The sequence below is a fragment of the Achromobacter marplatensis genome (assembly GCF_049060505.1).
Lineage (GTDB): Bacteria > Pseudomonadota > Gammaproteobacteria > Burkholderiales > Burkholderiaceae_B > Achromobacter > Achromobacter marplatensis_A.
Window position 1 is genome coordinate 1 of record NZ_JBMGRB010000010.1, and the last position, 111129, is coordinate 111129.

Here is a 111129-nt window from a genome sequence, read left to right on the forward strand (position 1 = left end):
GGCGTCAGCCGCGCCGTCGCCGGGCCGCCCCAAGGCGGCGCAGCCCCCTCGGGGGGCAGCAAGCGAGCGAAGCGAGCACAGCGTGGGGGCCCTGGCGTCAGCCGCGCCGCCGCCGGGCCGCCCCAAGGCGGCGCAGCCCCCTCGGGGGGCAGCAAGCTCGCGCAGCGAGCGCAGCGTGGGGGCCCCTGGCGTCAGCCGCGCCGCCGCCGGGCCGCCCCCAAGGCGGCGCAGCCCCCTCGGGGGGCAGCAAGCTCGCGCAGCGAGCGCAGCGTGGGGGCCCTCACTTCAGCGCGGCTTTGTCTTGCGACACGTCCATGATCATGCGGGTTGCCAGGTACAGGCGCGGCACGATGCTGTTGATCTGGATGTACTCGGCATCGTTGGAGTGGGCGCCGAATCCGCTCAAACCCATGCCTTCGACGACCGGGCCGCGGGCTTTCAGGGCGGCGAACGCGGCGTCCGTGCCGCCGCCGCTGGCGCGGTCGACGACTTTCATCGGCAGGTCCAGCTCTTTATAGATCTGCACGCCGTGCTGGGCCAGGGCGCGGGATGCGGCGGTGGCCTCCAGGGGCGGCCGGCGCACTTCGAACTTCACCGAGACTTTGGATTCGGGCAGCAGTTTCTTCTGAATGCGCTCTTCCAGGGTGCGCGCCAAGGCGTCGAAATCGGACACGCGCAGCGCGCGGGCGTCGGCCTGGGCGGTTGCCTGGCCGGGGATGACGTTGCGGTTGGTTCCTGCCTGGGCCACGGTCCAATTCAGTTTCAGACCCTCTTCGGGCTTGGATAGCTTGTCCAACTGCAGCAGTTGGTGCGCCAGTTCATAAAGCGCGTTGACGCCGCCTTCGGGCCGGGCGCCGGCGTGCGAGGTCTTGCCTTGCACGGTCAGATAGGCCGCGCCGATACCGCTGGTGGCCAACGTCAGGCGGGCTTCGGCGCCGCCGCCTTCGAACGAGAAGACGGCGTCCTGATCGGCCCCCAGCCGCGTGATGGTGCTGCGGGCGCCCGGCGAACTGATCTCTTCGTCGCCATTGATCAGCACCGTAAGGGTGCCGAAGTCGCGAAAGCCCAGTTTCTGCAGCAGGGTCAGCGTGTGGATGATGGTCGCGACGCCGTGCTTGTCGTCCGCGATGCCCAGGCCGTAGGCTTTGTCGCCATCCACCCGGAACGGCTGGTCTTTCAACATGCCGTTGCGATAGACCGTGTCCATATGCGCGATCAGCATAATCTTCTTGGTGCCGGTTCCCTTGAACTCGGCATGTACCATCGGGCCGACTTTCTCCGGGGTGTCATCCAGCCGGAAGACATCGGTGGCCGGCAGGATCTCGACGGTGCCGCCCAGCGCCTTCAGGCGGTCGCGGATCAATTCGGCGATGCGTTCCACGCCTTCGACGTCCTTGCTGCCTGACTCGATGTTGACCAGATCCCGCATGGTGTCGAGCATCGCCTGTTGCTGGGCCTTCGCGGCTTCGTGCACGGCGGCCACGGGCGCGGCCAGCGCCGCGTGCGCGCCGCCCAGAAAGGCCAGGGCGATACAAGCGCGCAGAACATGCAGGCGGGGGGAGGTAAGCGGCATCGAGGAAACCCTTTATGTGGCGGTGAAAGGGGCGCCGGCCGGAAAGGCGAGGCGTCGGGGACGCGACCAAACGGCGAGCGACTCCTGAAAGTCACGATACGAGGGCGCGGGAGGCGCGAAAATGGTGATTTCCCGGGTTGACGGCGCGCGCCTTCCATGTAGTGGGGACAGGTCGGAAGGCCCGACGGGAACTTGGAGAGATTCCGAAGCTCCCATACGGGCGGGTAATGCTAAAATCCGCCCGCTGATCCGGTAATGACCGGTATGGGAATGGGCGAATCGAGTTCGCCCTTTTTTATGCGTTTTCTTGCGGCTCTGGGTGGATACCCCCGGAGCGCGGCAACAGGGATTCCATGTTCGAATTTATTCGCAGCCATCGGCGCTGGATGCAGTTCATCCTGCTGATTCTGATTGTGCCGTCCTTCTTCCTGGTCGGAATTCAAGGCTATGACAGCTTCATGCGCCAAGAGCCTGAGTTGGCGACCGTCGACGGCCAGCCTATTTCGCGTGCCGAATTTGACCAGGCGCACCGCAACCAGCTGGAGCAGTTCCGCCAGCGCATGGGCGCGCAATTCGACCCGGCCGTGGTCGACACGCCGGCGATGCGTGAAAGCCTGCTGAATCAGCTGATCAATCAGCGCCTGTTGGCAAACGTTGCCGTCGACAACCGTTTCACGGTGTCCGATGAAACGCTGCGCAACACCATTGCCGCCATTCCGGAAGTGCAGGACAACGGCCGCTTCTCGCCCGAACGCTATCGCCAGGTGCTGGCAGCACAGGGCATGTCGCCGACCTCTTTCGAGGCTGGCCTGCGCCGCGACCTGGCGGTGGCCCGCGTGCTGGAGCCCATCGGCCAATCGTCGCGCGCGCCCGCTGAAGTCGTGGCATCGCTGGAAACCGCACTGACGCAGCAGCGCACGGTGCAGACGCGCCGCTTCGCCGCCGCGGACTTCCGCTCGCAAGTCACCGTTGCGCCGGCCGACATCCAGGCCTGGTACGACGCCAACAAGCAGCAGTTGCAGGTGCCCGAGCAGGTCCAGGTGCAGTACCTGGTGCTGGACGAGGCCGCCGCCACGCAAGGCATTCAGGTCAAGGACGAAGACCTGACGTCCTATTACGAGCAAAACAAGAACCGCTTCGGTCAGCCCGAACGCCGCCGCGCCAGCCACATCATGATCGAACTGGCCCCGGGCGCGTCGGAAGATGCCCGCAAGGCTGCCCGCGCCAAGGCTGACGACCTGGCCCGCCAGGCCGCCGCCGATCCGGCGCAGTTTGCTGAATTGGCCCGCAAGAATTCGCAAGACGCCGGGTCGGCTGCCAATGGCGGCGATCTGGGCTGGCTGGCGCCGGGCATGTTGACCGGTCCGCTTGAAAAGGCGATTTTCGGCCAGGCCAAGGACCAGGTGTCCGGCGTGGTGGAAAGCCCGTCCGGCCTGCACATCGTCAAGGTCACTGAAATCCAGCCCGCTGCCATCAAGCCGCTGGCCGAGGTCAAGGACCAGATTACCGGCGAAGTCCGCAAGCAGCTTGCAGCGGTGCGCTTCTCGGAAATGGCCAGCCAACTGAACAAGCAGGTCTATGACCAGCGCGACAGCCTGCAACCCGCGGCCGACGCCGTCGGCCTGAAGCTGCGCACCGCTTCGGGCGTGACTCGCGAAGGCCTGCTGCCCGCCGATAAGGCCGGCCCGGGCTCGGCCGCTGACAGCCCCGACGCCGAGCTGCTGGACAATCCGCGCGTGCGCCAGGTGCTGTTCTCGCCGGACGTGCTGCGCGAAAAACAGAACTCCGGCGTGATCGAATTGTCGCCCGCCACCATGATGGCCGTGCGCGTGGCCGCCGTGGAACCGGCGCACGTGCCGGCGCTGGACAAGGTCAGCGACACCATTCGCACCAAGCTGCTGGACGAACGTTCGGCCGAAGCCGCCAAGAAGGCCGGCGAGGCCGCGCTGGCGGCCGACAAGGCCAATCCGTCGGCCGCGCCGGAAGGCTTCTCGCCTGCCGTGACTGTGTCGCGCCAGGACCCCAAAGACCTGCCGCAAGCGGTGGTGGATGCCGCGATGCGCCTGCCGGCCACCCAGTTGCCCGGCTATGCCGGCGTGCAAGCCGGCGTGGACTACACGCTGGTCCGCCTGGAAAAGGTCGAGGCCGGCACGGTGGATGCCGCCGCCAAGGACCGTCTGAAGCAGCAGTTGTCGGGTGGCCTGGGCCAGGCCGAAATCGAAGCGCTGCTGAAGATGCTGCGTGAACAGTACAAGGTGCAAGTGCTGCCCAGCGCCGCCGAAGTCATTCGCGGCGAGCCGCCGCAGGCGGCAGGCTGATCAGGCGCTAGTTCAACAGTGGTCGCAGCGCCGGCCACACGTTGTCCAGCAATTGCGGCTGGGCATCCTCGTTCGGATGGATGCCGTCAGCCTGGAACATCGCCCGGTTCGTTGCGATACCTTCCATCAGGAAGGGCACGAGCCGGGCGTTTTCGTCTTTGGCGACCGTGGGAAACAGCTGGGCGAAACGCTGCGTGTAATCGCGGCCATAGTTGGGCGGGATCTGCATGCCCACGATGAGCACCTGCGCGTCCGCCTTGCGCGACGCCTGGGCCATGGCGCGCAGGTTTTGTTCGGTCATGGCCAGCGACAGGCCGCGCAAGGCGTCGTTCGATCCCAGCTCCAACACCACCACCGCCGGCGCGTGCTGGCGCAGCAGTGCAGGCAGGCGAGCCACGCCGCCGCTGGTCGTATCGCCGCTGATGCTGGCGTTGACAACCTGGTACTTGGGGTATTGTTCCGAAACCCGGGCGGACAGCAAGGGCACCCAGCCCGTGCCGCGCTTGATGCCGTATTCGGCGGACAGGCTGTCGCCCACCACCAATACGGTGCGCGGCGCGGAACCCTGGGCCGCCGCAGTGGTCTGAGCGTGGGCGGGGGACGCCATGACGGCGGCTGCCAGGGCGGTTTTCGCCAGGGCGGATGTAAGACGCAGACGGGAAAATAGGCGCATGGATAGCAAGAATTCGATCGAGGTGAAAGGGCTGGGCAAGCGGGTGGCCGATGCCGGCGGGACGCTGTCTATCCTGGAGGGTATCGATTTTACGGTGGCAGCCGGCAGTGCCGTAGCCATCACCGGAAGTTCCGGATCAGGCAAATCCACCTTGTTGGGACTGCTGGCCGGGCTGGATGTTCCCAGCATGGGCAGCGTACACCTGGCCGGGCAGGACTTGTTCGCGCTTGACGAGGATGGCCGGGCGCGGCTGCGCGCCAATCATGTGGGATTCGTGTTCCAGTCGTTCCAGTTGCTGCCGAACCTGACCGCGCTGGAAAACGTGATGTTGCCATTGGAGCTGGCCGGGCAATCCGCCCGCGAAGCCGCGCAAGCCATGCTGGAACGCGTGGGGCTGGGCGCGCGGTTGCACCACTATCCCCGAACGCTCTCCGGCGGCGAGCAGCAGCGCGTGTCGCTTGCCCGCGCCTTCGTGGTGCAGCCCGACCTGCTGTTTGCCGATGAGCCCACCGGCAGCCTGGATGCCGCGACGGGCGTCACGGTCATCGACCTGATGTTCGATCTGCACCGCGAACACGGCACCACCCTGGTGCTGGTGACGCACGACCCGCAGCTGGCCGCGCGTTGCGGGCGCCAACTGGTGCTGGCCGCCGGCCGGATGGTCCAGGGCGCCTGAGGCGCCTCGGCCGAACCGGCCTGCCTGCTTGACGGTTGGCCGTTCTGCGCGGCCAGACCGGCTTACCTGGCGGTCATTTCGCTTTGGCGACCGCCTGGTTCCATGCCGCGACCACGGATTCATACTCGGTGGCGGCGGCTTCCTGGCTGACCGGGAAGATCTTGACCGTGGACAGATCGGGCAGGGTGGTCAAGCTGGCCACGGCCACGTCGGTGCGCGTCGGGCGGCGGAAGTTCTTCACCAGCTGCGCTTCTTGCGACGCCTTGCTTAGCAGGCCGTCATACAGCGCCTTGGCAGCATCCAGGTTCTTCGCGCCCTTGATGATGAACATCCCTTCCGGCGCCAGATAGCTGCCTTCGCTGGGGTAGACGAGCTTGATCTCCTTTTGGCCGCCGGCCACGTATTCCTGCGCGGCGTACTCCAGCGTCATGCCCACGGCGTATTCCCCGGCGGCCACACCCTTGTAGGTGGTACCCGACGAGGCCGTCACGACCGCGTTGGCGGCGATTTTGTCCAGGCCGGCCTGTCCGAACTGCTTGTACAGGCCGTACACCAGCATGTAAGCCGTGCCGCTTTTGGAAGGGTCGGTAATGGCGAACTTATTCTTCCACTGCGGCTGCATCAGGTCCGACCAGGTGGCCGGCGCCGGCAGGCCCTTCAATTGACGCTCGTTGACCATCATCACCATGACATGCACGTTGGTGCCAACCCAGAGGTCGTCCGGCCCGCGGAACTCGGCCGGGATCTTGTCCAGGTCGGCCGGGCGGTAGGGCTGAAGATGCTGCCGGTAGGCCCCCAAGGTGCCGAAACCGCCGCTCCAGAACAAGTCGCCGCGCGGATTCTGCGACTCGGCCTCGATGCGCTTCATCATCGTGCCGGTGCCGCCCGTGACGGGCTGCACGTTGAGCTTGGGGCTCGTCTTCTTCACCGCTTCCAGCGCGGTTTCGATGGTTTCCGTGTTGTTGGACGAATACAGCACGACATTCTGGGCGTGCGCGGCGCTCGTCGCCAGGGCGGCGGTCAGGACACTGGTGCGTATCAGGTGCTTGAGTTGCATGGCTAGCCTTTGGATCGAAGGGGGGTTATTTGCCGGAGAACAGCTTGATGCGGAATGCCTTGACCGACACGATGATGGGCAGCACGATCACCGTGACCAGCGCGGCGCCGTAGGCGGAGGCCATGCCCAGCCGGCCGCCGTCGACCTGGCGGAAGATGGCGATCGGCATGGTTTCCAGACCGCCGCTGTAGGCGACGATCGATGCGGAGAGTTCCGAGATGGTCGTGAGCCACATCAGGATGGCCGCCGAAATGATCGACGCCTTCATGGCGGGCAGGATCACTTTGAAGAACGTCATCAGCGGGGATACCCCCAGGCTGATCGAGGCCTCTTCGATCGAGTCGGGGATGTTGAACAGTACCGACGAGGCGTTGCGCACCGCGAACGGCAGGCGGCGCACGGTGTAGCACAGCACCATGATGCCGGAGGTGCCCGCCAGCACCAGCCAGCCGGTGTTGAACGTCTGCACCAGCGCAATGCCCAGCACCGTGCCCGAGATCGTCAGCGGCAGCACCACGATGTAGTCCAGTACTTGCGTGAAGGCGCTGCGCTTCTTGATCGTCAGGTAGCTGACCAGTACGGCGAACGCCACGCCCAGCACCGTTGCCAGCGAGGCGAACTTCAACGAATTCAGGATGGGTTCGGGCGCGCCATGCACCGCGCGCTGCATGCTGGCCAGCGACCACTGGCCCCACTGCATGACCGGCCCGCTGGTCTTGGTGAAGGCGGCCACGAACACGATGATGAGCGGCAGCATGGACAACAGGATCACGAAGCCGACGCCGCCGGTGTAGAGCGCCGCCGTCCACGAGCGCACCCGCACGGCGGCCGGCGCGCGGCCCTGCGTCATGGTGTAGACCTTGCGTTCGACCACGCGTTTCTGGAAGAACAGCACGATGGCGACGATGGCGATCGACACCACCGACATCGCGCTTTGCAGCGTGGGGCTGCCGCCCATTTCACTGACAAAGGTGTTGTAGGTCATCACCGATAGCAGCGGCACGCGGCTGCCCAGCAGCATCGCCAGCGCGAAGTTGCCCACCACCAGCGTGAAGACCACCAGCGCGTTGACCAGCACCGCGGGCAGTAGCACGGGCACCAGTACCCGCAGCTTGGTCAGGAAAGGCGGGGTGCCCAGGCTCAGGCCGGCTTCTTCCAACTGTCCGTCGAAGCCGCGCAGCGCGGCCAGCACGCCCAGGTAGATATACGTGTAATAGACGAGCGTCATGGAAAAGACCATGCCCGTCCAGCCGTAGAAGGACGGCAGCGAGATGCCCGCGTCGCCCAGCAGATTGGTCAAGAGGCCGTTATTGCCCAGGATCAACAACCACGACTGGCCCACGATGATTTCGGGAATCACGATGGTCAGCACCGGCAAGATCGCCACCAGGTTCTTCAGCGGGAAGTCATAGCGCGCCACCATGTAGGCGAACGGCACCCCCACCAGCACCGTGCAGGCCGTCACCGCCAAGCCCAGCACCAGTGTGTTGCCGAAGGCCTCCAGATATTGCGAGTCGGCCAGCAGGGCCTTGAATCCCTCAAGCGAAAAGCCGCCGTCTTGCCCGGTGACGCTGTTGCCGAACAGCACGCCCAGCGGATACAGCACGAAGAACAGCAGCAGGACCAGGCTGATCGCGGTCAGGATGCCCCAGGGCCACCATTTGATTTTCATAGCGCGGGCGTCCTCAGGCGTTGACGACGCGGCTATCAGCCGGGATCAGCACCTGCACGGCTTCGCCGGGCTGGAACTGCGCGACCATGTTGCCGGCATGCAGCTCGACCCGGATCTCGGAACCATTGTCCAAGGCGATGCGATAGGCGGTCTTGAAGCCCAGGTACTGGCGGCGCAGTACTTTGCCCGGCAGCGTGTTCGGCACGTAGGGCGCGGGCGCCATCAGGGCCAGTTCCTCGGGCCGTGCGATCAGTACGCCGCTGGCATCCAGCCGGGCGCTGCCGCGCACGCCATCGAATCCCAGCCCGCAAAGTTCATAGCGGACATGGTCGTCGGGCGCGCCTGCCAGCCCCGTGCGCGCAGGCACTGGAATCACGTTGGCCGAACCGATGAAGTCGGCCACGTAAGCGTTGACGGGCGTCCCGTAGAGTTCTTCGGGGGTGCCCAACTGCGCGATGTTGCCGTGGTCCATGATGGCGATGCGGTCGGACATGGCCAGCGCCTCTTCCTGGTCGTGCGTGACGAAGACAGTGGTGATGCCGGCTTCACGCACCAGGTCCAGGATGACGTCGCGCATCTGCAGGCGCATTTTCGCGTCGAGGTTCGACAGCGGTTCGTCCATCAGCAGCACGCGCGGCCGGATCACCAGCGCGCGCGCCAGCGCCACGCGCTGGCGTTGTCCGCCGCTCATCTGCGCGGGATAGCGGTCGGCCAGCGCCAACAGTCCCACTTTATCCAGCGCCTCGTTCGCGCGGCGAGTGGTTTCGGCGCGCGCCACGCCACGGGCGCGCAGGCCATAGGCCACGTTGTCGAAGGCAGTCTTGTCGGGGAACAGGGCGTAGTCCTGGAACACCATGCCGATATCGCGGCGGTGGGCCGACACGTGGGTCACGTCGTCCTGGTCGAACAGCAGGCGTCCGCCGTCGGGGGCATAAAAGCCCGCAATGCAGCGCAGCAACGTGGTCTTGCCGCAGCCGCTGGGCCCGAGCAGCGTGTAGAACGCGCCGTCGGGAATGTGCAACGACAGATTGCGCAGCACTTGCTGCCCGCCGAAAGTCTTGACGATGCCGTCTACCGTGATCGATGCCATGTTGGGTTCCTGCTTAGGTTCCCGGCATCATAGGAATGCGTCCGATCGGCGACCAGCAGTGTTTTTTAAGGCATGGCGTTAGATTTTCTAAGAGGTCGGCGCCGCCGCTATCCCCTAGAATGCCGCTGAACAGGGCGGGCGCCGCCGACAGCCGCGCCGCCGATAAGTAGACAACAAGGGTAAACGTGGGAAAGAGCAGCACAGTCTTGCGCCTGGCCGGCGGCCGGGCGGGCGTCCGCTGACATGGCGGGGCAGAGCCTGCCGCCGTTGAAAGCCCTGCGCGTCTTCGAAGCCGCGGCGCGGCTGCGCAGTTTCACGGCGGCCGCCGACGAGCTCAGCATTACGCATAGCGCCGTCAGCCAGCAGATCCGCATTCTTGAAGAGTACGTGGGCCAGCCGCTGTTCGCCCGCGAAGCGCGCGGCGTGGCGTTGTTGCCGTGCGCCCAGGCGTATTTTCCCGAGGTACAGGCAAGCCTCGAACGCATCGCCGCGGCAACGGCCAAGCTGAAGTCGCCGGCTTACGGCGGCGTGCTGCGCGTCTGCGCCACGCCGTCGCTGACCATGAAATGGCTGATCCCGCGGTTATCGGCCTTTCAGTCCCGGCATCCGGGGATCGACGTCCAGCTCAGCACGCAGGCCCGTCCGTTCCTGGACCGGGGCGGCGATTCCGGCGCCGACGTGTTGATACGGCACGGTTTCATGGCGCAGTCAGACCTGGCCTGCGTGCACTGCCTGGACGATTTTCATCTGCCGGTGGCGTCGCCGCGCTTCATCGAGCGCAATCGGCTGGCCGCGCCGGCAGACTGCCTGGGCCATCCGCTGTTGAAGATATCGGGCGGCATGGACCACTGGCCGCGCTGGTTTGCATTGGCCAAGGTGGACGTGCCCGCGCAGTTGCCCGGCCCCGTGTTCGATCACCAGTTCCTGTGCATGCAGGCGGCCATGAACGACCTGGGCATTGCCCTGGCGCCGTGGAGCCTGCTGGAAGACGACATCCGCGCCGACCGCTTGCGGCCGTTGTTCGCGCAACCCCAACTGCCCAATGCCGGCATTCATGCCCTGTACCGGCAGGACGGTCCCGCGGCGGTGCCGGCGCAACTGTTTATCGCCTGGCTGTGCGCGCAGCAGCACGGCTTGCCCCATCCCGGATAAAAAAGGACTCCGATGCTTCCTTCTTCGATGGCCGCTGGCCTGCAATGGCGCGGCATTGCGCCTCCACTGACGCTTTCCGATTACCGCGTCATCGCGTTCGATATGGATTCCACGCTCATCTCGATCGAGACGCTGGATGAAATGGCCGATCTGATGGGTAAGAAGGCCGAAGTCGCGGCGCTGACCGAAGCGGCCATGCGCGGCGATATCGTTGACTACAAGCAAAGCCTGCGCCAGCGCGTGGCCTTGCTGGCCGGCATGCCCGAGACGCTGCTGGACACGGTCTACGAGCAACGCGTGAAGATCAATCCCGGCGCTGAAACGCTGATTGCGGCCTGCAAGGCCGCGGGCCTGACGTGTTTGCTGGTGACGGGCGGCTTCACCTGCTTTACGGACAGGTTGCGCGTGCGCCTGGGCTTGGACGATGTGCGCGCCAATGTTCTGGAAGTGGTCAATGGCCATTTGACAGGGCGGTTGCTGCCGCAGGCTTGGGGCGATCTCTGCGACGGCGAAGAAAAGCGCCGCAAGCTGGTGGACGTGTGCGCGGCTGTCGGCGTGGGGCCGGAGCGCGCCATTGCGGTGGGCGATGGCGCGAATGATCTGCCGATGATGCGCGCGGCCGGGTTGTCGGTGGGCTACCACGCCAAACCGGCGGTTCGACGCGAGGTGAACGTGTCGATCGACGACGGCGGGCTGGACAGGTTGTTGGAGTTGTTCGCGTAGTGACGGCGAGGCGCCCATGCCCGTTCAAGAATAAATCGAATTGATTCAGTAAAAAAATGCGAGTAGTCTCATTGACAACCGCGACATAGAAGCATTCGGCGTTTGATAGAGACTCGCGTGTCGTCGACTTTCTTGGCGATCAGCGCGTGGATTTAAGGTTTTGCAGGACGACGCCGTTATCAGGTCGGAAGGCAAGTTCGCCTTCTGGATCTGCCAACGCCTTGGGAGGCGTCATGACCGTTCGCAATTCACTGCTTGCGTTGTCTCTTGTCTCGTTGCTGGCGCCTGCCGCGGCCAGCGCCCAGGATGGCACGATTCGATTCTCGGGCGCCATCGTCGAACCGGCAGGGTGCCGGGTTCAGATGGGCGGGGGGTCCCCTGCGGCGCCCGTGCCGCAGGTCAGTTGCGAGGAATCCGCCACTCGCAAGGCCATCCCCGCCGCAAACATCGTCAAGGTCAGCTTGAAGGCGTTGCCGCCGGTGGCGGACCGCAACGGCGGTCCGGACCGGCAATACCGCATCGTGACCCTCGATTACCTGTAGGCCGATCAGATCAGGCCGCGGATTTCCACGGCCGGATCCACATCGGCCTCGTAGTCCACGCCGTCGATGTCGAAACCGAACAGCCGCAGGAAGTCTTGCTTGTAGCCGGCGAAATCGGTCAGTTCGTAGATGTTGTCGCTGGTGACCTGGCCCCACAAAGCCTGCACCTGCGCCTGTACTTGCGGGTCCAGTTCCTTGTAGTCGGTGCGTAAGCGGCCATCGGCGTCCAGGATCGGCGTGGCGCTGCACAGGCTGTCTTTGTACAGCCCATGGACCTGTTCGATGCAGCCTTCGTGCGTGCCGGCTTGCTTCATGATTTTGAACAGCAGCGACAGGTACAGCGGCATCATCGGAATTGCCGAACTGGCCTGCGTAACCACGGCCTTCAACACCGACACGCGCGCGTCGCCGCCTCGCGCCGCCAGCTTGGCGCGGATGTCCAGCACCTTCTCGTCCAGATCTTTCTTGGCGGCGCCGATCGATCCGTTCCAGTAGATGTCGTGCGTGATCTTCTCGCCCAGATAGGTGAAAGCGGTGGTCGTGGCGCCTTCGGCCAGCACGTCGGCTTCCAGCAGCGCGTCGATCCACATTTGCCAGTCTTCACCGCCCATGACGGCGATCGTGGCGTCGATCTCGGCTTGCGTGGCCGGTTCAAGCACCGATTCCTTGACGATTTCACGGTCGGTGTCCAGGCCGCGCAGGTTCACGGCCTGACCGATGGGCTTCAGGGTTGAATTGAACACCTGGCCTGTCCGGGGGTGCGTGCGGCGCGGGGCGGCAAGGCTGTAGATCACCTGATCGACCTGGCCCAAGTCTGCCTTGATGGCGGCAATGGTCTTTTGCTTGATGTCGTCCGAGAACGCGTCGCCGTTGATGCTCTTGGCGTACAAGCCTTGCGCTTGCGCGGCGTTGTGAAAGGCCGCCGAGTTATACCAGCCGGGCGTGCCGGGTTTCGCGGCGTCGGCCGGGCGTTCGTAGAACACGCCCAGCGTCTGCGCGCCACAGCCGAACGCCGCGCTGATACGGGCTGCCAGGCCATAGCCCGTCGAGGCGCCCAGCACCAGCACGCGCTTGGGGCCGCCAGCGATCGGGCCTTGCGCCTTGACGTAGTCGATCTGGTTCTTCACGTTGGCCTCGCAGCCGACGGGGTGGGTGGTGACGCAGATGAAACCGCGCACGCGGGGCTTGATGATCATGAAGACCTCACTCGGGAAATGCGAAATGCTGGGGGAATGCCGGATGCGGCCGCGGCCGGTGCGCGAAAGCACAAAAAGCGACCAGCATTGTACGGGAGCCGGGACTGGCCCGCTGCCGGGCTGGCCTTGGCCACCCCGTTGCTGGTCAGCCCGCGCTGGCCTTTGGCGCAGCGGCGCCCCGGCGCCATTCGACCAAGCCGATGCCGATGCCGCTGGCGCAAATGATCGCAATGCCCAGCCAAGTCAGCGGATCCGGGAAATGGCCCCAGACTAGCCAGCCCACGGACGTGGCGCTGATGATTTGCAGATAGATGAACGGCGCCAGCGTCGAGGCGGGCGCGCGCCGGTAGGCAGCGATCTGGAACAGGTGGCCCACGCCGCCGGTGACGCCGGTCGAGATCAGCAGGAACCAATCGAACGCGGACAGCGATTGCAGCACGGGTAGCGCCGCCGGCAGCACGAAGGGCAGGGACAGCGTCAGGCAGGCCGTGCCTACCGCGCCGCTCCAGATCAGCGAGGTGAACGGATCGTCGCCAGCTACCCGCCGCGTGGCGATGAACTGGGCCGCGAAGCAACAGGCCGTCAGCAGACCGAAGACGGTACCGACGGGGTGCAGCCCGCCACCCGGCCGGATGACGATGATCACGCCGATGAAAGCGATGCCCGCCGCGACGAAACGCGATAGCCGGGCGGGCTCTTTCAGGATCCAGGGCGCCAACGACAACACCAGCAGGGGCGCCAGGAAGTTGATGGCCGTGGCCTCGGCCTGAGGGATATAGCTGAGCGTCGTGAAGAACATCAGCGTGGCCAGGAACATCGAGCCGCCCCGGATCAGCTGTTCGCGCGGGCGTTTGCTGCGCAGCACGCCCACGCCGCGGGCGGGCAAGACCAGCGCCAGCACCAGCACCAGATGCACGACATAACGGAACCAGGACAGCACCAGCAGCGGCACGCCTGCGTTCATCACCCATTTTCCGCTGGCGTCCAGGCAGGACAGCGTCCACATCGATAGCACCAGCAACAGAATACCGACCAGCGGTCCGCGGGAAGCGGGCGCGGCGGCGGGTTGCGGGCGACCGTGATCGGCCGGGGGCATGGACGGGCTCCTAATGGGGGAAACGGGCGGCTGCCATGATACGCTCATCCCGCCGGGGGAACAGGCCAATGATAGAACTACGCAACATCGAAACTTTTTTCTGGGTCGCCACGCTGGGCAGCTTTCGCGCCGCGTCGGACAAGCTCAATACCACGCAGCCCGCGGTCTCTCAGCGCATCGCGTCGCTGGAGGCCGATCTGGGCGTGCTGCTCTTCGAGCGCGACGCGCGGGGCGTCAAACTGACGGCCAAGGGCCATGAATTGCTGTCGCATGCCGAACGCATGCTGCAAGTGCGGCGCGACATGTTCGAGGCCGCGCGCGAGCAGAACGTCATGCTGGGCACGGTGCGCATCGGTGTGGCCGAGACCATCGTGCAGACCTGGCTGCCGACCTTGATCGAACTGATCCACACCACCTATCCGGCGCTGGTGCTAGAGATCGAAGTGGATACCACCCATGTGCTGCGCTCGCATCTGATGTCGCGGCAGATCGATCTGGCGTTTCTGATGGGGCCGGTGCTTGAGGCACGGGTCGAGAACCTGCCGCTGTGCACCTATCCGCTGGCTTGGGTCGCCAGCCCCACGCTGGATCTGGGGCCGGAGCCGTTGACGCTGCAACGCATCGGCAAGCTGCCGATCATCACGTACCCGTCGAACAGCTCGCCATACCGGTTCGTGCGCGACATGCTGACGCGTGCCGGGGTGGCCGCGCCGCGCATGTATGGCAGCGCGTCGATGTCGATGGTGGTGCGCATGACGCAGGACGGCATCGGCACCAGCGTGATCGCCCCGGTCTTTTTGGGCAAGGAGCTGGCGCGCGGCGAATTGCGTATCTTGCGCGTCGAGGCCGACCCATTGCCGGCGCTGAATTTCACGGCGACCTGGGTGCAGGGGCCGGACAGCCATGCGGTCAAAGTCATTGCGCAGATGGCGCAAAAGGTCGCGGCGCAGGCCGAAGGCGGCATTCCCCTCTAGGTGTTTTCCCCAGATGCCGCGCGCCGGCAGGCGCGGGCATGCGTCGGCGGCGCTTTCCGAATCGGTCTGTGATCGCCCGCAAACCCGCGCCGACAGGCGGTTTGCGCGATTGTCGTCGCGCCGCCCGCGCGAGACCCAAGAAATATTTATACCCCCATATCGGAACATACGATTGGACGCGGGGCGTCCCTGACGCTGCAATGGCGGCACACCAATAAGCAACGCCTGGATACACAGCGCGGGGGGAAAAAGCATGAATACGCATCCGTTCCAGCCTTGGACGCGCGCAGCGGCCGGTTCGCCGCGCCACGCGTTCGACTCCCGCCCCTGAGTCCCGAATTCCTAACCGCGTGCGATCAGGGTAACGGGATCCCGCGCGCGACAGACCATCCCGCCAGCCAGGAGTTTTGTCCATGAAGAAGTCTCTTGTTTTCGCCGCCGTCGCCGCCAGCATGCTTGCCGGCGCCGTCCACGCGCAAGATCTGCCCAAAACCCAGTTGAAGGTCGTGGGAGGCCTGTCCAACCTGACCGCCTACAACGACTACGAAAAGCCGTTCTGGACCAAGACCATCCCGGAGCTGTCCAAAGGCCAGATCACGGCGGACATCAAGGGCTTCAATGAGATGGGCCTCAAGGGCCCCGAGCTGCTGCGCCTGATGTCCCAGGGCGTGGTCGAGTTTGGCACCGCCACCTTGTCCTACTTCGCCAGCGACAACCCGATCAACGAAGCGATCGACCTGGCCGGCCTGGCGCCGGACGTCAAGACCGCGCGCGCCGTCACCGACGCGTTCGAACCCGTCTACGCCAAGCTGTATGGCGAAGGCAACAACGTCAAGCTGTTGGGCATCTCGACCTATCCCGCCCAAGTGCTGTTCTGCAATGCGGAAATCAAGAGCCTGGCGGACATCAAGGGCAAGAAGGTCCGCACCAGCAGCCGCACCACCGCGGAATTCGTGGAAGCGCTCGGCGGTTCCAGCGTCACGATGGCCTTCGGCGAAGTGGTTCCGGCGCTGCAGAATAAGGTGGTCGACTGCGCGATCACGGGCTCGCTGTCGGGCTATTCGGCCAAGTGGTACGAAGTGTCGACCCATCTGGTCGCTCTGCCGATCAACTGGAACCAGCAGATCCACGCCGTCAACCAAAAGGCCTGGGACAAGCTGGACCCCGCCGTGCGCACGTTCCTGCAAACCAACATCAGGACGCTGGTCGACAACATCTGGGAAGCTGCGGCCCGCCAGACGCAAGAAGGCTATGACTGCAACACCGGCGCCGCGGCTTGCCCGTTCCCGGTCAAGGGCAAGATGGTTCTGGTTCAGCCTTCCGACGCCGACCGCGCGCTGCTGAAGAAGGTGGCGCAAGAAGCCGTGCTGCCCAAGTGGGCCGCGCGTTGCTCGGCGCAGTGCGTCAAGGACTACAACGCCACCATCGGCAAGACGCTGGGCCTGACCGCCAGCAAGTAAGCGCCGTGGCGCGCCGCCGCCCATGCGCGGCGGCGCGTTGCAAGGCTAGTCATTACGGGCATTGCCCGCAGAGGTTTCATTCATGACCCAACCCGAACATTTCCGCCTGCTTGGCGGCCTGTTGCGGCGCGCCGAGAGTTTCTCTCGCGCCGCCGTATGGGCCGGCGGCGCCTTGACGGTGGCCAGTGTGCTGCTGATCTCCTTTGATGTCCTGGCGCGCAAGTTCCTGGGCTTCACGACGGGCGGCGCGGACGAACTGTCCAGCTATGCCTTCGCCATCAGCACGTCGTGGGCGCTGGCGTTCGCCACGCTGCAACGCGCCAATGTGCGCGTGGATGTGCTCTACCAATATTTGCCCGTGCGGCTGTCCGCCGTACTGGACTGGATCTCCATGGTGGCGATGGCCGTCTTCATGGTGTTCCTGACGTACTACGCCTACGACGTCGTGCAGACCTCATGGGCGCAGAAATCCGCGGCCAATACGCCGCTGGCCACGCCCCTGTGGATTCCGCAGGGGCTATGGCTGCTGGGCCTGGCCTGGATGTGCATCACGGTCGCGTTGATGCTGGCGCGCGCCTCTGCCGCGCTGGTCACGGGCGACATCGAACTGGTCAAGCAGATCTGCGGCGTGCGTTCGGCGCAGGAAGAAGCTGAAGAAGAAGCCGCCGCGGGCGAGCGCATGGTGAAGGGAGAGGCCGCATGATTTCCACCGCATTGACCCTATTGCTGGTGCTGATCGGCCTGTCCATCCCGGTGGGCGCGGCGCTTGGCGTGCTGGGCCTGATCCTGGATCCGCTGTTCTCGATGCTGCCGCTGTCGCGCGCCATCGGTGAAATCTCGTGGAGTTCGAACAACGAGTTCCTGCTGGTGGCGATTCCGCTGTTCATCATGCTGGGCGAAGTGCTGCTGCGCGCAGGTTTCGCCGAACGCATGTATGGCGCGATGAGCCTGTGGCTGTCGTGGCTGCCGGGCGGCCTGATGCACGCCAACATCGGCGCGTCCACGTTGTTTTCGGCCACCTCCGGTTCCAGCGTGGCCACCGCGGCTACCGTGGGCACGGTCGCCATTCCGCAGATCCGCAAGTACGGCTACAACGAGCCGCTGTTCCTGGGCAGCCTGGCCGCCGGCGGCACGCTGGGCATCCTGATCCCGCCCTCGATCAACCTGGTCATCTATGGCGTGCTGACGAATTCGTCGGTGCCCAAGCTGTATCTGGCCGGCATCATTCCGGGCTTTGCGATGGCCGCCTTGTTCATGCTGACGGTCGTGGTGGCCTGCGTGGCCAAGCCGTCCTGGGGCGGCAAGAAAATCCACGCCACCTGGGGCCAGCGTTTCGCCAGCCTGGTGCACCTGGCGCCGCCCATGGGCATTTTCTTCCTGGTGGTGGGGTCCATCTACGCGGGCCTGGCCACGCCGACGGAAGCCGCCGCGCTAGGCGTCCTGGGCGCGTTCATCCTGGCGGCCTGGTTCCGCCGGCTGACGTGGTCGATGCTGCGCGAGGTGCTGGAAGGCACGATGCGCTCCACGGCGATGATCATGCTGATCGTCATCGCGGCCAGCTTCCTGAACTTCGTCATGTCCGCCACCGGGCTGACCGACGCACTGACCAAGTCGATCACCGGCCTGGGCCTGTCACCGGGCTGGATGCTGCTGATCGTGGTGATTTTCTATCTGGTGCTGGGCTGCTTCATGGAAACGCTGTCCATGATGATCACGACGATCCCGATCGTCGCGCCCATCATGATCGCGCTGGGCTATGACCCGATCTGGCTGGGCATCGTGATCATCATTCTGGTCGAGGCCGCTTTGATCACGCCGCCCGTCGGGTTGAACCTGTTCGTGGTGCAAAGCCTGCGCAAGGCCGGCTCCATGAGCGCGGTCATCGTCGGCAGCCTGCCGTTCGTCGCCGCCATGTTCGTGATGCTGGCGCTGCTGGCGTTCTGGCCCGACCTGGCGCTGTGGCTGCCGCGCGCTTTTGGTTGATTCCTTATCCGTTGCGGCGGCGGCCCGTCCAGGGCCGCGCCGTTTCCACCCTTTGATTTCGCAGGACTGATATGAAAGCCGTATTCACCATCGACGACGCCAATCCCCGCCAAGTGGAAGTGGACTTCAATACCCTGATCGTGGCCGGCTGGGCCGGACGCGACATGGCTGCCATCGAGCACCACATCGAAGAGCTGGCCGCCATTGGCGTGCCGCGCCCGACCAGCGTGCCGCTGTACTACCGCATCGCGGACAATCAACTGACGCAGGCCGAAAACGTGCAGGCCGTGGGCGAAGACTCTTCGGGCGAGGTCGAGACGTTCGTGTTCGCCGTGAACGGCGAGATGTACGTCAGCATCGCGTCCGACCACACCGATCGCAAGCTGGAGACGGTCAGCGTGGCCATGTCCAAACAGGTCTGCGTGAAGCCCGTGGCGACCACGGCCTGGCGCCTGGCCGATGTGGCCGAGTACTGGGATGAACTGGTCATCCGTTCCTACATCGTCGAGAACGGCGAAAAGGTGCTGTACCAGGAAGGTCCGCTGTCCACGCTGCGCACGCCGCAAGATTTGATCGCTGGCTACACCGGCGGCGCGGCCGTGCTGCCGCAAGGCGCGGGCATGACCTGCGGCACGGTGGGCGCCATCGGCGGCATTCGCGCCGCGGCGGACTTCACCATGGAACTCTTCGATCCGCGCCGCCAGCGCACGCTGCGTCACCGTTATCATGTTGAGTCGCTGCCTGTGGTGGCCTGATTCCGGTTTCGCACGGCATTGACCGTCAGGCGCGCCCAGGAAGGCCGCGCCTGTTCGCACTTTTTTTTTGCCGCAAGGCGGCACGAGGACAATGATGGCTTCGACCTTGAATGAACTGAGCTTGGCTCTCCGCGAGGGCCGCACCAGCGCGGTGCAACTGACTGAAGCGGCCTTGGCCCGCGCCCGCGACGAGGCAGGCGAGGGCGCCCGCGTGTTCACCAAGCTGTACGCCGAATCGGCGCTGGCCCAGGCGCGCGCGTCCGACACGTTGCGCGCGGCCGGCATCGTCCGGTCGGCGGTGGAAGGCTTGCCCATCAGCATCAAGGACTTGTTCGACATCGAAGGCGAAACCACGATGGCCGGCTCGGTGGCGCGCGAAGGCGAACCGGCGGCCGACGAGAACGCCGAAGTTGTCCAGCGCCTGATCGCCGCTGGCGCCGTGATCATCGGCCGCACCAACATGACCGAATTCGCATACTCGGGCCTGGGCATCAATCCGCACTACGGCACGCCGCTGAACCCATACGACCGCAAGACCGGCCGCATCCCCGGCGGCTCGTCGTCCGGCGCCGCGGTGTCCGTAGCCGATGGCATGGCGGTCGCCGGCATCGGTTCGGATACGGGGGGCTCGGTGCGCATCCCGGCCGCGCTCTGCGGCCTGACGGGCTTCAAGCCCAGCGCCTGGCGCGTGTCGATGACGGGCGTGCTGCCGCTGTCGGCCAACCTGGATTCCATTGGCCCCATCGCCGCCAGCGTGCGCTGCTGCGCCGAGCTGGACGCCATCTTGTCGGGCGACGGCGGTCCGGTGCCGGATGCGCTGCCGCTGCGTGGTCTGCGGCTGGCCGTGCCGACGACGCTGGCGCTGGACGCGATGGAAAAGCACGTGGCCGACACGTTCGCGGCCACCGTGGCGCGTTTGAAAGACGCCGGCGCGTTGGTCGACGAAATTGCCATCCCCGAATTCGCGGAAATGGGCGGCATCAACAGCAAGGGCGGCTTCACCGCCGCGGAAGCCTGGGCCTGGCATCGCGACCTGATCGCCCGCGCCGGCAAGCGCTACGACCCGCGCGTGGTGTCGCGCATCATGCGCGGACAGGACATGTCCGCCGCCGACTACCTGGACTTGCTGGATGCCCGAGAGGCCTGGGTGGCCGCCGTGGACCGCCGCATCGTCGGCTATGACGCGCTGATCATGCCGACCACGCCCATCGTCGCGCCGGCGGTGGCGGATCTGTCCGCTTCCGACGAGGCCTACTACGCGGCCAACGGCCTGATCCTGCGCAACCCCACGCTGATCAACTTCCTGGACGGCTGCGCCTTGTCGCTGCCGTGCCATGCCGCGGGCACGGCGCCCGTGGGGCTGATGATCGCGGGCAGCAACGGCGCCGACCGCCGCATCCTGGCGATCGGCCTGTCGGTCGAAGACCTGCTGGCCGGCCGCTAAGCGGCTGGTTTCCCACCCCTGCAACAAGAGGATATCGATGGCGTCCGTTGATGTAGTACGCAACCGTGTCGAGCTGGCCCGCCAAGCGCGGCTGGCCGCGCGCAGCGGCAGGTTGACCGGCCCAACCGCCAACCTGGCCCCGGGACATGTGCAGGCGAATCTGGCGATTCTGCCGCGCGCGTTGGCGGCCGAATTCCTGCACTTCTGCCAGCGCAACCCCAAGCCATGTCCTTTGCTGGCCATGTCCGAACCCGGCAACCCCGCCTTGCCTGAATTGGGCGAAGACATCGATATCCGTACCGACATTCCGCGCTACCGGATCTGGAAGGATGGGGAACTGGTCGCCGAACCCACGGACGTGCGCGATTACTGGCGCGATGACCTGGTGTCGTTCCTGATCGGCTGCTCGTTTTCGTTCGAAGAGGCGATGCTGGACAACGGCTTGCCCGTGCGCCACATCGAGCAGGGCTGCAATGTACCCATGTACCGCACCAGCATCCCGACCCATCCCGCCGGCGTGTTTGGCGGTCCTTTGGTGGTGTCGATGCGGCCGTTGAAGGCGGCGGACGCGATCCGCGCCATCCAGGTGACCTCGCGCTTTCCGTCCGTGCATGGCGCGCCCGTGCACATCGGAGACCCGTCGCTGATCGGCATTTCGGATATCGACCGGCCGGACTACGGCGACGCCGTCGAGATCCGGCCCGGCGAAATGCCGGTGTTCTGGGCTTGCGGCGTGACGCCCCAGTCCGTGGTCGCGTCGGTGCGGCCCGAGTTCTGCATCACGCATGCGCCGGGGCATATGCTGGTGACAGACCTCGTCAACAGCCGGATGGCGATGCTGTAGGCAAGCAAAAAGCCCATCGCAACAGCGATGGGCTTTTTTACATGCGGCCAGAGGGCGGGCCGCAAAGCCGTCAGGCTTTAGAAAATGTGGCGGAAGCCCACGGCCGCGCCGACTTGATTGCTCTTGCCGGCGATTTCGCCGCTGGCGGCGTCGCTGACCTTGTTCCAGTCCACGGTGCCGTAGACTTGCGATCGCTTGGACAGCGCGTATTCGGCCACCGCGACCAGCGCGTAGCGCTTGCCCTTGTCGCCTTCCGTGACCACGTTCTTGCTTTGGTCGTAGTAGCCGGCGCCGGTGATGGCCCAACGCGGGGTGGCTTGCCAGGTTACGCCGGCGAAGTAGCCGTTGTCCTTGCGGTCCAGCCCCGAGGCGGTGGTGGTGCCGCCCATGACGGCGTTGACCCAGCCCGTCTCGTCGCGGCCGTTGTAATAGCCGGCGAAGATCTTGGCGCTATCGAACTGGTAGGACGCGTTCAAGTTCCAGACGCGCTGGCGCAGGTCGGAATCGGTGCCATCGAAGGTCTGTTGATAAGCGGCGCCCAGGCCCAGCTTGCCGACCATGTAGCGCAGGCTGGCGCCGTACTGCTGGCCAGCCTTGTGGTCTTCCCAGCTTTCGCCGTTGGCCCACGACAGCGCCACCGACAGGTCGCCAATGGTGTTGGCGTACTTGGTCATGTTGTTGGTGCGCACGCGGCCCATGGCGGCGGGCATCCAGGCGTTCTGGTCGTAGTTGCCGATGGTCAGCGGGTCGAAGTAGTCGGCCAGCAGATCGTGCATCGGCGTGTTTTGCAGACCCAGGGTCAGTTGGCCGATGTTGCCGCCGTCAAGGCCCACGTAGGCCAGGCGGCCAAAGGTCTTGCCAGACGCGGACGAATTGCCGTTCTGCATGTTGAAGCCGTTTTCCAGGCGGAAGAAGGCACGGTTGCCGTTGCCCAGGTCTTCCGAGCCGCGCAGGCCCCAGCGGCTGTTGGAAATGGCGCCGTTCTCCATCGAGACGCGGCTGCCTTCCTGGCCAACGCTGCCGGCGCTGGTATTCAGGTAGCGGATGCTGACGTCGGCGATGCCGTACAGGGTGACGCTGGTTTCAGCCGAAGCCGAGCCGGCGGCCAGGCCAAGGCCCGCGAGGGCGAGGGATAGGGTGATGCGTTTCACTGAGGACTCCTCCTGTGTAGCTGTTTTTTGATTGCACCGGGCTTGTGGCCGGGTGTGTTGCGCCGGGCGGATCGTCTGACGCCGGGCCGCGGCACCGACGCTTTGGGTAAGCGCGGGTCCGGAGCGTTGGCCCGAATGGTATGACTGCGCCACATTGGTGCAACGTGTAAGCGCCAGGGGATTCTAAAAAAGTTACCGGTTGTGTAGGGCCAATTTTCTTTCGGCGTTTTCCCTGGTTTACAGAATTCGAAAACAGGAGGCGGGCGGAACAATCACCGGATTGTCCCCAAAAAAAACCCCGTTCAGAGAACGGGGTTTGGATGAGCCAGGACGATTTACAGCGTCATGTGCAGGGGCAGCCACGTTGCAATGCCAGGGACGGCGTAGAGCAGCAGGACCGCCAGGATCATCAGGAAGAACATCGGCAACGAGGCGCGGGCGATGTAGGGCAGCTCGCGTCCGCTCATGCCCGACAGCACGAACAGGTTGAAGCCCACGGGCGGCGTGATCTGTGCCATTTCCACCACGAAAACGATGAAAATGCCGAACCAGATCAGGTCGATGCCGGCGGCTTGCACCGTCGGCAGCAGCACGCCCATGGTCAGCACCACGATCGAAATGCCGTCCAGGAAGCAGCCGAGTACGACGAAGAACACCATCAACGCCATGATCAGGCCGAATTGCGACAGGCCCAATCCGCCGATCCATTCCGCCAGCGCGCGCGGCAGGCCAATGTAGCCCATGGCCAGTGTCAGGAACTGCGCGCCCGCCAGGATCAGCGCGATCATGCAGTACAGGCGCGTCGCGCCCAGCAGCGATTGCTTGAACGTGGCGCGCGTCAGCGATCCTTGCAACCCCGATAGGATCAACGCGCCCACGACGCCTACCGCGGCCGCTTCCGTGGCCGTGGCAATGCCGGAGTAGATCGAACCCAGCACCGCCCCAATTAGCAGCATCACGGGGATGAGGTGACGCGACCGGGACAGTTTCTGCACGAACGTCAGGCCCGGATCGGCTGCGGGAACCTGGTTGGGATTGCGGATCGCCCACCAGGCGATGTAGCCCATGAACAGCAGGGCCAGCATGGCGCCCGGGAAGATGCCGGCGATGAAGAGCTTGGCGATGGAGACGTCCGCCGCCACGCCGTACACGATCATGATGATGGACGGGGGGATCAGCAGCCCTAACGTCCCGGCGCCCGACAGCGTGCCCAGGATCTTGTCTTCCGGGTAGCCCCGGCGGGTCAGTTCGGGGATGGTCATCTTGCCGACGGTGGCGCAGGTGGCGGCCGACGATCCCGACACGGCCGCGAAGATCGCGCAGCCGATCACGTTCGTGTGCAGCAGCCGGCCGGGCAGCCGGTTCAGCCACGGGGCCAGGCCCTTGAACAAGTCTTCGGACAACCGCGTGCGGAACAGGATCTCGCCCATCCACAGGAACAGGGGCAGGGCGGTCAGCGTCCAACTGGACGAGGCGCCCCAGATGGTGACGGCCATGGCGTCGCCCGCCGGCCGGCTGGAGAAGATCTCCATCCCGATCCAGGCCGTGCCCGCCAGCGTCAGGCCAACCCAGACTCCGCAGCCCAGCAACACGAAGATCGAGACGATCAATAGGGTAATGACAAGAAGTTCATTCATGGGTTTGCTGCGAAGAAGCGGCGGGCAGGCCGCGTGTGCGGCGCACCAGCTCGTCAAGAAGGGCGACCAGGAACAGAATCGTGCCCACGGCCATGGAGACCTGCGGGATCCAGAGCGGGGTGGCGTCGTTGGACGTGGAGATGTCGTGGAACTGCCAGGAGTCGTAGGTCAACTTGACGCTGAAGAACGCGAAGGCGGCGGCCAGCAGGCAGCCCACGGCCAGCGCGAAAATATCCAGGCGGCGGCTGCGGGCGGGGGCCAGCGAATTCAGCAGCAGCGTCACACGGATGTGTTCGCCGTGCTTGAACGTGCTGGCCAGCGCCAGGAAGCCTGCCGCGGCCATGAAGTAACCGGCGTAGGCGTCGGTGCCCGGGATATTGAAACTGAGCTGGCGGGCGATGATCGCCGCCAGCACCGACACCAGCACGCCGATCGTGCACAAGCCGGCCAACAGGCCGGCCGCGCCGTAAAGACCATCTAGAAAGCGGCGCATGGAACTATCACTGCTTCTTGTAGGCGTCGATCATGGCTTGGCCGTCGGCGCCTGCCTTCTTCAGCCAGTCATCCAGCATGCGCTTGCCGATTACCGACAGGCCTTCCTTCAGCTCGACCGTGGGCTTGATGGTTTCCATGCCGTTCTTGGCCAGTTCCGCCTGATACCACTTGTTCTTTTCCTGCGACAGCTTCCAGCCGCGTTCCTCGGCCTGTGCGCCAGCCTTCTTCAAGGCATCCTGCGTGGCCGGATCCAGCGCGTCGAAAGCCTTCTTGTTCACGATGATGGCGTTCTTGGGCAGCCAGGCTTGCGTGTCGTAGAACTTCTTGATGTATTCGTAGGTCTTGGTGTCGTAGCCGGTGGACGCCGACGACATGTACGAATCGATCACGCCCGTGGCCAGCGCTTGCGCCAGTTCAGCTTGCTGCACCGTGACCGGTTGCGCGCCAACCAGTTCGGCGATCTTGGCCGTGACCGGGCTGTACGCACGCCATTTCAGGCCCTTCATGTCGTTGATCTGCTTGATGTCGCGGTTGGCGAAGATGCCCTGGGGCGGCCATGCCACGGCGTACAGCAGCGTCATGCCCTGAGAGGCCAGCTTTTTTTCCAGGAACGGTTTCTGCGCCTGGTACAGCTTGAACGACGCGTCGTAGCCGGTGGCCAGGAAGGGCAGGCCGTCCAGTTCGTAGATTGGGTCTTCGTTGGCGAAGTTCGTCAGCAGGATTTCGCCGATCTGCGCCTGATTGCCTTGCACGGCGCGCTTGATTTCCGGGGCCTTGTACAGCGACGCGTTGTTGTGCAGCTGGATCTTCAGCTTGCCTTGCGACAGGGTGTCCACGTCCTTGATGAACGTCGTCAGGTTTTCCACGTGGAAGTTGCTGGCCGGGTAGGCGCTGGGCAGGTCCCACTTCGTTTGCGCCTGTGCGCCCGCGCTGAACGCCAGGATGATGCTGCCAGCCAGCAGCGAGATTTTCTTGTACATGAGTGGTCCTTCTTTGCGAATGGTGAAGACGGGTTGTGCCCGATAGGCATTGCGAAAGAGACGCTGCGCCATTGTGGCGCGGCTTGAAAGCCGTGCCATTCTAGGGTGCTGCGGGGCAACATCGCGCACAAAAAAAGGGGTTTTACGGGTTAATCCTAGGCTGACGGACCCGCCATCGTTGAAGGTTGAATCTTTTTGCGTAGCGGCTTCGCCACGCATCCAGGCACGGGTTTTTCTTCTAACATTGCAGGATCCAAAACGTAGTGCAGAGGCCCGTGTGAATTTCGTATTCCGTCGTGATGAATTGCTGGTCCAAGAGACATCCAGCGTGTTGCCGGATATGGCGCTATGTGAACGCATCGGCCTGGCGCCCGCCGCCTTGCAGCCAGTCTGGATCACGCCCGCGTCGCCGTACCGCACGATTCATGTCGACCCGGCGCTGGAAGCGCCCGAGGGCTACGCTTTCAAGAAGCTGCGCTCGTTGTTCGGGGTGCTGGACGACGAGCGCATGGCGCTGGCGGGCCGGGCCTACCAGATTGCGGAGTGGGCGCGCACGCATCGGTTCTGTGGTGTCTGCGGCACGCCGGCTGAACGCGTCGCGCACGAATTCTGCCTTCGCTGCCCGTCCTGTGGTTTCTCGGCGTATCCGCGCATTTCGCCTGCGATGATGGTGCTGATCCGCAAGGGCGACAGCATCTTGCTGGCGCGCCACACCACCACGGCAACCTCCCGCTACACCGCGTTGGCGGGGTTCGTCGAACCGGGCGAAAGCATCGAACAGACCGTGCACCGCGAGGTCTTCGAAGAAGTCGGCCTGAAGGTCGGCAACCTGCAGTATTTCGGCAGCCAGCCCTGGCCATTCCCGCATTCGCTGATGGTCGCCTTCACGGCCGACTACGTCTCGGGCGATATCCGGGTCCAGGAAGACGAGATCGCCGACGCCCGCTGGTTCGGCCCGGGCGACGCCATGCCCGACATCGCGCCCCGCATTTCGATTGCGGGCTGGCTGATCCGAGCCAATCTGCCTATGGGCTGGTCGGCCCCCTGAAATCCGGGATTCGCTTGCCCAAACGCTAGGGGATTTCCCTCGAAATGGGGGTTTCCTGCGGTCTGATGGTTATTTTTTATGGATGAACTATCCATAAATTATTAGTATTTCGATCAGATCAACTTGGCTAGCGCCTTCCATGAGCTCTTCTCTGATCGCGTCGTCGTCCCATCTGGCCGGCGGCAGCGCGCCCGATCTGTCCGAAGTCGAGTTCGGGCTGATGATCGCCAGCCACGCCTTCGACCGCTGGACGGTGCGCTGCATGGCGGCGGCCGGCCTGCCCGAACTGACGCCCACGGACGTCATGGTCTTTCACCATGTCTATCACCGGCAGCGTCCCAAGAAGCTGGCCGACATCTGCTTCACGCTCAACGTCGAAGACACGCATATCGTCAGCTACGCGCTGAAGAAGCTGGATCGCCTTGGCATGGTGCAAGGCCAACGCAACAGCAAGGAAGTGTTCTATAGCGTCACGCCCGAGGGCGCGGCGATCCTCACGCGCTACGGCGAGATCCGCGAACAATGCCTGACCGCCGGCCTGGATGCGCCGGCCGGCGGCGGGCTGGAATTCAGCCGCCAACTGGCGCACACGCTGCGCGCGCTGTCCGGCCTGTACGACCAGGCGGCCCGGGCGGCAACCTCTCTCTGATTCCTATTCGGGCACGCCCCGTCACCAGCACTGCGACCGCGGCTTAGGCGCCGCGGCCGTTCGTTTTCAAGGACTTGTATGAAGAAGTGGCAATTCTGGATTGATCGTGGGGGCACCTTTACCGACATCGTGGCACGCCGCCCCGATGGCACCACCACCACCGCGAAGATGCTGTCGGAGAATCCCGAGCAGTATCGCGACGCGGCCGTGGCGGGCATCCGCAAGCTGCTGGGCGTGGCGCCCGGTCAGCCCGTGCCGGTCGAGCAAGTCGAGTGCGTGAAGATGGGCACCACCGTCGCGACCAACGCCTTGCTGGAACGCAAAGGCGAGCGCACCTTGTTGGTCACGACCCGAGGCTTTCGCGATGGTCTTCGCATCGCTTACCAGAACCGGCCGCGGCTGTTCGACCGCAACGTCATGCTGCCCGAAATGCTGTACGAGTCGGTCATCGAAGCCGACGAGCGCGTGGCGGCCGATGGCGAGGTCATTCGCGACCTTGACGAGGCCGGTCTGCGCCAGAGCATGCAAGCCGCCTTCGACAGCGGCATCCGCGCGGTCGCCATCGTCTTCATGCACGCCTGGCACGCCACCGCGCACGAGCAGCGCGCCGCCCGCATCGCCCGCGAGATCGGGTTCACGCAAGTCTCGGCCTCGCACGAGGTCAGCCCGCTGATCAAGTTCGTGTCGCGCGGCGACACTACGGTGGTGGACGCCTACCTGTCGCCGATCCTGAAGCGCTACGTGGACCAGGTGGCCGGCGAGTTGCCGGGCATCCGCCTCATGTTCATGCAATCCAGCGGCGGCCTGACCGACGCGCATCGTTTCCGCGGCAAGGACGCCATCCTGTCCGGACCGGCCGGCGGCATCGTCGGCATGGTGCGCACCAGCGAAATCGCCGGTTTCCCGAAAGTGATCGGCTTCGACATGGGCGGCACCTCGACCGACGTGTCCCACTATGCCGGCGAGTTCGAGCGGGAATTCGAAACGCAGGTCGCCGGCGTGCGCATGCGCGCGCCGATGATGAGCATCCACACGGTGGCGGCGGGCGGCGGCTCGATCCTGCATTTCGACGGCGCGCGTTTGCGCGTCGGCCCCGATTCGGCTGGCGCCAACCCCGGGCCTGCCTGCTATCGCCGGGGCGGCCCGCTGGCCGTGACGGACTGCAACGTGCTGCTGGGCAAGATCCAGCCAGACTTCTTTCCCAAGGTTTTCGGTCCCGACGCCAATGAAGCGCTGGACCGCGACGCCGTGGTGGACCGTTTCACCGCCATGTCGGACGAGGTGCGCGCGGCGACGGGCCGAGAGATGACGCCGGAACAATTGGCCGAGGGTTTTCTGGAAATCGCCGTGGGCAACATGGCGGAAGCCATCAAGCGCATTTCAGTGCAGCGCGGCCACGATGTGACGGAATATGCGCTGACCGTATTCGGCGGCGCCGGCGGCCAGCATGCCTGCCTGGTGGCCGATGCCCTGGGCATGACGACGGTCTTCGCGCACCCGCTGGGCGGCGTGCTGTCGGCCTACGGCATGGGTCTGGCCGATCAGACGGACATGCGCCAGAAGACCGTCGAAAAAGTGTTGGACGCCAGCCTGATGGGCCAGCTGAAAGACGAGCTGGACGAGCTGGCCTCGCAAGCGGTGGGCGAGTTGCGGCGCCAGCATGTGCCCGAGGGCGGCATCAGCGTGCAGCGCCGCCTGCACCTGAAGTACCGCGGCACCGACACGGCGCTGGAAGTGGCGTTTTCGGACCTGGATCAGGCGCGCAGCGATTTTGAAGCGGCGTACCGGCAGCGCTATTCCTTCCTGATGCCGAACCGCGAACTGGTGGTCGAGACCATTTCGGTGGAAGCCACGGGCGGGGGCGAACGCGTTGGCGAAACGGCTGTGTCGCGCACGCGCGAGGGCGCGCTGGCGCCGCGCCGCGTGGTCGGCATGTACAGTGCGGGCGCCTGGCGCGACACGCCCCTGTATGTCCGCGAAGACATGGCGGGTGGCGACGTGGTGGCGGGCCCCGCCATCATCTCCGAGCCCAACCAGACCACGGTGGTCGAACCCGGCTGGCAGGCGGAACTGACGTTGCAGGATCACTTCGTGATCCGTCGCGTGGAAGTCCGCCAGGAACGTCGCGTGGTGGGCACGCAGGCCGACCCGGTCATGCTCGAGGTGTTCAACAACCTGTTCATGTCGATCGCCGAGCAGATGGGCTATCGGCTGCAGAACACCGCCTATTCGGTCAACATCAAGGAACGCCTGGATTTCTCCTGCGCCATTTTCGACGCGCAGGCCCGCCTGATCGCCAATGCGCCCCACATGCCGGTGCACCTGGGATCAATGGGCGAATCGGTGCGCACGGTCATGAACGCGAATGCGGGCCGCATGATGCCGGGCGACGCGTATGTGGTGAACGACCCCTACCATGGCGGCACGCACTTGCCCGACGTCACGGTCATCACGCCTGTGTTCGATCACGACGGCCGACAGATCCTGTTCTACGTGGGCTCGCGCGGCCATCACGCAGATATCGGCGGCACCACGCCGGGCTCGATGCCGCCAGACTCCAAGACGGTGGAAGACGAGGGCGTGTTGTTCACCAACTTCCAATTGGTGAAGAACGGCGAGTTCCGTGAACAGGCCGCCCGCGACATCCTGGGTTCCGGCCGCTGGCCCGCGCGCAATCCGGACCAGAACATCGCCGACATGCACGCGCAGATCGCGGCCAACGAAAAGGGCGTGCAAGAGCTGCTGCGCATGTGCGACCACTTCGGCCTGGATGTCGTGCGCGCCTATATGGGCCACGTGCAGGACAACGCCGAAGAGGCGGTGCGCCGCGTGATTTCGGTGCTGAAGGACGGCAGCTATGAATACCCCTTGGACAACGGCGCGGTCATCCGCGTGGCCGTGAAGGTGGATACCGCGGCGCGTACCGCCGTGGTGGACTTCACCGGCACGTCGGCGCAGTTGGACAACAACTTCAATGCGCCGGGCGCGATCGCCGTGGCGGCGGTGTTGTATGTGTTCCGCACCCTGGTCAACGACGATATCCCGTTGAACGATGGCTGCCTCGTGCCGCTGTCGATCATCGTGCCGGAAGGTTCGATGCTGCGCCCGAATCCGCCGGCCTCGGTGGTGGCGGGCAACGTCGAGACCTCCATGTGCATCGTCAACGCGCTGTACGGCGCGCTGGGCGTGCTGGCCGCCAGCCAGGGCACCATGAACAACTTCACGTTCGGCAATGCCCGCCATCAGTACTACGAGACCATCTCGGGCGGCACTGGCGCCGGGCCGGTGCGTATCGACGCCGCGGGCCCGCATGACGAGGGCTTTGCGGGCACGTCCGTCGTGCAGGCGCACATGACCAATTCGCGCCTGACGGATCCCGAAGTGCTGGAGTTCCGTTTCCCCGTGCGGCTGGAATCCTACGAGATCCGCAAGGGCTCGGGCGGCGCGGGCCGCTATCCGGGCGGCGAGGGCGGCGTGCGCCGCATCCGCTTCCTGGAAGACATGACGGCGGCCATCCTGTCGAACAACCGGCGCTTCGCGCCGTTCGGTCTGGCGGGCGGGCAGCCGGGGGCGATGGGGCGCAACACGGTCGAACGGGTCGACGGTTCCATCCAGGAACTTGGCCCGCAGGACAGCGCCCAGTTGCATCCCGGCGACGTGTTTGTCGTGGAAACCCCGGGCGGCGGCGGTTACGGCGCGCCGTAGGGCAGGCTGCGAGGTCCGGTCCCGCTCAGTCGGGATCGGACATTACGTCCAATGCGATATCCGCCTTGTCGCGCCGGTCATAGACGCGTAGCGCGACTTCGTCGTTACGGATTTCGAATACCGCGGTGGCGAGTGTGTTCTCGCCGTCGGGGTCCTTCGCATCCGTGCGCAAGATGGGCAGCGCGCCCAACGTGTCGTGCAGGGCGGCCAGCACGTCGGCGCCGCCCGTTTCGGGCGACCAGCCGTCCACGATCCCTTCGATGCGGTTTTGGCGTTCGCGCGAAGATTCGGTAACGACCTGCGGTTGTCCACGGGTTTCCCGATGCACCATATGGTTGGCGTGCCCGTATCGCGTGCCGACATCCAGGATCGAAACCCCCCCAGGGGTGACTTCGGCGCTGATCAGGCGCGAATCCGTGGCGCTGCCCAGCGTGTGATGGAACCCGCCAGCAGGCGGCAGGTCGCGCAGCAGGGCGGTCGCCTGGTCCAGCGTCGTGCAATCCAGCACGGCGCGCGCCAGGAACATGCGCGGCACGCCGGCATGCCGCTGGCGGGTTCGCAGGTTGTTGATGGTCTGCACCAGACCCGCCCGGTTGGCCCCGAAAGTGTGCCCGGGCAACGAGCCCGGGTAGTAGAAGCTGAGATAACCGGGCGCGTCGTCCAGCGCCACATCCACCAGATGGCAGCGGCCGTACAGATAGGGGTCGCCGTCTTCGTTATGGCCGATCCAGCGTGTACCGTCGGCCGCCTTCAGGGCGACCGAGGTGCAGCCGTCCCCGGTGCTGTGGAGCAGGTCGCCACGGCAATTCCAGAGCAGCACGTCTTCGACCGGCATGCGCAGGCCGTCCGCCAGCCCTTCAAGTTCCTCCCAAAGCGCCGGCAGCGCCGCGCGCGCCTGTTGTCCAAGCTCGGTCACATAGGCGTGCCCGCGCCAGGGCCGCAGGGCTTCCCAGGTGCTGCTTTGGTTCAAATATACCGACATGAGGGGGCGGGCCAGCTTGCCCAGCGCCTGGCCGACCTGACGCCGATTTCCGGCAATGCGTACATATTTGTAGGGCATGGGGATTCTCCGGGTGTCATGGGGATTGTAATTTTTCTAAGCTCTGTCCGGTGGGGACGGATGCGTTAAGATCCCCAATACGTTGCACCGGAGACCCCGGCGTAGCCAGGAATCATGCCCCTACAACAACCCCGGGGTGCCGACGGTCCCCAAGAGGAGAGTTTCATGATCAAACGCAAAGTCGCCGCCGCCTTGGTCGGCCTGTCCGTGGCCATGTTCGGCGCCGTCTCCGGCGCCCAGGCCCAAGGCAAGGAATTGGTGGTGGCCACCGATACCGCTTTCGTGCCGTTCGAATTCAAGCAGGGTAATACCTATGTGGGATTCGACGTGGATCTCTGGGCGGCCGTCGCCAAGGAACTCAACCTGAAGTACAAGCTGCAGCCGATGGACTTCAACGGCATCATCCCCGGCCTGCAAACGAAAAACATCGACGCGGCGCTGGCGGGCATCACGATCCGCGATGACCGCAAGAAAGTCATCGACTTCTCCGATCCCTACTACGAAAGCGGGCTGGCCATCCTGGTCGGCGACAAGAACACCGACATCAAAGATGCCAAGTCGCTGTCTGGCAAGACCGTCGCGGTAAAGACCGGCACCGCCACGGTCGACTTCCTGAAGGCACAAGTGCCGGATGCCAAGCTCAAGCTGTTCCCGAACATCGACAACGCTTATCTTGAACTGGCCACGGGCCGCGTGGATGCCGCCGTGCACGACACCCCCAACGTCCAGTATTACGCTAATACGGCCGGCAAGGGCCGCGTGAAGGTGGTGGGTTCGGTCAAGAGCGGCGACTTCTACGGCATTGCCTTCCCCAAGGGTAGCGAACTGGTCCCGCAGGTTAACAAGGCGCTGGCCACCCTGAAGGCCAACGGCCAGTACGACGCCATCTACGAAAAGTGGTTCGGCAAAAAGCCGTAATCGATGCGCAGTCGCTTTGCATTCGGGGCCGCCCGCCGGTAAGGGCGCCGGACGTTCCAACCGGAACGCCGCGCTCCGGCGGACGGCCCCGAGCCGTTTCCGCCGCCCGGCGGTCCCACCATGATGCGGCGCAAGATGGCGCCATAGGGGGAATATCGTGGAGTTTGACTGGGGTGTAATTCAAGCCGCGCTACCCAACCTGCTTGAGGGTACGCTGATGACCGTCAAGATCACGTTCTGGGGCTTGGTGGGCGGTTTCCTGCTGGGCGCGCTATCGGGAGTGACGCGGGCATACGGGCATCCGATCCTGTCGGCCATCGCGCAGGTATATGTGGCGGTCATCCGCGGCACGCCGATCGTCGTGCAGGTAATGTTCATCTACTTTGCCTTGCCGCTGCTGGCCAACCTGCGCGTGGACGCCGAGTGGGCCGCTATCGTTACGCTCATCATCAATTCGGGCGCCTACATATCCGAGATCGTGCGCGGCGCGCTGCTGTCGGTGCATAAGGGCCTGAAAGAAGCTGGCCAGGCAATGGGCCTGCCATTCCACAAGATCCTGTTCCATATCATCGGGCCGGTGGCGTTTCGCCGCATGATCCCGCCGTTGGGCAATCAGTGCATCATCAGTTTGAAGGACTCCTCGCTGTTCATCGTGATCGGGGTTGCTGAACTGACGCGCCAAGGCCAGGAGATCATGGCCAGCAACTTCCGCGCCGTTGAAATCTGGTCGGCCGTCGCGATCGTCTACCTGATCCTGACTGGCTTGATGGCGCTGGGCCTGCACCTGGTGGAAAGAAGGATGCGCATACTATGAGCATGGTTGAATTTCATAACGTCACCAAGAACTTCGGCGAGTCCATGGTGTTGAACGGCATTTCGCTGAACATCGACGCGGGCGAGGTGGTGGTGGTGGTCGGGCCGTCGGGCTCGGGAAAATCCACGTTCCTGCGCTGCATCAACGTGCTGGAAACGATCAACGGCGGCGACTTGCTCGTCGATGGGCTAAGCGTGAAGGGCGACGCCGCCCAAGTGCGCGAGATCCGCCGCGAGGCCGGCATGGTGTTCCAGCAATTCAATCTGTTCCCGCAAATGACCGCGCTTGAGAACGTGATGTTCGGGCCGGTGCATACGCGTGGGCAAGACCGCGGCGAAGCGCGCGAGCTGGCCCAGGGGCTGCTGCACAAGGTTGGCTTGAGCGAACGCATGAACCACTATCCGTCAGAGCTTTCCGGCGGCCAGCAGCAGCGTGTGGCGATTGCCCGCGCGTTGGCGATCAAGCCCAAGCTGATGCTGTTCGACGAACCCACGTCCGCGCTGGATCCGGAACTGCGCCACGAAGTGCTGAAGGTGATGCGCGATCTGGCGGAAGAGGGCATGACGATGGTGGTCGTCACGCACGAGATGGAATTCGCGCGCAAGGTCGGCAGCCGGCTGATCTTCATCGACGCGGGCAAGATCGCGCATGACGGCCCCCCGGCGGAGCTGCTGACCAATCCGCCCAGCCAGCGGCTGAAGGACTTCCTGCAACACGTGGCGTGAACCGAAGCGAAAAATAAAAAAGCCGGCGCCAAGCGCCGGCTTTTCTCGTCTGGACAATGGCTAGCCCTTCATCCGCCGGACAATGAGCCAGCCCGACAATGGGCCAGCCCTTCATCAGCCTTTTACCCGGACGATCTTCTGCACCTGCGGCACGTGCCGGATGGCGCGGATGACTTGGGCCAGGTGCTTGCGGCTGTCGACCTGGATCGTCAGATGCAACGAGACCGTGGATACCGCATCGTCGTGCATCGTGACGTGCATGATGTTCGCGTCGGCGGCGGTGACTTCCGCCGCCAGGCGTCCCAGCACGCCGCGCTCGTTGCGGGTGACGATGTCCAGGCGCGTGGCCAGGTGCTTGGCGGTGTGCGTGTCCCAGCCTACGTTGATCCAGCGTTCCGGTTCGCGCAGGCGCTGGCGCGTGGCCACGGGGCAGTCGGCGGTATGCACCACCAGCCCATGGCCCATGCGCATGCCCGCCACGATCGGGTCGCCGGGCAGGGGGCCGCAGCACGGCGCCAATTGCACGGCTTGGCCTTCGTTGCCCTGGATCAGGATGGGGGCGCTGCGGGCCGAGGTCAGTTCGTCCACCGCGGCCGCCGTGGTGGCGACCAGTTGGTGTTCGGGCGCGAATCGGCGCGCCACGACGGCGGCCAGGCGCTTGCCCAAGCCGATATCGGCCAGGATTTCCTCGCGTGAACTGGCGCCCGTGCTGCGCGCCAGTTTCTGCCAGGCCGGGTCGTCGGTCGCGGGCATCGGCATGTGCAGCTCTTGCAGCGCCTGGCTAAGCAGGCGCTCGCCGAACGCCACCGATTCTTCGTACTTCACGGTGCGAAGATAGTGGCGGATTTCGGAGCGCGCGCGGCCCGTGCGCACGTAGTTGAGCCATTGCGCATTGGGGCGCGATGCCGGCGACGTCACGATTTCCACCGTGTCGCCGCTGTTGAGTTCGGTACGCAACGGCACGAATTCGCCGTTGACCTTGGCGGCCACTGCCTGGTTGCCGATGTCGGTATGGATCGCGTAGGCGAAGTCGACCGGCGTGGCGCCGCGGGGCAGGGAAATGATCTTGCCGCGCGGCGTGAAGACGTACACGGCGTCCGGGAACAGGTCGACCTTGACGTGCTCCAGGAATTCGCCGGAATCGCCGGTCTGGCTTTGGATGTCCAGCAGCGACTGCAACCACTGGTGGGTGCGCTTTTGCAGATCGTTCAGGGTCAGGTCGGCGCCCTTGTACAGCCAATGCGACGCCACGCCTTCCTCGGCCACATGATGCATGTCGCGCGTGCGGAACTGGAACTCCACGGGCGTGCCATACGGACCCACCAGCGTCGTGTGCAGCGACTGGTAGCCGTTCACCTTGGGAATGGCGATGTAGTCCTTGAACTTGCCGGGCACCGGTCGATACAACTGATGCAGCGTGCCCAGCGACAGATAGCATTCGGGCAGCGTATGGACGATGACGCGGAAGCCGTAGATGTCCAGCACGTCGGAAAACGACTTTTTCTGGTCGACCATCTTGCGATAGATGCCATAAAGCGTTTTCTCGCGGCCGGTCACTTCGGCTTCGATTCCGGCGGCGGGCAGCGAGGCCCGGACCGAATCGGCGATCTTCGTGATGACCTCGCGGCGGTTGCCGCGCGCCGCCAGCACGGCCTTGTACAGCACCTGGTAGCGGTTCGGGTACATGGCCGCGAAGCACAAATCCTGCAATTCGCGGAACAGCAGGTTCAAGCCCAGGCGATGCGCGATGGGCGCATAGATGTCCAGCGTTTCGCGGGCGATGCGCCGGCGCTTTTCCGGATTCACCGCGTCCAGCGTGCGCATGTTGTGCAGGCGGTCGGCCAGCTTGATGAGGATGACGCGCACGTCGCGCGCCATCGCCAGCAGCATCTTGCGGAAGCTCTCGGCCTGCTGCTCGGCCTTGGTGGCGAAGTCCAGGCGGTCAAGCTTGGACAGGCCATCGACCAGTTCGGCGACTTCAGGGCCGAACTTCTCGGCAAGCTCGTGCTTGGCGATGCCCTGGTCTTCCATCACGTCGTGCAGCAGGGCAGCCGACAACGCGTTGACGTCGAGCTTCCAGCCTGCGCAGATTTCCGTGACGGCGATGGGGTGCGAGATGTAGGGCGAGCCGCTGGCGCGGAACTGGCCCAGATGCGCCTGGTCCGCGAAGCGATAGGCTTCGCGCACGCGCTCTACATCTTTTTTGTCGAGGTAGCTGCCGATGATTTCGGTCAGCGGTGCCAGCGAAGCCACCGGCGAGGCGGTGGCGTCCGCCGCTTCTTGTGCGGCGACGGACGGTGGCGTAGCGAGTTTTTTGTCTTTCTTGCCCGTGCGGCGCCCAAGACGGGAGCCGGCACGTAGTGCGGCAAGCAGACCAGATGAAGCGTACTTCAGCCCGGGAAAAGCCATGCTTGCCGCCCCCCGGAGACTATCAGGTGGGAACTTTACGCAGCATTTCCACGCCGGTTAGGCCGCCTGCGATTTCGCGCAGTGCAGTGACCGTGGGCTTGTCTTTGCTGTCCAGGCGCGGGGCGTGGCCTTGCGCCAATTCGCGGGCGCGGTACGTTGCAGCCAGCGTGAGCTTGAAGCGATTGGGGATTTGATTCAGACAGTCTTCGACGGTAATGCGAGCCATTAGGACACCTGGTGCTGATGGATGATAGGGAGAATGCGTTCGGCTCAGTGTTCGGCCGGAATGCCAAGTTGCGAGAACAACTGGGCGTGACGGGCGGCCTGAGACGAAAAGCGCAGCCGCGCGGCACTGACTATTTGTATCAGTTCCGACAAGGCTACGCTAAATTCTTGATTAATAATAACATATTCGCATTCGGGCGCGTGGGCGATTTCGCCCCCCGCGGCCATGAGACGCCGCGCAATGACCTGCGGCGCATCCTGGCCTCGCGCCTTGAGCCGGCTTTCAAGTTCATCGATGGACGGCGGCAGGACGAAAATGCCGATGGCGCCGGGGAAACGCTGCTTGACCTGGCGGGCGCCTTGCCAGTCGATTTCCAGCAGCACGTCGCGGCCTTCCCGGGTGGCGGCGTCGATGCGGTCGCGCGGCGTGCCATAGAAATTGCCGTGGACTTCCGCCCATTCCAGCAGATTCTGTTCGTCGCGCATCTGCCTGAAATCGTCGGGCGTCACGAAGCGGTATTCCCGGCCGTCTTCTTCGCCCGGACGGGGCGCGCGGGTGGTGCAGGAAATGGAGAGTTCAATGGAAGGGTCTTGCTGGAGCAAGGCCTTGACCAGGCTGGACTTGCCCGCGCCGCTGGGCGCGACGACCATGAAGACGTTTCCGGGGTTGGCGTGCATGAAGTTGACTGGCGTATGAGGCTAAGACTGGAAGTCTAGCAAATCGCGCGGCGCGGCAGGGAGAAACCCGCTGATCGGCCGCGCGATTTCGTGGGGCCGAACAGCGGGTTTCGTTTGCACCGGCCGTCAGTCGGCGGGTTTGGCCGTGGCCTGGATCAGCTTGCCCCCCGGCGGCGGGGAATCGCTACCCAGCAAGTGCCCGTTGACCTCGATGCCATACAGCGAGTCGTCCGAATCGTGGTATTTGGCCCGGGTCGCCGCGACGGAGCCGGCATAGCGCGGATCCTGCGGGCGTTCATGCGCGTTCATGAAATACGCCACGTCCCAGGCTTCCTGGTCGCTCAGCATGCCGGCTTGCCCCAACGGCATATTGGCCTTGATGAATCCGGCGGCGTTGCCGATTTGGTGCATGCCCGCGCCCCAATTGAACGAGTCGGCGCCCCACAGTGCCGGAAACACCCAATGTTTGCCGTTCTTCTGGCCTTGGCCATCCGCGCCGTGGCACACCGCGCAATACTGGCCGTAGACCTCGCTGCCGCGAACATAGTCGGCCTTCTGCGCCGGCGCCGGTAGTTTACGGTAGCCCTGGCCTGCGAGCGCCACACCGGTGGGCGCTTTACTGGCCAGCCAGAACATATAGCTTTGCAGCGCCGTCAGCGTGGGGTCGTCGGCGGCCGGGGCCTTGCCGTTCATGCTGAAACGGAAGCAGCCTTGCAGGCGCTCGGCCAACGTATTGACGTGTTCGTTCTTGGCCCGGTAGGCGGGATACAGGACGTAGGCCGCCCACATCGGCGCTGAATCGGGACGGCGGCCCGCATCCAGGTGGCAGCTGGCGCAGTTCAGATCGTTGCCCACGAACTTGCCGGCCATCTTCGGGGTGTGCAGGAATATCTGTTCGCCTTGGCGCACGATCTTGCCGAACTCAGTGTCGGGGAGCGATGCCGCCGACGGCGGCGTGAAGGCGGGGCGGGAGTCGGCGGCAAGCACCGTAGCCGAAAACGCAAGACAGACGGCGGCGAATCCCACGCGGGGCAGCGGAAGGCGGATCATTGCTTGGCTCCCTCGGCGGCATTGGCTTGCGAGGCAAGCAGGTCGGCGGCTTTGGGCAGGCCGGCATAGTAGGCCGAGACGGCGTCGATATCGGCGTCCGTCAGGCGGGTGGCGACAGCAGGCATCAGGCCCAGCGGGCCGGGCGGACGCTGGCCTTGCTGCCAGGCGCGCAATTGGCCGGCGAGGTAGGCGGCGGGCTGGCCGGCCAGCGCGGGAAAGTTGTCGCCCACGCCGATGCCGCCGGGGCCGTGGCATTGATTACAGGCGGGCACGTTCTTGTCCCACGCGCCACGGGTGGCGAGCCATGCGCCCGCGTCCGCCGGCTTGACCGGGTGCATGGCGGTGGCCGCCAGGCGGTCTACATTCAGCGGGGAGGGCAGGCTGGCGTAGTAGCTGGCCACGGCTTGCTGCTGCGCGGGGTCCAGCGCCTTGGCGGTCGCGGCCATGACCGGGCTGACGCGCGACCCGTTGGCCATGGCTTCCAACTGCTCCGCCAAATACTTGGCGCCGATGCCCGCCAATTGTGGAAAGCCCGCCGCGGGGTTGCCTTCGCCGCGGGCGCCATGACAGGTGATACAGGCGGGCGCGCCGTTGGCGCCCTGGGTGCTGATCTGTTTGCCGTCAGGCGCGGCTTGTGCGCTGGCGACGGTGGCGATCAACGCGCCAAGCGCAAGGGCGCGAGGAAGGGACCGTGGGGTCATGGTTGCCTGCTCCGAGGAATGTTATTTAACTTTGGGTAATAAGCAAATTTCTACAAATTATATAAACACTTGTGACAGATCAACGCGAAATCGTTGGCTTGAGCCTCGGCATTCGGGTTTCTTTTGCTTGCGCGACGGGAGGGAAAAGTGTGTCGCGGCTGCTAACTTTGCTTGCAGCATCGGTAGATTGATTCGGGTAGCATCACGCCGATTGATAACAAGGAGAATCCGATGCACTCGAACGAGATCGAACCGCCCCGCGTGGCCCTGGTGACCGGCGCCGGTACTGGAATTGGGCGCGCCGTGGCGCTGGAATTCCTGGCCCAGGGTTATCGCGTAGTGTTGGCCGGCCGCCGCCGCGAACCCCTGGAAGCAACCCGCACCGCAGCGGGCGAAGACGGCGTGAGGGCACTGGTGGTGCCGACCGACGTGACCGACGAAAACGCCGTGCGCGATCTGTTCGACACCGCCCAGCGCGAGTACGGCCGGCTGGACGTGTTGTTCAACAATGCGGGCCGTGGGGCGCCGGCGATGCCTATCGAAGAATTGCCGGTAGCGGTGTGGCGCGATGTCGTCGACACCAACCTGACCGGCATGTTTCTGTGCGCGCAGGCCGCCATCCGCATCATGAAGGCGCAAACGCCGCAAGGCGGCCGCATCATCAATAACGGGTCGATTTCATCGCACGCCCCGCGCCCGTACTCGATCGCGTACACCGCGACCAAGCATGCGGTGACCGGGTTGACCAAGTCGATTTCGCTGGATTGCCGGCCCTACAGCATTGCTTGCGGGCAGATCGACATCGGCAATGCGGCCACCGACATGACCGAACGCATGGCGGCCGGCATCCTGCAAGCGGACGGCAGCACGAAGGTTGAACCGCGCATGGATGTGGCGCACGTGGCGCAGGCGGTTGCCGCCATGGCCCGCCTGCCGCTGGAAGCCAACGTGCAGTTCATGACCATCATGGCAACCAACATGCCGTTCGTCGGCCGCGGCTGAACGCACAAAGCGCCCGCAGCGGAACGTTTCCGCGGCAGGCGCTGCGAGTTTCCCCGAAAAGGCGCCCCGGCAGGCGCTGCGGGTTTCCCCAGAAAGGCGCCCCGGCAGGCGCCTTTTTTCCGCCTGGACTTGCTGGAAACCGGAGTTAGCGGGAAGCCTGGGCCAGCATCTGGCTTTGCGTCGTATCCAGGTAGCGCCGCGCGCCGACGTAGCGCTTGGTCCAGTAGGGATTTTTCATTTCATCGACACGCACTTTAGTGCCGCGGCGCGGCGCGTGGACGAACTTGTTCTGGCCGATGTAGATGCCGACGTGCGAGGTCACGCCGCGTCCGCGGGTGGCGAAAAACACCAGGTCGCCGGGACGCAGTTCTTTCTTGTTGGACACCGATTCGCCCGAAGTGCGCTGGGCGCGCGCCGTGCGGGGAAGTTCGAGTCCGGCGATTTCACGGAACACATACAGCACTAGCCCGCTGCAATCGAAGCCTTCGGCGTCGTCGCCGCCCCAGCTGTAAGGGGTGCCGATGGCATCCAGGCCGGCTTGCACGACGCGTTCGCGCAGGGTGGGAACGGTGGGTTCTTGCGCCAGGCGCAGACCGCTTAAGGTCGGGCGGGCTTGCTCGGTGGGGAGGGATGCCTGGGCGGCGCCGGGAATCCAGGAAAGCGTCAGGGCCAGAAGCGGGGCTGACAGGAAAACAGGAATGCTGAAATTGGCAATTCGGACTTTTCGCGTGGGCGGAGTCATTACGTCACTTCAAAAATCGGAGTGGGCGGCATGGCTTTGCCTAGAGGGGGCAAGCCGGCGGAAAGGGGGCATCCGGCGCACGGGCGCTTCAGATGCCCGCAAATTATAATGGAATAAAGTTTCATTACATTTGTAGTGCAATGCAGCATTATTCCGCGGCCGGCGTTACGCCACCCCCAAGGGCGAACGTAACGGCGGCCGCGAATTGGATCCCTTAGAAGCTGCCCCGCAAACCCACCATCACCGCGCGTCCGCCTTCAGGCGCGACGTCTCGCAGCACGGACGTTGCGTAGCGGATGTCCTGATTGGTCAGGTTGATGCCGCGCACATAGGCTTGCCACTGCACGCCGGTGGCCTTGAAGCGGTAGCCGGCGTTGGCGTCCAGGCTGTAGTAGCCCGCCGTCGCCGTGTCATTGGCTGGACGGTCATGCTGTGCGAACGCTTTCGAGACACTTATGCCAGCACTGTATGGGCCATAGCCGTAATCCAGCGCCACGCGCAGGCGCAGCGGCGGAATGCGGGGCAGGGACCGTCCGGTGTCGCGATTGCGCGAGACCGTGTAGTCGCCCGACAGCCCCAGGTCCAGCGCGTGGCCATCCCGCTGCAGGATGCGGGTCACGTTTTCGGCTTCAAGGCCGTACAGGCGCGCCGGGACGCCCTGGCAGCGGGCCTCGGGCAGGGCGCCGTCATCGCCGGCCGCCACGATGCCGCCGTCGTCATCGCGGTAGCGCCCGGTATTCGTTTCCGCCAGGTAGTTGGCGAAGCTGCTGTAGAACAGGCCGACGCTGCCGTGGTCATTCCCGTCCTTGTAGCGCAGCGACAGATCGCCCGACCACGCACGCTCTTTGCTCAGGTTCTGGTCGCCGACAAGATACTGGCCGGTAGCCGCGTGGGGGCCATTGGCATATAGCTCGTAGAAGGTGGGTGCGCGTTCGGTGTAGGCGCCGTTGGCGGCCAGGGACCACAGCGGGGTCAGCTTGTAGATGCCGCCCAGCGAGAAACTCCCGGCCGTGATGCTGCGGCGGGTGGAATCGTCGAACCGGTCGTTGCCGCCAGCGTTGGGGCGTAGCCGCGTGTAATCCATGCGAGCGCCCGCCGACAGCGTCAGGCGCTCGTTCAGCGTCCATTCTTCCAAGGCGAAAAGCGCGGCGGAATCCGTGTCGGTGGTGGGAACCAGGGCTTCATCGCCCAGTGCTGAAAAGCGCGTCTGGCCCAATTGCAGCCCGACGACGCCGTGCAGCGGGCCGATGTCCGCGTGCCGCGCCTCGATACGGGCCTCGTAGCCGCGGTTCTTGAACACCGTGCCGGTTTCGCCGTCTTCGATTTCCTTGTGCTGGTAGTCGGTGTAGGCGAAGTTCAGCTTGATGCTCTGGAACGGGCCGCTCAGGTCGCGTAGTTCGCTTGCGAAACCGAAGCGTTCCTGGTGCATTTTGATGCGCACGTCGGCTTCGGCGACCGAGCCGTAATTGGCGTCGTAGCCGCTGTAGGACAGGCCGGCATAACCGTGTTCGCCCGTCCAGGACATGCCCAACGCGCCGCCGCTGGCCTCGCCGTCGCTATTGGGCAGCCGGTCGCGGGCTTGTTCAGCGTCCGGGCCGTCGGCGGCGCGCTGAGTGGCGGTCCGCGCGTAGCCGGGGATGCGCAGCGTGCCGGTCTTGCGGCCGAAGGCGTCGGCATGGATTGCGAACGTGCCGTCGCCGCCTTCCAGCTGGATGGCGCCGTTGCGGTCATTGTTGGCGCCGCCGTAGCTGCCTCCCACGTCCCCGTGGATGCCGTCGACGGGTTCGGTGGGGATGCGATTGTCCAGCGTGTTCACGACGCCGCCGATGGCGTTGCCGCCATACAGCAGCGCGGCAGGCCCACGCAGAATTTCGACCCGGTTGGTCGACAGCGGGTCTTGCGGCACGGCGTGGTCGAACGACAGCGACGAGGCGTCCAGGGTGCCGACGCCATTGTTCAGCAAGCGGATGCGGTCGCCGTCCAGCCCCCGGATGATGGGCCGGCCCACCATGGGGCCGTAGCTGGTCGTGGACACACCGGGCAATCCGTTCAGCGTTTCGCCCAGGTTGGAGCCGCGCCGCAGGTCCAGTTCCTGGCCCTGCAGCACGGTGGAGGGCGACGCCAACGCGTCGCTGCCCAGCGGGTTGGCGGTGACGACGACGGGCGTCAAGGTCGCGGCCTCGGGGGCGGGTTGCGCGCGCGCGGCGCCGGGCAAAACAAAGGGCAGGACAAGCGGCAAGGCATAGGCGCAAGCCAGGGCAAGCGGACGAAGGGTGACTATGCGCAGGGCAACCATGCGCGGTGCGCGAGCGCGCAGGGGCGGGCGGCCCCGGGTTGGGGTGGTCGGGAAATTCATGATGGCGATCCAGGGGGCAGGCGACAGGGCCGGCGAATGAAATCAGAGCCGCCTGAAAGGCGGCGCGAAGGCGGATTTCAGGCCTGGAGCGGCGGGGCGCGAGGTTGGAACCATGTGCCGCCGATGGCGTCGGTGCCAGTGGGCGGATGGGCGACAGGCGCCACTCGGGAAGCGTGGCCGCCGACCCATGCGAAAGACGATGGGAGCGTGGCGTCCAGCAAATCCCACAGTTGGCAAAGGTCGCAGTGCCCCAGCCTTTCATGCGCGTGGGCGTCGTCGTCCTGGCTGGCGGCGGGGGCTTGGCCCAGGTGCGTCAACGCGTGACGCAGGCTGCCCATGGGCGCCAGCAGCAGGCAAGCAGACAGCCAGGCAAGCACGGCCCAGCGCGCGAACAGCGGCGGGGGGACGCGGCGAAGGCCAGGCAGGGGGGGCATGATAGGCAGGGAAATGCGAAGAATCGGAATGATATATTGTTTCTATATCATTGGCGATGGCGACGCTGCGGCGGCGCGCCGGAATATGACGCTTCATTGACGGCGCGCTCGGGCATAATCGGCAGACAAGAAAGCGGAGTAAAGCTCAATGATGAATGCAGTCCACCCTTTGTCGTCGATGAACCGGCCTGACGCCATGCCCTTTGAACCGTTCCAAGATGCCCAGGCGGCGGTGGACCGGCTGGCTGAAATCTATGCGCGCAACACCGCATTCCTGCGCGCCGCGTTTCGCGAGGTCTTGAATGGCAGCGGCAACGGTCGTGAACGCGCCCGGGCCTATTACCCCGCGATCCGCATCGTGGTTGAAACCTACGACCCCATCGACACGCGCCTGTCGTATGGCCATGTGGCCGAGCCCGGCATCTACCAAACCACGGTCACGCAACCCGAACTGTTCCGCGACTACCTGATCGAGCAGGTCGGCCAACTGCTGCAGAACCACCGTGTGGCGGTGGAAGTCGGTGAATCCGATTCCCCCATTCCGCTGCATTTCGCGTTTCCGGAAGGCGCTTATGTCGAGGGCGAGCATCTGGAAGCCCTGAAGCGCCCCTTGCGCGACCTGTTCGACGTGCCGGACCTGGCCGTGACCGATGACGCCATCGTCAACGGCTCGTGGCGTGGCAAGGAAGGCGAACCCAAGCCGCTGGCGCCGTTTACCGCCCAACGCGTGGACTATTCGTTGCACCGCCTGCAGCACTACACCTCGACCGCGCCGGCGCATTTCCAGAACTTCGTGCTGTTCACCAATTACCAGTTCTATGTGGACGAGTTCTGCGCGCGCGCCCGGGCGCTGATGGCCAGTGGCAACGAAGACTACGAAATGCTGGTCGAACCGGGCAACCGCATCACCCGCCGCGGTGAAAGCGGCCCGGGCGACGAAGGGCAGGCCGCCCGCTTGCCGCAGATGCCCGCGTACCACCTGGTGCGCGGCGACCATTCCGGCATCACGCTGGTGAACATCGGCGTGGGCCCGTCCAACGCCAAGACCATCACCGATCACATCGCCGTGCTGCGTCCGCATGCCTGGCTGATGCTGGGCCACTGCGCCGGCTTGCGGGATTCGCAGCGGCTGGGCGACTACGTGCTGGCGCACGGCTATGTGCGCGAGGACCACGTCCTGGACGCCGACTTGCCCACCTGGGTGCCGGTTCCGGCGCTGGCGGAAGTGCAAGTGGCGCTGGAGCAGGCGGTGGAAGAAGTGGCGGGGCTGTCCGGTTGGGACTTGAAGCGCATCATGCGCACCGGAACGGTCGCCACCATCGACAACCGCAACTGGGAACTGCGCGACCACGTTGAACTGGTCGAACGCTTTGCGCAGTCGCGGGCGATCGCGCTGGATATGGAATCGGCCACCATCGCTGCCAACGGCTTCCGCTTCCGCGTGCCTTACGGCACGCTGCTTTGCGTGTCCGACAAACCCTTGCACGGCGAACTGAAGCTGCCCGGCATGGCCAGCGTTTTCTATCGCCGTCAGGTCAACCAGCACCTGGAGATCGGTATCCGGGCGTTGGAGCGGTTGCGCGACATGCCGCCCGAGCGGCTGCATTCGCGCAAACTGCGCACGTTCATGGAAACCGCTTTCCAGTAACAGGATCCGTCCCCGATGCCTCGGCGTTTTTCGCGGCGGGGCGGTTTGCGCTATTCTCGCGCGTTGCCCGGTAATCCCAAGGCATCCGCAGCGTGTGGCGCGGATGCCTTCACGACGTGAAGGAAAAGCATTTTGGCACCATCGGAACACGATGAACGCCGCGCAAGCGGCACGCGCGCGGCGAAGGCGGGTCAACCGTCCGAGCTGCGCCGGACGCTGTCCGCGCGCCACCTGACCATGATCGCGGTAGGCGGTTCCATCGGAACCGGCCTGTTCGTCGCCTCGGGGGCGACCATTGCCAAGGCGGGCCCCGGCGGCGCGCTGCTGGGTTATGTGCTGATCGGGGTGATGGTCTATTTCCTGATGACCAGCCTGGGCGAATTGGCCGCTGCGATGCCGGTTTCGGGTTCGTTCTCCACCTATGGCGCGCGCTATGTCGAAGATGGATTCGGCTTCGCGCTGGGTTGGAACTATTGGTACAACTGGGCGGTCACCGTGGCGGTGGACCTGGTGGCGGCGCAGCTCGTCATGGCGTACTGGTTTCCCGATGTGCCCGGCTTCTACTGGAGCGCCTTGTTCCTGGCGATCACCTTCGGCCTGAACGCCATGTCGGCGCGCGGTTTCGGGGAAGCTGAATTCTGGTTCGCGCTGATCAAAGTGGTTGCGGTGCTGGGTTTCGTGGCCATGGGCGTGATGATGCTGCTGGGCATCATCCGCGGCGGCGAAACGGGCGGCCTGGCCAATTGGACCGTCGGCGACGCCCCGTTCGCGGGCGGTTTCGCGGCGCTGATCGGCGTCGCGATGGTGGTGGGCTTTTCGTTCCAGGGCACGGAACTGATCGGCATCGCCGCAGGCGAATCCAAAGACCCGGCGCGCAATTTGCCGCGCGCGGTGCGCCAAGTGTTCTGGCGCATTTTGCTGTTCTACGTCATGGCCATTCTGGTGATCGGCCTGCTGATCCCGTATACCGACCCGCATCTGCTGCGCAACGAGGTCGAGGACATCAGCGTCAGCCCGTTCGCGCTGATCTTCGAACGCGCCGGCCTGTTGGGGGCGGCGTCGGTCATGAACGCCGTGGTGCTGACGTCGGTGCTGTCGGCGGGCAATTCGGGCATGTACGCGGCCACGCGCATGCTGTACAGCCTGGCCCGCGAAGGCAAGGCGCCGCGCATTTTCGGCCATATTTCGCGCAACGGCGTGCCGCTCTGGGCGCTGCTGGCGACGACCGTGGTGGCCGCGCTGTGCTTCTTCACGTTCATCTTCAGCCCCAATGCCGTTTACATCTGGCTGTTGAACACGTCGGGCATGACGGGCTTTATCGCTTGGCTGGGCATCGCCATCAGCCACTACCGCTTCCGCCGCGGCTACGTGAAGCAGGGCAACAACCTGGCTGATCTGCCGTATGTGTCGCCGTTCTTCCCGTTCGGCCCCATCTTCGCCTTCGTGCTGTGCCTGATCATCACCCTGGGCCAGAACTACCAGGCTTTCCTGCAGGACCGGATCGACTGGGGCGGCGTGGTGGCCACCTATGTCGGCATTCCGCTGTTCCTGCTGATTTGGCTGGGTTACCGGCTGGCGCGCGGATCGCGCTTCATCAGTTACCGGGATATGCGCTTCCCGGATGCGCGGGCGCGCAGCCAATACCTGGATTCGGCCCTGCGCGGCGAACCTGCCGCGGGCGAGGTGCGCTGAATTTCTCTGCGGGAGGGGACATCAATCAGATGATGTTCTTTTCCCGCAGCGGACGGTTGTCCAGAATGCGTTGAAACGACAGGGGCGACAGGTCCAGGCTGCGGTATTCGCCATGGGCCAGCAGCTCCGCGATGCCGCGCCCCGCGGCGGGCGCCTGCTGTAAGCCGTGCCCCGAGAAGCCGTTGACGAAGAACAGGTTGGGGCAGTCCGGATGAGCGCCAATGATCGCGTTCTGGTCGAACAGGTTCATTTCGTAGTAGCCGGCCCACGCGCTTTGGACCCGCAGCGCTTCAAACGCAGGCACGCGCTGCGCCAGCAACGGCCACACATGGGAATCAAACGCTTCATGCTGCGCTTGCAGCGGCATATCGTCGGCATCGTCCGACGGGTCGGGCGCGAAGCCGCACAGGAACCTGCCGCCTTCGGGGCGGAACCAGATGCCCGAGGGGTCGATCAGCAAGGGGCACCGGGGCAGCGCTTGCGGGCAACTGAAGCTGAATACGGTGCGGCGCCGCGCCCGCACTGGAAGGTCGATGCCGGCCCAGCGGGCCACCCGGGCGGCCCAGGGGCCGGCCGCGTTGACGACGGCGTCGCAGGCTAGCGCCGCGCCCTGGTCGAGCCAGACGCCATTAATCCGGGCACCCTCTTGAAGCAACCCCACCGCCTCGGCGCGCACGTATCGCACGCCTTGGGCAATGGCTTTCTTGCGCAGCGCCTGCATCAGCCCGTAGCCGTCGAACCAGCCTTCGCCGGACAGGCCCAGCGCGCCCAGTGCCAGATCACCGGTATGCATCCATGGAAAACGCGCGGCCAATTCGGCGGGTTGAAGCAAGGCGACGTCCACGCCGTGCGCGATTTGGGTGGCATGGTTGTCACGCAGCGCGGCACTGCCCGCCGGGCTGGCCAGGTACAGGTAGCCGGGTTCGGTCAGGCCCACGTCGGGCGCGGGCTCGTCGACATACAGGGTGGAACCCAGCGCGCGAAGAAACGCGATGCCCGCCTGCGACATGCCGATATTGACCGGGCTGGTGAACTGCTGGCGGATCGAACTGGCGGATAGCGCCGACGAGGCTTGCGCGTAGGTCGGGTCGCGTTCGATCACCGTCACATCGAACGCGCCGGGCACAAGGCTCAGGAAATACGCCACGGAGCTGCCCATGGCGCCTCCGCCAATGATGACGACACGTTGCATGGACCGGGTTCCGCGTAAGGCGTGATTATTCGATGTTCTGGGCTTGCTCGCGCATCTGTTCGATCAGCAGCTTCAAGTCCATGGCGGCGCGCGTCACTTCCATGCTGCCCGCCTTGGAACCCAGCGTATTGGCTTCGCGGTTCATTTCCTGGAACAGGAAGTCCAGGCGCTTGCCGGCGCTGCCCGCGTTTTTCTTGCCCGAGGTGGACTTGCCGCCGCCATCGGTCAGCAGGTGGCGCAGCTCTTCCAGGTGCGAACGCAGGCGCGACAGCTCTTCGGCCACGTCGATGCGCAACGCGAACAGGTTGGCCTCTTGCGAAAGCCGTTCAGAGAGTTCCGCGCCGGAGATATGAGTGAAGCCGCCCGGAAAGGCCGATTCCACGCTTTCACGCAGCTTGGCGGCCAACTTGTCGCGGTGGTCCGACAGCAATTGGGGCAGATGCGCCTGCACGATGTCGACGACGCGCGCGACGCCATCGGCGCATTCGCGCATCATGCCGGCCAGCCGTTCGCCTTCGCGGGCGCGGCCTTCTTGCAATTGGGTCAACGCCTGTTGGCCCGCCTGCAGGCACGCTGCGCCCCAGATTTGCGGGTCAAGCGCGTCATTACCGCGTTGGCCGGGCCAATTGAATAACTCCACCAGCCGGGGCGGCGCGATGTCGGGGACGATGCGGCGCGCGGCCTGAAGCTGCTCGGCCAGGCTTTCAAGCCAGGCGGGGTCCAGCTTGGACAGATCGGTGCTGGCCGTGCGGGTGAACGAGACGCGAATTTCGACCTTGCCACGCGCCAGGTTGGCGGTCAGCAATTCGCGCAGCGGGGTTTCGACGTGCCGCAGTTCATCGGGCAGGCGGAAATACAGGTCGAGGAAGCGGCTGTTGACGCTGCGCAGTTCAATGGCAAGCGTGCCTTGCTCTAGGTCTGCTCGGGCGTTGCCGAAGGCGGTCATGCTGCGAATCATGATGGGCGTTCCCTGGTGATATATCGCGGCAGGATACTCCAAGCAGGGATTTCCTGCGGCGCCTGCCCGTACAATGCCGCGAATCAATGTTCATGTCTGGAGTCTGCCTGTGACCACTATGCCCACCATCGCCCGTCCGTCTGGCCGCGCCGTCGACGAATTGCGGCCGTTCACCCTGGAACGCGGCTTTACGCGCTACGCAGAAGGGTCGGTGCTGGTGAAGGCCGGCGACACCCATGTGCTTTGCACCGCCAGCGTTCTGGAGAAGGTGCCGCCGTTTTTGAAAGGCAAGGGCGAGGGCTGGGTCACGGCGGAATACGGCATGCTGCCGCGCGCCACGCACACGCGCGGCGACCGCGAAGCCGCGCGCGGCAAGCAAAGCGGCCGCACGCAGGAAATCCAGCGCCTGATCGGCCGTAGCCTGCGCGCCGTGTTTGACATGAAGGCCCTGGGCGAACGCACGCTGCACCTGGATTGCGATGTGCTGCAGGCTGATGGCGGCACGCGTTGCGCCAGCATCACCGGCGCCTGGGTGGCGGCGGCCGATGCCGTGGCCTTGCTGATGAAGCGCGGCGACCTGGCCGTCAACCCCATCCGCGACGCGGTCGCGGCGGTGTCGGTGGGCCTGGTGCAAGGCCGCTCGGTGCTGGACCTGGACTATCAGGAAGACTCGGCCTGCGACGCCGACGTGAACGTCATCATGACGGGCAGCGGCGCCTTCGTGGAAGTGCAGGGCACGGGCGAAGGCGCAACCTTCACCCGCGCCGAACTGGACACGATGCTGGTGCTGGCGGAAGGCGGCATCGCCAGCCTGGTCCGCGCGCAACGCGCTGCCCTGGCGTAGGATGGGTGAAGCGCGAGTATTCCTGAAGAAGAATGCAGCGGGTTAGCGCGCGCAACCCATCGGACAGCGGTGAACGTGCGGTAACGCCGGCCACGGGGCAGGCGCCTGATGGGTTGCGCGCGGTCGGGATCGGTTCATAGAGGGCGATTCGCTCGCGCTCCACCCATCCTACGATGGTCCCGGGTTCGATACATCGCACGACGGTGACGGGTTCAATCCATCCCAGAGGGTTACGGGGTCTGTCCCATGAAAAATAGCCGCGAAAGCGGCTGTTTTTCATCGAGGGGAAGGGGCCGGCCAGAGGCTAGGCCGCCTTGCGCGATAGCAGTGCGTCGACTTTGGCCACGTTCTCCAAGCCCCAGATCGTGCCGATCAGCTCACGTAGTTCATGTTCCGTGGCGGCGTCCGCGTAGCGTCCCAGGCTGAGCGTCTTGTCTTCGATTTCGGAACGGCTCAGTGTGTTGCCCGGGTCGCCCTTGGGTTCGTCGACGCGGCCGTGCACCGTGCGGCCGTCGCGGGTGGTCACGGTGACCTTGCCGATCCAGCGCTGCGGGTAGGCGCTGTCGACTTCTTCGTCCAGCACCATTTCAACCTTGCCGCGGAAATCGGCCACCGCCGGGTCGTCCAGTCCGGCGTCGAATTCAGCCAGGCCGGCGCGGCCCTTGCGGGCGATCAGCGCCAGCACGGTGCCCATCGAGAACTTTGACTGATGCACGGTCTGCGGATTGACGACCGGGCCCAGCACGTCGATGGCGCCTTGGTGCACATGGGCCACAACGCGCGCCACATCGGCTTCGGTCAGGTTGTTGTCGCGCAACGCCTGTTGCAGTGCGTCGGCGGCCGGGTGGGTATGGCGGCAAGACGCGTGAAACTTGAACGAGGTTTCGGCCAGCGCCCAGCGTTCGCCCAGGCGGTCGCAGAGTTTGGCGGGGTCGGCGTCGGTCGACATGCCGGCCGCCATGCCTTGCGGGCCTTCCAGGATGTGGCGGGCGCCGGTGAAGCCTTCGCGCGCCAGATAGGCGGCGGTGATGCCGTCGGCAGCCGCCTTGGCGGTGTGCAATTGCTTGGAGTCGGCGGCGTCGCGCAGGAATTCCCACAGTCCGGCGGCCTGAGTGCCGGCCGACCCCAGCGCGTGCAGCATCTGTTCCGGGGACAGTTTGAGCAGGTGGCCGGTGGTGACGGCGGCGGCCAGGGTGCCCGCGGTGCCCGTGGTGTGGAAGATCTTGTAGTGCGAACGGCCCAGGAATTCGCCGACGCGGATACCGACTTCGTAGCCCGCGACGGCAGCCGTCAGCAGGTCGCGGCCCGAGCTGCCCAACGCTTGCGCCACGGCCAGCGCGGGCGGGAACACGACGGCGGCGGGATGGAACACCGAACCGTTATGGACGTCGTCCTGTTCGACCACGTGCGCGGCCGCCGCATTGACCATCGCGGCGAACATCGGCGACGTGCGGCGTCGCGTGATCAGCACTTCGCTGGGGCCGTCGGCGGGCCCCATGGCTGCCGCATAGCGGTCGATCGCTTGCACGGCGCGGGCGGAGGCGCCAGCCAGGATCGAGGCCAGGCAATCCAGGAGCAGGTCCTCGGCGCGGCGCAACACCGGCGCCGGGATGTCGTCGTACCGCAGGTTGGCCGCAAAGGCCGCCAGTTCGGCGCTGAGGTGGGGGGTGTCTTTGGCTGCGTTCATGAGCGTGGTCGGGTCAGAAAGAGCGGGGCAGGCCCAGGATGTGTTCGGCGACGTAGGACAGGATCAGGTTGGTGGAGATGGGCGCCACCTGATACAGCCGCGTCTCGCGGAATTTGCGTTCGACGTCGTACTCGGTCGCGAAGCCGAACCCGCCATGGAACTGCAGGCAGGCATTGGCGGCTTCCCACGATGCGTCGGCGGCCAGCAGCTTGGCCATGTTGGCCTGGGCGCCGCAGGGCTGATGGGCGTCGAACAGCCGGCAGGCCTCGTAACGCATCAGGCTGGCGGCTTCCACGTTGATGTGGGCGCGCGCGATCGGGAACTGCACGCCCTGGTTCTGGCCGATGGGCCGCCCGAACACCATGCGTTCCTTGGCGTAGGCGGTCACCTTGTCCACGAACCAGTAGCCGTCGCCGATGCACTCGGCGGCGATCAGCGTGCGTTCGGCGTTCAGGCCGTCCAGGATGTACTTGAAGCCTTTGCCTTCTTCACCGATCAGGTTTTCGACGGGAATTTCCAGGTTGTCGAAGAACAGCTCGTTGGTCTCGTGATTGACCATGTTGGGGATCGGGCGGATCGTCATGCCGTGCTTGACGGCGTGATGCAGGTCCACCAGGAAGATCGACATGCCTTCCGACTTGCGCGTGACCTGGTCCAGCGGCGTGGTACGCGCCAGCAGGATCATCAAGTCGGAATGCTGCACGCGCGAAATCCACACCTTCTGCCCGTTGATCACATAGCGGTCGCCGCGACGCACGGCGGTGGTCTTGATCTTGGTGGTGTCGGTGCCGGTGGTGGGCTCGGTGACGCCCATGGACTGCAGGCGCAGTTCGCCGGCGGCGATGCGGGGCAGATATTCGCGCTTCTGGGCCTCGGACCCATGACGCAGCAGCGTGCCCATGTTGTACATCTGGCCGTGGCAGGCGCCGGAGTTGCCGCCGCTGCGGTTGATTTCTTCCATGATGACCGACGCCTCGGTCAAGCCCAGGCCCGAGCCGCCGTATTCCTGCGGGATCAGCGCGGCCAGCCAGCCGGCCTCGGTCAATGCGCGGACAAAGTCCTCGGGATAGCCGCGTTCTTCGTCGACCTTGCGGAAGTACTCGCCGGGGAATTGGGCGCAAAGGTCGCGCACGGCTTCGCGGATGTCCTGGTAATCGTGGGAGGCGTGAGGCATAGGGCTGCTGTAGGGATGAGGGGAATGGTTCGGTACAGCATCGAATGTGCCGCAAGGGCGTGCCGCTGCCAATTCACAATTCCTTAATACGGGGTTCCTGTTCGCAAAAGCGCAGTTTCATGACGGGCGTTCGTCATGCGCCTGGTCAGGTTGTGTCAAGAAATTGCCAAACTGGATGCCCATAATCCGTGGCACTGCGCCTCTGGCGCCCGGCTATATACGGATGGATATGCGGAAAAATCTCAGGGTCACCACGGCGGTATCCGCCATTCTGGCGTTATTTGTGGTGCTGTTTGCCGTCGCCGCGGCAGCGGGCATCGCAGTGCTGCGCGACAACCGGGCCGATATCGAGGCCTTGGGCCGAGGCAGCATTGAACGGGCCAGCGACCTGGCCGACATGACCAGCCGCCTGTTCCAGGCCCGCGCCGCGCTGACCGACGCCAAAACCGGGATGGAAGGCGGCCTGGAAGCGGCTCGCGACGAATCGCTGGCGCAGGCGGACGCGTTGTTGAAACAGGCTGGCGCCAGCTTGGCGCGTCTACGGGGCAATCCTGACGTCAGCGCCCAAGGCGGTCCGCTGTTCGACCAGATGTTGAAGGCCTATGCCGCCTTTGCCGAGCAGACGCTTGTGCCCATGCAAAAGGCGATCCAGGGTTGGAACGGTATCGAAGTCAACCGCTTGGTGGACAAAGTGCTGCCCGGAAGCGGCGCCGCCTACATCAAGCAGGCGGATGCCTATCAGGCCTATTCGCGGCAGCAGGGCCAGGCCGCGGTGGCGGGGGCCAGCCAGACATTGGAGCGGGTGATCCTGGTCGCCGCCGGCGTGTTGGGCGTCGTGTTGCTGCTGGCCGTGTTGATCCGGCTGGCGTTCCGCCGCAGCATCTTGCGGCCGCTGAATGAGGCTGGCGCGCACTTCGACCGCATCGCCGACGGCGACCTGACGGGCGCCATCGCCATGCGGGGCGACAACGAGATCGGCGTGCTGTATTCGGCCATGCGCCGCATGCAGACCGGGCTGTCGGCCGCCGTGGCCTCGGTGCGCCTCGGCGTCGAGGAAATCCATACCGGCTCTGGCGAAATCGCCGCAGGCGGGGCGGACATGTCCGACCGCACCGCGCGGCAGGCGGGTTCGCTGCAAGAGGCCGCGGCCAACATGACTCAGTTGGCGCATACGGTCCAGATGACCGCCGGCAACGCGGACCAGGCCAGCCGCCAGGCCGAAAGCGCCACCCAGCTGGCGCAGCGCGGCGGCCAGGCGGTGAACGAGGTCGTGCAGAGCATGCAGGGCATTGCGGACAGCGCGCGCCGGATCGGCGAGATCGTCGGCGTGGTGGACAGCATCGCGTTCCAGACGAACATTCTGGCGCTGAATGCCGCGGTGGAAGCGGCGCGGGCCGGCGAGCAGGGCAAAGGGTTTGCCGTGGTGGCGGGCGAGGTGCGTTCGTTGGCCCAGCGCAGCGCGCAGGCGGCCCGCGAAATCAAGGGCTTGATCGAGGATTCGGCGTTGCGCGTCGAGGCAGGCGTGCGCCAGGTGCACCTGGCGGGCGATACCATGCGCGACATGGTGGCGTCGGTTGACCGGGTGACGCAGATCGTGGCTGAAATTTCCAGCGCCACCGCCGAACAGGCCGCGGGCATTGCATCGGTGAACGACGCGGTGGCCGATATCGAGCGGTCCACCCAAGAGAACGCCGCGATGGTGGAGCAGACCGCGGCGGCCGCCGCTGCGCTGGAGATCCAGGCGCAAGGCCTGCGCCGCGCGGTGGCCGTGTTCCAGATCGCGCAGGCGGCACAGAACGGCGCCGCCGTGCAACCTTCGGCCGGCCAGCTAGCCGGCCAATTGGGGCAGGGCGCCGCCGGTATAGCGTTCGATCACCAGCGACAGGTTCCCGTGCTTGACCTTGTGCTTGACATGCGCGGCCGCCGACGCGATGTCCTCGGGGCGGATGCGCTCGCATAAAGACGGCGTGACGGTGAGCGCGCCCACGCCCAACGTCACGAACGGGAAAAAGCGCGGCACGCCATAACGGTCTTCGGCTTCGATGCCCCCGTTTTGGCGACCCTGATCGTCGTACAGGTCCATGGCCTGTTCGTTGAACTCGGCGATGATGCGTTGCACGCGCGGCATCCAGTCCAGGCTGCGAAACAGCACCACGAAGTCGTCGCCCCCCACGTGTCCCACGAAGTCGCGCAGCGGGTCGCAATGCCGTTTGACGACTTCGGCGGTCAGCATGATCATGTCGTCGCCGCGCCAGTAGCCGTAGACGTCGTTGAAAGGCTTGAAGTTATTGAGGTCGCCATAGCAGATCGTGAAGTCCGCCGCGTCCTCCAGCAAGGTGGCGATGTGCCGGCTGATGGGGATATTGCCGGGCAGCGACGTCAGCGGGTTGGCGTAGCGCGCCGCTTCGATCCGCATCTCGGTCACTGAGCGCACCAGGGTCTCGCCGGTGGCCAGGCCGTCATATCGGCCGTCCCGCGTGATGATCAGGCCGTCCATCAGGTAGCGCTGGTCTTCGGAAATCAGCACATGGCTAAGCTGATCGATCGACACGTTCAGGTCCACCAGCACCGGTTCGCCATTCATGAACGTCGAGCACGCGTCGCGGCCGAACAGTTCCCGCGTATAGCGTTGCGCGTAGTGTTCCGAGAAATCGCGGCGGTTGATGATGCCCACGGGCCGGTTGTCGCCGTCGACGACCGCGACGGCGTGCATGTTTTTGTGCTCGATGAACAGCCGATGCACATCGTCGTTGGTGTGCTGGTTCAACAGCGCGGCCGGCGCTTCCACGCGCAGGCTGGCGGCGGTGCCGCCGGCGGATCGCTGCGACAGGGGAGCGGGGCTGCGCACCCGCAGCGAGTCGCGCAGCGGCGCGGTCAACTCCGTCAACAGCGTTTCTTCGGGCCGTCCCAGGAACCAGCCTTGCGCGTATCGGATCTCCAGTTCGCGCACTACAGCCAGGTCTTCCGCCGTTTCTATGCCTTCGGCAACGATGGCCGTGCCCAAATGCTGCGCCACCTTCAGAATGGCCCGCACCATATTCTGCTTGCGATCGCTTTGGCCGATGCCGTCAAAAAAGTACCGGTCGATCTTGACCAGGTCGGGCTGCATTTCGGACCATAGCTGCAAGTTTGAATTGCCCACGCCGTAATCGTCCAGCGCGATGCGCATGCCGCGTTCGCGCAGGCAGGCGAATGCGCGGCCCAGTTCACCCATGTGGTCCGACAGCGGGTCTTGTTCGGTCAGTTCGACGATGATGCTGGACGCCGGCAGCGTGCAGTCCTTCAAAAGACGCAGCGGCATGTCGTCGCCCCACAGCGTCCAATAATGAATCAGCGCCGATCCTGATAAGTTCAGGAACAGCTTGCCCGCTGCGTCGTTGTCCTGGAAACCTTGCGCGCCGGCCCGGAAGCTGGCTAGTTCCAGTTGCGGGTGCAGTCCCTGGCGCCGGGCTTCGGCGAACAGGGCGTCGGGAAAATGCAGGGCGGTGTCGGCCGGGCCGCGGATCAGGCTTTCGTGGCCATAGATGCGGCTATGCGACAGGTCAACCACGGGCTGGTAGCGCGGCCGCAGCAGCCGTTCTTGCAAAATACCGGCCAAGCCGGCGGGTGCGGGCGCGTCGCCCGGCGAAGCGTGGAGGGTGCGGACCGCAGCCGTCTGGGGCATAGCGTGAAATGGGGTCATCGCCGAGGGCGTCAGATACGTTCAGTGACAAGATTAGCGATGTTGACGACAAAATATGTCTGTGTTGTTGCGGCCATGCGCGCAGCCCGGTCTTCAGGCGACGATTTTGATGCCCGAGCAGGGCGCGGGAACATCAAGCAAGTGGCGGCGCGGGCGGCCTGCGCCCTATACAATTTGCCTTATGACTTCCCCCAAGATTCCCGATTCCCTGCGCCGCATCGTGCTGGCGTCCAACAATGCCGGCAAGTTGCGCGAGTTTTCCGCCTTGTTCGCTCCCCTGGGCATCGAACTGGTGCCCCAAGGCGACCTGGGCGTGCCCGAAGCCGAGGAACCGCACGTTACCTTCGTTGAAAACGCCTTGGCCAAGGCGCGCCACGCCAGCCGCCTGACCGGGCTGCCGGCCCTGGCCGACGATTCGGGCCTGTGCGTGGCCGCGCTGGACGGCGCGCCCGGTGTCTATTCGGCCCGCTATGCCAAGATGCACGGCGGTGAAAAGTCCGACTTGGCCAATAACGCGCTTCTGACGCAGAACCTGGCGGGGCAGGCCGACCGCCGCGCCTGGTACGTGGCCGTGCTGGCGCTGGTGCGCTCTGAAAACGACCCGTGCCCGATCATCGGCGAAGGCCTGTGGCATGGCGAGATCATCGATCAGCCCGAAGGCGCGAACGGTTTTGGCTACGATCCCCATTTCTACCTGCCCGATATGGGGTTGACCGCCGCGACGCTGGACCCCGAGGAAAAGAACCGGGTCAGCCATCGCGCCCGCGCGCTGCGCGAGCTGCTGAGCAAGCTAAGCCAGGCTTGAGGGGAGCGCCCGCCGCGCCCGCTCCAGGAAACCGCATGTCCATCACTATTCCCATCCGCAACGAAATGGGCGCTTCGCCCTCGCGCCGGCTTGTGCCGGCCGGCGCCACGTTGACCAGCCTGCCGCCGTTGTCCGTCTATGTGCATGTGCCGTGGTGCGTGCGCAAATGCCCGTATTGCGACTTCAATTCCCACGCCGCGCCGGGCGAGATTCCCGAGCGCGCCTATCTGGACGCTTTGCGCAGCGACCTGGAACAGGCGCTGCCGTCCATCTGGGGCCGTCAGGTCGTGTCTGTCTTCATTGGCGGCGGCACGCCCAGCCTGCTGTCGTCGGCCGGGCTGGATGAGCTGCTGGCCATGTTGCGCGCCTGTCTGAACGTCTGGCCAGACGCCGAGATCACCATGGAAGCCAATCCGGGCACCGCCGAGGCCAGCCGCTTCCGCGACTACGCAGCCAGCGGGGTCACGCGCTTCTCGCTAGGCATCCAGAGTTTCGACAATGCCCAATTGAAGAAGCTGGGGCGCATTCACGATGCCGATCAGGCTCGCGCCGCCATTGGCATGGCGCAGCGCGCCGTCTCTCGGGTGAACCTGGACATGATGTTCGCATTGCCGGGCCAGACGCTGGACGCCTGTGTGGCCGACCTGCGCGAGGCGATCTCGTTCGGCACCGAACATTTGTCGCTGTACCACCTGACGATGGAGCCCAACACTGTCTTCGCCAAGTTCCCGCCGGAAGACCTTCCCGACGATGACACCAGCGCCGCCATGCAGGACGCCGTCGAGACCGAACTGGCGGCCGCCGGCTTGGCCCGTTACGAGGTGTCCGCGTATGCCAAGCCCGGCGCCCGTTGCCGCCACAACGTCAACTACTGGGAGTTCGGTGACTATCTGGGCATCGGCCCCGGCGCGCACGGCAAATTGTCGTTCCATGACCGTATCGTGCGAGAGGCGCGGCTGCGTAGTCCCGATTCCTGGATGCAGGCCGCAATGGCCCGGGACGGAAGCCATCTTGCCGAAAGCCGTCAAGTGGGCCCCGACGAGCTGCCTTTTGAATTCATGCTGAATGCGCTGCGGTTGAAGGACGGCGTACCCAGCACGGCGTTCAACGAACGCACCGGTATGTCGCTTGCCGCCATTGCGCACCAATTGGAGGCAGCCTCCAAACGGGGCCTGCTGGATGGCGATCCGACCCGGCTGAGGGCGACGCCCTTGGGGTGGCGGTTCCTGAATGATCTTCAGGAAATGTTCCTGTAGCGAAAATGCACCGAAATGGGGCAATCGTGCCCCACTATTTGCACCATACTGGTGCTACATTTTTCCGCGACCGTGCGGTTTTCCCCGGGGATTCCCGGGGGTAAAACCTGGCACGCTTATTGCTTCCCTCTTTTATGCCAGTCGAGAGGCAAAGCCCTCGACCTTTTTATCTAATGGAGATGACATGGCAAGCCCGAAAGACGTCCTGAAACAGATCGCCGATAACGAAGTCAAATTCGTGGATTTCCGCTTCACCGATACGGTTGGCCGCGAGCACCACGTTTCCGTGCCCACCAGCCAGATCGACGAAGACAAGCTGGAAAGCGGCCAGGCTTTCGACGGTTCGTCGATCCCGGGTTGGAAGGGTATCGAAGCTTCCGACATGCTGCTCATCCCCGATTGCTCGACCGGCAACCTGGATCCGTTCCGTGAAGAGCCGACCCTGATTCTGTCGTGCGACGTCGTCGAACCGTCGGACCTGAAGGGCTATGACCGTGACCCGCGTTCGCTGGCCAAGCGCGCCGAAGCCTACCTGAAGTCCTCCGGCCTGGGCGACACCGCCTACTTCGGTCCGGAACCCGAATTCTTCGTCTTCGACGGCGTGACGTGGAACACCGACATGTCGGGCACCTTCGTCAAGATCAAGTCGGAAGAAGCCTCGTGGTCGACCGGCCAGGAATTCGAAGGCGGCAACACCGGCCATCGTCCCGCCGTCAAGGGTGGCTACTTCCCCGTTCCGCCGGTTGATTCGTTCCAGGACATGCGTTCGGAAATGTGCCTGCTGATGGAACAAATGGGCGTGCCGGTTGAAGTGCACCACCATGAAGTGGCCGGCGCCGGCCAGCTGGAAATCGGCACCAAGTTCAGCACGCTGGTCCAGCGCGCCGACTGGACGCAGATCGTCAAGTACGTGGTGCACAACGTGGCCCACGCCTACGGCAAGACCGCCACGTTCATGCCCAAGCCCATCGTTGGCGACAACGGTTCCGGCATGCACGTGCACCAATCCATCTGGAAGGATGGCCAAAACCTGTTCGCGGGCAATGGCTATGCCGGTCTGTCGGAATTCGCGCTGTACTACATCGGCGGCATCATCAAGCACGCCCGCGCCCTGAACGCCATCACGAACCCCGGCACGAACTCGTACAAGCGTCTGGTCCCGCACTACGAAGCGCCGGTGAAGCTGGCCTACTCGGCCCGCAACCGTTCGGCCTCGATCCGCATTCCGTATGTCGGCAACCCGAAGGGCCGCCGCGTCGAAGCGCGTTTCCCGGACCCCCTGGCCAACCCGTACCTGGCTTTCTCGGCCCTGATGATGGCCGGCCTGGACGGCGTCCAGAACAAGATCCACCCGGGCGATCCGGCCGACAAGAACCTGTACGACCTGCCGCCGGAAGAAGACGCAAAGATCCCGACCGTGTGCTCCTCGCTGGAACAAGCGCTGGAAGCTCTGGACGCGGACCGCGAATTCCTGACCCGTGGCGGCGTGTTCAGCAATGACATGCTCAACGCCTACATCGATCTGAAGATGGCCGATGTGAATCGTCTGCGCATGACGACGCACCCGGTCGAATTCGACATGTACTACAGCCTCTGATCGTTTAGAGGCTGTGGCGGGGGGGAGCGCGATGATGTAGGCAGAAACCAGGGCCCACACCACGCGCACCACCAGGTCGCGGCTCGACGGTTTGTCCGCCAGGCGTCATGCCTGGCGGGCAGGGCGCCGGGTTCCGGCGCCGCCGTCGCGGGCGCGTTCCGCTTTCCCCCTGTCATTCGGGTACGTTGAAAAATGAATGTAGAAGCTCTCGATCTGCTTGCCACGTCCGTTTTCCTGGTCAACGAGCGCGGCCACATTGAATACGCCAACGCTGCCGCCGAAGATCTGTTCGGCCGTTCGCGCAAACAGCTTGGCGGGCACTCCGCCGCCACACTGTTCGACACCCCAGAGAATATCCAGTCCTCCATCGACCGCGCCGCGGCGGGCAGGTACGCCGACGTCAGGCAATTGGCCTCGTTGCGCCGCGCCGCCGAATCCGTGGAAGTCGCCGTCACGACGGTCGGGCTGACGGGCCAGCGCTGGCCCGTGCTGATAGAAACCCGCGAGATCGAACAACGTGTCCTGGCCGACCGCAATCATCGGCTGGTCGACGAAATCGAAGCGCACCGCGAGTTGCTGCGCAACCTTGCGCATGAAGTGAAGAATCCCTTGGGCGGTTTGCGCGGCGCGGCGCAGTTGCTGGAAGCTGAACTGCCCAGCGCGGCCCTGGCCGAATACACCCAGGTCATTATTTCCGAAGCCGACCGCCTGCAGGCGCTGGTGGACCGCTTGAGCGGTCCGCAACGTGTGCCGCTGAACGCGCGGCCGGTAAACATCCATGAGATCTGCGAACGCGTGTGCGCGCTGATCCAGGCTGAATTCCGCAACGACGTCACCATCCTGCGCGACTACGACGCGTCGGTGCCCGATTTGAAAGGCGATGCCGCCCGTTTGATGCAGGCCGTCCTGAATGTGGCGCGCAACGCCGCGCAGGAGCTGGTGGCGCGGCCCGACGGGCCAAAGACAGAGCCGGGCGTGGTGACCCTGCGCACCCGCGTGGCGCGCCAGGTCATGCTGGCCCACCGCCAGCACCGGCTGGCACTGGTGCTGTCCATCATCGATAACGGTCCCGGCGTGCCGGACCACATTCGTGACCGCATTTTCCACCCCTTGGTCACGGCCAGGGCGGGCGGCACGGGATTGGGCCTGAGCCTGGCCCAGGACTTCGTGCAACAGCACGGCGGCATCATCGAATTTGAATCCCGACCCGGGCGCACAGAGTTTCGCCTGGTCCTACCGATGGAGCCTGCACACTGATGAAACCCGTATGGATCGTCGACGACGACCAGGCCATCCGCTGGGTCCTCGAAAAGGCCCTGGCCCGCGCTGGTGTCCCCACCCGCAGTTTCTCCCAATCGGCCGACGTGCTGGAAGCGCTGTCGCGCGAAACGCCCGTCGCCCTGGTGTCCGATATCCGCATGCCCGGCGGCAATGGGCTGGAGCTATTGCGCCAGCTTAAAGAGCGCCATCCTGGCTTGCCCGTCATCGTGATGACCGCATTCGCCGACCTGGACAGCACGGTTTCCGCATTCCAGGGCGGGGCGTTCGATTACCTGGCCAAGCCGTTCGATGTGAACGAGGCGGTCGCGCTGATCCAGCGCGCCATGCAGGAGTCGACGCAACCGGAAACGCCCGAAGGGCAGGGCGAGGCCGCCCAGAACAACGAGCGCTGGATGATGACGCAGTCGTCCTCCACCGCCATGCAGGAAGTGTTCCGCGCCATCGGCAGGCTGGCCCAGTCCAAGGTGACCGTACTGATTACCGGCGAATCGGGAACCGGCAAGGAACTGGTCGCTCGCGCGCTGCACGGGCACGGCGTTCGCGCCAGCGGCCCGTTCGTGGCCTTGAACGCGGCCGCCATTCCGCGCGACCTGCTTGAGGCCGAACTGTTCGGCCACGAGCGCGGCGCGTTCACGGGCGCGAACAACCTGCGCCGCGGGCGTTTTGAAGAAGCGCATGGCGGGACGTTGTTCCTCGATGAAATCGGCGACATGCCGATCGAATTGCAGACGCGCCTGTTGCGCGTGCTGGCCGAGGGCAGCTTCTACCGCGTCGGCGGCGCACAGCCCGTGCGCGTCGACGTGCGCATCGTCGCCGCGACCCACCAGCCGCTGGAGCAGCGTGTTGAACAGGGCTTGTTCCGTGAAGACTTGTTCCATCGCCTGAACGTGATCCGGCTGCGCTTGCCGCCGTTGCGCGAACGCGTGGAAGACATTCCGGCATTGGCCCAGCATTTCCTGACCGCAAGCGCCCGCACGCTTGGCGTGCCGGTCAAGCGGCTGACGCCCGATGCGCTGGCGGTGCTGACCAAGTTCGACTTTCCGGGCAACGTCCGGCAACTGGAGAACTTCTGCCATTGGCTAACGGTGATGGCGCCGGGGCAGACCGTTGACCGTCAGGACCTGCCGCCGGAAATCCGCGCGCTGGAACATCAGCAGCAACCGGGCGCCGTGCCGCTGCGGCCGGCGACGCCCATGCCGGGCATCGGCACCGTGGTGCAGGCCCCGCAGGGCATGGACGACGGCGCGCCGCGCAATTGGCAGGATTCCCTGCTGCGCGATGCGCAGTACCGGCTGGAACGCGGCGAACCGGCCGTGATGGCTACGCTGACGCGACAGTTCGAAAAGATCCTGCTGCAAAGCGCGTTGGACGCCAGCCGCGGCCGCCGCGTCGAAGCCGCATCCCGCCTGGGCATCGGCCGCAACACGATCACGCGCAAGCTGCGCGAACTGGGGATCGAAGACGAATGACGGCAATGCGCGATGGGCTGCGCGCGTTATGCGCTTGGCCCATCGCGCGTGCCGGTCCGCGCGCCATCCATCAGCCCATCCCCAGCAAGCTCTCGCACAACCGTGGCGATTTCAGCTTCTGCAACCACCACTTCAGCGCTTCGCCCGGCGGTTCAGCGCGCCAGGCATAGGCGACGTGTTCCGTCAGGGACATGCCTTCATCCGTTTCACATACCATCAGCAGGCCCTGCGCCAGGTAGGGCGCCGCCATGGTCAGCGGCAGATAGCCGCAGCCCAGGCCGCGGACTTGCGCGTCGATCTTGGCTTGCATGGACGGCATCACCAGTGTCGGTTGGTCCGCCAGGATGCCGCGCGACTGTGGCGGCAGGTTGCGCGACGTATCGGCCACGACGACCGCGCAGTACTTCGTGATGTCCGCGCGGGTCAGGGGCTGCGGCACGGAAGCCAGGGGATGATGCGCCGCGACGCAGAAGGCGAACTGCGTCGTGCCGATTGCTTGTGACCGGTAGGGCCCCGTGGGCTCGGCATTGGCGCCCGCGCCAATCACCAGGTCGGCGCGTCCCGAGGTCAACGCGTCCCAGTTGCCGCTCAACACCTCGCTGGAAAAGCGCAGCGTGGTCGCGCTCTCGAGCGTCTGGAATTCGTCGATCAGGTCATAAAGCGGCCGCCACGGCAGCACCGCACTGACGGCGATGCGCAGTTCGACCTCCCAGCCGGTGGCGATGCGCTTTACGCGGCAGGCCAGGTCATCCAGCGACTGCAGCACATGACGCCCGTCCTTCAGCAGCGCTTCCCCTGCGGGGGTCAGCAACGCCCGGTGCCCGGAGCGGTCAAACAACAGCACGTCCAGGCCGTCCTCCAGCTTGCGGATCGAATAGGTGACGGCCGAGGGCACTTTACCCAGCTCGCGGGCGGCTTTGCCAAAGCTGCCGTGGCGCGCGATGGCGTCAACCAGGATAAGCAATTCAGGGGTGATGGGCTGCATGGCGGGGGCGGAAAAGGAGTATTCAGAATATTTGAATGGTTTCGTCAAAATATAGCGCCAAACGACAGGCGTGGCACGCGCAGAATATCACTCATGCCAAGCGTGCAACGAAGTTGATGCCGATAGGGCGCCACCGCCGCACGCTGTAGACCATTCATATTATTGAAACAGGAGTCCGCAATGCTTACGATCCGCCGCGCTGCCGAACGGGGCCACGCCAACCATGGCTGGCTCGATTCGTTTCACACGTTTTCCTTCGCCAACTACTACGATCCGGCGCATATGGGCTTTGGTTCGCTGCGCGTCATCAATGATGACCGTATCGCAGCCGGCCGCGGCTTCGGCACGCACGGCCATCGCGACATGGAGATCATCACCTATGTGCTGAACGGCGCGATTGCGCACAAGGACAGCATGGGCAGCGGTTCCACCATCCAGCCCGGCAACGTGCAACGGATGAGCGCCGGCCGCGGCGTGATGCACTCCGAGTTCAATCCGCTGCCTGACACCGAAACGCACATGCTGCAAATCTGGATCGAGCCCGACGTGACCGGCATTGCCCCGGAATACGAAGAGCGCGCGTTCAGCGATGCGCAAAAGCGCGGCCGGCTGCAAGCGCTGGTATCTCCCGACGGGGAGGATGGCTCGATGAAGATCCATCAGGATGCGCGGATGTACGGCGGCCTGTTCGACGGCGACGAGTCCGCCACGCTGGCACTGGCAGCGGGCCGCCGAGCCTGGGTCCATGTGGCGCGCGGCAGCGTGACGGTCAACGGCGTCGATCTCTCGGCGGGCGATGCGGCGGCCATCACGGATGACGCCCGTGTCGAACTGTCGGGCGGCAAAAACGCCGAAGTGCTGGTGTTTGATCTGGCATAACGCCTGAAGCCGGGCGGGAGATTCCCGCCCGGCGTATCTTTGAACGGGCCGTTGGGCCTTAACATGGCCATTGGCCTATTGATGCGGAGCGCTACCCCATGTCCACTTTGTCAAATGCAGGCGAAAACCAGATCGAAACCGTCGTGGTGCCGCGTACCAGCGACCTGGGCGGTTTTTCCGTGCGTCGCGCGATCCCGTCGGCGCAGCGGCGCACGGTCGGGCCGTTCGTTTTCCTTGATCACATGGGCCCCGTGGAATTTGATGCCGGCACGGGCATCGATGTCCGCCCGCACCCGCATATCGGCTTGTCGACCGTCACCTACCTGTATGAGGGGTCGATGGTGCACCGCGATGGCGCCGGCAATACCCAGACCATCCTTCCTGGCGAAGTGAACTGGATGACGGCCGGCCGCGGCATCGTCCATTCCGAACGCTCGTCGCCGGAAAGCCGCAAGGCGCCGCAGCGTCTCTGTGGCCTGCAGATCTGGGTGGGCTTGCCGAAGGAACACGAGGAAACAGACCCCGGTTTCACGCACTACGGGCTGGACGCGCAACCGGTGATCGAAGGCGAGGGCGTGCGCGCCCAGGTGGTGGCGGGCTCGCTGTTTGGCAAGACCTCGGCGGTCAAGACGCTGTCGCCGCTGTTTTACGGCGACCTGCAATTGCAGGCAGGCGCGACCACGGTGCTGCCGGCCGAATACGAAGAGCGCGCTGCGTACCTGGCCGAAGGCTCGATCGAGGTTGACGGGCAGGTATTTGAAAGCGGCCGTCTGGTGGTTTTCGCCCCCGGTCGGCCGGTACAGATCCGCGCCGTCACCGCCGCCCGCTTCGCGCTCTTGGGCGGCGAGCCCCTGGAAGGTCCGCGCTTCATCTGGTGGAACTTCGTCTCTAGCAGCAAGGACCGCATCGAGCAGGCCAAGCAAGAGTGGCAGCGCACCCGCTTCGACCAGATCGTGCCCGGCGACGAGACCGAGTACATTCCGCTGCCTGAACCGCGTGCCTGATTGCGTTTGCCGTATCCGCCACTGCCGCGCAAGCCTTGCGCGGCAGTATGATGCGCCTCCAAACCTTGATAACAACAGGATGGAGACTCATGCATCGCTATACCCTCAATCTGGTGCGCGGCGTCGCCGCGTTGGCGCTGGTCAACGGCGCGTCCGCGGCGGTTGCCGCGGGCTATCCGGCCAAACCCATCACCTTTATCGTGCCGTACACGGCCGGCGGCACCACTGATCTGGTGGCTCGTACCGCCGGGCAGAAAGTCGCTGAAAAGCTCGGTCAACCGGTCATCGTCGAAAACCGGCCGGGGGCGGGCGGCAATATCGGCATGGACGCGGTCGCCAAAGCGGCACCCGACGGCTACACGATCGGCTTCGGTGCAATTTCCACGAACGCGTTGAATCCCTTCGTCTATCCGTCGATGCCGTTCGATCCCACCAAGGATTTCACGGGCGTCAGCATGTTGGGCGCATCTACGGTGGTGCTTGAAACGGGCCCCGCGTTGAAGGTGGGCAGCGTCAAGGATCTGGTGGCCTACGCCAAGCAGCATCCGGGCACCGCCTTCGGCACGCCGGGCACCGGCACCTCCATGCATCTGGCGGGCGTCATGTTCGACCAGCTGACGGGTGCCGGCATGCAGCACATTCCGTACAAGGGCAGCGCCCAAGGCCTGAATGACTTGTTGGGCGGCCATCTTCCGGTCATGTTCGACAACCTGCCTGCCTCGCTGCCGCACATCAAGGCTGGCAAGGTCCACGCGCTGGCGGTGACGGGCAGCAAGCGGTCGCCGGCGCTGCCGGATGTGCCGACGCTGGCCGAACTGGGTTACGCAGGCGCGGTGGTGGATCCGTGGTTCGCGGTATACGGGCCGGCCAAGATGTCCCCCGAAGTCACCCGCGCGCTAAGCGAGGCGTTCCAGTGGGCGTTGGCGCTGCCAGAAGTGAAGGACAAACTGGAGCAGGCCGGTTTCATGCCCTATGGCTCGACCCCGCAAGAGGTCGAGCGCCTGACCCAGAGCCAGCACGAGGCCTTCAAGGCCCTGTCGCAGAAGGTCAAGCTAGCGGCGGATTAATGGGTGGTCGATGCCGCGGCGGTCGATGCCGCGGCGGTCGATGCCGCGGCGGTCGATGCCGCGGCGGTCGACACCGCGGCGGTCCGCCTTGCCGCGGGCCGCGTCGTCAGCGCCCGCGCGCGAATGCCTGCTCGCGCTGCGCCTCCAACGCTTCACGCCGGATGAAGTCCCGCACGAAATCGTTGCCGGGATGGTGGTGCAGGTTGTAAGGCGTATCCCACTGCGCGATCGCCCCCTTTGTCATCACGCCGATGCGGTCGGCGATGGCGAAGGCTTCGGCTTGGTTGTGCGTGACCAGAATGGCCGTGTGGCCCGTGGTCTTGAGAATGTCCCGCACTTCGAACGCCAGGCGTTCGCGCGTGTCCACATCCAGATTCGAAAACGGTTCGTCCAGCAACAACAGGTCGGGCGAGGGTGCCAGCGCCCGAGCCAGCGCCACGCGCTGCTGCTGGCCGCCCGAGATTTCGTGCGGGTAGCTGCTGGCGGCATGCGCCAAGCCCACCAGTTCCAACATCTCGTCGACGCGGCGGTTGCGGTCCGCGCGCGCAAGCTTGCGCAAGCCAAATGCCACGTTAAGCGCCACGGTCAGATGCGGGAACAGGGCGTAGTCCTGGAACATCATGCCGACGCGGCGTAGTTCCGGCGCGACTTGCTCGGTCGGAGACGAAATGACGGTGCCGTCCAGCAGGATGCGGCCCGCGCGCACGGGCTCGAAGCCGGCGATGGCGCGCAGCACCGTGGTCTTGCCGCAGCCGGATTCGCCCAGCAGGCAGCCGATGTGCCCGGCGGGCAAGCCAAGCGTCAGGTCTTGCACCACCGGTTTCAGGCCGGCGGGCGTGTCGTAGGCGAGTGAAAGGCGGTCGATTTCTAACAGATCGGGCACGATGATCAATGTCCCATTTTCAGATTGGTGCGCGCCAGCAGGATGACGGGCAAAAGGCCAGCCAGCACGATCGCCAGCGCCGCGACGGCGCCTTCCTCGTATGTGCCGCGGGCGGCTTCGGCGTAGAGCCAGGTGGCGAGCGTGTCGAAATTCATGGGGCGCAGCAGCAAGGTGGCCGGCAGCTCCTTCATGGCGTCCACGAAGACCAGCAGGGCGCTTGCGGCCAGCGCGGGGCGCAGCAGCGGCAGGTGGACCCGGCGCAACGTGCCCGCCGAGCTTTCGCCCAGCAGGCGCGAGGCCTGTTCCAGCGAAGGGGGGATGCGGGCCAGGCCCGCTTCCAGCGCGCCGGTGGAAATCGCCAGGAACCGGATCACATAGGCGCACACCAGCGCGCCCATGGAGCCCATCAGGAACAATCCTGAGCCGCCGAACACCGTGGCAACCGCGCTGTCGATCCAGACGAAGGGCGTCAGCAGCCCGATGGCCAGAACGGTGCCCGGCACCGCGTAGCCCAGGCTGGCGATACGCGCGCAGGCACGGCCCGGATTGAAGCTGGCGCTTTCGCGCAAGGTCCGCCCGGCCCAGGCGACGATCAGGCCGCAAAGCAGGGTCACGATGGTGGCGCTGAACGCGACGATCAGCGTGTTGCCCAGGCCATTGATCAATTGGTCAGATACGCCACCCACCAGATGCAGGCGCTTGTATGTTTCGAAGATCAGGTAGGCGGCGGGCGCAATGAAACCCAGCACGACGGGGATCCAGCCCAGCACGGCCGCCACGGCAGCGGACGCCCCGCGTAGCCGGCGCGGTTGCATAGGGCGCATGCGTTGGGTATTGGCATAGCGCTGGCGCTTGCGGCCATGGCGTTCCAGCATGATCAACCCGATCACGATGGCCAGCATCGTCAGCGCGATCTGCGCCGCGCCGGCCAGGTCCGACCGCGTGACCCAGGTGGTATAGACCGACACTGTCAGCGTCTGCACGCCCAGGAACTCGGACGCGCCGATATCGTTCAACGTTTCCAGCAGCGCCAGGCTCACGCCCACGACGATGGCCGGACGGGCCAGGGGCAGGGCAACGCGGAAGAACACGGCGATGCGGCCCGCGCCCAGCGTGCGCGCCGCTTCCAGCAAACTGGCCGCCTGGGTCATGAACATGACGCGGGTGCTCAGGTAGACATACGGATACAGCACGAATCCCAGCACGAAGATCGCGCCATAAATGGACCGCAGGTCGGGCAGGCGGAACTGCCGCGGGCTGTCGTAGCCCAGCAGCGCGCGGATCGCCGTCTGGATCGGCCCGATGGGATGCAGCAAGTCCAGGTAAGAGAACGCGATGATGTAAGTTGGCACCGCCAGCGGCAGTAGCAGCGCCCAGGTCAGGATGCGGCGCGTGGGGAAGTCGTAAGCGGTCACCAGCCAGGCGGCGCCCGTGCCCAACAGCGTCACCATCACGCCCACGCCCGCCAGCAACAGGGCCGTGTTGGCCAAGGCCTGGGGCAGCACATAGCTTGCCAGATGCTGCCAGTGCGAAAGTTCACCGCCCAACGCCCACCAAAGCAGCGTCAGCACGGGGGCCAGCACCGCCAGCGCGATCAGGCCGGCACCTGCGAGCCAGCCGGCGCCGCGTTCAGTCCAGCGCAAACGCAGCGGCCGGGGCAAGGATTCTGTGTGCATGCTTCAAAGTCGATTGCATCAAAGGCAAGGCCTGTTCCCCCGGGAAACAGGGGAACAGGCCCAATACTGCCGCAGGGTCGCGCCACGCCGGGGCGTGGCGGCCGGGGGCTTATCAGTTGTCGAAACCGACCTTGTCCACCAGTTCGCTGGCTTGCTTGCGGTGTTTGGCGATTTCGGTCAGGGGCAGCGGATCCACCTTCAATTCGCCAAAGCTGGCGATCACGGGGTCCAGCTTCACGCCCTTGCGGACGGGATACTCATAGTTGGCCTGGGCATACAGGGCCTGGGCGGGTTCGGACACCAGGAAGTCCAGCAGCTTGATCGCGTTGGCCTTGTGCGGCGCATGGGCGGCAACGGCTGCGCCGCTGACGTTCACGTGCGTGCCGCCGCTTTTCTCATTGGCGAATGTGGGACGGATGACCTTGATGGCGTCGCCCCACTTGCGGCTGTCCGTGCCGGGTTCTGCATTTTTCATGTGGCCGACGTAGTACGCATTGGCCAAGCCGATGTCGCAGATGCCGCCCAGGATGTCGCGCGCCACGTCGCGGTCGCCGCCAGCGGCCTTGCGCGCCAGGTTGGCCTTGACGCCGCGCAGCCACTTTTCAGTCGCTTCCGCGCCGTCATGCGCGATCATCGACGCGACCATCGCGGTGTTGTAGGGGTGTTGGCCCGAACGGATGCATACCTTGCCCTTCCACTTGGGGTCGGCCAGGTCTTCGTAGCGGAAGGATTCCAGTTTCAGGTCTTTTTCGACATACAGCACGCGGTCGCGCAGCGACAGCGCGAACCACTTGCCGTCGGCGCCGCGCAGATTGGCGGGAATTACCGATTCCAGCGTCTGGGACTTGATCGCTTGCGTCACGCCGCCGTCCACCAGGTCCAGCAGGTTGCCGATATCCACGGTCATCAGCACGTCGGCAGGCGACTTGGCGCCTTCCGCCTTGACGCGTTCCAGCAGGCCGTCCTTGACGAAGACGGTGTTGACCTTGATGCCGCTTTCCTTAGTGAAGGCATCCAGCAGTGGCTGGATCAGCTTGGGTTCCCGGGTGGTGTACAGGCTGACTTCTTCAGCGGCGTTGGCCGAAATAGCGAAGGCGGCGGCGCCAGCCAGCGCCAGGGCGCGAAGCAGCGAATTCAATTGGGGACGCTTGGTCATGTCGGGAACTCCGGCTAGGGCAGCAACGGGGGGAAAAGCCGCGAAATGCAAGGCTTCCCGGTGCTTAAAACAGTCTGCTAACGAAAACGATTATCAACTGAGAACGCGACGATAACAGGAAGCGAAAGACCGTTCAACTGCTGGTAAGGCATAGGATCCAATGCTTGATCCCTATCAATACGGCATAAGCGTATTACGGAATAATGAGAGCAATTCCTATCAAGACCTTGTAGAATAGGGCTAACCCTAATATTTCCGACTACGACATGGCTGCTTTCAACACTGAGCGCGTACTTAGCGTGCACCACTGGAACGACACCCTGTTTTCCTTTACGACGACGCGTGACGCGGCCTTGCGGTTCCACAACGGCCACTTCGTCATGATCGGCCTGGAGGTTGAAGGCAAGCCGCTACTGCGGGCCTACAGCATCGCCAGCGCGAACTACGAAGAAAACCTCGAGTTCCTCAGCATCAAGGTGCAGAACGGCCCGCTTACGTCGCGCCTGCAGCACTTGAAAGAGGGCGACACCATCCTGGTCAGCCGCAAGCCGGTGGGCACGCTGGTGGTCGACGACCTGAAGCCTGGCAAGCACCTGTTCCTGTTTGGCACCGGCACCGGCTTGGCGCCCTTCATGAGCATCATCAAAGACCCGGACATCTACGAACGCTTCGACAAGGTCATCCTGGTCCATGGCGTGCGCTGGGTCAGCGAACTGGCCTACGCGGACTTCATCGAAAAAGAACTGCCGAACAACGAATTCTTCGGCGATGTCGTCCGCGACAAGCTCGTGTACTACCCGACCGTCACGCGCGAACCGTTCCGCAATCAGGGCCGCATTACGGAACTGATGGAAAACGGCAAGCTGTGCGAAGACATCGGCATTCCGCAAATCAACCCGGAAACCGATCGCGCCATGATTTGCGGCAGCCCGCACATGCTGGCCGATATCAGCGCCATGCTGGACAAACGCGGCTTTGTCGTGTCGCCCGGCGTGGGCCAGCCCGGCGACTACGTAGTGGAACGCGCTTTCGTGGACAAATAAGCCACGAACGCTCTTCCGCAACAAAAAACCCATCGCGTGTGCGATGGGTTTTTTGCATTCAGGGCACGACGGTCAAAGGGCCGGCGCGCCTCATACCCGATTATTCAGGCTGGATCCCGGCCTTCTTGATGATGTCGCCCCATTTCTTCGATTCCGCCTGTTGGAATGCGGCCAGTTCGGCTGGCGTGGAAGTGGCTGGCTCGGTTCCTGTCTGCGCATAGAACTGCTGGGCGGGCTTGGTCTTGCTGGCGTTGACCAGCAGCTCGTTCAGGCGCTTGATCACGTCGGGCGGCGTGCCAGCGGGCGCATAGGCCGCAAACCAGTAACCCATCTCGTAGTTCGGCACGCCGGCTTCGGCGATCGTGGGAACGTCGGGCGCTAGCGGTGAGCGGGCTAGGCCCGTCACACCCAGGGCGCGCAGCTTGCCCGACTTGACCTGGGGCAGGCCGGTTGCCGTATCGGTGATCATCATGTCGATCTGTCCGCCCAGCAGGTCGGTCACGGCCAGCGGATTGCTCTTGTACGGCACATGCAGCAGTTGCACGCCGGCCATCTGTTGGAGCAATTCGCCCGCGATCCGGCTGCTGGAGCTGCCGCTGCCAAAACTCAGCTTGCCTGGCGATTGCTTGGCTTGCGCCAGGAACTCGCCCACCGTCTTGGCCGGGGAATTTGGATTGACCACCATGATCTGGCCACCCTTGCCCAACAGCGAGATCGGGGCGAAGTCCTTCACCGGCTGGTACGTCAACGACTTGTACAGGTGCTCGTTAGCGGCATGCGTGGTGTTGGTGGTGATCAGCACCGTATAGCCGTCTGGCGCGGCGCGGGCACCGGCCGCAGCGCCGATCATGGCGCTGGCGCCAGGTTTATTCTCGATCACGACGGCCTGTCCGGTCTGCTCCGTGACGCCCTGGCCGATGGCGCGGCCGATCTGGTCGGTCGCGCTACCGGCCGCGAACGGCACGATGAAGGTGATGGGCTTGGCCGGAAAGTTCTGGGCCAGTGCCGTCAGCGGCAGAGCGGCGGCCAGCAAGAGGGCCAGCCGGCCCTTGGATGAAATGCGCATGTCGTGTGTCTCCTGTGGTCTTTTTTATAGGGGGATGTGTCAGGCGGCCGCGGGACGGTCGCCGGGTATGTCTGGCAGGCGGCGGGCCAGGTCTGCGCCGACCTCCACCGTCAGGTCCAGCAATCGGAACGACAGGCTTTTGCCGTGCGTGTCCAGATTCAGGGCGTCGTTCACGCCGCCATCCAGTACGCCTTCCAGCACGAAATTCATGGCGTGCAGCGTGGGCAGCAGGTAGCGGGTGACGCGGGTAGGGTGCCGGTAAGCGAACCACGCGGCCACGCGGGCTTCGGTGACCTGCTCGGCCAACACCGCATAGCATTCGGGGTCCCAGGCGATCAGGCTGAGATTCGAGATGTCGCCTTTGTCGCCCGAACGGCTGTGGCCCAGCCGGTACAGCGGCACGGATAGCGTGTCGGTGTTGCGGGTCATGGCGTGATGTCCTCCAGGAAGTTCCAACCGCTTTGCACGGCATCGCGGGCAATGGTGCAGGACACCATGTTCAGGCGCGGCCGCAGCGCGGTACGGACGCCGCCGCCGCCGGCCGGGCCGCAGGTGTATAGCGCGGTCACTTCGCGCAAGATGCGTTCAGCCTGGGCGCGGTCGGCGTGTTCGCCGGCCAGCCGCAGCCGCACATCGCGGGCCAGCGTGTCGGGCTGCGCGCGACGCATTTCACCCGCGTCGTCGCCCAGGATGCTGATGGCGCCAATCAGGTCGGCGCGCAGCTTGAACCCGGCGCCCAGGCGCTTTTGCACGATGTCCGCGGCAAGGCGGGCGCGTGCTTCGGCTTGCACGCCGGCATACGAGATCTCGGCTTCGGCCAGCCAGCCGCCGCGATAGCACACGTTCACTTTCAATTCGGGCGGGCGCGCATGGCCGGTGATGCCTTGCACGGCCACGCGGTTGTTGCCCAGTTCGACGACGCGCGCCTGGCTCAAGTCGGCCACGACATCGGGCGTCAGGTAGCGGGCGGGATCATGGACTTCGTACAGCAACTGTTCTTTCACGGTGCGGGCGTCTACCGCACCGCCGGTCTCGGCGGCTTTGCCAATGACGAATTCGCCGTCGGCATGGATTTCGGCAATGGGGAACCCGGCGGCGTGCACGTCGGGCACTTCTTTCAGGCCGGGCACGCAGAAGTAGCCGCCCGTGACCTGCAAGCCGCATTCCAGCATGTGGCCGGCCATCGTGGCACGGCCCAGGCGGGGCCAGTCCGTTGCATCCCAGCCGAAGTGCGCCATGGCGGGGCCCAGCGTCAGCGAAGGGTCCGCCACACGGCCCGCGACGACAATCTGCGCGCCCGCGGACAGGGCCTGCGCGATTTCCGTCGCACCCAGATAGACGGTTGCGCTGACGATCTCGTGGCCCGCCAATGCCGCGCCCAGGCGTTCCCGCAACAAGGCACGCTGCGCCGCCGTGTCCAGGGCGTCGCCATGCACCACCGCGATGCGCGGGACGGGAAGGCCTTGCTCACGCGCAATCGCGGCAATGCGCCGGGCCGCAGCTTGCGGATTGGCCGCGCCGAAATTGCTGACGATGCGAATACCGTGGCGCAGGCAGTCCGCCAGTATTGGCGAAACCAACTCGTCCAGCAGTGGCTCGTAGCCGCGGCTGGGGTCTTCGTTGCGTGCCAATTGGGCCAGCGCAAGCGTGCGTTCGGCCAGTGTTTCGAAAATCAAAGTGCCGCCGCCCCGGGCGGCCAGCGTGCGCACCACGGCGGCGGCGCCGTCGCTGCGATCGCCGGAGAATCCGGATGCGCAGCCGATGAGCAGGGGAGATTGAGGCATAAGGGGTCCAGTCGGGCCGAGGGGCGTCGGGGTCACTATAGGCATACGAGGTTAATCAGTAAAATAGAAAGATCAGATCAATTAATAGAAAAAAGCCATGAATTTATCTGCCCGGCAATTGCGCGCGTTCGTCGCGCTGGCGGACGAACGGCATTTCACGCGGGCCGCCCAGCGTTGCCACCTGACGCAACCCGCGTTCAGCGCCTTGATCCGTTCGCTGGAAGACAGCGCCGGCCTGAAGCTCTTTGACCGCAACACGCGGCATGTCGAGCTGACTGCTGAAGGCCGGGTGCTGGACGCCTCCGCGCGCCGTCTGCTGGCGGATATGGACCTGGTCATGGAAGACCTGCGCGACCACGCTGCCCGCCGTCGCGGCCGGGTGGCGCTGGCGGCGTTGCCATCGCTTGCGGCCGGTTGGCTGCCCGGGCTGCTGGCCCGCTTCAGCCAGGAACATCCCGGCATCGTCCTGGACTTGCGCGACGGCTTGCTGGATCCCTGCCTTGACATGGTGCAAAGCGGCCAGGTCGATTTTGCCGTGGCGTCCCGCCGGCCGGACATGACGGACCTGGACAGTGAGTTTCTGCATGCCGACCGCTATTTCCTGGTGTGCCGGGCCGACCATGCCCTAGCCGCGCAAAGCCAGGTACGGCTGCGCGACATCGTGCGCCATCCCGTTATTCAACTTGCGCGTGGCAGCAGTGTGCGCAAACATCTGGACGAGGCGCTGGGCGCCGACGCGCCGCCGCCCGTGTTCGAAGTCGAACATCTGGCCACCGTGACCGGACTGGTGCGGGCGGGCCTGGGTGTCTCGGTCGTGCCAGCCATGACGCTATTTCATTTCCGCAGCGACGACCTGCGCGTGGTGCCGCTGGCCGGCCGCGCGCTGACGCGGCCGCTATACCTGGTTCAACGCAAGGGCCGCAGCCTGTCGGTGGCCGCCCAGGCGCTGTATGCGCTGCTGATCGCACATCGGGGCGATATCGGCGGCGCAGGCCATCAGGCAGACTCGTGAAACGCGGAAAGAGGGCATCCCTGCGTCATCCGGCCACTTTCGCAAAAGTCTATTGCTGTTTAAACTCCGATAGTTGTAGCTTCTATCCGTCACCTGAAGGATTCCGCCCATGAGCAAGCAAATCATCCATACCGACGCCGCGCCCGCCGCCGTTGGCCCTTACTCGCAAGCGGTTGCCGTTAGCGGCACCAAGACTGTCTATCTCTCCGGCCAGATCGGCCTGGAGCCGGGCACGGGCGATCTGGTCTCTGAGAACTTCGACGCGCAAGTGCGTCAGGCTTTCGCCAACATGCAGGCCGTGATTACCGCCGCAGGCGGCACGCTGGATAACGTCGTCAAGCTGACGCTGTTCCTGACCGACCTGGGCAAGTTCACCGCCGCCAACTCCATCATGGCCGAAATCATCCCGCAGCCGTTCCCGGCGCGTTCGACCATCGGCGTGGCCAGCCTGCCCAAGGGCGCGCAGTTCGAAGTCGAAGCCATTCTCGTCCTGTAAGGCACACCCGGACTTACGATCCCAGGGGTTCGTACCTTCATGCCGGCCGCGGCCGTGGCTTCCAAGCGACCCGGCGCCGATAACAAAGGCGCCGGGAAACCGCTGACGGATACCGAGCGCAAGCTCCGTAACCTGGGCCTGGTGCTGCCCGAGGACTTCGTGCTGCATCTGCCGTTGCGCTACGAAGACGAAACCCGCGTCATTCCAATCAGCGCCCTGCGCCCCGGTTTTTCGGGCCAGGTCGAAGGTGAAATCACCAAATCCGAGGTGCTGTATCGGCCCCGGCGCCAACTTACCGCCACGCTGGCGGACGAAACCGGCGAACTCCAATTACGCTGGCTGAATTTCTATCCCAGTCAACAAAAGCAAATCACCGTGGGCAAGCGTCTGCGCGCCCGGGGCGAAGTGCGCGGCGGGCTATTTGGCCGTCAGATGGTGCATCCCCGCATGACCAATGCGGATGCGCCGCTGCCTACCGCCTTGACGCCGGTCTACCCCACCACGGAAGGTTTGCCGCAACTGACCCTGCGCCGCGCCATCGCGCAGGCGCTGGACCGCGCCGACCTTTCCGACACCCTGCCGGATGAGGCCCGCCAGCGCTACGATCTGCCGCCATTCGAGCCGGCCATTCGCGCGCTGCATACGCCGGCCCAAGGCGAATCCGAACAGGCCTTGCTGGACCGTGTCCATCCCGCCTGGCGCCGCATCAAGTTCGACGAACTGCTGGCGCAGCAGTTGTCGCTGGCCGCCGCCCGCGCCGCGCGCCGTGTCAAGGAATCGGAGTCGCTGCCGATCCGTACCGAGCCCGGCGGGCTGGTGGCCAAGCTGTACGCCAACCTGCCGTTCAAACTGACCGGCGCGCAAGAGCGCGTGGTGCAGGAAATTTCGGCCGATCTCGCCAAGCCGTATCCGATGCATCGCCTGCTACAGGGCGACGTTGGCAGCGGCAAGACCGTCGTCGCGGCGATCGCGGCGGCGCAGGCCATCGCCGGCGGTACCCAGGTTGCGCTGATGGCGCCTACCGAAATCCTGGCCGAACAGCATTTCCGCAAACTGGTGTCATGGCTGCAGCCCTTGGGCGTCAACGTGGCGTGGTTGAGTGGCAGCCTGACGGCCAAGGCGCGCCGCGAAGCCGCCGCGGCCGCGGCGGACGGCAGCGTGCAACTGGTGGTCGGTACGCAGGCCCTGATCCAGGATCATGTCGAATTCCATCGGCTGGGGCTGTCGATCGTCGATGAGCAGCATCGTTTCGGGGTTGGGCAGCGCCTGGCGCTGACCAAGAAAGGCGAAACCGCGCGTGGGCGCTTCGTGCCGCATCAGCTGAACATGAGCGCCACGCCGATTCCCCGCACGCTGGCCATGACGTTTTTCGCCGACCTGGACGTGTCCGTCATCGACGAATTGCCGCCCGGGCGCACGCCCGTGCTGACCAAGCTGGTTTCCGATGCGCGGCGCGAAGAAGTCATCGCGCACGTCGCGCAAGCCGCACGCGGCGGCCAGCAGGCATATTGGGTTTGTCCGCTGGTTGAAGAGAGCGAAGCGCTGGAGTTGCAGACCGCTGTCGACACCTATGAAGGCATGCGCGTCGATCTGCCCGACTTGCGCATCGGTCTGGTACATGGCCGTTTGCCCCAGGCCGAAAAGGCGGCTGTCATGCAGGCGTTCCGCGACGGCGAGGTTGACTTGCTGGTGGCCACGACCGTTATCGAAGTGGGTGTCGACGTGCCCAATGCGTCGCTGATGGTCATCGAGCACGCCGAACGCTTTGGCCTTGCCCAACTGCATCAGTTGCGGGGCCGGGTAGGGCGGGGCACCGCCGAATCCGTTTGCGTGCTGCTGTATCAAACCCCCTTATCCCAAATCGCGCGCGAACGCCTGCGCGCCATGTTCGAAACATCCGACGGATTCGAAATCGCCCGACGCGACCTCGAACAACGCGGCCCGGGCGAATTCCTGGGCACGCGCCAGTCCGGCATGGCGCTGCTGCGCTTTGCCGACCTGGAAACCGATGCCGCGATTGCCGAAGACGCCCGCGACGCCGCGAGTTGGCTGCGCGCCGAGCATCCCGCGGCTGTCGAGGCGCACCTGGCGCGCTGGATGCGCGGCCGCGAAGACTTCTTGCGGACGTGACGCCATGCCGTCCATTCTTAACCTGAATCATTCCAGCGCCGGCCGCCAGGCTTGCGCGCAACCCCCGGGGGCGTAGTCCACCATGACTCTCACCGAACTCAAGTACATCGTCGCTGTCGCGCGCGAACGGCATTTCGGCCGGGCGGCCGAGGCCTGTTTCGTCAGCCAGCCGACGCTGTCCGTCGCGATACGCAAGCTGGAAGACGAGCTGGGCGTGACGCTGTTCGAACGCGGCGGCGCCGAGGTCGGCGTGACGCCGATCGGCCAGCGCATCGTCGCGCAAGCGCAGAAAGTCCTTGAAGAAAGCGCCAGCATCAAGGAAATCGCGCGTCAGGGCCACGACCCGCTGGCCGGCCCCTTGCGCGTCGGCGTCATCCACACGATCGGGCCGTACCTGCTGCCCAAGCTGGTGCCGGTGCAGATCGGCCGCACGCCGCAGATGCCGCTGCTGTTGCAGGAGAACTTCACCGTTCGGCTGGTGGAGCTGCTGCGCCAAGGCGAAATCGATTGCGCCATCATGGCCTTGCCCCTGCCCGAGGCCGGCCTGGTCATGCAGCCGCTCTACGACGAACCGTTCATCGTCGCGGTGCCCAACGACCATGAACTCGCCCAGCGCAAATCCATCGATGCCCAGGACCTGAAACAGCAGACCATGCTGCTGCTGGGCAGCGGCCACTGTTTCCGCGACCAGGTGTTGGAAGTCTGCCCCGAGTTGTCCCGGTTCTCGGCGGCCAGCGACGGCATCCAGCGCACCTTCGAAGGATCTTCGCTGGAAACCATCCGCCATATGGTGGCGGCAGGCATCGGCGTTACCGTGCTGCCGGTCACGGCCGTGCCTGAGCATCCACCCAGCAACAGCCTGCTGACCTACCTGCCGTTCGACGGCCATGTGCCTGAGCGCCGCGTGGTCCTGGCGTGGCGCCGCAGCTTCCCTCGCCTGGCCGCAATCGAAGCCTTGGCGCAGGCCGTCTATGAATGCGAACTCCCTGGCGTGAAGATGCTGGTGGATGAGGCGGCAGCCGTCCAGGATTGATATTTTGATGCCTGGCGCCACGCCGCGAGAAGACAGTTTGAGCCGCGTCAAAGCGAGGCGGCGCGAACCGGAAAAACGCGTGTGCGCCGCATCAATTCGTCGTGTTTGCAGTGATATCCTTTCTTCGTACCTATCCAACAGGAGCTAGCAATGGCCAAGTCCACCAAGAAGACCCCGAGCGTTCCGCGCATCAACATCGGCATTTCGGACAAGGACCGCGCCGCCGTCGCCGGTGAGCTGTCCAAGCTGCTGGCCGACTCGTACACGCTGTACCTGATGACGCACAACTTCCACTGGAACGTCACGGGGCCCATGTTCAACACGCTGCACCAGATGTTCATGACCCAGTACACGGAAGAGTGGAACGCGCTGGACAGCATCGCTGAACGCATCCGCGCCCTGGGCCATTACGCGCCGGGGACCTACCGCGAATATTCCAAGCTGTCGTCCATCGCCGAGCCCGAGTCGGTGCCGGAGGCGCTGGACATGGTGCGCCTGCTTGTCAGCGCCAACGAGTCCGTCGCCAAGACGGCCCGCTCCGCTTTTGAAAAGGCCGATGCGGCGAACGATCAGCCCACGGCCGACCTGCTGACGCAGCGCCTGGACGTGCACGAAAAGAACGCCTGGATGCTGCGTAGCCTGCTGCAATAATCGCGGCGCGCCGCCGGGCATGCAGGGCGCGGCTGCGCCCTGCGCTTGCCCGGATTAACGGTGAAACGGCAACGCCCGCGGGTCAGGCACGCCGCAAACGGGCACGGGTGGAATCCGCTTGGCCGGGGTCGGAATACGCCAAGAGGCGCGGCGGCGCAGGGCGCCGAATATCTTCAGGCCCTGGGGCCAATCGGCCAGGCCGCTTTCGGCATTGATGTGCCCCGCGCCGGAAAGCACGACGACCCGGCTGCCCCAGTCCTGAGCGAAGGCACGTGCCCGCTCCAGGCGGCAATAGGGGTCGTTGTCGCTGGCGATTACCACGCTTTGGAACGGTAGGGGCTGGCGCGCGATGGGGGCGAACCCCCGCAAGCAGGCCGGCGCGTCCGGCGATTCCACATCCGCCGGGGCCACCAGCAGGGCGCCGGCGACCTTTGCCCGCAACGGGACGGGCAGCGCGGCGCTGATCAGGCAGCCCAGGCTATGGGCGATCAGCAGCACGGGGCTGCGGGCCTGGTCGACTTCTGCCGCCAGGGCCGCGATCCATTCGGGCGCCGCCGGGTTTTCCCAGTCGCGCTGCTGGACGCGTACCGCGTGGGGCAGTAGCGTCACCCAGCGTGATTGCCAGTGGTCCGGTCCGGAGTTTTTCCATCCGGGGACGATGATCGGTTGGAGTCTCATGGCGGCCATCATGCCGCGAGGCCCTAGTAACTCAAACGAATAAATCGTCTTTTGCATATATGGCGCCGGGTATAAAGCGGGGCTTATGCGCGATGCGGCACCCACGCACCCGGAAGGTGCCGGAAGTCGGGCCGGATAGGCTCCAAATACAGGGATTTTTCAGTGTATGCTTGCCGTGCACATGCACAGTAACCGAGCGTGACCACATCAGTTTCCGGCGTCCGCCCGGTTCAAAAACCAACGATTACAAGCGATTAGAGGAGTCCACTCATGAAGCCAGTATTTCGTCTGACCCCGGTCATTGCGGCGCTGGGAGTCGCCGCTGGCCTGACGTTTGCGGCGGGAGCGCAAGCGCAAACCATCAAGATCGGCGTGGTGGGCCCCACCACTGGCGCCGTCACGCAGTATGGCGATATGGTCCGTGAAGGCGTGGACACCGCTGTCGAGCGCATCAACGCCGCCGGCGGCGTGAATGGCAAGAAGCTGGAAACCGTCGTGATCGACGATGGCTGCGAACCCAAGCAGGGCCCGGTCGCCGCCAACCGCGTGGTCAACAGCAAGATCGGATTCGTGGTGGGCCACGTGTGCTCGGGCGCGACCATCGCCGCTGCGGACATCTATAACAATGAGGGCGTCGTCATGGTGACGCCTTCGGCCACGGCGCCGGCGCTTACCGACGGCAAGAACTACGAGTTCATCTTCCGCACGATCGGCCGCGACGACCAGCAAGGTCCCGCCGCCGCCAAGTTCGTGCTGGAAAAGATCAAGCCGAAGAAGGCCGCCGTGCTGCACGATAAGCAGTCGTATGGCCAGGGCATCGCCACGGCCGTCAAGAACGACCTCGAAAAGGGCGGCGTGCCGGTCGCCGTGTTTGAAGGCATCAATGCCGGCGACAGCGACTATTCGGCCGTGATCACCAAGCTGAAGAGCCAAGGCGTCGATTTCGTCTACTACGGCGGTTACCACCCTGAAATGGGTCTGCTGCTGCGCCAGGCAGCCGAGCAAGGCGTAAAGGCCAAGTGGATGGGTCCGGAAGGCGCGGGTAATCCCGACATCAACGCCATCGCGGGCGACGCCGTCGAGGGCATGCTGCTGACGCTGCCGGCGGATTTCACCCAGAATGCCGCCAACGCCGACATCGTCAAGTCGTTCGAAGCCAAAAAGCGCAACGCCGGCGGCGCCTTCCAGATGACGGCCTACACGGCCACCCAGGTCATCGCGGACGGCATCAAGGGCGCGGGCTCTGACGACCCGACCAAGGTCGCCAAGTACCTGCACGCCAATTCCTTCGACACGCCGATCGGCAAGGTGTCGTGGAACAAGCAGGGCGACCTGACGAACTTCTCGTTCGACGTGTTCACCTGGCACAAGGACGGTTCCAAGACCGTCTATAAGTGATGCCCCGGCGGGCCGGGAGGCAATAGCCCCACGGCCCGCGGCATCGGATGCGGACACGAAAGCGTCCGCATGACCGCCGGGCCGGAAGCCATAGACTTCCGGCCCGGTTTTGCATTGGCGCGACGCCTGCCGGGAACCGGACCGCCGCCGCGGTGTCGAACGGCCGGCTCCCCGCACGCGAAGGCGTTGCGGCCCCTAGACCTACTCTTGTTCGAATCTTATGACCAAGGCCTTGCTAGTCGAAGACGATCCCAAACTGTCGCGCCTGATCGCGCAGTTTTTGGAACAACACGGGTTCAACGTCGCCCAGGCCTACCGTGGCGACCACGCCGTGGAGGCGTTTCGCCGCCACGACCCGGCGATCACCATCCTGGACCTGATGCTTCCCGGGCGCGACGGGTTGCAGGTGTGCCGTGACCTGCGCGCGTTCTCGTCCGCGCCCATTCTGATGCTGACTGCGCGCGAGGACGACCTGGACCAGATTCTGGGGCTGGAGTCCGGCGCTGACGATTACGTCATCAAGCCCGTCGAGCCCCGCGTCTTGCTGGCGCGGATCCGCGCGCTGATGCGGCGCCATAACCAATTGGACGAGCCGCCGGAGCACCTGGAGTTCGGGCCGCTCACCATCGACCGGCGCACGCGGGCTGTCGTCCATGCCGGCGTCGAAGTCGACTTGACGACCATGGAGTTCGAAATGCTATGGGCGCTGGCTAGCCAGGCCGGCCAGGTGCTGACGCGCGACGACCTGCTGAATGCGGTGCGCGGCATCGAGTTCAACGGGCTGGACCGCAGCGTGGACGTCTGCGTCAGCAAGCTGCGCCGCAAGCTGGATGACGACCCGCGCGATCCGGCGCGCATCAAGACCGTGTGGGGCAAGGGCTATCTGTTCTCGCCCAAGGCACACGAGGGTGGTGATGCTTAAGTTTGTCCTGCGGCTCTTCGTGGTGCTGGCGATCGGTTTCATCATTTCCAACGAAGTGGTCGACCGGACCGCCAACTACTTCTTCGAGCCGGTTAACGTGGCCTATACGCGTGAAGCGGTGCGCGGGCAGCTGCATAGCCTGACGCAGGAGCTGTCGCGCGTGCCGCCCGACGCGCGGCGGGACTATGTGCGCGACAAGCTGGCGCAGCATTACGGCTTGACCCTGCGGGTGATGGACCCGTCGGAATACAACGACCCCGAGTTCGCACTGACGGACGATGAGCGGCGCACGATCGAAGCGGGTGGCTTCTTCATGCGCGACAAGCTGAACATCTTCGTCACGGGCATACCTGGCGAAGGCGCGCAATGGCTGCACGTCAGGCTGCCTCCGGAACCGCCGATCGGCCCCTGGGTGATCGCCGCGATCTATTCCGCGCTGGGGCTGCTGCTGTGCGCATTCATGCTGGTGTGGGCGTTGCCGATCTGGCGCGACCTGGAGGCGCTGAAGACCGCCGCGCAGCGCATGGGGCAGGGCGACTTGCAGGCGCGGGCGCGGTTGTCGCGCCATTCCAGCATCCGCAACCTGGGCGATACCTTCAACCAGATGTCCGACCGCATCGGCGCGCTGATCAGCAATCAGCGCGACCTGACCAACGCCGTGTCGCACGAACTGCGCACGCCGATCGCCCGGCTGTCTTTCGAGCTGGACATGATCGACCGGGAAGCGGATCCGGAAGCCCGCAAGCGCCTGGTCGAAGAAATGAAGAGCGATGTGGCGGAATTGGACGGCATGGCGTCCGAGCTGCTGATGTATGCGCGCCTGGAGCACAAGAGCGACGATGTGGTGCTGCGGGCGCTGGATGCGCGCGGGTGGCTGGATTCCGTGGTCCAGCATGCCGCTTACGAGGCCGGGGTGTCCGGCGTGCATTGCGTCGTGTCGCAATGTGACGTGACCGAGGTGAGGCTGCATCAGCGCTACATGACGCGGGCGCTGTTGAACCTGCTTCAAAATGCCATTCGCCACGCGGGCGGCCGCGTGCAGGTTGGGCTGACCAGTCCGGCGCCGCAGGAATACGTGCTGACGGTGGATGACGACGGTCCGGGCGTGCCGCCCGTCGACCGTGAACGCATTTTCGAGCCCTTCATCCGCCTGGATGAAAGCCGCGACCGCGGCACAGGGGGCACGGGCTTGGGCCTGGCCATTGTCAGCCGGGTCGCAAGGTGGCATAACGGCACGGCGCTTGCCACCGACAGCCCCTTGGGCGGCGCGCGGTTTGTCATCAGCTGGAAGGCGGCCTGAGACCCGGCGGAGGCAGGCGTAAAGAAACTTCACAAAGCGCCCTCCGAATCTTCACAAACTCCATACAAAGCGGGAAAGATCCAAGCCTGGCCCGTGGATAGCATGGCGGCATTCTCCTTGAAGAGGGTGTGCCGCACGCCATGTTTTCTCTTAGTCGCCTGGTTGCCATCGGGGCGTTGATCTTGGCTGCTGGCGGGTGCCAGCATCTGCCGCCTGCCGCGCCGCCCGCCATCGCCAAAGGCGACTATGACGCAGTCCTGGGCTATCTGGAGCAGCGCATCCCATACGACATGGGAAAGCACAAGGTGCCGGGCCTGTCGATCGCGATCGTGGACGACCAGCGCGTCGTCTGGAGCACGGGCTTCGGCTACGCGGACCCGGTGCGGCATCGGAACGCCACCAGCGACACGCTATATCGGGTAGGCGCCATCAGCAAGCTCGTTACGGCGGCCGGGGTGTTCCGGGCCGCGGACGACGGCAGCCTGCTGCTTGATGCGCCCGCGGGCGAGGGCTTGCCCGATTGGCATGTCCGACCCCGTGGCCACGCCATGCAATGGCTTGGGGCAGACCCTTACACCGCGCGCAATCTGTTGACCTTGCATCCGGCCACTCTGGAAGACACGATGGGCCGCGCCCGGGCCGACATGGCCTACGCCGTGCTGGGCGACATGGTCGCGCACGCCGCCAGAGAGCCGTTGGACGCCTATGTGCGCCGCACGATTCTGCAACCCTTGAACATGCCGCGCGCGGGCTACCAGGCGCATGCCCGCATGCTTGAGCTGCGCGCTGCGGGATACCGGCGTGGCATGCCCTGGGCCGAAACCCCACAGCCCAACGAGGCCGCCGACGGCTTGTGGATGAGCACGTCTGAAATGGCGCGCTTTTCTAGCATGTTGTTCGCCGGCGGGGTGTTCCGCGGCGCGCGGGTGCTGAAAGACGACTCGGCCCAGGCCGTCCTGAATCTGGAAACGGTTGCGGGCGCCAGTCTGGGCCTGAGCTGCCGGCTGGCGCTGTCGTGGCTGGCCGCGCCCTGTGGCGACGACCTCGTCGAGGCCGCCTACCTGCACGAGCACAGCGGCGCCACCGAAGCCTTCCACGCCCGCTATCTGCTTGCGCCGCAAGACAAGCTTGCCGTGTTGGTGATGAGCAATTCCGACACGGGCGAGCCGGTGGTGGCCGCTGTCTCGACGCTGGCCATGCGTTTGATGCGGCAAGCCAAGCAAGGCGCCGACGCGCTCTGATTTTTATCCGGCGGGCGCGCCGCGTCTGCCGTCAATCTCGTTTCCTGGATGCTGTTATGAAGCGATTCTCTTCCATGTCTTTTGTTCCGCGCCGCGTGGCCATCGCCAGTCTGCTCGTCGCCATGCCAGGCCTGTCGGCGGTCGCGGCCGATCTTACGGTTGCGGAGGTCGGTTCGGTTTACGGACAGCGAGGCGCAAGCTCGCGGGGCTTGACGGTGGCGACGGGCCAGGACCGCCCGGAAGGGCAATGGACGTTCTACGGCACGGCGGGCGTGGGCTATGCGCCGCGATACAGCGGCAGCGACGAAAGTTCGGCCGTTCCTATCGTGGGGCTGGGCGTGCGCGGCCCGCATGGCTTCTTCCTGGGAACGGATCATGGCCTGGGTTGGGAGACGCAGGCGCTGGACAGTACTTTCCGCTTCTATGTGGCGCCCAGCGCGTCGCGCAAGGACCATAAGAAGGGCTTCCAGGGGTCGGACAAACTGCGTGGCATGGGCGACATCAAAAGCCGCGCGCAGATCGGCATGGACGCGGAAACCGCGCTGGGGCCGGTCGTGCTGTCCGCAACGGTGGCGCACGCGTTCAAAAAGGGCGACGACCGTGACGTGGGCAGCGCCTATACGATGTTCAATCTGGGCGCCAGCACGACGGTGTATGAAGGTTCGGCGGGCTCGGTGTCGCTGGCCTTGAGCGGCACACTGGGCGACGGCAACTATATGCGCACATGGTATGGCGTCAGCGATCGCCAATCGGTGAAATCCGGCTATCGCCGGTACAACCCCAAGGGCGGCTTGGAAAGCGTTGGCCTGGGTGCCACATGGACATTGCCGGTCAGCGAATCGTGGTCCTGGTCGGTCGCCGCCGAAGCCCGCCGGCTATTCGGCGACGCCGCCGACAGCCCCATCGTCAAAGCGCGCAACCAGTACACCATCGGGACCATGGTGACGTACACGTACTAGCGTAAAAAAGGTTCGCCCCCAAGCGGGGGCGAATTCTGGCAACGGGGCAGGGCAGTCGGCGTGGGGTCGTCGTCGTAGGTTCGTCGTCGTGAACTCGCCGGCCCATCCCGGGGCTGGCGCGGTTTACAGGCCCTGTACGCGGCGGCCGGTGTCGGCTTCGAACCAGTGCAGCGGGTGGCGGCCGTCCGGGCCCACGTTGACGCGGTCACCCACCTTGGCGGACGACTCGGACAATTGGCGGGTGGTGCAGCGGACGACCAGCGTGGTCTTGCCGCAGCGGCAATGGACCAGTTGTTCGGAGCCCAGCGTTTCGACCATTTCGACTTCGGCCGGCACGCCCTGCGTGTTCAGCAGCATGTGTTCGGGCCGCATGCCCATGATGATCTTGCGGCCGCGCACCTGGGACGGCACCTGCAGCGGCGAGATTTCCAGCGCCATGCCGTCGGTGGTCTGCACGGTGCCGTCGCCAGCCACCTGCACTTCCATCAGGTTCATCGGGGGCGAGCCAATGAAGCCGGCCACGAAGGTCGAGGCGGGTTTTTCGAAGACTTCCATCGGGGTGCCGATCTGCTCGGGCACGCCCTGGTACATGACGATCATGCGATGGGCCAGCGTCATAGCCTCGACCTGGTCGTGCGTCACGTACAGGCTGGTGGTGCCCAGGCGGCGATGCAGCTTCATGATTTCAAGGCGCATCGCCACGCGCAGCTTGGCGTCCAGGTTCGACAAGGGTTCGTCGAACAGGAACACCTTGGGTTCGCGCACGATGGCGCGGCCCATGGCGACGCGCTGGCGCTGGCCACCGGACAGCGCGCGGGGGCGACGGTCCAGCAGGTGGCCCAGTTCAAGAATCTGCGCGGCGATGTCCACGCGCTTCTTGATCTCGTCCTTGGAGAACTTGCGGATCTTCAAGCCATAGGCCATGTTCTCGAACACGGTCATGTGCGGGTAGAGCGCGTAGTTCTGGAACACCATCGCGATGTCGCGTTCAGCGGGTTCCAGGGTGTTGACCACCTTGTCGTCAATCACGATGTCGCCGCTGGTGACGGATTCCAGGCCGGCGACCATGCGCATCAGCGTGGATTTGCCGCAGCCGGATGGGCCGACGATGACGATGAATTCGCCGTCTTTGACATCCATGTCGATGCCATGGATGACCGGCACGTTGCCGGCATAGGTTTTCTTGACGTTACGGAAGCTGAGAGTAGCCATGTTTATTCGTGTTCGGAGTCGTGTTCGGGTGGGCGCGGCGTGGGGGTCATTTTTCAGTGTCGACCAGACCCTTGACGAACCATTTCTGCATCAGGATGACGACGAGCGCCGGCGGAATCATGGCCAGCATGGCGGTGGCCATGGTGATGTTCCATTCGGTCACGCTGTCGCCGCCGCTGATCATCCGCTTGATGCCGATGACGACGGGGTACATGTCTTCCTGCGTGGTGATGAGCAGCGGCCACAGGTACTGGTTCCAGCCGTAGATGAACTGGATCACGAACAGGGCGGCGATGCTGGTCTTGGACAGCGGCAGCAGGACATCGAAGAAGAACCGCACGGGGCCCGCGCCGTCGATGCGCGCGGCCTCGATGAGCTCGTCCGGCACCGTCAGGAAGAACTGGCGGAACAGGAAGGTGGCGGTGGCCGACGCAATCAGCGGCAAGGTCAGGCCAGCGTAGCTGTTGAGCAGGCCCAGGTCGGCCACCACTTTGTAGGTGGGCGCGATGCGGACTTCAACGGGCAGCATCAGCGTGACGAAGATCATCCAGAAAAAGAACATGCGGCCGGGAAAGCGGAAGTACACGACCGCGAAAGCCGACAGCAGCGAGATCGCGATCTTGCCGATGGAAATCGACAGCGCCATGATCAGGCTGACGTACATCATGCGGCCCACCGGCGCGCCCGACGAACCGCCGGACGAGCCGCCAAACAGCGCCTGCATGTAGTTATCGACAAAGTGCGGACCGGGGATCAGCGACATCGGCGCTTGCGCCACTTCTTGCGCGGTCTGGGTCGACGCGACGAAAGTGATGTAGAGCGGAAATGCCACCATCGCCACGCCGCAGAGCAGAATGACGTGGGCCAGAATATCCAGCCAGGGACGGCGTTCAACCATTGTTATTAGCCTCGAACAAAATCAGTACTGCACTTTGCGGTCGACGTAGCGGAACTGTACGACCGTCAAGGCAACCACAATGAACATCAGGATCACGGACTGAGCGGCGGACGAACCGAGGTCCAGGCCGCGGAAGCCGTCGCTGTACACCTTGTAGACCAGGATCGACGTCGATGTGCCGGGACCGCCTTGCGTGGTGGTGTCCACGACCGCGAAGGTGTCGAAGAAGGCATAGATGATGTTGACCACCAGCAGGAAGAAGGTGGTGGGCGACAGCAGCGGGAACACGATGCTCCAGAAGCGGCGCGACGGGCTTGCGCCGTCGATCGCGGCGGCTTCGATGAGCGAACGCGGGATCGATTGCAGGCCGGCCAGGAAGAACAGGAAGTTGTACGAGATCTGCTTCCAGACGGCGGCGACCAGCACCAGCATCATGGCCTGGTTGCCGTCCAGCCGGGGGTTCCAGTCCACGCCGGACTTGCGCAACGCAACCGCCAGGATGCCGACGGAAGGCGAAAACATGAACAGCCACAGCACGCCGACGACGGCGGGCGCCACGGCGTAGGGCCAAATCAGTAGCGTCTTGTAGAGTCCTGCGCCGCGGATCACGCGGTCGGCCATGACGGCCAGCAGCAAGGACACGCCAAGGCCCACGACCGCCACCAGCACCGAGAAGACGGCGGTGACGCGGAAGGAATCGAGGTAGGCCTGTTGCGAAAACAGTTCCATGAAGTTGTCGAGTCCGACGAACTCGGACGACAGGCCAAAAGCATCTTCCAGCCGCATGGACTGCCACATGGCTTGTCCGGCAGGCAGGAAAAAGAAGACCACGGTAATGATCAACTGCGGCAGCAGCAGCAGATAGGGCAAGGTCTTGTGCCCGAATACAACGCGTTTTTCCATAGGGGGAACCCAAGGTACAGAAAAGCGGCGGTTGGATTAACCGCCGCTTGAAACCGCTTTCATAAAAATACGATAGGCTTAAAGCCCTAAAAAAACCAGGGCTTTAAGCCTTGCGTTTGCAACCGATCGTGCCGCTAAGTGCTTGTCACTGCATGAAAAACGCTGGGTGATAAGCAACCGGGCGGCGCGCCGGAAAGGGCGCTACTTTACACTCTTCTCGAACTTCTCCAGCAACTCGTTGCCGCGCTTGACGATGTTCTCGGCGCCATCCTTGGCGGCGACCTTGCCGGACACGATGCGTTCGATTTCAGCGTCTTCGATTTCACGGATCTGCGGCAGGAAGCCCAGGCGCAGACCGCGGGATTGCGCGGTGGTTTCCACGTTCAGTTGCTTCACGCCGACTTCGGTGCCCGGGTTCTTGTCATAGAAGCCGTCTTTCTTGGTCAGTTCGTAGGCGGCCTTGGTGACCGGCACATAGCCCGTCTGCTGGTGCCAGCGGGCGGCGATTTCCGGGCTGGCCAGGAACTTGAAGAACGCGGTCACGCCCTTGTAGGTTTCCGGCTTCTTGTTGGCGAAGACCCACAGCGAAGCGCCGCCGATGATCGTATTTTGCGGCGCGCCTTGCACGTCGGCGTAATAGGGCACGGTGGACGTGCCGAATTCGAACTTGGCGTTCTTGGCGATGTTGGCGCGCAAACCGGACGAACCGGTGATCATGGCGCACTTGCCGCTGATGAACAGCGAGTTCGGCTCGTCGCCGCGGCCGCCGTACATGAAGATGCCTTCCTTGCCCAGCTTGGCCAGGTTTTCCAGGTGGCGCACGTGCAGGGGGGTATTGATGGCGATGCGGGAATCCAGGCCGCCGAAACCGTTGTCCTTGGTGGCATACGGCACGTTGTGCCAGGCCGAGAACGTTTCCAGCTGGACCCACGACGGCCACGAGGTCGTGTAGCCGCATTCCTGGCCGGCGGCCTTCAGCTTCTGGCCGGCGGCGGCCAGCTCTTCCCAGGTCTTGGGCGGCTTGTCGGCGTCCAGGCCCGCCTTCTTGAAGGCGTCCTTGTTGTAGTAGAACACCACGGTCGAGCTGTTGAAGGGCATCGATACCAGCTTGCCGTCGGCCGACGAGTAGTAGCCCGCGACCGCGCCGATGAATTCCTTCGGATCGATCGGGTTGCCGACTTCTTCGGACATCTGCTGCACCGGCTTGATGGCGCCCTTGGCGTACATCATGGTGGCGGTGCCGACTTCGAACACCTGGAGGATGTCCGGGGCGTTGCCGGCGCGGAACGCGGCGATGCCGGCGTTCATGGACTCACCGTAGTTGCCCTTGTAGATTGCCTTGACCTGGTAGTCAGGGTTCTTCTTGTTGAATTCGTCCACCAGACCATTGACGCGGTCGCCCAGGGCGCCTTCCATCGAGTGCCAGAACTGGATCTCGGTGGCGGCATGCGCGGAGGCGCCTGCGAATGCCGTCATGATGGCGGCGAAGGTTAAAGCAATACGATGGGATCGCATGGTGAGGTTTCCTCCAGTTGGGCGTGTTGCAGCCGGGTTGTCCGGGCGCAGAAAACACGACACCTTATGAATTGTTTGTGACAAAACCGTGACTTTCACATCACTCTAAACGCCTGTCAAATTGCGCGTTTCAGGCGCGAACGAACATTTTCTTTTTTTTCCCCAACGAAGCTGACCGTTTACAATGCCTGGCTATGAAAAACGAACTTTCGATTGCGTTCATTGGCGGCGGCAATATGGCGGCTGCCCTGGCATCCGGACTGGCTGGCAAAGTATGCCCCGCCGGGAACATCCATGTCATTGACATAAACCAGGATGGCCACGCTGCCTGGCAGGCCCGCGGCATGACCACCGCGACGGCCCCCGACGAAGCCCTGGCGCGGTGCCGCGTATGGGTGTTCGCAGTCAAGCCACAGAACATGAAAGCCGTTGTGGCTTCTACGCGTCAGTGGTTGCGGGATGACACCTTGGTGGTAAGCGTGGCGGCGGGAATCCGCGCCGAGACGCTGGCGGACTGGCTGGGCACGCCCGGCGCACCGTTCAAGCGCCTGGTTCGTTGCATGCCGAACACGCCGGCCCTGGTAGGCGCCGGCATCACCGGCCTGGCCGCGCTGGATGGCGTGAGCGAGGCCGACCGTGAACTGGCGGCGACGCTGCTGGCCAGCGTAGGGCAGGTGGTCTGGGTGGCGGACGACGCCGCGTTGGACGGCGTGACCGCGCTGTCGGGCAGCGGGCCGGCTTATGTGTTTCTTTTCCTGGAAGCGCTGGTGGCCGGCGGCTTGAAAGTCGGGTTGACCGAAGCGCAGGCCAAGCAACTGGCGCTGGGCACGTTGGCGGGCGCCACGAAGCTGGCGGCGGAATCCCCCGATGCCCTGTCGGTGCTGCGCGAGCGGGTCACGTCCAAGGGCGGCACCACGGCCGCGGCGCTGGCCGCGTTCGGTCAAGCGGGATTCGCCGGCATTGTTGAAGACGCCATGGCCGCTGCGGCACGCCGTTCGCGCGAGCTGGCCGAGGAGTTCGGTAAATGAACGTGGCAAGCCGGGGCTTTCCCGCCATGAGCCGCCTGCAGTTCGGCATTGCCGTGCTGTGCATGCTGCTGGTGGTGGTGGGTTCCAACATCCTGGTCCAGGTGCCGCTAAACGACTGGCTGACTTGGGGCGGCCTGTCGTATCCGGTGGCCTTCCTGGTGACCGACGTGCTGAACCGCCGCTTTGGCCCGGCCGCCGCGCGGCGCGTGGTGTGGTTCGGCTTTGCCGCGGCGCTGGTGGTGTCGTTCTGGGTGGCGTCGCCGCGCATCGCGCTGGCATCGGGCCTGGCCTACATCTGCGCCCAACTGGTCGACATCCAGGTCTTCGACCGGTTGCGCGACCAGCGCTGGTGGCGCGCCCCGCTGGTGTCGGGCGTGCTGGGCGCGATCCTGGACACTGCCGTGTTCTTCAGCGTGGCGTTCGCCGCCACCGGCGCGCCGTGGACGACATGGATGATCGGCGACCTGGCAATCAAGTTGGTGGTCAATATCAGCATGCTGGCGCCGTTCAGGGCGCTAATGTGGAACCTGGCCCGGCCCGCCAACGCCTGATCCAAACGCGGCCATGGCGCCAAAAAAAGCGCGCATCACGGCGAATTCGGCGCCGGATGCGCGTTTTTTTATTAATGCGGTCGGCATTATCCGTAAGGCCTGCGTAAGCACTGTAGTTAAATGCGATTTCGAACGGCGTATTAATGATTTTTCATATAACGCCCCAAGCACAAAAGCTTGTTGGATGCCAATAGATAACTAAGGCAAATTTGCGATTTATCCAGCGAATTCATGGCCTTGTGGCAGTGATCCGTCACGATTAAAGGTTGCCACGAAAATATTGGGGATTACACGCAGTGACAGTATGGCGGCTTGCTTCCAGAATACCGCCCACACCGTGTTTTTGCCCAAGAAGCCGGCGACGCGCGATACGGATTGCGGGGTACCCACCCGATAAACCGTTTCGATCAGAGCCGCTCAAAACCTCGCTGGAGAACTCCGCATGAAGTTTCTGAATCGCCTTACCCCGGTTGCCATGGCGCTTGGGGCACTTGCCTTGGCTGGCGCCGCGCACGCTGCCGACACGATCAAGATCGGCATTCCCCAGCCCATGACCGGTCCCAACACACAATACGGCGACCAGATCCAGGCCGGCGCCTTGACCGCCATCGAAACCATTAACGCCAAGGGCGGCGTGAAGGGCAAGAAGCTTGAACCGATCCTGATCGACGACGGCTGCGAACCCAAGCAGGCCGTGCCGGCCGCCAACCGCGTGGTCAACTCCGGCGCCAAGTTTGCCGTGGCCCATGCGTGCTCGGGCGTGACGGTGGCCGCGGTCAAGGTCTACGAGGAAGAGGGCATTGTCGGCATCACCCCCGGCGCCACGTCGCCGCTGGTGACGGACACCATCAAGCCGCATTATTTCTTCCGCACGATCGGCCGCGATGACCAGCAAGGTCCCTATGCCGCCTCCTACATCGCCAAGACGCTGAAGCCGCAGAAGGTCGCGGTGCTGCACGACAAGCAGACCTACGGTTCGGGCGTGGCCACCCAGGTCAAGGACGCGCTGGCCAAGCAGAACGTCAACGTGGCCCTGTTCGAAGGCATCAACGTCGGCGACAGCGACTATTCGGCCATCATCACCAAGCTGAAGTCCGCAGGCGTGGACCTGGTCTATTTCGGCGGCTACCACCCCGAACTGGGCCTGCTGTTGCGCCAGGCGCGTGAACAGGGCCTGAAGGTCCAGTTCATGGGCCCCGAAGGCACGGCCAACCAGGATCTGGTGGCCATCGCCGGTCCGGCCATCGACGGCTTGCTGGTGACGCTGCCGGCCGACTTCACCAAGTTGCCCGGCAACGAGGGCATCGTGAAGGCCTTCAAGGACGCCAAGCGCGATCCGGACGGCGCCTTCCAGATGCCGGCATACGCCGCCGTGCAGATTCTGGCCGACAGCATCAACGCCGTGGGCGAAGACCCCGCCAAGGTCGCGGACTATATGCACAAGACCACCTTCAATACCGGTATCGGCAAGGTTGAGTACGATGCCAAGGGCGATTTGAAGAACTTCGAATTCGCCGTTTACAAATGGGACAAGAACGGAAAGAAGACCCAGCTGTAAACTCGCGATCCCGCCGGCACGGTGCCGGCGTGTAGGGCCTGCCGTTCTCGTTGTGCCGTAATCCGCGTAGCGATGCGCCAAAAGCGCTGTGCGGCCGGCATAAGTTGACGACAGGCCCTTATAAAATACGCCCAGGTTTCCGGCTCCGGGTCTCGCTACCGGGGCCGGAACCATTTGGAGCAAGAGAAATAATGTCCGACCTCATACCCCAACTTACCCAGCAATTCTTCAATGGATTGTCTCTGGGCGCGATCTATGCGTTGATTGCCATCGGCTACACAATGGTCTACGGCATCATCGGTATGATCAACTTCGCTCACGGCGAAATCTATATGATCGGCGCCTATGTCGGCCTGGTCACGTTGACGTCCATCGGCACCAATAGCGGCCTGCCGATGCCATTCATCATCGCGGCCATGCTGCTTGTCGCGATCACCGTGACCGGCATCTACGGCTTTTCCGTCGAACGCGTGGCGTACCGGCCCGTGCGAGGCAGCCCCCGCCTGGTGGCGCTGATCTCGGCGATCGGCATGTCGATCTTCCTGCAAAACTGGGTCGCGCTGGGCCAAGGCGCCCGCGACATGGCGGTGCCTTCGCTGGTATCGGGCGCCGTGCAGTTTCACATGGGATCCGATTTCGACGTGACGGTGCCGTATTCACGCATCATGATCATCGTCGTGACCGTCGTGCTGATGATCGGGCTGACACTGTTCATCAAGTATTCCCGCATGGGACGCGCCTCGCGCGCCTGCTCGCAGGATATGCACATGGCCAATCTGTTGGGCATCGACACCAACCGCGTGATCTCATTCACGTTCGTGATGGGCGCGATCCTGGCGGCGGTGGGCGGCGTGCTGATCGCCATCACCATCGGCAAACTGAATCCCTTCATCGGCTTCCTGGCCGGCATCAAGGCCTTTACAGCGGCGGTGCTGGGCGGCATTGGCAGCATTCCCGGCGCCATGCTGGGCGGCGTGCTGCTGGGCTTGGCCGAGACCTTCGCGGCTGCGTATATCTCGTCACAGTACAAGGACATCGTGGCGTTCTCGCTGCTGGTCCTGATTCTGTTGTTCCGTCCCACCGGGCTGCTGGGCAAACCTGAGGTGGAAAAAGTCTGATGTCGAAAAATAATCTTAAAAACGCCACGATGGCGGCCGTGTTGACGGCAGTCATCGTTACGCCGGTGTTTGGCCTGCAACTGATCCGCCAGGGCGCGCGCACTTCGATGGAATCGCACTGGGGGCTGGTGGCGCTTGCCGCGGCCGTCGTGTTTCTGTTCCAGATGCTGCGTCCGTGGATCGCCGCGCCGTTCAAGAAGCTGAAGACGTCGCTGCCGACCTTGCCGTCGGCACCCGCCAAGAGCCACAAGGGGCTGGCGCTGCTGCTTCTGGCGATCGCGGTCGTTTGGCCATTTTTCGCGGGCCGCAGTTCGGTCGACATCGCCACGCTGGTGCTGATCTACGTGATGTTGGGGCTGGGCCTGAATATCGTCGTGGGGTTCGCGGGCCTGCTGGATCTGGGTTTCGTCGGCTTCTACGCCGTGGGCGCCTACACCTACGCCTTGCTGTACCACTGGGGCGGCTGGAGCTTCTGGGAAGCGCTGCCGTTTTCGGGCGCGATGGCGGCGTTGTTCGGCTTTGTGCTGGGCTTTCCCGTGTTGCGCCTGCGGGGCGACTACCTGGCCATCGTGACGCTCGGGTTCGGTGAAATGATCCGCCTGCTGCTGATCAACCTGAACACGCTGACCGGCGGGCCGGACGGCATCTCGGGGATCCCGAAGCCCACGGTCTTTGGCCTGGAAATGACGCGCCGCGCCAGCACGGAAGGCGGCACGACGTTCCATGACTTCTTCGGCCTGACGTTCCAGAACCAGCACATGGTGATCTATCTGTACATGATGGCGCTGCTGCTGGCGTTGATCACCCTGTTCGTTTCGACGCGACTGATCCGTATGCCGGTCGGCCGCGCGTGGGAAGCACTGCGCGAAGACGAAATCGCGTGCCGGTCGCTGGGGCTGAACCCCACGCGCATCAAGCTGTCCGCGTTCACGCTGGGCGCCACCTTCGCCGGTTTCGGCGGCGCGTTCTTCGCGGCGCGCCAAGGCATGGTGAACCCGGAGTCGTTTACCTTCATCGAATCGGCGCTGATCCTGGCCATTGTGGTGTTGGGCGGCATGGGCTCGCAGGTGGGCGTGATCCTGGCGGCCGTGCTGCTGACGGTGTTGCCTGAGCTGGCGCGGGAATTCGCCGAATACCGGATGCTGATGTTCGGTCTGGTGATGGTGTTGATGATGATGTGGCGTCCGCAGGGGTTGTTGCCCATGAAGCGTCCCCACGTGGAGCTGTCTAAATGAGCGAGGCATTGCTGAAAGTATCCGGGCTCACCATGCGGTTCGGCGGCCTGCTGGCCGTCGATAGCGTGGCGTTCGAAGTCAAATCCGACGAGGTGTTCGCCATCATCGGCCCCAACGGCGCCGGCAAGACCACGGTGTTCAACTGCGTCGGCGGCTTTTATGCGCCGACTGCCGGCGACATCATCATGGACGGCAAGCCGATCACCGGCTTGCCCAGCCACAAGGTTGCGCGCCATGGACTGGTGCGCACGTTCCAGAACGTGCGGCTGTTCAAGCAGCTGACCGTGCTTGAGAACCTGCTGGTGGCGCAACACACCCAGGTGGAATCGCGGTTGCTGCCGGGCTTGTTGAAGCTGAAGGGCTACCGCCAGTCCGAAGCCGACGCGCTGTCGCGCGCCGCGCAATGGCTGGACTTCATGGGGCTGCGCGAGTTCGCCAACCGCGAAGCGGGCAACCTGGCATATGGCCACCAGCGCCGCCTGGAGATCGCGCGATGCATGATCACCAAGCCGCGCCTGCTGATGCTGGACGAGCCGGCCGCCGGCCTGAACCCCCAGGAAAAGCGCGATCTGCAATCGCTCATCGACCAACTGCGGCGCGAGTTCGGCGTCGCGGTGCTGCTGATCGAGCACGACATGAGCCTGATCATGGGCATTTCCGACCGTATCCTCGTCATGGAGCACGGCAAGCCCATCACTACCGGCACCCCCGAGCAGGTGCGCAACGACGAGCGCGTCATCAAGGCGTACCTGGGGGAGGAATGATGCTTAAGCTGGAAAACATACACACCTACTACGGCGCCATCCAGGCGTTGAACGGGGTGTCGGTGGACGTCAATAAAGGCGAAATCGTGACCTTGATCGGGGCCAACGGCGCCGGCAAGACAACGCTGCTGATGACGGTCTGCGGAAACCCCCGGGCGCGCGAAGGCAAGATCACGTTCGAAGGCGAGGACATCACCCACAAGGACACGCACCACATCATGCGCAATGGCATCGCCATTTCGCCGGAAGGGCGCCGCGTCTTCAAGGATTTGACGGTCGCTGAAAATCTGATGATGGGCGGCTTCTTTTCGAAGCGCTCGGAAATCGAGGCGGGCATCGAGCACGTCTACGGCTTGTTCCCGCGGTTGAAAGAACGTTCCACGCAGCGCGCCGGCCTGATGTCGGGCGGCGAACAGCAGATGCTGGCCATCGGCCGGGCCCTGATGACGCGTCCGCGCCTGCTGTTGCTGGACGAGCCGACGCTGGGCCTGGCACCGCTGGTGATCGCGCAGATCTTCGACATCATCCGCGAGATCCGCGAACAAGGCGTGACGGTGTTCCTGGTGGAGCAGAACGCGAACAAGGCGCTGGGCGTGGCCGATCGAGGCTATGTGCTGGAGAACGGCCGTGTCGTGCTGCAGGACACGGGCGCCAATTTGCTGGTCAACGATCAAGTCCGCAAGGCTTACCTGGGCGGCTGAGGTCGGATCGACATTCCCCGCGAAGGGAAATTCGGCGCATCGAAAGATGCGCCTTTTTTTTGCGGAGGGCGTGATGGGTTTCGCGCGCGCGGATTCGGGGTTCTTGTGGACGGCGCCTCGCGCTTCACCCATCCTACCTGGCGAAGCCCGTGAAGCGACGCCCGTGACGCGACGCCCGTGAAGCGACGCCCGTGACGCGATGCCCGTGAAGTGACGCCCGTGACGCGATGCCCGCAGGGCATGGTGTGTGGCACGGCCTGCATTCGTAGGATGGGTGGAGCGCGAGACGGACCTGCGAACGGGCTTGGCCTTCAGCGCGCGCAACCCATCACGCTGCAATCAATTGCTTCGCCAAGTCGGCTTCATAGTGCGCAATCGCGGCGCGGGCCAGCGCGTCGATCGAATCGGTGAGCGTCACGCCCAGGCTCGGGCGCAGCGCGTGCGGCACGGCCAGGGGCAGTTCGGTGCAACCAAGCACCACGGCATCGGCGCCGCGGGCCTTCAGACGCGCGATGCACTCGGCGGCCGGCGCGAACGCGGCTTCCAGCTGATTGCCTTTGACGGCGCGGATGGAGGCCATGCAGTAGCGTTCGACGTCGTCGTCGTCCGGCACGATGCACTCGTAGCCCTGGGCTTCCAAGTGCTTCTGGTACAGCCCGAGCTTCAGGGTGGCCGCGGTGCCCATCAGGCCGATGCGGCCGCGGGGCAGCCCCAGCCGGCGCAGGTCGTCGATGACCGCCTGGATGATGTGCAGCACCGGCAGACCGGTGGACGCGGCGATCTCGTCATACCAGAGGTGGGCCGTGTTGCAGGGGATGGCGATCAACTGCGCGCCCGAGGCCTCCAGGAAACGCACGCCGTCGACCATATAGGGAAGGGGGCTTTCGCCGCCGGCCATGTAGGCGCTGGAACGGTCGGGAATGCGGGGATCGTTGCGCAACAAGGTGGGGATGTGTTGCTGGTCAATCGCGGCGGGCGTCAGCGCCGCCAGGCGTAGGGCAAAGGCCGCGCCGGCCATCGGGCCCATGCCGCCCAATACACCCAGGTAGCAGCCTGGGGAAAACGTCTTCACTTTATAAACTCCGAGGTAATGCGTCGCCGGGCGTCAGGACCTGGCCCGGGCGTTCGGCGCCCGTCCGTTCCCCGTCCCACACCTGCTTGCCATTGACCCATACCGCGTGGATGCCTTGGCTTGCCTGAATGGGAGCTGAAAAAGTGGCCACATCTGTCACCGTGGCGGGATCGAACAGCACCAAGTCTGCATGATAACCCTCGTGCAGCAGTCCACGCTTGGCGATGCCATATTGGTCTGCCGCCAGGCCCGTCATCTTGTGGATGGCGGCCTCTAGCGACAGCAACTGCTGTTCGCGCACCATCGTGCGCAGAACATTGGTGAATGTGCCCCATTGGCGGGGGTGCGGATGCGGATCGAAGGGCAGGCCGTCCGACCCGACCATCGTCAACGGGTGCGCGAAGATGCGGTTGACGTCGGCGGCGTCCATCAGGAAGTAGATTGCGCCGGCGGGGGCCAGGCGCGCGACGGCGGCCTCGTCATCCAGGCCAAGCGCTTGCATGACTTCGCTGAAATCGCGGCCGGTGGCCTCAGGGTAGCCCTTGGACCAGGTGATCATCGTGCGGCTGGCCAGCCGTGCCCGGTCCAGGCGTAGCATCGTGGACGTGGCCGGATAAGGGTGGCAGTCCAGGCATACCGGCTGGCTGGCCGCCGCGCGGCTGATCAGGTCCAGGGTTTCGCGGGAGCGGCCATGATTGCGTTCGCCGGCCAGCTTGTGGTGCGAGAACACCACGCGGCAGCCGAGTTCGCGGCCAATCAGCAACGCTTCTTCCATGGCGGGAACGATGTCGTCGGCTTCGTCGCGCAGGTGGGTGGCGTACAGGCCGACCCGGCCCGATTCCCGAACGTCCTTCAGCGGCCGGCAGACGTCGATGATCTCGTCGGTGGGCGCGGCGCTGGCCGGTGGATAGAACGTGCCGGTGGAGACGCCGAAGGCGCCGGCCTCCAACGCCTCTTGCATCAAACCGCGCATCGCGGCGCGTTCGCTGTCGTCGGCGGCACGCGACGTATCGTCCATCACGGCGACACGCAGCGTCGTGTGCCCCACGAGCGGGATCACATTCACGGCGGCCGGCGTGGTGCGCAGCGCGTCCATCCAGGCCCGGAACGTGCCGAAGCGGAACAGTTCGGGCGGACCCAGCAGGTCGAGCGGCTGCGGGATCGCGTCGCGCTCAAGCGGCGCCAGGCTGATCCCGCAATTGCCGGTGACGACCGTGGTGATGCCTTGCGACACCTTGGGCAACATGTCCGGATGCGCCAGCAGGTAGCCGTCGTCGTGGGTGTGCGAATCGATGAAGCCCGGTGCCAGGGCCTTGCCCCGTCCGTCGATCACCGGCACCCCGTCCGGGTGGACGAAGCGGCCCACGGCGACGATGCGGTCGCCCAGCACGGCCAGGTCCGCCTGGCGCGCGGGGCCGCCCGAGCCATCGATAAGCGTGGCGCCCGCGACGATGAAATCGGCCTGCAAAGTGCGATCCGTCATAAGGCTGCTTAGTCCAGTTTTTCGATGCCGGCGTTGTCGATGATCTTCTGCCACTTGACCGTTTCACGATCGATCAGCTGCTTGAAGTCATCGGGCGAACCCGCAGCCGGCACCGCGCCAAGCGTGGCCAGGCCGGTGCGCACCTCGGGCGCCTGAAGGGCTTTCTGGATGGCGGCATTCAGCGTGGCCACCACCTCGGCGGGCGTGCCCTTGGGCGCCACCACGCCGCCCCACGCGACCGTTTCATAGCCCTTCAGGCCAGATTCGTCCAGCGTCGGCACGTCGGGCATCAAGGGCAGGCGTTTCAGGCTGCTGACGCCGATGGCGCGAACCTTGCCGCTCTTGACCAGGGGCGTCGCTTCCGAGGTGTTCACGAACAGGTAGTCCAGGCGGCCGCCCAGCAGGTCCTGGATGGCGGCGGGGCCGCCGTTGTACGGGATGAACATCACGTCCAGTTTGGCCATGCTTTTGAATAGCTCGCCGCCCATGTGGCCGGTGGTGCCGACGCCCGAGGCGCCGTAGGACAGGCGGCCAGGCTGCTTGCGAGCCAGGTCGATCAGGTCCTGCACGCTCTTGACCGGGGAATCGGCCGGCACGATCAATGCGTTGTACAGGTCAAACAGGTGGGCGACCGGCGTCAGGTCCTGGTCCACGTCGTAGGGCAGGCGCTTGAACAGCGAGCGGTTCACGGCTAGCGTGTTGATGTTGCCGTAGCCTACGGTGTAGCCATCGGCCGCGGCGCGCTTGACCAGTGCAATGCCGATATTGCCCGCGGCGCCCGGGCGGTTTTCGACGACCATCGTGGCGCCGGTGTCGCGGGCCAGTTGCGTCGTGATCAGGCGCGACAGCACGTCGGGCGATCCGCCCGCGGCGGACGGCACGATGAACGTGATCGGCTTGTCGGGATAGGGGCCGGCGACGGCGGCGCCGATCAGGGACGCGCTCAGGGCTAGCGCGGAAAAGCTGCGAAAAACGGTGCGGTACATGGTGGCATTCCCCTTGTTTTGTTGTGTTCAGGGGCGCAGATTACACCTGCATTGCGGCGCTGCATCATCGAAAAATGTGGCAATCCTATAATCCGCCGTTATTGATCAAGGGGAAGAAATTTGGATGCCGATGCGTATGCCGACGAGGTAGGCCCCAGTGCCGGGCGGCCTTTGAATCTGCGTCAGATCGAGGTGTTCCGGGCGATCATGATGTCGGGCTCGATCAGCGGGGCGGGGCGGATGCTGCACGTGTCGCAGCCCGCCATCAGCCGGGTGCTGGCGCTGACCGAGAGCCGCCTGGGATACCGCCTGTTCGAACGCGTGAAAAGCCGCCTGTCGCCGACGGCGGAGGCACGCCGGCTGTACGCCGAGGTGGAGCAGGTCTATGGCGGTATCCAGCGTGTGAACGATCTGGCTGCCAGCTTGGGACAGTCGGGCGCGGGCATGCTGAAGATCGTGGCCAGCGCCAGCTTCGGCCAACGGCTGGTTCCGATGGCGTTGGAGCGGTTTCGAGGGCGCAATGCGGATGCGCGGGTGGACTACCGCAGCGTCACGTTCGACGAACTGGCGGCTTACTTTCTGTCCGGACAGGCGGACATCGGCATTTCGATGCAGCCGCCCGATCATCCCAACCTGACATCGGTCCGGTTGGCGCAAGTGCCGGTGGTCTGTGTGATGCCGAAGTCCCACCCGCTGGCCCGCCATGATGTGGTGCGCCCGGAGGACTTCGCGTCGGCTGCATGGATCGGCTACCCGCGCGACACGCCGCTGGGACGGGCGTTGCAGCGGTTCTTCGGCGATGGGCCGCGATGCGCCGCCGCGGTCGAAGTGCACTCGCCCGTGACGGCCTGTTCGTTTGTGCAGCAGGGGTTGGGGCCGGCATTGGTGGACGCGTGGTGCGTGGCGCCCGACCTGGCAGCGCAGACGGTGCTGCGGCCCATCGAGCCCGCGGCCTGCGTGGAGATCTGGGCCACGCATTCGAATCTGAGCGCGCCGCCGTTATTGGCGCGGCGCTTCCTGGCGGCGGTGAAGAAAACGCTGGAGGGCGCAGCGTTCCCGGGGCCGCCAGCCGCGCCGGACAACAGCTGAATCGGCAGGGCAGCGGGGCGGGGGGAAGCCGCCCGCCGCCGGCCTTCGCGTTACAGCCCTTCGGCCTTCAGCGCGGCCTGGACGCCCTTGTCGGCTTCCATGCGCTTGAAGAATGCCGCCAGGTTGTCCTGGCCGGACAGCTCGACGCCCTTGGCATGCGCCCAGCGCAGCACCACATACAGGTAGGCGTCGGCGATGGAGGGCGCGTCGCCCGCCAGGTACGGCTTGCCGGCCAGTTGCGCGTCCAGCTGCGAGAACAGCTTGGTCAGCAACTTCGAAGCCGAATCGGCCAGTTCTTTCTGCGCGCCTTCGTCGCTCAGGAAGCGGGACGCGCCGAAGATCATCGCGAACGTCTTGTGGATGTCGGAGTTGATGAAGCCCAGCCAGCGGCGCACTTCCGCGCGCGAACGCGCCGTGCCGTCGCCCAGCAGCTTGCTTTGCGGGGCCTGTTCGGCGATGTATTCGAGAATCGCGGCGTTCTGCGTCACGGTCCAATCGCCGTCGACCAGCGCGGGCACGGCGCCCAGCGGATTCACTTTCAGAAAGTCAGTACCCTTGAGCTCCTCGCGGCTGAGCTTGTGCGTCTCGTAAGGTTTGCCGACCCACTCCAGGACGATGTGGGAAGCAAGCGAGCACGCGCCGGGCATGTAGTACAGTTTCATGTGATGGGGTCTCCTGAGAGGAAGGACGGGAGGCACCCGTCCCTGGGCGCTATGGTACGCCAACCGTGGCCGAGGCCGAGGCCGCGTCATCTTGCCATGCCATCCGTGCCCGCATTCAACCCCGTTGCGCCGGAGATGTCCATGCAGTCACGCACCGCCGCGAGCACGCGCGCGATTCCCCTGTTTGTATCGTCGTTGCTGGCCGTCGTGGGCGCCTTCCACGCCGCGTCGCCCGCGCGCGCCGCCCAGGAGCCGCCATCAGTGGCCGCCCGCGTCACGCCTGTCGTGGGCGGGTTGGATCATCCTTGGGCCATGGCCTTCCTGCCCGACGGCGGGATGTTGATCACCGAGCGGCCCGGCAATCTACGCTTGCTCCGCACGCCGGGCGGGCTATCCAAGCCGCTCTCGGGGGTGCCTAAGGTCGCGGCCTCGGGGCAGGGCGGCTTGCTGGACGTGGCGCTGTCGCCGGACTTCGCCACCGATCGTTATGTGTATTTGTCTTACGCCGAGTCCGACGGCAATAAAAGCGGCACGGTCGTCGGACGCGGACGTTTGGCCGACGACGCCACGGGCCTGCAGGATTTCAAGGTGTTGTTCCGCCAGACCCCCAAGCTATCGTCGGGCCAGCATTTCGGTGCGCGCCTGGTATTCGACGGCAAGGGGTATCTGTTCATCGCGCTTGGCGAGAACAACCAACGCCCGACTGCGCAAGACCTCGACAAGCTGCAAGGCAAGGTGGTGAGGCTGAAAGCCGACGGCTCGGTGCCGTCCGACAATCCCTTTGCCGGCAAGGCGGGCGCGCGGCCCGAGATCTGGTCTTACGGACACCGCAACCCGCAGGGAATGGCGTTGAACCCGTGGTCCGGCGACCTTTGGGAAAACGAGCACGGCCCGCGCGGCGGCGACGAGATCAACCTAGTCAAGCCGGGCAAGAACTACGGTTGGCCGTTGGCGACCTACGGCATCAACTATTCGGGCCTGTCGATCCCCGAGGCCAAGGGCGAAACCGCGCCCGGGACCGAGCCGCCGCTGTTCTGGTGGGCCAAGTCTCCCGCGATCAGCGGCATGGCCTTCTATAGCGCCGACCGCTTTCCGGCGTGGCGGAACTCGTTGTTCATCGGCGCGCTGGCCAATCAGAATTTGATCCGCCTGACGCTGGATGGCAATCGGGTGGTGGGGCAGGAATGGTTGCTGGTGGACCGCAAAAGCCGGATACGCGATGTCCGGCAGGGGCCGGACGGATATGTCTATGTGCTGACCGACGCATCTCCCGGGCAATTGCTGCGGATCGCGCCGGCGGAATCGGGAGAGTGAGTGATGAAGACGTATGAACTGATCGGATCCGCGGGCTGCGGCTCGGCCATCGTCGAGATGGCGCTGGCGCTGGCCAACGTGCCGCATACGCTGACGGACGTGCCGTACCTGAAACCCGGCCCGGAGCGCGACAGGCTGCTGCATCTGAACCCGCTGGGCCAAGTGCCGACGCTGATCACGCCCGACGGCGAGGTCATGACGGAAAGTGCGGCGATGATCCTGCACTTGCATGACGTGGCGCCGCAGGCGGGTCTGGCGCCACCGCCCGACAAGCCGGAGCGCGTGCACTTCCTGAATCTGTTGTTGCGGCTGGTCGCCGCCGTCTATCCGACCTTCACCTACGGCGATGACCCGCCGCAATGGACGACGGAGGGCGCGGCGGCGGACCTGCTGCGGGAGCGCGTGCATACGCGTCGGGCCGAACTGTGGCAGGAGCTTGAGCGCCAGGCCGGCGCCCCCCACATGCTGGGCCGCCGGTTTTCGGCGTTGGACCTGTACGTGACCGTGATGACGCATTGGCGGCCAGGGCAGGCATGGTTTGGCGCTAACTGCCCGGCATTGACAGCGGTGGCGCGTGAAGCTGCCTTGGAGCCGAACGTGGCGCGGGTGCTCCGGCGGAATTTTCCGCCGCCCACGGAATAGCCGCAACGGCCGGCCCGCCGCAAGGTGTCATGCCTTGCCGCGCCGTTTGCCTTTGGCTCGCGCTTCGCGCACCGCGATGTAGACGCCGCTGCCGGCGATGAACAGCGCACCCAGGTAGGCGTAGGCGTCCGGCGCTTCGCGCCAGAAAATCCACCCCAGGATCGTCGCCCAGATCAAGCCGGTGTAGTCGAACGGGGCGACGACCGAGGCCGGGCCGATGCGAAAGCCCTGCGTGATCAGCGCCAGGCCCAGCGTGCTGAACAGCGCCACGCCGCCGAAGTAAGGCAGGTCCTCCATCGCCGGCGTCTGCCATACCCAAGGCAGGCCGATCGCGCTGCAAACCAGTTGCCCCAGGACGATGTAGAACGTGGTCGTCAGCATGCCTTCGCCGCGACTGATGCCGCGCGCCGTGATCATCATGACGGCGTACAGCAAGGCCGTCGTCAGCGGCAGCAGCGTGGCGGGCTGGAAGGCGGCCGAGCCCGGACGCACGACGATCAACACCCCCGCGAAACCAGCCAGCACGGCCAGCCAGCGCTTGCCGTCCACCCGTTCTTTCAGGATCAACACGGACAGCGCGGTGACGAACAGTGGCGCGGCGAACGCGATAGCGGTGGCTTCGGCCAGCGGCAGCGCCCGCAGGCCCAGATAGAAGCAACAGGCGGACACCACGTTGATCGCGCCGCGTGTCAGGTGCAGGCCCGGATGGGTGGTGCGCAGCACCCGGCGGCCTCCCAGCCACAAGGCCAGCGTCATGACGAAGGGCAAGGCGATCAAGGCGCGCAGGAACAGGATCTGCAACGGGTTGTAATGCGCGCCCAGCCACTTGGCGTTGGCGTCGCTTAGCGTCAGGAAGAAGATACCGCCCACCACGCAGGCGATGCCTGCGGCGGCGGAGCGGTCCCGGGCGGCGGGTAGTACGGTCGAGGAAGACATCAGAAACCTGCAAGGGCGGCGGTTCCTGCCGCCGTGGAAAATAAGGGACGTGTGGGGCGCGCGAAAAGTCAGCCCTGGGCGCGGTAGGCGGCCAGCGCCACCATCGCCCACGCAGCAAGGAACGCCACGCCGCCCAAGGGCGTGACGGCGCCGAGCCAGTGCGTGCCGGTCAGCGACAGAAGGTACAGGCTGCCTGAGAACAGCACGATGCCCACGAACATGACCACGCCGGCCGCCGACAGCAGCGGCGAGCCGAACCGGGCGCCCAGCAGGGCGATGATGAACAGGCCCATGGCGTGGATCAGGTGGTACAGCACCCCCGTCTGCCAGACGGACAGCAATTCCGGCGTCAGCATGCGCTTTAACCCATGCGCGCCGAAGGCGCCGGCGCCCACTGCCACCATGAGGTTCAACGCCGCGAGTATCGTGAGCTGCCGGTCCGTCATTGCTTGTCCTTTTCCTTGTCTGTGATCGTGTGTAACGCCGCCTATGATATGCCCAAATTCGGTGCATGCCGGGGCGGGCGGCGTGCCGATGGGCAACCGGCCTGGAAATGGCATTCCAAATGGGATATCATAAATTCTGTTTGGAATTTCTTGGGGCGTTCATGACTATCGCCATCGTTGGAAAAGCGGCTGACAAACGCGGCGCTTCCGTCAAGCGTCCGCCGCGTCACACGGCGGTCCGGGCCAAGCAACTGTTCCAGGAACTGGTGGACAGCCCGCTGAGTGACATCGCGCGCGATGTGCGCCGGGGGTTGCCGGCGCAGATGGTGGACGACGCCGCCGACTTCCTGCAAGTGCCCAAGTCGGAAATCATGGCCATCACCGAGGTCAAGGCGGCCTCGTTGTCGCGGTGGACGCGCGAGGGGCAAATGCTGCCCCTGGGCGAATCCGATCGCCTGGCGCGCGTTGCGCGTGTGGCGCGGGTTGCCCGCCAAGTGCTGGGCAGCGACGAAGAAGCGGTGTTGTGGCTGAACACGCCGGTGCCCGCCTTGGGGAACGTCAAGCCCTTGTCGTTGCTGACCTCGGACGCCAGCAGCCGCATCGTTGAAGACACCCTGGCGCGCGCGGCCGCCGGCGTCTACGCATGACGGAGTTCGTGTCGCTGTGGCGCATCGGCACGACGGCCGGCAAGTACCGGGCCGACGATTTAAGCGGCGCGGGCGCCGCCGCGGTGGGTGGCCGCTACAACAGCCCAGGCACGGCGGTGGTATATACGTCGTCCAGCGTCGCGCTGGCCGTGCTCGAGACCGTGGTGCATTTCGCGGCCCGCGCATCCGAGCAGGCCAACCGCTATCTGATTGAGCTTGCCGTGCCGCGCGCCATCCATGAGGCCCGCCAGGCCCTGACGCTAGGCCAACTGCAGGAAGACTATCCGTTCTGGGAGGCGGTGCCGTTCGCCGAAGCCTCGCAGGCCGTGGGCGACAACTGGGTGGCGTCGGGCGTATCGGCGCTGCTGGAACTGCCCAGCGCCATCGTGCCGTATCGCGGCGTGCCCGACTGCAATTTGCTGATCAATCCTGCGCATCCGGACGCCGAGCATATTGTCGTGGTCCGGCGCGAACGGTTCATCTACGATCCGCGCTTGCGGCCGGGCTGAGCCCGCCCGGCGCCAAGCGCGGCGCCTTGCCATTGCGGGCCAGGGGTCAATCGACCGTCAGCACGGCCCGGCCGACCACCTTGCCGGCGCGCAGCGCGGACAGCACGCTGTCGGCTTCGGCCAGCGCGTGGCGGTGGACCGGCATCGGCGGCACCTTGCCTGCCTGCACCAGCTCCATCAATTCTTGCAGCTCGGTCAGATTGCCAACGTAGCTGCCGATGATGGACATGGCCTTCATTGGAATTAGCGCGATGGGCCACGACGAGGCGCCGCCGAACAGCCCGACGATGATGAGTTTGCCGCCCTTGGTCAGGAAGTCGAAGGCGAGCGAGGTGGTAGCGGGCGCGCCGACCAGGTCGATCGCTGCCTGGACGGGTTTGCCGCCCGCCGCTTTGATGATCTGCTGCGCGGCATCCGGCGCGGCGCCGTCGATCGCGGCCAGCGCACCGGCTTCCAGCGCGGCCTGGCGTTTGGCGGGGTCGATGTCGACCACGATTGCGCCCGCGCCGCCCAGCGCCTTGATCAAGGTCAGGCTCATCAGGCCCAGGCCGCCGGCGCCAAAGATCACGACCGGATGTTCGCGGTAGATGTCCGCGCCGATTTTCTTCAGGGCGGAATAGGTGGTCAGCCCCGAGCAGGCGTAGGGCGCGATCTGCGCCGGATCCAGCTCGCCGATGTCGATCAGGTACTTGGGATGCGGCACCACGATGTGGTCGGCATAGCCGCCTGCGCGGTGCACGCCCAGGCAGGCGGGGGCGCTGCAATGGTTTTCCATGCCCGACACGCAAGACGGGCATTTGCCGCAGCCGATCCACGGATAGACGAGGTAGTTGCGGTTGTCCGAAAGCCCCGAGGCCTCCGGGCCTGCCGCGACGACGGTGCCTACGGTTTCGTGGCCCATCGTCAGCGGCAACGACACGCCGCGATCCTTCAGCGCCAGCGTGCGGCCCTGGCCCAGGTCGTAGCCGCCTTCCCACAAGTGGATATCGCTGTGGCAAACCCCCGCCGCGCGGACCTTCAGCAGCACCTGCGTCCCTTGCGGGGTGGGCGTGGGCTGGTTCATTTCCTGCAAGGGTTCGCGGAAGTTGACGACGCAATAGCACTTCATGGGATGTCTCCTTTAGTGATTCTTATGGCCGGGGCACTGCGTGGGGCATTATTTCTTGACCAGCGGACATTCGCTATCGGCAAGCGACACGAATACCTTTTCGCCAGGCACGGTTGAAAGGATACGGTAGAAGTCGCCGGGGTACTTGGACTCGGCGGGTTTCTTCACTTCAACCAGATACAGGTCCATGATGACGCGGCCGTCCTCGGGACGGATCCGGGCATTCTTGATCAGTTTGGTGGTGATGGGCAACTCGCGCATCTTCTTATTGACCGCGGCGCCCTCGAACGTGCCGGCCGCCTGGGCGGCTTGCAGGTAATGGGTCGTGGCGACGTAGCTAAGCGCCTGCACGATGGAAGGCGGACGCGTGACGCCCATCTTCTTCTGCCAGCGTTGCGTCCAGGCGCGGGTGTCTTCGTCGGCATCCCAGTAGAACCCGGTGGGGAAGGTCAGGCCCTGGGCGACCGGCAGGCCCATCGCTTGCACGTCGTTGATGAAGGTCAGGAAGGTCAGCAGGCGCTGCTTGCCGCCGGTCAAGCCGAATTCCTGCGCTTGTTTGATCAGGTTGACGAGGTCTCCGCCCGCGCTGGCCAGGCCCACGACGTCGGCCTTGGAAGATTGCGCCTGCACCAGGAACGACGCGAAGTCCATGGCGCCCAGCGGGTGGCGCGTGCTGCCCACGACTTTGCCGCCCGCGTTTTGCACAAAGCGGCTGGCATTGCTTTCCAGCGATTTTCCAAAGACGTAATCGGTGGTGATGAAATACCAGGACTTGCCGCCGCTTTCCACGACGCTCTTCACGACCGCATTGGCTAGCGCGTAAGTGTCGGGCGCCCATTGGGTGCTGAGGTTGCTGCATTGCTTGCCGCTGAAGTCGCCGGCGAACCCGCCGCTGATCAACGCCGTGCCGCCTTTCTCGCGGGCCACGCCCTGGGCCGCCAGGCCGGCTGAGCTGGCGCCGCCGTCCACCACCGCGACAAGGCCTTGCGTATCGAACCAGCGGCGGACCAGCGCCGAGGCCACATCGGCCTTGTTCTGGTTGTCGGCCCCGATCACTTCGACGGTCTTGCCCGCCACTTTGCCGCCGAAATCCTCGACGGCCATCCGCACGGCCATCTCGGAGCCTTGTCCGCCCAGGTCCGAATAGATGCCGGAACGGTCGTTGGACACGCCCAGGCGAACCACATCCGATTGCGCTTGGGCCGCGGACGCGGCCATCACGGCGGCGACGGCCGCCAGCAGGGGTTTGATACGCATCTGTCTGTCTCCCAGCCCCGCCAAGGGCCGAATATTGGAATTGTGGTGATGACGCGGTTTCGCGGGTCGCGGCGCCCGTTCTCCAGCCGGCTGAAATGTATTTCCTATTGGTGAATAGAAATTCCTGTGCAAGAATTTAGGTTCGCACATATGAAATGTCAACATAGTGGATTACCTAGCAGATTTCCCTATTTTCTAAGGGCAGATCCGCACAGGCGCGAACCGGGACAACACCATGGAAGTGAAACTTGTCGTGCGGACGCTGGAACTGATCGAGCTGTTCGCGCAGACGCGGCGGCCGATGCCGCTGACCGAATTGGCGCAGGGCTTGGGCGCCCCGATGTCCAGCTGCCTGGCGCTTGTGCGCACGTTGGTCGCACGCGGCTATCTGTATGAAGTGCGCCGCCGCGGAGGGTATTACCCCACCGCCAAACTGCACGCATTAAGCGCGCAGATACAGACCGGCGATCCGTGGCTGGAGCATGTGCGGCCGCATCTGGCCGCCTTGCGCGATGCGGCCAACGAAACGGTGATGCTGGGCAAAATCCAGGATGGCGCCGTGGTGTTCCTTGACGTGGTGGAGTCGACCCATCCCGTGCACTATGCGGCCCGCCCGGGCGAACGCCGGCCGATCCATACCAGCGCGGTCGCACGCGCCATCCTGGCGCAGCTGGGGCCGGCGGAACGGGAAAGCATACTGGCGGTGGCAGACTACGCGCGCCATACCGAGCGCACGTTGGTCACGCGCGATGCCCTGCGCGCCGAGGTCGAGCGGACGCACGCGCAAGGATGGGCGGCGAACGTGGGGGAAAGCGTGGCCGACCTGACCGGGCTGGCGGT

99 protein-coding genes and 1 pseudogene (1 of these 100 only partly in view) are annotated in these 111129 nt (G+C 64.8%); 55 read left to right on the top strand and 45 right to left on the bottom strand.

The genetic code is table 11. The features are described 5' to 3' along the window. Nucleotides 1-280 precede the first annotated feature (280 nt). Nucleotides 281-1573, bottom strand: coding sequence for a M20/M25/M40 family metallo-hydrolase (locus ACI0FO_RS22805; protein WP_416030422.1), 1293 nt, complete (start codon nucleotides 1571-1573; stop codon nucleotides 281-283). A gap of 353 nt (nucleotides 1574-1926) precedes the next feature. Between ACI0FO_RS22805 and ACI0FO_RS22810 the strand changes: the two genes are divergently transcribed. Beyond that, the gene (locus ACI0FO_RS22810; protein ID WP_416030424.1) at nucleotides 1927-3891 is read left to right on the top strand and encodes a SurA N-terminal domain-containing protein; all 1965 of its coding nucleotides are present in this window, start codon (nucleotides 1927-1929) and stop codon (nucleotides 3889-3891) included. 7 nt (nucleotides 3892-3898) lie between these two features. On the opposite strand, the gene ACI0FO_RS22815 is transcribed toward ACI0FO_RS22810, so the two are convergent. After that, a complete protein-coding gene (locus ACI0FO_RS22815) occupies nucleotides 3899-4564 on the bottom strand; it encodes an arylesterase (RefSeq protein WP_416030426.1) in 666 nt (221 codons plus the stop codon). On the opposite strand from ACI0FO_RS22815, the gene ACI0FO_RS22820 reads away from it, so the two are divergent. Further along, nucleotides 4563-5240, top strand: coding sequence for an ABC transporter ATP-binding protein (locus ACI0FO_RS22820; RefSeq protein ID WP_006222273.1), 678 nt, complete (start codon nucleotides 4563-4565; stop codon nucleotides 5238-5240). The genes ACI0FO_RS22815 and ACI0FO_RS22820 overlap by 2 nt on opposite strands. A gap of 73 nt (nucleotides 5241-5313) precedes the next feature. On the opposite strand, the gene ACI0FO_RS22825 is transcribed toward ACI0FO_RS22820, so the two are convergent. The 3 genes from ACI0FO_RS22825 to ACI0FO_RS22835 are packed head-to-tail and all read right to left on the bottom strand — an operon-like array spanning nucleotide 5314 to nucleotide 9059. Beyond that, on the bottom strand, nucleotides 5314-6297 hold the full coding sequence (locus ACI0FO_RS22825) for an ABC transporter substrate-binding protein (protein ID WP_416030428.1): 984 nt from the start codon (nucleotides 6295-6297) through the stop codon (nucleotides 5314-5316). A gap of 25 nt (nucleotides 6298-6322) precedes the next feature. Beyond that, the gene (locus ACI0FO_RS22830; protein WP_416030430.1) at nucleotides 6323-7969 is read right to left on the bottom strand and encodes an ABC transporter permease; all 1647 of its coding nucleotides are present in this window, start codon (nucleotides 7967-7969) and stop codon (nucleotides 6323-6325) included. 13 nt (nucleotides 7970-7982) lie between these two features. Continuing rightward, nucleotides 7983-9059 (bottom strand): ABC transporter ATP-binding protein, encoded by a 1077-nt coding sequence (locus tag ACI0FO_RS22835; protein ID WP_416030432.1) that lies wholly within the window; start codon nucleotides 9057-9059, stop codon nucleotides 7983-7985. 243 nt (nucleotides 9060-9302) lie between these two features. Here ACI0FO_RS22835 and ACI0FO_RS22840 point away from each other — a divergent pair, with 243 nt between their 5' ends. From ACI0FO_RS22840 to ACI0FO_RS22850, 3 genes are all read left to right on the top strand, one after another. Further along, nucleotides 9303-10211, top strand: a complete 909-nt coding sequence (locus ACI0FO_RS22840) for a LysR substrate-binding domain-containing protein (protein WP_416030434.1) — start codon at nucleotides 9303-9305, stop codon at nucleotides 10209-10211. A 12-nt stretch (nucleotides 10212-10223) separates the two neighbouring features. Beyond that, nucleotides 10224-10934: a phosphoserine phosphatase SerB gene (serB, locus tag ACI0FO_RS22845; protein WP_416030436.1), complete on the top strand. Its 711-nt coding sequence runs from the start codon at nucleotides 10224-10226 to the stop codon at nucleotides 10932-10934. A gap of 233 nt (nucleotides 10935-11167) precedes the next feature. Beyond that, nucleotides 11168-11476 (top strand): hypothetical protein, encoded by a 309-nt coding sequence (locus tag ACI0FO_RS22850; protein WP_416030438.1) that lies wholly within the window; start codon nucleotides 11168-11170, stop codon nucleotides 11474-11476. Between the two features lie 5 nt (nucleotides 11477-11481). Here ACI0FO_RS22850 and fabV read toward each other — a convergent pair whose 3' ends face one another. Both fabV and ACI0FO_RS22860 read right to left on the bottom strand, forming a co-directional pair. Further along, nucleotides 11482-12672 carry an enoyl-ACP reductase FabV gene (fabV, locus tag ACI0FO_RS22855; protein ID WP_416030440.1) on the bottom strand — a complete coding sequence of 397 codons (1191 nt, stop codon included), beginning with the start codon at nucleotides 12670-12672 and terminating at the stop codon, nucleotides 11482-11484. A 145-nt stretch (nucleotides 12673-12817) separates the two neighbouring features. Then, on the bottom strand, nucleotides 12818-13768 hold the full coding sequence (locus ACI0FO_RS22860; RefSeq protein ID WP_416030442.1) for a DMT family transporter: 951 nt from the start codon (nucleotides 13766-13768) through the stop codon (nucleotides 12818-12820). Between the two features lie 68 nt (nucleotides 13769-13836). Here ACI0FO_RS22860 and ACI0FO_RS22865 point away from each other — a divergent pair, with 68 nt between their 5' ends. From ACI0FO_RS22865 to ACI0FO_RS22895, 7 genes are all read left to right on the top strand, one after another. Next, on the top strand, nucleotides 13837-14742 hold the full coding sequence (locus ACI0FO_RS22865) for a LysR family transcriptional regulator (RefSeq protein ID WP_416030443.1): 906 nt from the start codon (nucleotides 13837-13839) through the stop codon (nucleotides 14740-14742). Between the two features lie 413 nt (nucleotides 14743-15155). Next, entirely contained in the window at nucleotides 15156-16202 is a 1047-nt protein-coding gene (locus ACI0FO_RS22870; protein WP_416030445.1) for a TRAP transporter substrate-binding protein, read from the top strand. 82 nt (nucleotides 16203-16284) lie between these two features. Next, on the top strand, nucleotides 16285-16905 hold the full coding sequence (locus tag ACI0FO_RS22875; RefSeq protein WP_416030447.1) for a TRAP transporter small permease subunit: 621 nt from the start codon (nucleotides 16285-16287) through the stop codon (nucleotides 16903-16905). Continuing rightward, nucleotides 16902-18185: a TRAP transporter large permease gene (locus ACI0FO_RS22880; protein WP_416030449.1), complete on the top strand. Its 1284-nt coding sequence runs from the start codon at nucleotides 16902-16904 to the stop codon at nucleotides 18183-18185. The genes ACI0FO_RS22875 and ACI0FO_RS22880 overlap by 4 nt, the downstream gene beginning before the upstream one ends. A gap of 71 nt (nucleotides 18186-18256) precedes the next feature. Next, nucleotides 18257-18940: a DUF2848 domain-containing protein gene (locus ACI0FO_RS22885; protein WP_416030450.1), complete on the top strand. Its 684-nt coding sequence runs from the start codon at nucleotides 18257-18259 to the stop codon at nucleotides 18938-18940. Nucleotides 18941-19034: 94 nt separating this feature from the next. Beyond that, the gene (locus ACI0FO_RS22890; RefSeq protein WP_416030910.1) at nucleotides 19035-20384 is read left to right on the top strand and encodes an amidase; all 1350 of its coding nucleotides are present in this window, start codon (nucleotides 19035-19037) and stop codon (nucleotides 20382-20384) included. Between the two features lie 37 nt (nucleotides 20385-20421). Further along, on the top strand, nucleotides 20422-21228 hold the full coding sequence (locus ACI0FO_RS22895; RefSeq protein ID WP_416030451.1) for a putative hydro-lyase: 807 nt from the start codon (nucleotides 20422-20424) through the stop codon (nucleotides 21226-21228). A 77-nt stretch (nucleotides 21229-21305) separates the two neighbouring features. On the opposite strand, the gene ACI0FO_RS22900 is transcribed toward ACI0FO_RS22895, so the two are convergent. The 4 genes from ACI0FO_RS22900 to ACI0FO_RS22915 all read right to left on the bottom strand — a co-directional run bounded on the left by ACI0FO_RS22900 (nucleotide 21306) and on the right by ACI0FO_RS22915 (nucleotide 25491). Then, the gene (locus ACI0FO_RS22900) at nucleotides 21306-22379 is read right to left on the bottom strand and encodes a porin (protein WP_416030453.1); all 1074 of its coding nucleotides are present in this window, start codon (nucleotides 22377-22379) and stop codon (nucleotides 21306-21308) included. A gap of 335 nt (nucleotides 22380-22714) precedes the next feature. Beyond that, nucleotides 22715-24016, bottom strand: coding sequence for a TRAP transporter large permease (locus tag ACI0FO_RS22905; protein ID WP_416030455.1), 1302 nt, complete (start codon nucleotides 24014-24016; stop codon nucleotides 22715-22717). After that, on the bottom strand, nucleotides 24009-24509 hold the full coding sequence (locus ACI0FO_RS22910; protein ID WP_416030457.1) for a TRAP transporter small permease: 501 nt from the start codon (nucleotides 24507-24509) through the stop codon (nucleotides 24009-24011). Before ACI0FO_RS22910 ends, ACI0FO_RS22905 begins: the two co-directional genes overlap by 8 nt. Nucleotides 24510-24516: 7 nt before the next feature. Then, nucleotides 24517-25491, bottom strand: a complete 975-nt coding sequence (locus ACI0FO_RS22915) for a TRAP transporter substrate-binding protein (RefSeq protein ID WP_310028231.1) — start codon at nucleotides 25489-25491, stop codon at nucleotides 24517-24519. A gap of 277 nt (nucleotides 25492-25768) precedes the next feature. Here ACI0FO_RS22915 and nudC point away from each other — a divergent pair, with 277 nt between their 5' ends. From nudC to ACI0FO_RS22930, 3 genes are all read left to right on the top strand, one after another. Beyond that, nucleotides 25769-26539 carry an NAD(+) diphosphatase gene (gene nudC, locus ACI0FO_RS22920; protein ID WP_416030460.1) on the top strand — a complete coding sequence of 257 codons (771 nt, stop codon included), beginning with the start codon at nucleotides 25769-25771 and terminating at the stop codon, nucleotides 26537-26539. Nucleotides 26540-26678: 139 nt separating this feature from the next. Beyond that, on the top strand, nucleotides 26679-27188 hold the full coding sequence (locus tag ACI0FO_RS22925) for a winged helix DNA-binding protein (RefSeq protein WP_416030461.1): 510 nt from the start codon (nucleotides 26679-26681) through the stop codon (nucleotides 27186-27188). Nucleotides 27189-27266: 78 nt separating this feature from the next. Next, nucleotides 27267-30893 carry a hydantoinase B/oxoprolinase family protein gene (locus ACI0FO_RS22930; protein WP_416030465.1) on the top strand — a complete coding sequence of 1209 codons (3627 nt, stop codon included), beginning with the start codon at nucleotides 27267-27269 and terminating at the stop codon, nucleotides 30891-30893. Between the two features lie 25 nt (nucleotides 30894-30918). Here the strand turns inward: ACI0FO_RS22930 and ACI0FO_RS22935 are convergent, their stop codons facing one another. Beyond that, nucleotides 30919-31953, bottom strand: a complete 1035-nt coding sequence (locus ACI0FO_RS22935; protein ID WP_416030467.1) for a C45 family autoproteolytic acyltransferase/hydolase — start codon at nucleotides 31951-31953, stop codon at nucleotides 30919-30921. 165 nt (nucleotides 31954-32118) lie between these two features. Between ACI0FO_RS22935 and glnH the strand changes: the two genes are divergently transcribed. The 3 genes from glnH to glnQ all read left to right on the top strand — a co-directional run bounded on the left by glnH (nucleotide 32119) and on the right by glnQ (nucleotide 34410). Then, nucleotides 32119-32871, top strand: coding sequence for a glutamine ABC transporter substrate-binding protein GlnH (gene glnH / locus ACI0FO_RS22940; RefSeq protein ID WP_416030469.1), 753 nt, complete (start codon nucleotides 32119-32121; stop codon nucleotides 32869-32871). A gap of 157 nt (nucleotides 32872-33028) precedes the next feature. Further along, complete coding sequence (gene glnP, locus ACI0FO_RS22945; protein WP_105558258.1) at nucleotides 33029-33685, top strand: glutamine ABC transporter permease GlnP; 657 nt, start codon at nucleotides 33029-33031, stop codon at nucleotides 33683-33685. Further along, nucleotides 33682-34410, top strand: coding sequence for a glutamine ABC transporter ATP-binding protein GlnQ (glnQ, locus tag ACI0FO_RS22950; RefSeq protein ID WP_416030471.1), 729 nt, complete (start codon nucleotides 33682-33684; stop codon nucleotides 34408-34410). The genes glnP and glnQ overlap by 4 nt, the downstream gene beginning before the upstream one ends. 114 nt (nucleotides 34411-34524) lie before the next feature. On the opposite strand, the gene ACI0FO_RS22955 is transcribed toward glnQ, so the two are convergent. The 5 genes from ACI0FO_RS22955 to ACI0FO_RS22975 form a co-directional block, all read right to left on the bottom strand. Next, nucleotides 34525-36819 (bottom strand): RelA/SpoT family protein, encoded by a 2295-nt coding sequence (locus ACI0FO_RS22955; RefSeq protein WP_416030473.1) that lies wholly within the window; start codon nucleotides 36817-36819, stop codon nucleotides 34525-34527. 22 nt (nucleotides 36820-36841) lie between these two features. Next, entirely contained in the window at nucleotides 36842-37045 is a 204-nt protein-coding gene (gene rpoZ, locus ACI0FO_RS22960; RefSeq protein WP_006219679.1) for a DNA-directed RNA polymerase subunit omega, read from the bottom strand. A gap of 44 nt (nucleotides 37046-37089) precedes the next feature. Then, on the bottom strand, nucleotides 37090-37722 hold the full coding sequence (gene gmk, locus ACI0FO_RS22965; RefSeq protein WP_416030476.1) for a guanylate kinase: 633 nt from the start codon (nucleotides 37720-37722) through the stop codon (nucleotides 37090-37092). A 126-nt stretch (nucleotides 37723-37848) separates the two neighbouring features. Next, on the bottom strand, nucleotides 37849-38772 hold the full coding sequence (locus ACI0FO_RS22970; RefSeq protein ID WP_416030478.1) for a c-type cytochrome: 924 nt from the start codon (nucleotides 38770-38772) through the stop codon (nucleotides 37849-37851). Further along, on the bottom strand, nucleotides 38769-39473 hold the full coding sequence (locus ACI0FO_RS22975) for a c-type cytochrome (RefSeq protein WP_416030480.1): 705 nt from the start codon (nucleotides 39471-39473) through the stop codon (nucleotides 38769-38771). Before ACI0FO_RS22975 ends, ACI0FO_RS22970 begins: the two co-directional genes overlap by 4 nt. A gap of 231 nt (nucleotides 39474-39704) precedes the next feature. On the opposite strand from ACI0FO_RS22975, the gene ACI0FO_RS22980 reads away from it, so the two are divergent. Beyond that, entirely contained in the window at nucleotides 39705-40475 is a 771-nt protein-coding gene (locus tag ACI0FO_RS22980; protein ID WP_416030482.1) for an SDR family oxidoreductase, read from the top strand. 145 nt (nucleotides 40476-40620) lie between these two features. Here ACI0FO_RS22980 and ACI0FO_RS22985 read toward each other — a convergent pair whose 3' ends face one another. The 3 genes from ACI0FO_RS22985 to ACI0FO_RS22995 all read right to left on the bottom strand — a co-directional run bounded on the left by ACI0FO_RS22985 (nucleotide 40621) and on the right by ACI0FO_RS22995 (nucleotide 44007). Continuing rightward, entirely contained in the window at nucleotides 40621-41217 is a 597-nt protein-coding gene (locus ACI0FO_RS22985; RefSeq protein WP_416030484.1) for a C40 family peptidase, read from the bottom strand. Between the two features lie 214 nt (nucleotides 41218-41431). Beyond that, a complete protein-coding gene (locus ACI0FO_RS22990; RefSeq protein WP_416030912.1) occupies nucleotides 41432-43513 on the bottom strand; it encodes a TonB-dependent receptor in 2082 nt (693 codons plus the stop codon). 137 nt (nucleotides 43514-43650) lie between these two features. After that, nucleotides 43651-44007: a hypothetical protein gene (locus tag ACI0FO_RS22995; RefSeq protein WP_416030485.1), complete on the bottom strand. Its 357-nt coding sequence runs from the start codon at nucleotides 44005-44007 to the stop codon at nucleotides 43651-43653. A gap of 148 nt (nucleotides 44008-44155) precedes the next feature. Here ACI0FO_RS22995 and ACI0FO_RS23000 point away from each other — a divergent pair, with 148 nt between their 5' ends. Further along, nucleotides 44156-45655, top strand: coding sequence for an AMP nucleosidase (locus ACI0FO_RS23000; RefSeq protein ID WP_416030487.1), 1500 nt, complete (start codon nucleotides 44156-44158; stop codon nucleotides 45653-45655). Between the two features lie 132 nt (nucleotides 45656-45787). Then, a complete protein-coding gene (locus tag ACI0FO_RS23005; protein ID WP_416030489.1) occupies nucleotides 45788-47347 on the top strand; it encodes an amino acid permease in 1560 nt (519 codons plus the stop codon). Between the two features lie 25 nt (nucleotides 47348-47372). On the opposite strand, the gene ACI0FO_RS23010 is transcribed toward ACI0FO_RS23005, so the two are convergent. Together ACI0FO_RS23010 and ACI0FO_RS23015 are read right to left on the bottom strand one after the other, a co-directional pair. Continuing rightward, nucleotides 47373-48539, bottom strand: coding sequence for an NAD(P)/FAD-dependent oxidoreductase (locus ACI0FO_RS23010; protein WP_416030491.1), 1167 nt, complete (start codon nucleotides 48537-48539; stop codon nucleotides 47373-47375). Nucleotides 48540-48564: 25 nt separating this feature from the next. Beyond that, nucleotides 48565-49497, bottom strand: a complete 933-nt coding sequence (locus ACI0FO_RS23015) for a YicC/YloC family endoribonuclease (protein ID WP_416030493.1) — start codon at nucleotides 49495-49497, stop codon at nucleotides 48565-48567. Nucleotides 49498-49615: 118 nt separating this feature from the next. On the opposite strand from ACI0FO_RS23015, the gene rph reads away from it, so the two are divergent. After that, nucleotides 49616-50341, top strand: a complete 726-nt coding sequence (rph, locus tag ACI0FO_RS23020; RefSeq protein WP_416030914.1) for a ribonuclease PH — start codon at nucleotides 49616-49618, stop codon at nucleotides 50339-50341. Nucleotides 50342-50645: 304 nt separating this feature from the next. On the opposite strand, the gene ACI0FO_RS23025 is transcribed toward rph, so the two are convergent. Both ACI0FO_RS23025 and ACI0FO_RS23030 read right to left on the bottom strand, forming a co-directional pair. Next, nucleotides 50646-52028 carry an MmgE/PrpD family protein gene (locus ACI0FO_RS23025; RefSeq protein WP_416030495.1) on the bottom strand — a complete coding sequence of 461 codons (1383 nt, stop codon included), beginning with the start codon at nucleotides 52026-52028 and terminating at the stop codon, nucleotides 50646-50648. A 13-nt stretch (nucleotides 52029-52041) separates the two neighbouring features. Further along, nucleotides 52042-53202 carry an acyl-CoA dehydrogenase family protein gene (locus ACI0FO_RS23030; protein ID WP_050446881.1) on the bottom strand — a complete coding sequence of 387 codons (1161 nt, stop codon included), beginning with the start codon at nucleotides 53200-53202 and terminating at the stop codon, nucleotides 52042-52044. A 229-nt stretch (nucleotides 53203-53431) separates the two neighbouring features. Here ACI0FO_RS23030 and ACI0FO_RS23035 point away from each other — a divergent pair. Beyond that, nucleotides 53432-54865: pseudogene (locus tag ACI0FO_RS23035) on the top strand (methyl-accepting chemotaxis protein); the annotation flags it as partial. Between the two features lie 165 nt (nucleotides 54866-55030). Here ACI0FO_RS23035 and ACI0FO_RS23040 read toward each other — a convergent pair. Further along, complete coding sequence (locus tag ACI0FO_RS23040) at nucleotides 55031-56866, bottom strand: EAL domain-containing protein (RefSeq protein WP_416030498.1); 1836 nt, start codon at nucleotides 56864-56866, stop codon at nucleotides 55031-55033. Nucleotides 56867-57065: 199 nt separating this feature from the next. On the opposite strand from ACI0FO_RS23040, the gene rdgB reads away from it, so the two are divergent. From rdgB to ntrC, 5 genes are all read left to right on the top strand, one after another. Then, nucleotides 57066-57689 (top strand): RdgB/HAM1 family non-canonical purine NTP pyrophosphatase, encoded by a 624-nt coding sequence (gene rdgB / locus ACI0FO_RS23045; protein ID WP_416030500.1) that lies wholly within the window; start codon nucleotides 57066-57068, stop codon nucleotides 57687-57689. Nucleotides 57690-57724: 35 nt separating this feature from the next. Beyond that, nucleotides 57725-58945: a radical SAM family heme chaperone HemW gene (hemW, locus tag ACI0FO_RS23050; RefSeq protein WP_416030502.1), complete on the top strand. Its 1221-nt coding sequence runs from the start codon at nucleotides 57725-57727 to the stop codon at nucleotides 58943-58945. Between the two features lie 184 nt (nucleotides 58946-59129). Continuing rightward, nucleotides 59130-60542 carry a type I glutamate--ammonia ligase gene (gene glnA, locus ACI0FO_RS23055; protein WP_105558241.1) on the top strand — a complete coding sequence of 471 codons (1413 nt, stop codon included), beginning with the start codon at nucleotides 59130-59132 and terminating at the stop codon, nucleotides 60540-60542. Between the two features lie 192 nt (nucleotides 60543-60734). Then, the gene (gene glnL, locus ACI0FO_RS23060; RefSeq protein WP_105558240.1) at nucleotides 60735-61799 is read left to right on the top strand and encodes a nitrogen regulation protein NR(II); all 1065 of its coding nucleotides are present in this window, start codon (nucleotides 60735-60737) and stop codon (nucleotides 61797-61799) included. Next, nucleotides 61799-63292, top strand: coding sequence for a nitrogen regulation protein NR(I) (gene ntrC, locus ACI0FO_RS23065; protein ID WP_416030505.1), 1494 nt, complete (start codon nucleotides 61799-61801; stop codon nucleotides 63290-63292). Before glnL ends, ntrC begins: the two co-directional genes overlap by 1 nt. Nucleotides 63293-63362: 70 nt before the next feature. On the opposite strand, the gene ACI0FO_RS23070 is transcribed toward ntrC, so the two are convergent. Then, nucleotides 63363-64277 (bottom strand): LysR family transcriptional regulator, encoded by a 915-nt coding sequence (locus tag ACI0FO_RS23070; protein WP_416030507.1) that lies wholly within the window; start codon nucleotides 64275-64277, stop codon nucleotides 63363-63365. A 180-nt stretch (nucleotides 64278-64457) separates the two neighbouring features. Between ACI0FO_RS23070 and ACI0FO_RS23075 the strand changes: the two genes are divergently transcribed. From ACI0FO_RS23075 to ACI0FO_RS23085, 3 genes are all read left to right on the top strand, one after another. Then, a complete protein-coding gene (locus ACI0FO_RS23075; protein ID WP_416030509.1) occupies nucleotides 64458-65156 on the top strand; it encodes a pirin family protein in 699 nt (232 codons plus the stop codon). Nucleotides 65157-65254: 98 nt separating this feature from the next. Beyond that, a complete protein-coding gene (locus tag ACI0FO_RS23080; RefSeq protein WP_416030511.1) occupies nucleotides 65255-66160 on the top strand; it encodes a pirin family protein in 906 nt (301 codons plus the stop codon). A gap of 89 nt (nucleotides 66161-66249) precedes the next feature. Beyond that, the gene (locus tag ACI0FO_RS23085) at nucleotides 66250-67227 is read left to right on the top strand and encodes a Bug family tripartite tricarboxylate transporter substrate binding protein (RefSeq protein WP_416030513.1); all 978 of its coding nucleotides are present in this window, start codon (nucleotides 66250-66252) and stop codon (nucleotides 67225-67227) included. Between the two features lie 106 nt (nucleotides 67228-67333). On the opposite strand, the gene ACI0FO_RS23090 is transcribed toward ACI0FO_RS23085, so the two are convergent. The 3 genes from ACI0FO_RS23090 to ACI0FO_RS23100 all read right to left on the bottom strand — a co-directional run bounded on the left by ACI0FO_RS23090 (nucleotide 67334) and on the right by ACI0FO_RS23100 (nucleotide 70942). Next, on the bottom strand, nucleotides 67334-68110 hold the full coding sequence (locus tag ACI0FO_RS23090) for an ABC transporter ATP-binding protein (RefSeq protein ID WP_416030515.1): 777 nt from the start codon (nucleotides 68108-68110) through the stop codon (nucleotides 67334-67336). A gap of 5 nt (nucleotides 68111-68115) precedes the next feature. Beyond that, the gene (locus ACI0FO_RS23095) at nucleotides 68116-69786 is read right to left on the bottom strand and encodes an ABC transporter permease (protein ID WP_416030517.1); all 1671 of its coding nucleotides are present in this window, start codon (nucleotides 69784-69786) and stop codon (nucleotides 68116-68118) included. Between the two features lie 112 nt (nucleotides 69787-69898). Further along, nucleotides 69899-70942, bottom strand: a complete 1044-nt coding sequence (locus ACI0FO_RS23100) for a Fe(3+) ABC transporter substrate-binding protein (protein WP_416030519.1) — start codon at nucleotides 70940-70942, stop codon at nucleotides 69899-69901. A gap of 266 nt (nucleotides 70943-71208) precedes the next feature. Between ACI0FO_RS23100 and ACI0FO_RS23105 the strand changes: the two genes are divergently transcribed. Further along, nucleotides 71209-71985: a ferredoxin--NADP reductase gene (locus tag ACI0FO_RS23105; protein WP_006222211.1), complete on the top strand. Its 777-nt coding sequence runs from the start codon at nucleotides 71209-71211 to the stop codon at nucleotides 71983-71985. Nucleotides 71986-72085: 100 nt separating this feature from the next. On the opposite strand, the gene ACI0FO_RS23110 is transcribed toward ACI0FO_RS23105, so the two are convergent. Genes ACI0FO_RS23110 through ACI0FO_RS23120 form a run of 3 tightly spaced genes read right to left on the bottom strand, consistent with a single transcriptional unit; the run spans nucleotide 72086 to nucleotide 74835 of the window. Continuing rightward, complete coding sequence (locus ACI0FO_RS23110) at nucleotides 72086-73051, bottom strand: Bug family tripartite tricarboxylate transporter substrate binding protein (RefSeq protein WP_416030522.1); 966 nt, start codon at nucleotides 73049-73051, stop codon at nucleotides 72086-72088. A 39-nt stretch (nucleotides 73052-73090) separates the two neighbouring features. Continuing rightward, a complete protein-coding gene (locus tag ACI0FO_RS23115) occupies nucleotides 73091-73480 on the bottom strand; it encodes an AtuA-related protein (protein ID WP_416030524.1) in 390 nt (129 codons plus the stop codon). Then, nucleotides 73477-74835 (bottom strand): acyclic terpene utilization AtuA family protein, encoded by a 1359-nt coding sequence (locus ACI0FO_RS23120; protein ID WP_416030526.1) that lies wholly within the window; start codon nucleotides 74833-74835, stop codon nucleotides 73477-73479. The genes ACI0FO_RS23115 and ACI0FO_RS23120 overlap by 4 nt, the downstream gene beginning before the upstream one ends. A gap of 97 nt (nucleotides 74836-74932) precedes the next feature. Between ACI0FO_RS23120 and ACI0FO_RS23125 the strand changes: the two genes are divergently transcribed. The 5 genes from ACI0FO_RS23125 to ACI0FO_RS23145 all read left to right on the top strand — a co-directional run bounded on the left by ACI0FO_RS23125 (nucleotide 74933) and on the right by ACI0FO_RS23145 (nucleotide 80157). Continuing rightward, nucleotides 74933-75847: a LysR family transcriptional regulator gene (locus ACI0FO_RS23125; protein ID WP_416030528.1), complete on the top strand. Its 915-nt coding sequence runs from the start codon at nucleotides 74933-74935 to the stop codon at nucleotides 75845-75847. Nucleotides 75848-75956: 109 nt separating this feature from the next. Beyond that, on the top strand, nucleotides 75957-76343 hold the full coding sequence (locus ACI0FO_RS23130) for a Rid family detoxifying hydrolase (protein ID WP_105558228.1): 387 nt from the start codon (nucleotides 75957-75959) through the stop codon (nucleotides 76341-76343). A gap of 39 nt (nucleotides 76344-76382) precedes the next feature. Further along, complete coding sequence (gene recG, locus ACI0FO_RS23135) at nucleotides 76383-78473, top strand: ATP-dependent DNA helicase RecG (RefSeq protein WP_416030530.1); 2091 nt, start codon at nucleotides 76383-76385, stop codon at nucleotides 78471-78473. Between the two features lie 82 nt (nucleotides 78474-78555). Beyond that, nucleotides 78556-79506, top strand: coding sequence for a LysR substrate-binding domain-containing protein (locus tag ACI0FO_RS23140; protein WP_105558226.1), 951 nt, complete (start codon nucleotides 78556-78558; stop codon nucleotides 79504-79506). Between the two features lie 150 nt (nucleotides 79507-79656). Beyond that, on the top strand, nucleotides 79657-80157 hold the full coding sequence (locus ACI0FO_RS23145) for a Dps family protein (protein ID WP_416030532.1): 501 nt from the start codon (nucleotides 79657-79659) through the stop codon (nucleotides 80155-80157). A gap of 54 nt (nucleotides 80158-80211) precedes the next feature. Here ACI0FO_RS23145 and ACI0FO_RS23150 read toward each other — a convergent pair whose 3' ends face one another. After that, a complete protein-coding gene (locus tag ACI0FO_RS23150) occupies nucleotides 80212-80835 on the bottom strand; it encodes an RBBP9/YdeN family alpha/beta hydrolase (RefSeq protein ID WP_416030534.1) in 624 nt (207 codons plus the stop codon). A 270-nt stretch (nucleotides 80836-81105) separates the two neighbouring features. Here ACI0FO_RS23150 and ACI0FO_RS23155 point away from each other — a divergent pair, with 270 nt between their 5' ends. From ACI0FO_RS23155 to ACI0FO_RS23175, 5 genes are all read left to right on the top strand, one after another. Then, nucleotides 81106-82233, top strand: coding sequence for a branched-chain amino acid ABC transporter substrate-binding protein (locus ACI0FO_RS23155; protein ID WP_105558206.1), 1128 nt, complete (start codon nucleotides 81106-81108; stop codon nucleotides 82231-82233). Between the two features lie 220 nt (nucleotides 82234-82453). Beyond that, nucleotides 82454-83155 (top strand): response regulator, encoded by a 702-nt coding sequence (locus ACI0FO_RS23160; RefSeq protein WP_315132143.1) that lies wholly within the window; start codon nucleotides 82454-82456, stop codon nucleotides 83153-83155. Further along, nucleotides 83148-84455, top strand: coding sequence for an ATP-binding protein (locus ACI0FO_RS23165; protein WP_416030537.1), 1308 nt, complete (start codon nucleotides 83148-83150; stop codon nucleotides 84453-84455). The genes ACI0FO_RS23160 and ACI0FO_RS23165 overlap by 8 nt, the downstream gene beginning before the upstream one ends. Nucleotides 84456-84595: 140 nt before the next feature. Further along, entirely contained in the window at nucleotides 84596-85696 is a 1101-nt protein-coding gene (locus ACI0FO_RS23170; protein ID WP_416030538.1) for a serine hydrolase domain-containing protein, read from the top strand. Nucleotides 85697-85752: 56 nt separating this feature from the next. Then, a complete protein-coding gene (locus ACI0FO_RS23175; RefSeq protein WP_416030540.1) occupies nucleotides 85753-86655 on the top strand; it encodes a MipA/OmpV family protein in 903 nt (300 codons plus the stop codon). Between the two features lie 123 nt (nucleotides 86656-86778). On the opposite strand, the gene ACI0FO_RS23180 is transcribed toward ACI0FO_RS23175, so the two are convergent. From ACI0FO_RS23180 to ugpB, 4 genes are all read right to left on the bottom strand, one after another. Continuing rightward, on the bottom strand, nucleotides 86779-87867 hold the full coding sequence (locus ACI0FO_RS23180) for a sn-glycerol-3-phosphate import ATP-binding protein UgpC (RefSeq protein WP_105558203.1): 1089 nt from the start codon (nucleotides 87865-87867) through the stop codon (nucleotides 86779-86781). Nucleotides 87868-87913: 46 nt separating this feature from the next. Then, the gene (ugpE, locus tag ACI0FO_RS23185) at nucleotides 87914-88765 is read right to left on the bottom strand and encodes a sn-glycerol-3-phosphate ABC transporter permease UgpE (RefSeq protein ID WP_105558202.1); all 852 of its coding nucleotides are present in this window, start codon (nucleotides 88763-88765) and stop codon (nucleotides 87914-87916) included. A gap of 21 nt (nucleotides 88766-88786) precedes the next feature. Beyond that, the gene (ugpA, locus tag ACI0FO_RS23190; RefSeq protein ID WP_416030542.1) at nucleotides 88787-89668 is read right to left on the bottom strand and encodes a sn-glycerol-3-phosphate ABC transporter permease UgpA; all 882 of its coding nucleotides are present in this window, start codon (nucleotides 89666-89668) and stop codon (nucleotides 88787-88789) included. Nucleotides 89669-89869: 201 nt separating this feature from the next. Then, a complete protein-coding gene (gene ugpB / locus ACI0FO_RS23195) occupies nucleotides 89870-91183 on the bottom strand; it encodes a sn-glycerol-3-phosphate ABC transporter substrate-binding protein UgpB (protein WP_416030544.1) in 1314 nt (437 codons plus the stop codon). A gap of 194 nt (nucleotides 91184-91377) precedes the next feature. Here ugpB and proC point away from each other — a divergent pair, with 194 nt between their 5' ends. From proC to ACI0FO_RS23230, 7 genes are all read left to right on the top strand, one after another. After that, nucleotides 91378-92211: a pyrroline-5-carboxylate reductase gene (gene proC, locus ACI0FO_RS23200; RefSeq protein WP_416030545.1), complete on the top strand. Its 834-nt coding sequence runs from the start codon at nucleotides 91378-91380 to the stop codon at nucleotides 92209-92211. Beyond that, nucleotides 92208-92762, top strand: coding sequence for a queuosine precursor transporter (locus ACI0FO_RS23205; protein WP_416030547.1), 555 nt, complete (start codon nucleotides 92208-92210; stop codon nucleotides 92760-92762). Before proC ends, ACI0FO_RS23205 begins: the two co-directional genes overlap by 4 nt. 442 nt (nucleotides 92763-93204) lie before the next feature. Continuing rightward, nucleotides 93205-94320 (top strand): high-affinity branched-chain amino acid ABC transporter substrate-binding protein, encoded by a 1116-nt coding sequence (locus ACI0FO_RS23210; protein WP_105558197.1) that lies wholly within the window; start codon nucleotides 93205-93207, stop codon nucleotides 94318-94320. A gap of 191 nt (nucleotides 94321-94511) precedes the next feature. Further along, nucleotides 94512-95438 (top strand): high-affinity branched-chain amino acid ABC transporter permease LivH, encoded by a 927-nt coding sequence (gene livH, locus ACI0FO_RS23215; RefSeq protein WP_105558196.1) that lies wholly within the window; start codon nucleotides 94512-94514, stop codon nucleotides 95436-95438. Beyond that, nucleotides 95438-96673 carry a high-affinity branched-chain amino acid ABC transporter permease LivM gene (locus tag ACI0FO_RS23220; RefSeq protein WP_199196857.1) on the top strand — a complete coding sequence of 412 codons (1236 nt, stop codon included), beginning with the start codon at nucleotides 95438-95440 and terminating at the stop codon, nucleotides 96671-96673. The genes livH and ACI0FO_RS23220 overlap by 1 nt, the downstream gene beginning before the upstream one ends. Further along, a complete protein-coding gene (livG, locus tag ACI0FO_RS23225) occupies nucleotides 96670-97437 on the top strand; it encodes a high-affinity branched-chain amino acid ABC transporter ATP-binding protein LivG (RefSeq protein ID WP_310028409.1) in 768 nt (255 codons plus the stop codon). The genes ACI0FO_RS23220 and livG overlap by 4 nt, the downstream gene beginning before the upstream one ends. After that, the gene (locus ACI0FO_RS23230; RefSeq protein WP_416030916.1) at nucleotides 97437-98138 is read left to right on the top strand and encodes an ABC transporter ATP-binding protein; all 702 of its coding nucleotides are present in this window, start codon (nucleotides 97437-97439) and stop codon (nucleotides 98136-98138) included. The genes livG and ACI0FO_RS23230 overlap by 1 nt, the downstream gene beginning before the upstream one ends. Before the next feature lie 328 nt (nucleotides 98139-98466). Here the strand turns inward: ACI0FO_RS23230 and ACI0FO_RS23235 are convergent, their stop codons facing one another. The 3 genes from ACI0FO_RS23235 to ACI0FO_RS23245 are packed head-to-tail and all read right to left on the bottom strand — an operon-like array spanning nucleotide 98467 to nucleotide 101679. Further along, the gene (locus ACI0FO_RS23235) at nucleotides 98467-99210 is read right to left on the bottom strand and encodes an aspartate/glutamate racemase family protein (RefSeq protein ID WP_416030550.1); all 744 of its coding nucleotides are present in this window, start codon (nucleotides 99208-99210) and stop codon (nucleotides 98467-98469) included. A 1-nt stretch (nucleotide 99211) separates the two neighbouring features. Next, on the bottom strand, nucleotides 99212-100693 hold the full coding sequence (locus ACI0FO_RS23240) for an N-acyl-D-amino-acid deacylase family protein (protein WP_416030552.1): 1482 nt from the start codon (nucleotides 100691-100693) through the stop codon (nucleotides 99212-99214). Nucleotides 100694-100701: 8 nt separating this feature from the next. Next, the gene (locus ACI0FO_RS23245; protein ID WP_416030554.1) at nucleotides 100702-101679 is read right to left on the bottom strand and encodes a Bug family tripartite tricarboxylate transporter substrate binding protein; all 978 of its coding nucleotides are present in this window, start codon (nucleotides 101677-101679) and stop codon (nucleotides 100702-100704) included. 120 nt (nucleotides 101680-101799) lie between these two features. On the opposite strand from ACI0FO_RS23245, the gene ACI0FO_RS23250 reads away from it, so the two are divergent. Next, nucleotides 101800-102768 carry a LysR family transcriptional regulator gene (locus tag ACI0FO_RS23250; protein ID WP_416030556.1) on the top strand — a complete coding sequence of 323 codons (969 nt, stop codon included), beginning with the start codon at nucleotides 101800-101802 and terminating at the stop codon, nucleotides 102766-102768. Between the two features lie 50 nt (nucleotides 102769-102818). On the opposite strand, the gene ACI0FO_RS23255 is transcribed toward ACI0FO_RS23250, so the two are convergent. Then, nucleotides 102819-103430 (bottom strand): glutathione S-transferase family protein, encoded by a 612-nt coding sequence (locus ACI0FO_RS23255; protein WP_416030558.1) that lies wholly within the window; start codon nucleotides 103428-103430, stop codon nucleotides 102819-102821. 141 nt (nucleotides 103431-103571) lie between these two features. On the opposite strand from ACI0FO_RS23255, the gene ACI0FO_RS23260 reads away from it, so the two are divergent. Together ACI0FO_RS23260 and ACI0FO_RS23265 are read left to right on the top strand one after the other, a co-directional pair. After that, a complete protein-coding gene (locus tag ACI0FO_RS23260) occupies nucleotides 103572-104744 on the top strand; it encodes a PQQ-dependent sugar dehydrogenase (protein WP_416030560.1) in 1173 nt (390 codons plus the stop codon). A gap of 3 nt (nucleotides 104745-104747) precedes the next feature. After that, nucleotides 104748-105386, top strand: a complete 639-nt coding sequence (locus ACI0FO_RS23265; RefSeq protein WP_416030562.1) for a glutathione S-transferase family protein — start codon at nucleotides 104748-104750, stop codon at nucleotides 105384-105386. Nucleotides 105387-105413: 27 nt separating this feature from the next. On the opposite strand, the gene ACI0FO_RS23270 is transcribed toward ACI0FO_RS23265, so the two are convergent. Then, the gene (locus tag ACI0FO_RS23270) at nucleotides 105414-106322 is read right to left on the bottom strand and encodes a DMT family transporter (protein ID WP_416030564.1); all 909 of its coding nucleotides are present in this window, start codon (nucleotides 106320-106322) and stop codon (nucleotides 105414-105416) included. A gap of 68 nt (nucleotides 106323-106390) precedes the next feature. Then, entirely contained in the window at nucleotides 106391-106768 is a 378-nt protein-coding gene (locus ACI0FO_RS23275) for a DUF423 domain-containing protein (RefSeq protein ID WP_416030566.1), read from the bottom strand. A gap of 161 nt (nucleotides 106769-106929) precedes the next feature. Between ACI0FO_RS23275 and parS the strand changes: the two genes are divergently transcribed. Next, on the top strand, nucleotides 106930-107415 hold the full coding sequence (gene parS / locus ACI0FO_RS23280) for a type II toxin-antitoxin system Xre/ParS family antitoxin (RefSeq protein WP_105558183.1): 486 nt from the start codon (nucleotides 106930-106932) through the stop codon (nucleotides 107413-107415). Further along, nucleotides 107412-107924, top strand: a complete 513-nt coding sequence (locus tag ACI0FO_RS23285; RefSeq protein WP_105558182.1) for an RES family NAD+ phosphorylase — start codon at nucleotides 107412-107414, stop codon at nucleotides 107922-107924. Before parS ends, ACI0FO_RS23285 begins: the two co-directional genes overlap by 4 nt. A gap of 46 nt (nucleotides 107925-107970) precedes the next feature. On the opposite strand, the gene ACI0FO_RS23290 is transcribed toward ACI0FO_RS23285, so the two are convergent. Together ACI0FO_RS23290 and ACI0FO_RS23295 are read right to left on the bottom strand one after the other, a co-directional pair. Further along, a complete protein-coding gene (locus ACI0FO_RS23290; protein WP_416030568.1) occupies nucleotides 107971-109032 on the bottom strand; it encodes an alcohol dehydrogenase in 1062 nt (353 codons plus the stop codon). 48 nt (nucleotides 109033-109080) lie between these two features. Continuing rightward, nucleotides 109081-110289 (bottom strand): ABC transporter substrate-binding protein, encoded by a 1209-nt coding sequence (locus tag ACI0FO_RS23295; protein WP_416030570.1) that lies wholly within the window; start codon nucleotides 110287-110289, stop codon nucleotides 109081-109083. Nucleotides 110290-110524: 235 nt separating this feature from the next. On the opposite strand from ACI0FO_RS23295, the gene ACI0FO_RS23300 reads away from it, so the two are divergent. Continuing rightward, nucleotides 110525-111129 carry the 5' portion of an IclR family transcriptional regulator gene (locus tag ACI0FO_RS23300; RefSeq protein ID WP_416030572.1) on the top strand. It continues 136 nt past the right edge of the window, so the window shows 605 of its 741 coding nt (coding positions 1-605); it begins with the start codon at nucleotides 110525-110527; its stop codon lies off the right edge, out of view.

What these genes read in the sequence shown, in the direction of transcription:
- ACI0FO_RS22805 (WP_416030422.1), bottom strand. Translation starts at nt 1,573, where the DNA reads ATGCCGCTTACCTCCCCCCGCCTGCATGTTCTGCGCGCTTGTATCGCC.
- ACI0FO_RS22810 (WP_416030424.1), top strand. Translation starts at nt 1,927, where the DNA reads ATGTTCGAATTTATTCGCAGCCATCGGCGCTGGATGCAGTTCATCCTG.
- ACI0FO_RS22820 (WP_006222273.1), top strand. Translation starts at nt 4,563, where the DNA reads ATGGATAGCAAGAATTCGATCGAGGTGAAAGGGCTGGGCAAGCGGGTG.
- ACI0FO_RS22815 (WP_416030426.1), bottom strand. Translation starts at nt 4,564, where the DNA reads ATGCGCCTATTTTCCCGTCTGCGTCTTACATCCGCCCTGGCGAAAACC.
- ACI0FO_RS22825 (WP_416030428.1), bottom strand. Translation starts at nt 6,297, where the DNA reads ATGCAACTCAAGCACCTGATACGCACCAGTGTCCTGACCGCCGCCCTG.
- ACI0FO_RS22830 (WP_416030430.1), bottom strand. Translation starts at nt 7,969, where the DNA reads ATGAAAATCAAATGGTGGCCCTGGGGCATCCTGACCGCGATCAGCCTG.
- ACI0FO_RS22835 (WP_416030432.1), bottom strand. Translation starts at nt 9,059, where the DNA reads ATGGCATCGATCACGGTAGACGGCATCGTCAAGACTTTCGGCGGGCAG.
- ACI0FO_RS22840 (WP_416030434.1), top strand. Translation starts at nt 9,303, where the DNA reads ATGGCGGGGCAGAGCCTGCCGCCGTTGAAAGCCCTGCGCGTCTTCGAA.
- serB (WP_416030436.1), top strand. Translation starts at nt 10,224, where the DNA reads ATGCTTCCTTCTTCGATGGCCGCTGGCCTGCAATGGCGCGGCATTGCG.
- ACI0FO_RS22850 (WP_416030438.1), top strand. Translation starts at nt 11,168, where the DNA reads ATGACCGTTCGCAATTCACTGCTTGCGTTGTCTCTTGTCTCGTTGCTG.
- fabV (WP_416030440.1), bottom strand. Translation starts at nt 12,672, where the DNA reads ATGATCATCAAGCCCCGCGTGCGCGGTTTCATCTGCGTCACCACCCAC.
- ACI0FO_RS22860 (WP_416030442.1), bottom strand. Translation starts at nt 13,768, where the DNA reads ATGCCCCCGGCCGATCACGGTCGCCCGCAACCCGCCGCCGCGCCCGCT.
- ACI0FO_RS22865 (WP_416030443.1), top strand. Translation starts at nt 13,837, where the DNA reads ATGATAGAACTACGCAACATCGAAACTTTTTTCTGGGTCGCCACGCTG.
- ACI0FO_RS22870 (WP_416030445.1), top strand. Translation starts at nt 15,156, where the DNA reads ATGAAGAAGTCTCTTGTTTTCGCCGCCGTCGCCGCCAGCATGCTTGCC.
- ACI0FO_RS22875 (WP_416030447.1), top strand. Translation starts at nt 16,285, where the DNA reads ATGACCCAACCCGAACATTTCCGCCTGCTTGGCGGCCTGTTGCGGCGC.
- ACI0FO_RS22880 (WP_416030449.1), top strand. Translation starts at nt 16,902, where the DNA reads ATGATTTCCACCGCATTGACCCTATTGCTGGTGCTGATCGGCCTGTCC.
- ACI0FO_RS22885 (WP_416030450.1), top strand. Translation starts at nt 18,257, where the DNA reads ATGAAAGCCGTATTCACCATCGACGACGCCAATCCCCGCCAAGTGGAA.
- ACI0FO_RS22890 (WP_416030910.1), top strand. Translation starts at nt 19,035, where the DNA reads ATGGCTTCGACCTTGAATGAACTGAGCTTGGCTCTCCGCGAGGGCCGC.
- ACI0FO_RS22895 (WP_416030451.1), top strand. Translation starts at nt 20,422, where the DNA reads ATGGCGTCCGTTGATGTAGTACGCAACCGTGTCGAGCTGGCCCGCCAA.
- ACI0FO_RS22905 (WP_416030455.1), bottom strand. Translation starts at nt 24,016, where the DNA reads ATGAATGAACTTCTTGTCATTACCCTATTGATCGTCTCGATCTTCGTG.
- ACI0FO_RS22910 (WP_416030457.1), bottom strand. Translation starts at nt 24,509, where the DNA reads ATGCGCCGCTTTCTAGATGGTCTTTACGGCGCGGCCGGCCTGTTGGCC.
- ACI0FO_RS22915 (WP_310028231.1), bottom strand. Translation starts at nt 25,491, where the DNA reads ATGTACAAGAAAATCTCGCTGCTGGCTGGCAGCATCATCCTGGCGTTC.
- ACI0FO_RS22925 (WP_416030461.1), top strand. Translation starts at nt 26,679, where the DNA reads ATGAGCTCTTCTCTGATCGCGTCGTCGTCCCATCTGGCCGGCGGCAGC.
- ACI0FO_RS22930 (WP_416030465.1), top strand. Translation starts at nt 27,267, where the DNA reads ATGAAGAAGTGGCAATTCTGGATTGATCGTGGGGGCACCTTTACCGAC.
- ACI0FO_RS22935 (WP_416030467.1), bottom strand. Translation starts at nt 31,953, where the DNA reads ATGCCCTACAAATATGTACGCATTGCCGGAAATCGGCGTCAGGTCGGC.
- glnH (WP_416030469.1), top strand. Translation starts at nt 32,119, where the DNA reads ATGATCAAACGCAAAGTCGCCGCCGCCTTGGTCGGCCTGTCCGTGGCC.
- glnQ (WP_416030471.1), top strand. Translation starts at nt 33,682, where the DNA reads ATGAGCATGGTTGAATTTCATAACGTCACCAAGAACTTCGGCGAGTCC.
- ACI0FO_RS22955 (WP_416030473.1), bottom strand. Translation starts at nt 36,819, where the DNA reads ATGGCTTTTCCCGGGCTGAAGTACGCTTCATCTGGTCTGCTTGCCGCA.
- rpoZ (WP_006219679.1), bottom strand. Translation starts at nt 37,045, where the DNA reads ATGGCTCGCATTACCGTCGAAGACTGTCTGAATCAAATCCCCAATCGC.
- gmk (WP_416030476.1), bottom strand. Translation starts at nt 37,722, where the DNA reads ATGCACGCCAACCCCGGAAACGTCTTCATGGTCGTCGCGCCCAGCGGC.
- ACI0FO_RS22970 (WP_416030478.1), bottom strand. Translation starts at nt 38,772, where the DNA reads ATGATCCGCCTTCCGCTGCCCCGCGTGGGATTCGCCGCCGTCTGTCTT.
- ACI0FO_RS22975 (WP_416030480.1), bottom strand. Translation starts at nt 39,473, where the DNA reads ATGACCCCACGGTCCCTTCCTCGCGCCCTTGCGCTTGGCGCGTTGATC.
- ACI0FO_RS22980 (WP_416030482.1), top strand. Translation starts at nt 39,705, where the DNA reads ATGCACTCGAACGAGATCGAACCGCCCCGCGTGGCCCTGGTGACCGGC.
- ACI0FO_RS22985 (WP_416030484.1), bottom strand. Translation starts at nt 41,217, where the DNA reads ATGACTCCGCCCACGCGAAAAGTCCGAATTGCCAATTTCAGCATTCCT.
- ACI0FO_RS22990 (WP_416030912.1), bottom strand. Translation starts at nt 43,513, where the DNA reads ATGGTTGCCCTGCGCATAGTCACCCTTCGTCCGCTTGCCCTGGCTTGC.
- ACI0FO_RS22995 (WP_416030485.1), bottom strand. Translation starts at nt 44,007, where the DNA reads ATGCCCCCCCTGCCTGGCCTTCGCCGCGTCCCCCCGCCGCTGTTCGCG.
- ACI0FO_RS23000 (WP_416030487.1), top strand. Translation starts at nt 44,156, where the DNA reads ATGATGAATGCAGTCCACCCTTTGTCGTCGATGAACCGGCCTGACGCC.
- ACI0FO_RS23010 (WP_416030491.1), bottom strand. Translation starts at nt 48,539, where the DNA reads ATGCAACGTGTCGTCATCATTGGCGGAGGCGCCATGGGCAGCTCCGTG.
- ACI0FO_RS23015 (WP_416030493.1), bottom strand. Translation starts at nt 49,497, where the DNA reads ATGATTCGCAGCATGACCGCCTTCGGCAACGCCCGAGCAGACCTAGAG.
- rph (WP_416030914.1), top strand. Translation starts at nt 49,616, where the DNA reads ATGCCCACCATCGCCCGTCCGTCTGGCCGCGCCGTCGACGAATTGCGG.
- ACI0FO_RS23025 (WP_416030495.1), bottom strand. Translation starts at nt 52,028, where the DNA reads ATGAACGCAGCCAAAGACACCCCCCACCTCAGCGCCGAACTGGCGGCC.
- ACI0FO_RS23030 (WP_050446881.1), bottom strand. Translation starts at nt 53,202, where the DNA reads ATGCCTCACGCCTCCCACGATTACCAGGACATCCGCGAAGCCGTGCGC.
- ACI0FO_RS23040 (WP_416030498.1), bottom strand. Translation starts at nt 56,866, where the DNA reads ATGCCCCAGACGGCTGCGGTCCGCACCCTCCACGCTTCGCCGGGCGAC.
- rdgB (WP_416030500.1), top strand. Translation starts at nt 57,066, where the DNA reads ATGACTTCCCCCAAGATTCCCGATTCCCTGCGCCGCATCGTGCTGGCG.
- hemW (WP_416030502.1), top strand. Translation starts at nt 57,725, where the DNA reads ATGTCCATCACTATTCCCATCCGCAACGAAATGGGCGCTTCGCCCTCG.
- glnA (WP_105558241.1), top strand. Translation starts at nt 59,130, where the DNA reads ATGGCAAGCCCGAAAGACGTCCTGAAACAGATCGCCGATAACGAAGTC.
- glnL (WP_105558240.1), top strand. Translation starts at nt 60,735, where the DNA reads ATGAATGTAGAAGCTCTCGATCTGCTTGCCACGTCCGTTTTCCTGGTC.
- ntrC (WP_416030505.1), top strand. Translation starts at nt 61,799, where the DNA reads ATGAAACCCGTATGGATCGTCGACGACGACCAGGCCATCCGCTGGGTC.
- ACI0FO_RS23070 (WP_416030507.1), bottom strand. Translation starts at nt 64,277, where the DNA reads ATGCAGCCCATCACCCCTGAATTGCTTATCCTGGTTGACGCCATCGCG.
- ACI0FO_RS23075 (WP_416030509.1), top strand. Translation starts at nt 64,458, where the DNA reads ATGCTTACGATCCGCCGCGCTGCCGAACGGGGCCACGCCAACCATGGC.
- ACI0FO_RS23080 (WP_416030511.1), top strand. Translation starts at nt 65,255, where the DNA reads ATGTCCACTTTGTCAAATGCAGGCGAAAACCAGATCGAAACCGTCGTG.
- ACI0FO_RS23085 (WP_416030513.1), top strand. Translation starts at nt 66,250, where the DNA reads ATGCATCGCTATACCCTCAATCTGGTGCGCGGCGTCGCCGCGTTGGCG.
- ACI0FO_RS23095 (WP_416030517.1), bottom strand. Translation starts at nt 69,786, where the DNA reads ATGCACACAGAATCCTTGCCCCGGCCGCTGCGTTTGCGCTGGACTGAA.
- ACI0FO_RS23100 (WP_416030519.1), bottom strand. Translation starts at nt 70,942, where the DNA reads ATGACCAAGCGTCCCCAATTGAATTCGCTGCTTCGCGCCCTGGCGCTG.
- ACI0FO_RS23105 (WP_006222211.1), top strand. Translation starts at nt 71,209, where the DNA reads ATGGCTGCTTTCAACACTGAGCGCGTACTTAGCGTGCACCACTGGAAC.
- ACI0FO_RS23110 (WP_416030522.1), bottom strand. Translation starts at nt 73,051, where the DNA reads ATGCGCATTTCATCCAAGGGCCGGCTGGCCCTCTTGCTGGCCGCCGCT.
- ACI0FO_RS23115 (WP_416030524.1), bottom strand. Translation starts at nt 73,480, where the DNA reads ATGACCCGCAACACCGACACGCTATCCGTGCCGCTGTACCGGCTGGGC.
- ACI0FO_RS23120 (WP_416030526.1), bottom strand. Translation starts at nt 74,835, where the DNA reads ATGCCTCAATCTCCCCTGCTCATCGGCTGCGCATCCGGATTCTCCGGC.
- ACI0FO_RS23125 (WP_416030528.1), top strand. Translation starts at nt 74,933, where the DNA reads ATGAATTTATCTGCCCGGCAATTGCGCGCGTTCGTCGCGCTGGCGGAC.
- ACI0FO_RS23130 (WP_105558228.1), top strand. Translation starts at nt 75,957, where the DNA reads ATGAGCAAGCAAATCATCCATACCGACGCCGCGCCCGCCGCCGTTGGC.
- recG (WP_416030530.1), top strand. Translation starts at nt 76,383, where the DNA reads ATGCCGGCCGCGGCCGTGGCTTCCAAGCGACCCGGCGCCGATAACAAA.
- ACI0FO_RS23140 (WP_105558226.1), top strand. Translation starts at nt 78,556, where the DNA reads ATGACTCTCACCGAACTCAAGTACATCGTCGCTGTCGCGCGCGAACGG.
- ACI0FO_RS23145 (WP_416030532.1), top strand. Translation starts at nt 79,657, where the DNA reads ATGGCCAAGTCCACCAAGAAGACCCCGAGCGTTCCGCGCATCAACATC.
- ACI0FO_RS23150 (WP_416030534.1), bottom strand. Translation starts at nt 80,835, where the DNA reads ATGAGACTCCAACCGATCATCGTCCCCGGATGGAAAAACTCCGGACCG.
- ACI0FO_RS23155 (WP_105558206.1), top strand. Translation starts at nt 81,106, where the DNA reads ATGAAGCCAGTATTTCGTCTGACCCCGGTCATTGCGGCGCTGGGAGTC.
- ACI0FO_RS23160 (WP_315132143.1), top strand. Translation starts at nt 82,454, where the DNA reads ATGACCAAGGCCTTGCTAGTCGAAGACGATCCCAAACTGTCGCGCCTG.
- ACI0FO_RS23165 (WP_416030537.1), top strand. Translation starts at nt 83,148, where the DNA reads ATGCTTAAGTTTGTCCTGCGGCTCTTCGTGGTGCTGGCGATCGGTTTC.
- ACI0FO_RS23170 (WP_416030538.1), top strand. Translation starts at nt 84,596, where the DNA reads ATGTTTTCTCTTAGTCGCCTGGTTGCCATCGGGGCGTTGATCTTGGCT.
- ACI0FO_RS23175 (WP_416030540.1), top strand. Translation starts at nt 85,753, where the DNA reads ATGAAGCGATTCTCTTCCATGTCTTTTGTTCCGCGCCGCGTGGCCATC.
- ACI0FO_RS23180 (WP_105558203.1), bottom strand. Translation starts at nt 87,867, where the DNA reads ATGGCTACTCTCAGCTTCCGTAACGTCAAGAAAACCTATGCCGGCAAC.
- ugpE (WP_105558202.1), bottom strand. Translation starts at nt 88,765, where the DNA reads ATGGTTGAACGCCGTCCCTGGCTGGATATTCTGGCCCACGTCATTCTG.
- ugpA (WP_416030542.1), bottom strand. Translation starts at nt 89,668, where the DNA reads ATGGAAAAACGCGTTGTATTCGGGCACAAGACCTTGCCCTATCTGCTG.
- ugpB (WP_416030544.1), bottom strand. Translation starts at nt 91,183, where the DNA reads ATGCGATCCCATCGTATTGCTTTAACCTTCGCCGCCATCATGACGGCA.
- proC (WP_416030545.1), top strand. Translation starts at nt 91,378, where the DNA reads ATGAAAAACGAACTTTCGATTGCGTTCATTGGCGGCGGCAATATGGCG.
- ACI0FO_RS23205 (WP_416030547.1), top strand. Translation starts at nt 92,208, where the DNA reads ATGAACGTGGCAAGCCGGGGCTTTCCCGCCATGAGCCGCCTGCAGTTC.
- ACI0FO_RS23210 (WP_105558197.1), top strand. Translation starts at nt 93,205, where the DNA reads ATGAAGTTTCTGAATCGCCTTACCCCGGTTGCCATGGCGCTTGGGGCA.
- livH (WP_105558196.1), top strand. Translation starts at nt 94,512, where the DNA reads ATGTCCGACCTCATACCCCAACTTACCCAGCAATTCTTCAATGGATTG.
- ACI0FO_RS23220 (WP_199196857.1), top strand. Translation starts at nt 95,438, where the DNA reads ATGTCGAAAAATAATCTTAAAAACGCCACGATGGCGGCCGTGTTGACG.
- livG (WP_310028409.1), top strand. Translation starts at nt 96,670, where the DNA reads ATGAGCGAGGCATTGCTGAAAGTATCCGGGCTCACCATGCGGTTCGGC.
- ACI0FO_RS23230 (WP_416030916.1), top strand. Translation starts at nt 97,437, where the DNA reads ATGCTTAAGCTGGAAAACATACACACCTACTACGGCGCCATCCAGGCG.
- ACI0FO_RS23240 (WP_416030552.1), bottom strand. Translation starts at nt 100,693, where the DNA reads ATGACGGATCGCACTTTGCAGGCCGATTTCATCGTCGCGGGCGCCACG.
- ACI0FO_RS23245 (WP_416030554.1), bottom strand. Translation starts at nt 101,679, where the DNA reads ATGTACCGCACCGTTTTTCGCAGCTTTTCCGCGCTAGCCCTGAGCGCG.
- ACI0FO_RS23255 (WP_416030558.1), bottom strand. Translation starts at nt 103,430, where the DNA reads ATGAAACTGTACTACATGCCCGGCGCGTGCTCGCTTGCTTCCCACATC.
- ACI0FO_RS23260 (WP_416030560.1), top strand. Translation starts at nt 103,572, where the DNA reads ATGCAGTCACGCACCGCCGCGAGCACGCGCGCGATTCCCCTGTTTGTA.
- ACI0FO_RS23265 (WP_416030562.1), top strand. Translation starts at nt 104,748, where the DNA reads ATGAAGACGTATGAACTGATCGGATCCGCGGGCTGCGGCTCGGCCATC.
- ACI0FO_RS23270 (WP_416030564.1), bottom strand. Translation starts at nt 106,322, where the DNA reads ATGTCTTCCTCGACCGTACTACCCGCCGCCCGGGACCGCTCCGCCGCC.
- ACI0FO_RS23275 (WP_416030566.1), bottom strand. Translation starts at nt 106,768, where the DNA reads ATGACGGACCGGCAGCTCACGATACTCGCGGCGTTGAACCTCATGGTG.
- parS (WP_105558183.1), top strand. Translation starts at nt 106,930, where the DNA reads ATGACTATCGCCATCGTTGGAAAAGCGGCTGACAAACGCGGCGCTTCC.
- ACI0FO_RS23285 (WP_105558182.1), top strand. Translation starts at nt 107,412, where the DNA reads ATGACGGAGTTCGTGTCGCTGTGGCGCATCGGCACGACGGCCGGCAAG.
- ACI0FO_RS23290 (WP_416030568.1), bottom strand. Translation starts at nt 109,032, where the DNA reads ATGAAGTGCTATTGCGTCGTCAACTTCCGCGAACCCTTGCAGGAAATG.
- ACI0FO_RS23295 (WP_416030570.1), bottom strand. Translation starts at nt 110,289, where the DNA reads ATGCGTATCAAACCCCTGCTGGCGGCCGTCGCCGCCGTGATGGCCGCG.